The sequence below is a fragment of the Bradyrhizobium jicamae genome (assembly GCF_018130695.1).
Taxonomy (GTDB): Bacteria; Pseudomonadota; Alphaproteobacteria; order Rhizobiales; family Xanthobacteraceae; genus Bradyrhizobium; species Bradyrhizobium jicamae_B.
In genome coordinates this window covers 56503-167979 of record NZ_JAFCJX010000012.1, presented here as the reverse complement: position 1 = coordinate 167979, position 111477 = coordinate 56503, and the positions used below count along the sequence as shown (strand labels likewise).

114 protein-coding genes, 1 tRNA gene and 2 pseudogenes (2 of these 117 cut by a window edge) are annotated in these 111477 nt (G+C 61.9%); 52 read left to right on the top strand and 65 right to left on the bottom strand.

Annotation, left to right across the window (positions count from 1 at the left end):
* From JQ604_RS19420 to JQ604_RS19410, 3 genes are all read left to right on the top strand, one after another.
* Positions 1 to 594 carry the 3' portion of a DUF3108 domain-containing protein gene (locus JQ604_RS19420; protein WP_283818012.1) on the top strand. The gene continues 216 nt to the left of window position 1, outside the view, so 594 of the gene's 810 nt are visible here — the last part of the coding sequence; its start codon lies beyond the left edge, outside the window; the stop codon is at positions 592 to 594.
* An 80-nt stretch (positions 595 to 674) separates the two neighbouring features.
* Positions 675 to 1538: an aldo/keto reductase gene (locus JQ604_RS19415; RefSeq protein WP_212359718.1), complete on the top strand. Its 864-nt coding sequence runs from the start codon at positions 675 to 677 to the stop codon at positions 1536 to 1538.
* Positions 1539 to 1617: 79 nt separating this feature from the next.
* Positions 1618 to 2511, top strand: a complete 894-nt coding sequence (locus JQ604_RS19410) for a DUF3313 domain-containing protein (protein ID WP_433996261.1) — start codon at positions 1618 to 1620, stop codon at positions 2509 to 2511.
* 45 nt (positions 2512 to 2556) lie between these two features.
* On the opposite strand, the gene JQ604_RS41600 is transcribed toward JQ604_RS19410, so the two are convergent.
* On the bottom strand, positions 2557 to 2703 hold the full coding sequence (locus tag JQ604_RS41600; RefSeq protein WP_349631122.1) for a beta-propeller fold lactonase family protein: 147 nt from the start codon (positions 2701 to 2703) through the stop codon (positions 2557 to 2559).
* Here JQ604_RS41600 and JQ604_RS41595 point away from each other — a divergent pair.
* Positions 2645 to 2836 (top strand): hypothetical protein, encoded by a 192-nt coding sequence (locus JQ604_RS41595; protein WP_249158456.1) that lies wholly within the window; start codon positions 2645 to 2647, stop codon positions 2834 to 2836. The two genes, JQ604_RS41600 and JQ604_RS41595, sit on opposite strands and share 59 nt — an antisense overlap.
* 369 nt (positions 2837 to 3205) lie before the next feature.
* Here the strand turns inward: JQ604_RS41595 and JQ604_RS19400 are convergent, their stop codons facing one another.
* The 6 genes from JQ604_RS19400 to JQ604_RS19375 form a co-directional block, all read right to left on the bottom strand.
* Complete coding sequence (locus JQ604_RS19400) at positions 3206 to 4639, bottom strand: FAD-dependent oxidoreductase (protein WP_212359712.1); 1434 nt, start codon at positions 4637 to 4639, stop codon at positions 3206 to 3208.
* 143 nt (positions 4640 to 4782) lie between these two features.
* A complete protein-coding gene (locus JQ604_RS19395; protein WP_212359708.1) occupies positions 4783 to 5721 on the bottom strand; it encodes a fumarylacetoacetate hydrolase family protein in 939 nt (312 codons plus the stop codon).
* Positions 5722 to 5774: 53 nt separating this feature from the next.
* A complete protein-coding gene (locus tag JQ604_RS19390) occupies positions 5775 to 6326 on the bottom strand; it encodes a nuclear transport factor 2 family protein (RefSeq protein WP_212359705.1) in 552 nt (183 codons plus the stop codon).
* Between the two features lie 58 nt (positions 6327 to 6384).
* A complete protein-coding gene (locus tag JQ604_RS19385; protein WP_212359700.1) occupies positions 6385 to 7488 on the bottom strand; it encodes a hypothetical protein in 1104 nt (367 codons plus the stop codon).
* A gap of 185 nt (positions 7489 to 7673) precedes the next feature.
* Entirely contained in the window at positions 7674 to 8201 is a 528-nt protein-coding gene (locus JQ604_RS19380; protein WP_212359697.1) for a VOC family protein, read from the bottom strand.
* A gap of 26 nt (positions 8202 to 8227) precedes the next feature.
* Positions 8228 to 9274: a CDP-6-deoxy-delta-3,4-glucoseen reductase gene (locus JQ604_RS19375; RefSeq protein ID WP_212359694.1), complete on the bottom strand. Its 1047-nt coding sequence runs from the start codon at positions 9272 to 9274 to the stop codon at positions 8228 to 8230.
* 558 nt (positions 9275 to 9832) lie between these two features.
* Between JQ604_RS19375 and JQ604_RS19370 the strand changes: the two genes are divergently transcribed.
* Positions 9833 to 10762, top strand: a complete 930-nt coding sequence (locus JQ604_RS19370) for a LysR family transcriptional regulator (protein ID WP_212359691.1) — start codon at positions 9833 to 9835, stop codon at positions 10760 to 10762.
* A 51-nt stretch (positions 10763 to 10813) separates the two neighbouring features.
* Here the strand turns inward: JQ604_RS19370 and hpaH are convergent.
* From hpaH to JQ604_RS19345, 5 genes and pseudogenes are all read right to left on the bottom strand, one after another.
* Positions 10814 to 11595, bottom strand: a pseudogene (gene hpaH / locus JQ604_RS19365) (2-oxo-hept-4-ene-1,7-dioate hydratase).
* Positions 11596 to 11631: 36 nt separating this feature from the next.
* Positions 11632 to 12525 (bottom strand): dioxygenase, encoded by an 894-nt coding sequence (locus tag JQ604_RS19360; protein WP_212359688.1) that lies wholly within the window; start codon positions 12523 to 12525, stop codon positions 11632 to 11634.
* Positions 12526 to 12585: 60 nt separating this feature from the next.
* On the bottom strand, positions 12586 to 14004 hold the full coding sequence (locus JQ604_RS19355; RefSeq protein WP_212359684.1) for an MFS transporter: 1419 nt from the start codon (positions 14002 to 14004) through the stop codon (positions 12586 to 12588).
* A gap of 66 nt (positions 14005 to 14070) precedes the next feature.
* On the bottom strand, positions 14071 to 14394 hold the full coding sequence (locus tag JQ604_RS19350; RefSeq protein WP_212359681.1) for a 2Fe-2S iron-sulfur cluster-binding protein: 324 nt from the start codon (positions 14392 to 14394) through the stop codon (positions 14071 to 14073).
* A 13-nt stretch (positions 14395 to 14407) separates the two neighbouring features.
* Positions 14408 to 15640 (bottom strand): cytochrome P450, encoded by a 1233-nt coding sequence (locus JQ604_RS19345; RefSeq protein WP_212359677.1) that lies wholly within the window; start codon positions 15638 to 15640, stop codon positions 14408 to 14410.
* A gap of 235 nt (positions 15641 to 15875) precedes the next feature.
* Here JQ604_RS19345 and JQ604_RS19340 point away from each other — a divergent pair, with 235 nt between their 5' ends.
* A complete protein-coding gene (locus tag JQ604_RS19340; protein ID WP_212359673.1) occupies positions 15876 to 16802 on the top strand; it encodes a LysR family transcriptional regulator in 927 nt (308 codons plus the stop codon).
* A gap of 111 nt (positions 16803 to 16913) precedes the next feature.
* Here the strand turns inward: JQ604_RS19340 and JQ604_RS19335 are convergent, their stop codons facing one another.
* Positions 16914 to 17969, bottom strand: coding sequence for a LysR family transcriptional regulator (locus JQ604_RS19335; protein WP_212359669.1), 1056 nt, complete (start codon positions 17967 to 17969; stop codon positions 16914 to 16916).
* A gap of 103 nt (positions 17970 to 18072) precedes the next feature.
* Between JQ604_RS19335 and JQ604_RS19330 the strand changes: the two genes are divergently transcribed.
* From JQ604_RS19330 to JQ604_RS19315, 4 genes are all read left to right on the top strand, one after another.
* The gene (locus tag JQ604_RS19330; protein ID WP_212359665.1) at positions 18073 to 19107 is read left to right on the top strand and encodes an LLM class flavin-dependent oxidoreductase; all 1035 of its coding nucleotides are present in this window, start codon (positions 18073 to 18075) and stop codon (positions 19105 to 19107) included.
* Between the two features lie 93 nt (positions 19108 to 19200).
* Positions 19201 to 19770 (top strand): flavodoxin family protein, encoded by a 570-nt coding sequence (locus JQ604_RS19325; RefSeq protein ID WP_212359661.1) that lies wholly within the window; start codon positions 19201 to 19203, stop codon positions 19768 to 19770.
* 106 nt (positions 19771 to 19876) lie between these two features.
* Positions 19877 to 20800, top strand: a complete 924-nt coding sequence (locus JQ604_RS19320; protein ID WP_212359657.1) for an NADP-dependent oxidoreductase — start codon at positions 19877 to 19879, stop codon at positions 20798 to 20800.
* Positions 20801 to 20835: 35 nt separating this feature from the next.
* Positions 20836 to 21513, top strand: coding sequence for a TetR/AcrR family transcriptional regulator (locus tag JQ604_RS19315; RefSeq protein ID WP_212359654.1), 678 nt, complete (start codon positions 20836 to 20838; stop codon positions 21511 to 21513).
* Between the two features lie 40 nt (positions 21514 to 21553).
* Here JQ604_RS19315 and JQ604_RS19310 read toward each other — a convergent pair whose 3' ends face one another.
* Positions 21554 to 22336: an enoyl-CoA hydratase/isomerase family protein gene (locus JQ604_RS19310; protein ID WP_212359649.1), complete on the bottom strand. Its 783-nt coding sequence runs from the start codon at positions 22334 to 22336 to the stop codon at positions 21554 to 21556.
* 372 nt (positions 22337 to 22708) lie between these two features.
* On the opposite strand from JQ604_RS19310, the gene JQ604_RS19305 reads away from it, so the two are divergent.
* A complete protein-coding gene (locus tag JQ604_RS19305) occupies positions 22709 to 23764 on the top strand; it encodes an AraC family transcriptional regulator (protein ID WP_212359646.1) in 1056 nt (351 codons plus the stop codon).
* A gap of 228 nt (positions 23765 to 23992) precedes the next feature.
* On the opposite strand, the gene JQ604_RS19300 is transcribed toward JQ604_RS19305, so the two are convergent.
* Positions 23993 to 24508 (bottom strand): MarR family winged helix-turn-helix transcriptional regulator, encoded by a 516-nt coding sequence (locus JQ604_RS19300; RefSeq protein ID WP_212359643.1) that lies wholly within the window; start codon positions 24506 to 24508, stop codon positions 23993 to 23995.
* 58 nt (positions 24509 to 24566) lie between these two features.
* Between JQ604_RS19300 and JQ604_RS19295 the strand changes: the two are divergent.
* The 8 genes and pseudogenes from JQ604_RS19295 to JQ604_RS19260 all read left to right on the top strand — a co-directional run.
* Positions 24567 to 25133 (top strand): annotated as a pseudogene (locus JQ604_RS19295) (NAD(P)H-dependent oxidoreductase); the annotation flags it as partial.
* Positions 25134 to 25658: 525 nt separating this feature from the next.
* On the top strand, positions 25659 to 26822 hold the full coding sequence (locus tag JQ604_RS19290) for an ABC transporter substrate-binding protein (protein ID WP_212359635.1): 1164 nt from the start codon (positions 25659 to 25661) through the stop codon (positions 26820 to 26822).
* An 8-nt stretch (positions 26823 to 26830) separates the two neighbouring features.
* Positions 26831 to 27694 (top strand): branched-chain amino acid ABC transporter permease, encoded by an 864-nt coding sequence (locus JQ604_RS19285; RefSeq protein WP_212359632.1) that lies wholly within the window; start codon positions 26831 to 26833, stop codon positions 27692 to 27694.
* Positions 27691 to 28689, top strand: coding sequence for a branched-chain amino acid ABC transporter permease (locus tag JQ604_RS19280; protein ID WP_249158376.1), 999 nt, complete (start codon positions 27691 to 27693; stop codon positions 28687 to 28689). Before JQ604_RS19285 ends, JQ604_RS19280 begins: the two co-directional genes overlap by 4 nt.
* Positions 28686 to 29438 carry an ABC transporter ATP-binding protein gene (locus JQ604_RS19275; protein ID WP_212359628.1) on the top strand — a complete coding sequence of 251 codons (753 nt, stop codon included), beginning with the start codon at positions 28686 to 28688 and terminating at the stop codon, positions 29436 to 29438. The genes JQ604_RS19280 and JQ604_RS19275 overlap by 4 nt, the downstream gene beginning before the upstream one ends.
* The gene (locus JQ604_RS19270; RefSeq protein ID WP_212359624.1) at positions 29431 to 30153 is read left to right on the top strand and encodes an ABC transporter ATP-binding protein; all 723 of its coding nucleotides are present in this window, start codon (positions 29431 to 29433) and stop codon (positions 30151 to 30153) included. Before JQ604_RS19275 ends, JQ604_RS19270 begins: the two co-directional genes overlap by 8 nt.
* Positions 30154 to 30242: 89 nt before the next feature.
* Positions 30243 to 31403 carry a cytochrome P450 gene (locus JQ604_RS19265; protein WP_212359619.1) on the top strand — a complete coding sequence of 387 codons (1161 nt, stop codon included), beginning with the start codon at positions 30243 to 30245 and terminating at the stop codon, positions 31401 to 31403.
* A 6-nt stretch (positions 31404 to 31409) separates the two neighbouring features.
* Positions 31410 to 32567, top strand: a complete 1158-nt coding sequence (locus JQ604_RS19260) for a cytochrome P450 (RefSeq protein ID WP_212359615.1) — start codon at positions 31410 to 31412, stop codon at positions 32565 to 32567.
* 4 nt (positions 32568 to 32571) lie between these two features.
* On the opposite strand, the gene JQ604_RS19255 is transcribed toward JQ604_RS19260, so the two are convergent.
* The 3 genes from JQ604_RS19255 to JQ604_RS19245 form a co-directional block, all read right to left on the bottom strand.
* Complete coding sequence (locus JQ604_RS19255) at positions 32572 to 33252, bottom strand: TetR/AcrR family transcriptional regulator (RefSeq protein ID WP_212359612.1); 681 nt, start codon at positions 33250 to 33252, stop codon at positions 32572 to 32574.
* Between the two features lie 76 nt (positions 33253 to 33328).
* Positions 33329 to 33724 (bottom strand): RidA family protein, encoded by a 396-nt coding sequence (locus tag JQ604_RS19250; RefSeq protein ID WP_212359607.1) that lies wholly within the window; start codon positions 33722 to 33724, stop codon positions 33329 to 33331.
* An 18-nt stretch (positions 33725 to 33742) separates the two neighbouring features.
* On the bottom strand, positions 33743 to 34747 hold the full coding sequence (locus JQ604_RS19245) for an amidohydrolase family protein (RefSeq protein ID WP_249158426.1): 1005 nt from the start codon (positions 34745 to 34747) through the stop codon (positions 33743 to 33745).
* A 181-nt stretch (positions 34748 to 34928) separates the two neighbouring features.
* On the opposite strand from JQ604_RS19245, the gene JQ604_RS19240 reads away from it, so the two are divergent.
* Positions 34929 to 35921, top strand: a complete 993-nt coding sequence (locus JQ604_RS19240) for a hypothetical protein (protein WP_212359601.1) — start codon at positions 34929 to 34931, stop codon at positions 35919 to 35921.
* Between the two features lie 62 nt (positions 35922 to 35983).
* Here the strand turns inward: JQ604_RS19240 and JQ604_RS19235 are convergent, their stop codons facing one another.
* Both JQ604_RS19235 and JQ604_RS19230 read right to left on the bottom strand, forming a co-directional pair.
* Positions 35984 to 36232, bottom strand: a complete 249-nt coding sequence (locus JQ604_RS19235) for a septal ring lytic transglycosylase RlpA family protein (RefSeq protein WP_349631121.1) — start codon at positions 36230 to 36232, stop codon at positions 35984 to 35986.
* 174 nt (positions 36233 to 36406) lie between these two features.
* On the bottom strand, positions 36407 to 36694 hold the full coding sequence (locus JQ604_RS19230; protein ID WP_212359597.1) for a hypothetical protein: 288 nt from the start codon (positions 36692 to 36694) through the stop codon (positions 36407 to 36409).
* Positions 36695 to 36821: 127 nt separating this feature from the next.
* Between JQ604_RS19230 and JQ604_RS19225 the strand changes: the two genes are divergently transcribed.
* The 3 genes from JQ604_RS19225 to JQ604_RS19215 all read left to right on the top strand — a co-directional run bounded on the left by JQ604_RS19225 (position 36822) and on the right by JQ604_RS19215 (position 39142).
* On the top strand, positions 36822 to 37475 hold the full coding sequence (locus tag JQ604_RS19225; RefSeq protein WP_212359593.1) for a ParA family protein: 654 nt from the start codon (positions 36822 to 36824) through the stop codon (positions 37473 to 37475).
* Entirely contained in the window at positions 37465 to 37809 is a 345-nt protein-coding gene (locus tag JQ604_RS19220; RefSeq protein WP_212359590.1) for a hypothetical protein, read from the top strand. The genes JQ604_RS19225 and JQ604_RS19220 overlap by 11 nt, the downstream gene beginning before the upstream one ends.
* Before the next feature lie 334 nt (positions 37810 to 38143).
* Positions 38144 to 39142, top strand: coding sequence for a hypothetical protein (locus JQ604_RS19215; RefSeq protein WP_212359587.1), 999 nt, complete (start codon positions 38144 to 38146; stop codon positions 39140 to 39142).
* 66 nt (positions 39143 to 39208) lie between these two features.
* On the opposite strand, the gene JQ604_RS19210 is transcribed toward JQ604_RS19215, so the two are convergent.
* From JQ604_RS19210 to JQ604_RS19190, 5 genes are all read right to left on the bottom strand, one after another.
* Complete coding sequence (locus tag JQ604_RS19210; RefSeq protein WP_249158374.1) at positions 39209 to 41449, bottom strand: AAA family ATPase; 2241 nt, start codon at positions 41447 to 41449, stop codon at positions 39209 to 39211.
* A 20-nt stretch (positions 41450 to 41469) separates the two neighbouring features.
* The gene (locus tag JQ604_RS19205; RefSeq protein ID WP_212359582.1) at positions 41470 to 42249 is read right to left on the bottom strand and encodes a metallophosphoesterase; all 780 of its coding nucleotides are present in this window, start codon (positions 42247 to 42249) and stop codon (positions 41470 to 41472) included.
* A 13-nt stretch (positions 42250 to 42262) separates the two neighbouring features.
* Positions 42263 to 42688 carry a hypothetical protein gene (locus JQ604_RS19200; protein WP_212359578.1) on the bottom strand — a complete coding sequence of 142 codons (426 nt, stop codon included), beginning with the start codon at positions 42686 to 42688 and terminating at the stop codon, positions 42263 to 42265.
* 177 nt (positions 42689 to 42865) lie between these two features.
* On the bottom strand, positions 42866 to 43441 hold the full coding sequence (locus JQ604_RS19195) for a hypothetical protein (RefSeq protein WP_212359574.1): 576 nt from the start codon (positions 43439 to 43441) through the stop codon (positions 42866 to 42868).
* A gap of 2 nt (positions 43442 to 43443) precedes the next feature.
* Positions 43444 to 43755 carry an HNH endonuclease gene (locus JQ604_RS19190; protein ID WP_212359571.1) on the bottom strand — a complete coding sequence of 104 codons (312 nt, stop codon included), beginning with the start codon at positions 43753 to 43755 and terminating at the stop codon, positions 43444 to 43446.
* A 209-nt stretch (positions 43756 to 43964) separates the two neighbouring features.
* Here JQ604_RS19190 and JQ604_RS41900 point away from each other — a divergent pair, with 209 nt between their 5' ends.
* Complete coding sequence (locus tag JQ604_RS41900; RefSeq protein WP_212359568.1) at positions 43965 to 44234, top strand: helix-turn-helix transcriptional regulator; 270 nt, start codon at positions 43965 to 43967, stop codon at positions 44232 to 44234.
* Positions 44235 to 44251: 17 nt separating this feature from the next.
* Here JQ604_RS41900 and JQ604_RS42160 read toward each other — a convergent pair whose 3' ends face one another.
* Entirely contained in the window at positions 44252 to 44542 is a 291-nt protein-coding gene (locus JQ604_RS42160) for an MAPEG family protein (RefSeq protein WP_433996264.1), read from the bottom strand.
* A gap of 29 nt (positions 44543 to 44571) precedes the next feature.
* On the bottom strand, positions 44572 to 44700 hold the full coding sequence (locus JQ604_RS41895) for a hypothetical protein (protein ID WP_283818010.1): 129 nt from the start codon (positions 44698 to 44700) through the stop codon (positions 44572 to 44574).
* Between the two features lie 271 nt (positions 44701 to 44971).
* On the opposite strand from JQ604_RS41895, the gene JQ604_RS41580 reads away from it, so the two are divergent.
* Entirely contained in the window at positions 44972 to 45364 is a 393-nt protein-coding gene (locus JQ604_RS41580; RefSeq protein WP_249158372.1) for a hypothetical protein, read from the top strand.
* A gap of 49 nt (positions 45365 to 45413) precedes the next feature.
* On the opposite strand, the gene nhaD (JQ604_RS19170) is transcribed toward JQ604_RS41580, so the two are convergent.
* From nhaD (JQ604_RS19170) to JQ604_RS19150, 5 genes are all read right to left on the bottom strand, one after another.
* Positions 45414 to 46691 carry a sodium:proton antiporter NhaD gene (gene nhaD / locus JQ604_RS19170; RefSeq protein WP_212359560.1) on the bottom strand — a complete coding sequence of 426 codons (1278 nt, stop codon included), beginning with the start codon at positions 46689 to 46691 and terminating at the stop codon, positions 45414 to 45416.
* Between the two features lie 512 nt (positions 46692 to 47203).
* Positions 47204 to 48508 carry a CmpA/NrtA family ABC transporter substrate-binding protein gene (locus tag JQ604_RS19165; protein ID WP_212359555.1) on the bottom strand — a complete coding sequence of 435 codons (1305 nt, stop codon included), beginning with the start codon at positions 48506 to 48508 and terminating at the stop codon, positions 47204 to 47206.
* Positions 48509 to 48759: 251 nt separating this feature from the next.
* The gene (locus JQ604_RS19160; protein WP_349631117.1) at positions 48760 to 49173 is read right to left on the bottom strand and encodes a MarR family winged helix-turn-helix transcriptional regulator; all 414 of its coding nucleotides are present in this window, start codon (positions 49171 to 49173) and stop codon (positions 48760 to 48762) included.
* 119 nt (positions 49174 to 49292) lie between these two features.
* Positions 49293 to 49703 (bottom strand): PDZ domain-containing protein, encoded by a 411-nt coding sequence (locus tag JQ604_RS42155; RefSeq protein ID WP_433996263.1) that lies wholly within the window; start codon positions 49701 to 49703, stop codon positions 49293 to 49295.
* Between the two features lie 203 nt (positions 49704 to 49906).
* Entirely contained in the window at positions 49907 to 50746 is an 840-nt protein-coding gene (locus tag JQ604_RS19150; RefSeq protein WP_212359543.1) for a formate/nitrite transporter family protein, read from the bottom strand.
* A gap of 325 nt (positions 50747 to 51071) precedes the next feature.
* On the opposite strand from JQ604_RS19150, the gene JQ604_RS19145 reads away from it, so the two are divergent.
* A complete protein-coding gene (locus JQ604_RS19145; RefSeq protein WP_249158370.1) occupies positions 51072 to 52481 on the top strand; it encodes a hypothetical protein in 1410 nt (469 codons plus the stop codon).
* A gap of 612 nt (positions 52482 to 53093) precedes the next feature.
* Here JQ604_RS19145 and JQ604_RS19140 read toward each other — a convergent pair.
* The 3 genes from JQ604_RS19140 to JQ604_RS19130 are packed head-to-tail and all read right to left on the bottom strand — an operon-like array spanning position 53094 to position 54002.
* Positions 53094 to 53366 carry a DUF5985 family protein gene (locus JQ604_RS19140; RefSeq protein ID WP_212359540.1) on the bottom strand — a complete coding sequence of 91 codons (273 nt, stop codon included), beginning with the start codon at positions 53364 to 53366 and terminating at the stop codon, positions 53094 to 53096.
* Positions 53366 to 53623, bottom strand: coding sequence for a DUF5985 family protein (locus JQ604_RS19135; RefSeq protein WP_212359536.1), 258 nt, complete (start codon positions 53621 to 53623; stop codon positions 53366 to 53368). The genes JQ604_RS19140 and JQ604_RS19135 overlap by 1 nt, the downstream gene beginning before the upstream one ends.
* A gap of 7 nt (positions 53624 to 53630) precedes the next feature.
* The gene (locus JQ604_RS19130) at positions 53631 to 54002 is read right to left on the bottom strand and encodes a MarR family transcriptional regulator (RefSeq protein WP_212359532.1); all 372 of its coding nucleotides are present in this window, start codon (positions 54000 to 54002) and stop codon (positions 53631 to 53633) included.
* Between the two features lie 577 nt (positions 54003 to 54579).
* On the opposite strand from JQ604_RS19130, the gene JQ604_RS41890 reads away from it, so the two are divergent.
* The 3 genes from JQ604_RS41890 to JQ604_RS19115 all read left to right on the top strand — a co-directional run bounded on the left by JQ604_RS41890 (position 54580) and on the right by JQ604_RS19115 (position 58906).
* A complete protein-coding gene (locus JQ604_RS41890) occupies positions 54580 to 55356 on the top strand; it encodes a Crp/Fnr family transcriptional regulator (RefSeq protein WP_212359529.1) in 777 nt (258 codons plus the stop codon).
* A gap of 277 nt (positions 55357 to 55633) precedes the next feature.
* Positions 55634 to 56560 (top strand): cytochrome c oxidase assembly protein, encoded by a 927-nt coding sequence (locus JQ604_RS19120; protein WP_212359525.1) that lies wholly within the window; start codon positions 55634 to 55636, stop codon positions 56558 to 56560.
* A 45-nt stretch (positions 56561 to 56605) separates the two neighbouring features.
* Positions 56606 to 58906 carry an alpha,alpha-trehalose-phosphate synthase (UDP-forming) gene (locus JQ604_RS19115; protein ID WP_249158367.1) on the top strand — a complete coding sequence of 767 codons (2301 nt, stop codon included), beginning with the start codon at positions 56606 to 56608 and terminating at the stop codon, positions 58904 to 58906.
* Positions 58907 to 59111: 205 nt separating this feature from the next.
* Here the strand turns inward: JQ604_RS19115 and JQ604_RS19110 are convergent, their stop codons facing one another.
* The 7 genes from JQ604_RS19110 to JQ604_RS19080 form a co-directional block, all read right to left on the bottom strand.
* Complete coding sequence (locus JQ604_RS19110) at positions 59112 to 60929, bottom strand: chloride channel protein (protein ID WP_212359522.1); 1818 nt, start codon at positions 60927 to 60929, stop codon at positions 59112 to 59114.
* A gap of 148 nt (positions 60930 to 61077) precedes the next feature.
* A complete protein-coding gene (locus tag JQ604_RS19105) occupies positions 61078 to 62271 on the bottom strand; it encodes an FAD-binding domain (RefSeq protein ID WP_212359517.1) in 1194 nt (397 codons plus the stop codon).
* A 347-nt stretch (positions 62272 to 62618) separates the two neighbouring features.
* Positions 62619 to 63899, bottom strand: coding sequence for a sodium:proton antiporter NhaD (gene nhaD, locus JQ604_RS19100; RefSeq protein WP_212359513.1), 1281 nt, complete (start codon positions 63897 to 63899; stop codon positions 62619 to 62621).
* 581 nt (positions 63900 to 64480) lie between these two features.
* The gene (locus JQ604_RS19095) at positions 64481 to 64735 is read right to left on the bottom strand and encodes a hypothetical protein (protein ID WP_212359508.1); all 255 of its coding nucleotides are present in this window, start codon (positions 64733 to 64735) and stop codon (positions 64481 to 64483) included.
* 617 nt (positions 64736 to 65352) lie between these two features.
* Entirely contained in the window at positions 65353 to 65727 is a 375-nt protein-coding gene (locus JQ604_RS19090) for a hypothetical protein (RefSeq protein WP_212359505.1), read from the bottom strand.
* Between the two features lie 251 nt (positions 65728 to 65978).
* Positions 65979 to 67214: an ABC transporter substrate-binding protein gene (locus JQ604_RS19085; RefSeq protein ID WP_212359500.1), complete on the bottom strand. Its 1236-nt coding sequence runs from the start codon at positions 67212 to 67214 to the stop codon at positions 65979 to 65981.
* Positions 67215 to 67257: 43 nt separating this feature from the next.
* Positions 67258 to 68076 carry a Crp/Fnr family transcriptional regulator gene (locus JQ604_RS19080; RefSeq protein ID WP_249158365.1) on the bottom strand — a complete coding sequence of 273 codons (819 nt, stop codon included), beginning with the start codon at positions 68074 to 68076 and terminating at the stop codon, positions 67258 to 67260.
* 224 nt (positions 68077 to 68300) lie between these two features.
* On the opposite strand from JQ604_RS19080, the gene JQ604_RS19075 reads away from it, so the two are divergent.
* The 3 genes from JQ604_RS19075 (at position 68301) to JQ604_RS19065 (ending at position 71980) form a co-directional block, all read left to right on the top strand.
* A complete protein-coding gene (locus JQ604_RS19075; protein WP_249158363.1) occupies positions 68301 to 70268 on the top strand; it encodes a sensor histidine kinase in 1968 nt (655 codons plus the stop codon).
* On the top strand, positions 70265 to 70927 hold the full coding sequence (locus JQ604_RS19070; protein WP_212359496.1) for a response regulator: 663 nt from the start codon (positions 70265 to 70267) through the stop codon (positions 70925 to 70927). Before JQ604_RS19075 ends, JQ604_RS19070 begins: the two co-directional genes overlap by 4 nt.
* A 519-nt stretch (positions 70928 to 71446) precedes the next feature.
* Entirely contained in the window at positions 71447 to 71980 is a 534-nt protein-coding gene (locus tag JQ604_RS19065) for a BA14K family protein (protein WP_212359493.1), read from the top strand.
* A 54-nt stretch (positions 71981 to 72034) separates the two neighbouring features.
* On the opposite strand, the gene JQ604_RS19060 is transcribed toward JQ604_RS19065, so the two are convergent.
* The 6 genes from JQ604_RS19060 to mnmA all read right to left on the bottom strand — a co-directional run bounded on the left by JQ604_RS19060 (position 72035) and on the right by mnmA (position 75280).
* Positions 72035 to 72319: an enoyl-CoA hydratase-related protein gene (locus JQ604_RS19060; RefSeq protein ID WP_283818008.1), complete on the bottom strand. Its 285-nt coding sequence runs from the start codon at positions 72317 to 72319 to the stop codon at positions 72035 to 72037.
* Positions 72320 to 72456: 137 nt separating this feature from the next.
* The gene (locus JQ604_RS19055) at positions 72457 to 72627 is read right to left on the bottom strand and encodes a hypothetical protein (protein WP_212359486.1); all 171 of its coding nucleotides are present in this window, start codon (positions 72625 to 72627) and stop codon (positions 72457 to 72459) included.
* Positions 72628 to 72742: 115 nt separating this feature from the next.
* Positions 72743 to 72819: transfer RNA gene (locus tag JQ604_RS19050), tRNA-Met, on the bottom strand.
* Between the two features lie 135 nt (positions 72820 to 72954).
* Positions 72955 to 73317, bottom strand: coding sequence for a hypothetical protein (locus JQ604_RS19045; RefSeq protein WP_212359483.1), 363 nt, complete (start codon positions 73315 to 73317; stop codon positions 72955 to 72957).
* Positions 73318 to 73370: 53 nt separating this feature from the next.
* Positions 73371 to 74009 (bottom strand): class I SAM-dependent methyltransferase, encoded by a 639-nt coding sequence (locus JQ604_RS19040; protein WP_212359479.1) that lies wholly within the window; start codon positions 74007 to 74009, stop codon positions 73371 to 73373.
* Between the two features lie 74 nt (positions 74010 to 74083).
* The gene (gene mnmA / locus JQ604_RS19035) at positions 74084 to 75280 is read right to left on the bottom strand and encodes a tRNA 2-thiouridine(34) synthase MnmA (RefSeq protein WP_212359474.1); all 1197 of its coding nucleotides are present in this window, start codon (positions 75278 to 75280) and stop codon (positions 74084 to 74086) included.
* Positions 75281 to 75673: 393 nt separating this feature from the next.
* On the opposite strand from mnmA, the gene JQ604_RS19030 reads away from it, so the two are divergent.
* From JQ604_RS19030 to flbD, 8 genes are all read left to right on the top strand, one after another.
* Positions 75674 to 77284 carry a flagellar hook-length control protein FliK gene (locus tag JQ604_RS19030; protein WP_212359471.1) on the top strand — a complete coding sequence of 537 codons (1611 nt, stop codon included), beginning with the start codon at positions 75674 to 75676 and terminating at the stop codon, positions 77282 to 77284.
* 12 nt (positions 77285 to 77296) lie between these two features.
* The gene (locus JQ604_RS19025; RefSeq protein WP_212359468.1) at positions 77297 to 78004 is read left to right on the top strand and encodes a flagellar hook assembly protein FlgD; all 708 of its coding nucleotides are present in this window, start codon (positions 77297 to 77299) and stop codon (positions 78002 to 78004) included.
* A gap of 184 nt (positions 78005 to 78188) precedes the next feature.
* On the top strand, positions 78189 to 78464 hold the full coding sequence (locus tag JQ604_RS19020; RefSeq protein WP_002714638.1) for a DUF1153 domain-containing protein: 276 nt from the start codon (positions 78189 to 78191) through the stop codon (positions 78462 to 78464).
* A 173-nt stretch (positions 78465 to 78637) separates the two neighbouring features.
* Positions 78638 to 80269, top strand: a complete 1632-nt coding sequence (fliF, locus tag JQ604_RS19015) for a flagellar basal-body MS-ring/collar protein FliF (RefSeq protein WP_212359463.1) — start codon at positions 78638 to 78640, stop codon at positions 80267 to 80269.
* 1 nt (position 80270) lies between these two features.
* Positions 80271 to 81353 (top strand): flagellar motor switch protein FliG, encoded by a 1083-nt coding sequence (fliG, locus tag JQ604_RS19010; RefSeq protein WP_212359460.1) that lies wholly within the window; start codon positions 80271 to 80273, stop codon positions 81351 to 81353.
* On the top strand, positions 81353 to 81976 hold the full coding sequence (locus JQ604_RS19005) for a FliH/SctL family protein (protein ID WP_212359457.1): 624 nt from the start codon (positions 81353 to 81355) through the stop codon (positions 81974 to 81976). Before fliG ends, JQ604_RS19005 begins: the two co-directional genes overlap by 1 nt.
* Positions 81977 to 81997: 21 nt before the next feature.
* Positions 81998 to 82348, top strand: coding sequence for a flagellar motor switch protein FliN (gene fliN / locus JQ604_RS19000; RefSeq protein ID WP_212359454.1), 351 nt, complete (start codon positions 81998 to 82000; stop codon positions 82346 to 82348).
* A 52-nt stretch (positions 82349 to 82400) separates the two neighbouring features.
* Entirely contained in the window at positions 82401 to 83780 is a 1380-nt protein-coding gene (gene flbD, locus JQ604_RS18995; protein ID WP_212359451.1) for a sigma-54-dependent transcriptional regulator FlbD, read from the top strand.
* Between the two features lie 58 nt (positions 83781 to 83838).
* Here flbD and JQ604_RS18990 read toward each other — a convergent pair whose 3' ends face one another.
* The 9 genes from JQ604_RS18990 to JQ604_RS18950 form a co-directional block, all read right to left on the bottom strand.
* The gene (locus JQ604_RS18990) at positions 83839 to 83994 is read right to left on the bottom strand and encodes a hypothetical protein (protein ID WP_212359448.1); all 156 of its coding nucleotides are present in this window, start codon (positions 83992 to 83994) and stop codon (positions 83839 to 83841) included.
* A 117-nt stretch (positions 83995 to 84111) separates the two neighbouring features.
* Positions 84112 to 86562, bottom strand: a complete 2451-nt coding sequence (locus tag JQ604_RS18985) for a bifunctional diguanylate cyclase/phosphodiesterase (protein ID WP_249158361.1) — start codon at positions 86560 to 86562, stop codon at positions 84112 to 84114.
* A gap of 290 nt (positions 86563 to 86852) precedes the next feature.
* Positions 86853 to 87443, bottom strand: a complete 591-nt coding sequence (locus JQ604_RS18980) for a flavin reductase family protein (RefSeq protein ID WP_212359445.1) — start codon at positions 87441 to 87443, stop codon at positions 86853 to 86855.
* A gap of 7 nt (positions 87444 to 87450) precedes the next feature.
* Positions 87451 to 88296, bottom strand: coding sequence for an ATP-binding cassette domain-containing protein (locus tag JQ604_RS18975; RefSeq protein ID WP_212359989.1), 846 nt, complete (start codon positions 88294 to 88296; stop codon positions 87451 to 87453).
* Between the two features lie 9 nt (positions 88297 to 88305).
* On the bottom strand, positions 88306 to 89112 hold the full coding sequence (locus tag JQ604_RS18970) for an ABC transporter permease subunit (RefSeq protein ID WP_212359441.1): 807 nt from the start codon (positions 89110 to 89112) through the stop codon (positions 88306 to 88308).
* Positions 89109 to 90275: an FMNH2-dependent alkanesulfonate monooxygenase gene (ssuD, locus tag JQ604_RS18965; RefSeq protein WP_212359438.1), complete on the bottom strand. Its 1167-nt coding sequence runs from the start codon at positions 90273 to 90275 to the stop codon at positions 89109 to 89111. Before ssuD ends, JQ604_RS18970 begins: the two co-directional genes overlap by 4 nt.
* Positions 90272 to 91225, bottom strand: a complete 954-nt coding sequence (locus JQ604_RS18960; protein ID WP_212359435.1) for a sulfonate ABC transporter substrate-binding protein — start codon at positions 91223 to 91225, stop codon at positions 90272 to 90274. The genes ssuD and JQ604_RS18960 overlap by 4 nt, the downstream gene beginning before the upstream one ends.
* A 37-nt stretch (positions 91226 to 91262) precedes the next feature.
* Complete coding sequence (locus JQ604_RS18955; RefSeq protein ID WP_212359431.1) at positions 91263 to 92213, bottom strand: aliphatic sulfonate ABC transporter substrate-binding protein; 951 nt, start codon at positions 92211 to 92213, stop codon at positions 91263 to 91265.
* 218 nt (positions 92214 to 92431) lie between these two features.
* Positions 92432 to 93634 (bottom strand): LLM class flavin-dependent oxidoreductase, encoded by a 1203-nt coding sequence (locus JQ604_RS18950; RefSeq protein ID WP_212359427.1) that lies wholly within the window; start codon positions 93632 to 93634, stop codon positions 92432 to 92434.
* A 286-nt stretch (positions 93635 to 93920) separates the two neighbouring features.
* Between JQ604_RS18950 and napE the strand changes: the two genes are divergently transcribed.
* The 11 genes from napE (at position 93921) to JQ604_RS18895 (ending at position 102074) form a co-directional block, all read left to right on the top strand.
* Positions 93921 to 94103: a periplasmic nitrate reductase, NapE protein gene (gene napE, locus JQ604_RS18945; RefSeq protein ID WP_212359424.1), complete on the top strand. Its 183-nt coding sequence runs from the start codon at positions 93921 to 93923 to the stop codon at positions 94101 to 94103.
* Positions 94104 to 94152: 49 nt separating this feature from the next.
* Entirely contained in the window at positions 94153 to 94437 is a 285-nt protein-coding gene (locus JQ604_RS18940; RefSeq protein ID WP_212359422.1) for a chaperone NapD, read from the top strand.
* Between the two features lie 22 nt (positions 94438 to 94459).
* Positions 94460 to 96973 carry a periplasmic nitrate reductase subunit alpha gene (gene napA / locus JQ604_RS18935; RefSeq protein WP_212359420.1) on the top strand — a complete coding sequence of 838 codons (2514 nt, stop codon included), beginning with the start codon at positions 94460 to 94462 and terminating at the stop codon, positions 96971 to 96973.
* Positions 96970 to 97440, top strand: coding sequence for a nitrate reductase cytochrome c-type subunit (locus tag JQ604_RS18930; RefSeq protein ID WP_249158360.1), 471 nt, complete (start codon positions 96970 to 96972; stop codon positions 97438 to 97440). The genes napA and JQ604_RS18930 overlap by 4 nt, the downstream gene beginning before the upstream one ends.
* Entirely contained in the window at positions 97437 to 98075 is a 639-nt protein-coding gene (locus JQ604_RS18925; RefSeq protein WP_212359415.1) for a NapC/NirT family cytochrome c, read from the top strand. Before JQ604_RS18930 ends, JQ604_RS18925 begins: the two co-directional genes overlap by 4 nt.
* 90 nt (positions 98076 to 98165) lie before the next feature.
* Positions 98166 to 99275 carry an ATP-dependent DNA helicase gene (locus JQ604_RS18920; RefSeq protein WP_212359413.1) on the top strand — a complete coding sequence of 370 codons (1110 nt, stop codon included), beginning with the start codon at positions 98166 to 98168 and terminating at the stop codon, positions 99273 to 99275.
* 222 nt (positions 99276 to 99497) lie between these two features.
* Positions 99498 to 100217, top strand: coding sequence for a peptide-methionine (S)-S-oxide reductase MsrA (gene msrA, locus JQ604_RS18915; RefSeq protein WP_212359410.1), 720 nt, complete (start codon positions 99498 to 99500; stop codon positions 100215 to 100217).
* A gap of 21 nt (positions 100218 to 100238) precedes the next feature.
* A complete protein-coding gene (gene msrB / locus JQ604_RS18910) occupies positions 100239 to 100643 on the top strand; it encodes a peptide-methionine (R)-S-oxide reductase MsrB (protein WP_212359407.1) in 405 nt (134 codons plus the stop codon).
* Between the two features lie 117 nt (positions 100644 to 100760).
* Complete coding sequence (locus JQ604_RS18905; RefSeq protein ID WP_249158359.1) at positions 100761 to 101129, top strand: hypothetical protein; 369 nt, start codon at positions 100761 to 100763, stop codon at positions 101127 to 101129.
* Between the two features lie 269 nt (positions 101130 to 101398).
* Positions 101399 to 101563, top strand: coding sequence for a DUF3309 family protein (locus JQ604_RS18900; protein WP_212359405.1), 165 nt, complete (start codon positions 101399 to 101401; stop codon positions 101561 to 101563).
* Between the two features lie 217 nt (positions 101564 to 101780).
* Positions 101781 to 102074 (top strand): hypothetical protein, encoded by a 294-nt coding sequence (locus tag JQ604_RS18895; RefSeq protein ID WP_212359403.1) that lies wholly within the window; start codon positions 101781 to 101783, stop codon positions 102072 to 102074.
* A 228-nt stretch (positions 102075 to 102302) separates the two neighbouring features.
* Here JQ604_RS18895 and JQ604_RS18890 read toward each other — a convergent pair whose 3' ends face one another.
* From JQ604_RS18890 to JQ604_RS18875, 4 genes are all read right to left on the bottom strand, one after another.
* Positions 102303 to 102839: a DUF4112 domain-containing protein gene (locus JQ604_RS18890; RefSeq protein WP_212359400.1), complete on the bottom strand. Its 537-nt coding sequence runs from the start codon at positions 102837 to 102839 to the stop codon at positions 102303 to 102305.
* A 1010-nt stretch (positions 102840 to 103849) separates the two neighbouring features.
* Positions 103850 to 104278, bottom strand: coding sequence for a DUF5413 family protein (locus JQ604_RS18885; RefSeq protein ID WP_212359398.1), 429 nt, complete (start codon positions 104276 to 104278; stop codon positions 103850 to 103852).
* A 216-nt stretch (positions 104279 to 104494) separates the two neighbouring features.
* Positions 104495 to 106069 carry a hypothetical protein gene (locus JQ604_RS18880; protein ID WP_212359396.1) on the bottom strand — a complete coding sequence of 525 codons (1575 nt, stop codon included), beginning with the start codon at positions 106067 to 106069 and terminating at the stop codon, positions 104495 to 104497.
* Positions 106070 to 106104: 35 nt separating this feature from the next.
* On the bottom strand, positions 106105 to 107397 hold the full coding sequence (locus JQ604_RS18875) for an adenylosuccinate synthase (RefSeq protein ID WP_212359394.1): 1293 nt from the start codon (positions 107395 to 107397) through the stop codon (positions 106105 to 106107).
* Positions 107398 to 107749: 352 nt separating this feature from the next.
* Between JQ604_RS18875 and ybaK the strand changes: the two genes are divergently transcribed.
* Positions 107750 to 108223 (top strand): Cys-tRNA(Pro) deacylase, encoded by a 474-nt coding sequence (gene ybaK, locus JQ604_RS18870; protein WP_212359392.1) that lies wholly within the window; start codon positions 107750 to 107752, stop codon positions 108221 to 108223.
* A 230-nt stretch (positions 108224 to 108453) separates the two neighbouring features.
* On the opposite strand, the gene JQ604_RS18865 is transcribed toward ybaK, so the two are convergent.
* The 4 genes in view from JQ604_RS18865 to JQ604_RS41570 are tightly spaced (at most 29 nt apart) and all read right to left on the bottom strand, a layout consistent with a single transcriptional unit that may run on beyond the window.
* Positions 108454 to 109656: an MFS transporter gene (locus JQ604_RS18865; RefSeq protein WP_212359389.1), complete on the bottom strand. Its 1203-nt coding sequence runs from the start codon at positions 109654 to 109656 to the stop codon at positions 108454 to 108456.
* Between the two features lie 29 nt (positions 109657 to 109685).
* Positions 109686 to 109904 carry a hypothetical protein gene (locus tag JQ604_RS18860; RefSeq protein WP_212359387.1) on the bottom strand — a complete coding sequence of 73 codons (219 nt, stop codon included), beginning with the start codon at positions 109902 to 109904 and terminating at the stop codon, positions 109686 to 109688.
* Positions 109897 to 110490, bottom strand: a complete 594-nt coding sequence (locus tag JQ604_RS18855) for an isochorismatase family protein (RefSeq protein ID WP_212359384.1) — start codon at positions 110488 to 110490, stop codon at positions 109897 to 109899. The genes JQ604_RS18860 and JQ604_RS18855 overlap by 8 nt, the downstream gene beginning before the upstream one ends.
* Positions 110487 to 111477 carry the 3' portion of a GNAT family N-acetyltransferase gene (locus JQ604_RS41570; RefSeq protein WP_249158358.1) on the bottom strand. Its footprint extends 239 nt past the window's final position, so only the last 991 of its 1230 coding nucleotides appear in the window; the start codon falls outside the window, past its right edge; the stop codon is at positions 110487 to 110489. The genes JQ604_RS18855 and JQ604_RS41570 overlap by 4 nt, the downstream gene beginning before the upstream one ends.

The window sequence follows — 111477 nt, the reverse complement described above, 5'->3', positions numbered from 1 at the left end:
GTCGCTAGGCCCCATCGCGTGAGCGTGAGGGCCGAAGGAACATTGAAGGATGGACAGGTCCTGCCGTCGTCCTTCTCGCTCAACCAGGCTGGAGCGGAAACACGTACGATCCGCGTGGCATCTGTTGCAGGCAACGCCAAGGTTACGCAAATCGACCCTCCGTTTGAGATCGATGGCCCGAGAATTCCGCTGACGGAACAGCACAAGATGAACGTAGTCGATCCCTTGAGCGCGCTCATCATGCCGGTGAATCAGACCAGCGGAGATATTGACCCGTCGATGTGCCGACGAACCGTGCATCTCTTCACGGGAGCGGCACGCTCGGACCTCGAATTTGCTTATGCCTGGTCCGAACAAATCAAGTCTCGCGCGTACAGTGGTCGCGTCGCGGTATGCTCGGTACGCTACAAACCGCTCGCTGGTCACAATCCGGACGCGACCGTGACGAGGTTCATTGCGTCCAACGCGGGGATCAACGTCCGGCTCGCCGCATTGCAAGACATTCCCTACGCCCTGCTGGTATCGGCAACGGTGCCGCTGCCTTTGGGAACGGGCAAGCTGCAACTTGATGAGTACAGCATCGATGGTCGCTGAGACCTGTCAACGTCAAATTCCGTCATACCCAACGTTCGCGATGACGCCTGCGTCACCGAACAGTCATCGAGAGAGTACAAATGCCATCAACTAAGACGACGACTTTCCTGATCGGCGGTGACATGGCCGTCAACCGGATTGGATTTGGCGCCATGCGCCTTTCTGCCAACGGATTCCGAGGGGCAGCTCGGGACCCTGCCACCGGCCGTGCCGTATTGCGTCGCGCCGTTGAGCTCGGGGTGAACCTCATCGATACGGCCGCCTTCTATCACAGCAGCGACAAGACGGTTCGCGCGAACACCCTGATCCGCGAAGCGCTTCATCCTTATCGGTCGGATCTGGCGATCGCGACCAAGGTAGGCCCCGTCTTTGGTACGGATGGCAGCTTCAGGCCAGGCACCGGCGCCGAGATGCGGCGCCTGGTCGAGGAGAACCTCGAAACCCTGGGATTGGATCGGCTCGATCTCGTCTATCTGCGCATCGGCACCATGGCCCCGCCCCACGGAGAGTCGGTGGCCGAACGGTTCGAGGCGCTTGCTGCCCTGCGCGACGAAGGGCTGATCCGCCACCTCGGTCTCAGCAATATCGATGGGGACCATCTGAGGGAAGCCCGCAAGATTGCGCCTGTCGTCGCCGTACAGAACAACTTCCACATCGCCCAACGCAGCGACCTGGCGCTCCTGGAGGCGTGCCAAACCGCAAATATCGCCTTCAGCCCCTTCTTTCCGCTTGGCGGCGGAACGACAAAAATCGAGGACGAACGGCTCGCTCGGATCGCGGCCCGGTACAAGGCGACCACCAACCAGATTGCCCTGGCCTGGCTGCTCGCGGCCTCGCCGGTGATGATCGCGATCCCGGGCACCGGGTCCATCGCGCATCTGGAGGAAAACGTCGCTGCCGGCAACATCTTCCTCACGGAGGAAGACCTAGCCGAACTCGTTTGATCCGATGGGCTCGCGCCGCACAGGCTTCCTCACTGGACGCTTCCAGGACGATCCCGATGCATTGTATCGGACGCACTGGATGCGCCGGGCTCTGATATTCGGCGAGACTGCAAAGATGTCATCTGATCGACTGGTTGCGCAGATCGTGGCATTGTGCTTGGCAACGGCGGGTTGCGCGACGGCACCGCGCAATCGGGCAGGATCTCTCGCGACTTACGACAATCTGACGACCTCAGATGGAGTTCTCACGAAATCCGTCCTCCGCGTCGACAAGCACGACATCCTTGCTGCGAAGACCGTTCGGCTCGTGCCGACGCGTTTCTCGGCAAGCGCCGCGGCGGGCGTGCCATTTTCCGAAGACCAGCGTAGACTCATCAGCAATGCTGTAGACCGAGCTCTGTGTACTGGGTTGAGCGAACGGTTTCAGATGATCGGCGGAAACGATCAATCCGATCTGATCGCGCACGCTGTTATTACGCACGCCGCACCGACGGACCCCGCGGCGGCGGGTGCGTCCAAAGTGGCGTCCGTCGTACCGTCCATTCTCCTCCCCGGTGTACCCGTACCCGTTCCACGTATCCCTATCGGATTGGGAAGCCTATCGGTGGAGGCTGAGGCCAGGGACCTGCGCGGTAACCAGAAAGCCGCGATGGTTTGGGGGCGAGGAGCGAATTCCTTCACGAGCGCCGGACGGATTTCGCAGGACGGCGACGCGTATGATCTCGCGACCGCGTTTGGCGCCGACTTCAGCAAACTGCTCGTCTCCGGCAAAACTCCGTTCGGCGCTCCGCCCTCACTCCCGTCGGCGGAGGGTCTCAACACAACGCTGGGCGGCGCGCCAAAGCAAGCCGCCTGCGAGGCATTTGGAAGAGCGCCAGGCGTGGCCGGGCTGATCGGCGAGCGAATTGGACTTCCCCCCGACTGGACCGACAAGGGCACCGCCGCGCAATCGCCTCCAGCATCGGCCCGTTGAGAATCTCTGCAGCGACGGCGCGATGTCGGCGCGCAGATTTGCGCATCAGACGTTTCTAAACAGAATGCAGACCGGGCTTCCCACCTTTACGGTCTGGTCCGTCGGAGCGAGAACGCCGCTCGCAGCGTCGCGCTTGAACAATTTGACGGTGTCGCTGTCCTCGTTCGCAGCGTATCGCGCCTCGCGCTTCACCGTCAGGATCGTGAAGGACGGCACCTCGCGTGACAGCTTCGTCGCAGCAGCCGCGATCGAGACGAACCTGGAGTGCGACATCCTTCGCGCTGGCGGACTCCTGCCGCTGATTCTGCGTAAGTCTCGGGAATGACAGGAATCGCGTTATAGAGCTTGCCGTGCGAATCGACCGCCACAACAGCTAAAGCCAGCAGCCGGTCATGCTGGCGCGGCGATCACGCAACGTGGAGATCGCGAAAAATCGTACCTTGGCGCACAGATCGACTGATTGGGGTGAGCGCTACCGCCTTCGGCGCATCAACCAGATCGACGATATTCTGCACTGATGGCGACTCTTACCCCAATTGGGAATGTGCTGTCGCCTCGCGGCGGCTTTCCAAATTCCTGGTTCTCAATCCAGGTGTCACCATTAAGGGACGAAGAGCGCTCTCATTGCTCGGCTGGCTGACGGTCAAGATCGACGTCGGCAGCTCTTTGGCGCGGCAACCAGCGGTCAGGGACCCTATGATTGCGTTGCCCGTCGCTCAATCGCAAAATTCTTATTGAATCGGAGTATGTTGTGGGGATCCCACTTCGCTTTGGCTGACAGAAGGCGCTGAAATTTTTCCTCCGAACCGTAAATTTCTCGAATCCATTCGGGCCCGCGGTCGGTGGACAGATTGACGTAGCAATTCTTCCGGGCATACGGGGAAATAGCGTCAGCGACTGCATCGGCCCACGCCGCGAGGCGCCCGTCATCTTCCGGTTTATCCCATTGACTTACTGCTTCCCAGAAGAAGCGCGCGCCTTCTCGCGAGAAGGCCTTTGAATCTTCGGCAAAGTCGTCCGTGATGGCGCCCCCCATCAACCATACGGATTGCGCCGTTGCAGGTACTGGCGGGACATAATCGAGTTGCGCCGCGTTCACCGCATGATGAAGCATCAAAGCGATAGTTTCGTCTCGCAGCTCGGAAAGGTACGCGCCGCGTTGATGGGTGCGACGCCCTGTCGGAGCGAAAACGTTAAACATCGAGTTGGCTTGCACCCAAGGCATCGGCGTGACCATGTTCACGATCGGCCTGCCGAACGAAATCACCTTGTGAATATCATCGTTCGCTAAGCTAAGCTCTCCGCTGTGCAAGATCGTCATAAGAAGAATGTGTCTATGATGATGTTGGACCGGCACCGGCGGCATAGGCGGGCACTCGACGATTGAACAGACGAGCCCCACCTCCCGCGGGATCGCGGACATCGAATCACCTACTTTTCGCAAAATTGAAGCGGCCTGGTCGAGTGGGAATACAACGAAGCCGGCCGTTACCGTAGGGCCAACAGGATAGCCGCGATATTCGAATGCGGTTACGACACCAAAATTGCCACCGCCACCACGCAGGGCCCAGAACAAATCAGCATTCTCGCTCTCACTGGCCACGATCTTTCGGCCATCGGTGCTGACGACGTCGCAATTGATCAGATTGTCGACGGTGGCTCCAAAGCGACGCATCAGCATTCCAACGCCCCCACCGAGCGTCAACCCTGCGACACCTGTGTCAGACACTGTCCCAGACGGGACTACCAAGCCATGGTCCTGACCGATCCTGTCTATATCGCCCAACAGCAAACCTGCGCCAACCTTTACTCGTCCGTTCGCCTTATCCATATGGACGTCGCGGAGGCGCGTAAGATCGAGCACCGGAACGCGATCCGGCATAGCCGCACCGTCAGCGCCATGCCCTCCACTGCGAATCCCGATAGGCTGCCGGTGACGGCTCGCCCAACTCATCACCATCGCGACGTCATCAGCGTCTGCAGCCCGGACGATGACGCTCGGACGGGTTTCACTACGGCGCATATTGAAGATGGCGCGGGATTCCGCGTAATCCTGCCCTCCATAGCGCAGAAGCTGTCCTTTTAATTGCAAGGAAGCCAGACTATCTGCATGTTTCTCAGCAATCATCCATATCCTCCCCATCAATCCCGCGCTCCATGAGACTGCGCTGCAGACGGGCGTCCGGCTCGTGAAAGTCGGTCGGCCGGCGGCCTATTCATGCGAGCAGGCATTCGACGGCGCTCAATGCCGGCGGGCGTCGACGGCGCAGATCAAACGACTGGATTTGTCAGCGCTCCCACGCCGGTTGCGTGCACCGACACGACATCGCCGGCCTTTAGAAACTTCTGCGGCGTTCGACCATAGCCAACCCCCGCGGGGGAACCCGTCGTAATCACGTCGCCTGGGCAAAGCCGATAGAACTGGGAATAGTAGGCGATCATATCGGCGACATTGAATATGAGGTCGCTGGTATTTGCCGATTGCATGACCTCTCCGTTAACTGTCGTTGTGATGTCAACGTTATCCGGGTCTCGGATTTCATCCCTCGTCACCAACACAGGACCCATTGGGCAGAACGTCGGAAACTGCTTTCCCAGAATGTTTCGCTCCCACGCGTAAATTGGGCCCATGATGCCTGGCGCATCGAACACCGGCGCAACCCAGTCACGGGCGGAAACATCATTGATGAGGGTATAGCCGGCAACATAGTCCAGCGCATCGGCTGCGTTGACACGATGACATGGCCGGCCGATCACCGCGCTGAATTCGCCCTCCCAGTCCACCATGCCCGGATTGGATGGAGGCAGGACAATTGGTGCACCGTCGCCGATTACGCTGGTTGCATTCTTAACGAACGAGAGAGGCTGGTGCGGGACCTCGACCTTCATCTCTTGCAGATGCTGGCGATAATTGGCGCCGCCGCACAAGATGAAACTTGTGTCAGGAATAGGTGCAGACAACCTCGCCGATGCCCGCGCAACAAGTGCGCCCTCTTCCCTCATGCGGTGGGCCGCCGAACCCAGCGCTTTGTCGATGAGCCGGCGAACGAGATCGAGCGCTGTCTCACCTTGCTCGAGGATCAGCTTCAGGGACGTCGGCAACCCCACTACGTCCAGAAGACCTGCCGCCTTCTCGACGTGAAGAATCTCGTCCTCGACGATTGCTCCGGGTACTGCGAGTTCTCCGCTTTGGAATGTCACCAAGTGCATAGTACGACTTTCAAGTTTCACAAACGATGCGGTGCGCAGGCATAGTTGAAGCGCTATAGGGAAGTTAATTCATCCTTCAGGCGATACAGCGGGTCGTCGAGACCGTGCTTCTGCTCGGTAAAACCCTCCGGAAACACTGGCAGCGCCTTCAGCGGCTCGCCGACGATATCGCCAAATACCAGTGTACGATGCACAACTCGCCACTCGCCTTTTCTCTTTTCGAAGCGGTCGAGATACCGCGCAGATGCAAGATTGCGTAGGCCAGCCGCACCGGACGGCACATTGGGCGCACCTGCCCGATAGCGTTGCAACACGAGCACGTATGTCTCGACGAACGCGCGGTCGCGCGACTGAAACTCGATCAGAACATTCGTATTGAAATGCATCGAGTGGTCTTGCTGAGAGTGCAGCTTCTCGATGTGGGCCAGGAACTCGTCTGGTGGCCCCTTGAAGAAGCCGTGGTCGTCGAAGGCTCCGTCGTGATACGCCTCGCGTGCGGCGGTCCAGTCCTGGCGGTCCACCGCACGTGCAAAACGCTTGAGACAATCTTCAATAGCCGTTCTGGCTTCGAGCTCTGCGACAAAATCAGGAAAGACACTCGTCATCGGGCACAGCTTCACTTTCGAGTTGAAACAAACCACCGGATTGCTGCCTTCGGCCCCCTCAGAATTTCAGCGTAAGACCGCTGTATACGGTCGACTCGGTACAACTATTGTTGCTTACACCCGGCGCGATGTTACAAACGGTGCTTTTCGCGTGGTCGAGTCCGAATTTGTTCTGCCAGTACCGGTAAGCGACCCAGAGATCGACGTAGTGCGACCACTTGGGACCCCAGATCGCCTTGCTCGCATCGAAGGTGAGACGTATGGGCTCGGAGTTGAATTCCACCCCGGTACTGACGTTGAACGGTGGTGCGATCGGAAGAGGATTGTTCTCTGCTCCCTTCTTTCCGTACCAAGCCGCTCGACCGCTGATTGCAAAGAACTGCATGCTCTCCGGCAGGAAGCCCAGGTCCATGTAGTAGTTGGTCTCGACAGCCCATGTCGGGTTGTAACTCTGATTGCCGTCGACCAGACAACTGACGCCCGGAACCGGACCAGCGAAGCCGGAACCGCATTGGGCAAAGGCGTTGTGGTTGGAGAATTCCCAATACGCCAACGGCGCTACGTTGAAAAAGCCCTTGTAGGGGAGAGTGAATTGAAACTGCAGCCCAGACACCAGGGCGCGCTTGGCTGAAGCCAGAGACGTGTTCGCTGTCTGACCGTCCATGCCGACTTCAAAGGAGATGTTGCGCAATGGTCCAATCGTAAATGCCTTGGTACCAAAGATCTCGTTCCAGCCGAAAGTCGAGCGAAACAAGCCATAAAAGTCCGTCGCCCCGGCGCAACTCGCCGGTGTCAGGGTAAACGTACTTGGATTGAATATCTCGCCAGCGTTGGTGCAGGGGTTGGCCGGATCGTTATGATCCGACTTGTACATCGATATCTGGAAGAAGTTGGTACCATAACTCCAGATGTCGAAGTGAGTGAAGGAATAGACCTGCCTTGCAGTCGTCCCATTCACGGATCCGTCGGGGCGTATAGAATAGTAGCCTGGGTCAGCCCCCTTCGGCATCCAGGAGAAGGTCAATCGATCGTCGATGAGCAAGAAAAACGGCTTCTCTTGCGGCTTTTCTTTCACTGGCAAGTCTGCCGCCCTTGCTTGAGTCGCTTCCGCTGAAGCGGCCATGGCAAGTGCAGCGACCAGTCCTCTCACAGAGTAACGCATATACCCCCCGACTAGCAGTGAATTGACCACCCACGCTGCTGGACCAACGACCCAAGCTGCCGCACAGCCGCAGGTCGGCCCGTCGCGTATCCAACAGCAAATGACGTATTGCCTTCCTCTACCCCGTCGACGCTGCAGATCAGCATGCGACGAGCGGTCGGTATCTCAAGCCAGGTCGAGCCCGCTTACGCCGGGCTCGGCTCGTTTTCTTGGCCAACCGGTTTTCCATCCGGCGTGAAGCGATCGCCGAAATCGAACATGTCGTCGTCCTGGAATCCCGGATAGTGCTGGATCTCCCACCAGTTGCGGTCGCGATCGACGAAATAGAAGGAGTACACCCCGTGATGGTCCTCCGGCGTCATGATCTGAGCCAGGCCATACTCGTCTTGCTTCTTGACGGCCGCTTCATAGGCAGCATCCACCTCGGCTCTGGTCTGAACGTCGAGACCCCAGTGGTTGTGGACGTGGCAGGAGGGGTACTCCTCGCCAATCGCCACGCACACCACATGGAACTTCAATCCGCAGCGGAAGACCATCGACGTGACGCCGTGCTGAACGCACTCCAAGCCAAGAAACTCCTCGTAGAATTTCCGGGTCTTGGCGAGGTCGCGGCACCCCAGTGTGCCGTGCGATAGCACGAACGGCTTCACGACGGCCTTTTCGTTCTTCGGATCAACGATACCGTCGTCCGTAACCTCTCGGATGTAACTCATCGTCTGCTCCCTCTTGTCAGCGATACCTAAGCGGCATCTCGCTGGGTTGTTGACGCCGGCAAGAACGCGTCAGCGAAAAGCTCCTTCTCGTCCAATCCTCTCTGAGAGACGAGGTCTCGACGCACCGCTTCCACCATTCCGGGTGCGCCGCTCACATAGACTTGGTAATTTGAGAGGTTGGGCCGGTCCTCGAGCACGGCCTCGTGAACCAGTCCGGTACGTCCATTCCAGTCGCAAGCCGTGGTTGGATCGGATAGTACAGGCGTGAAGGTGAAGTTCTCATACTGGCCGCCCCATCGGTTGACTTGATCGAGCATGTAGAGCCCTTCTCGGGTTCTGGCTCCCCAATAGAAGTGGATGGCCCGACGCTTGTGAAACGCGCGGTCAAATGCATGCTGCAACATCGACTTGATCGGCGCGAATCCAGTTCCGCCGGCGATGAAGATCATCGGCTTTTCGCTGTCTTCACGAATGAAGAACGTTCCGAGCGGCGCTTCGATCTTCACCAGCTCTCGAACCTTCATTGAGGAAAAGACCCGATCCGTGAAGAAGCCGTTCGCCATATGACGGAGATGAAACTCCAGCTCCGTCACGCCTTCAGGTTTCGGGACATTCGCAATCGAATAAGTTCGGCGCTGCCCACCATCGAGCAGGAAATCGACGTTCTGGCCGGCCAGAAACAAGAGGTTCTCGTTCATCGGGACGCGCACGTGCATCACCATCACATCCGATGCGACCCTATCCAGTTTTGACACGCGCCCCGGCACCACTCGCGGCCTCACCAACGCGAGACCCTTGAGTTCCTCCGCCTCGAGCACCACGTTCGAGCGCGGTCTTGCCTGGCAGATGAGTGCGTAGCCCTTTTTTCTTTCCTCTTCGGGCAGGAAAGCATCCATCACGTGACCGTAGTCGATCTGCCCCGCGACCACCCTGCTCTTACAGGTTTGGCACGCGCCGGCTCTGCACCCGTATTTGAGCGCGTGGCCCGCCTCCAACGCGCCCGTCAGAATGCTCTTGCCGTCCGCGACATCAAATGTCGTGCCGCTCGGCTGCAATGTAACTGTGAACCCCATCGACATCTCCTCATCCGCCTCCGACACCACTCGATCCTGAATGGCGCAGACGCTTAGTTACTTGGCGCGCTCGTCCCGGATGGGCCGCTGGACTGGCCCGCGAGCTTCAGGACGACACCTTGCCGACACGTCGCTCCACTCGACTGGGACTGAGCAATGGCGATTTGCAGCACGACGTCCACATCGGTCGGCATGACGCACTGCGGGATACGGCACCGGGCAACACCGAGTTGCCTCCCCACGCCAAGCCCGATTTACTGCTGTTAGCTACGGCTGCATGATGGCGCGCGGTAGCGCGGCCCCTTAGAGTCGCGTCCAAGATATCCTCCCTTCGAGGCGCTGGCATTTTCATGCGCCTCATTGGTGTCCCCAGCGGGACTGGCTTATTGATTTCTTGAGAGGCTACGGATGCAGGCAGCTTAGGTCGAATTGAAAATCTAAATTGCCTTTATTTCCGGGATGAATACATCTCGGCCAGGCGAACTCCGATGAAGAGGATCCCACTTGGTCGGCGAACCGCCTGGTGAGCGTTTGCCCAAGTTTCCGAGGAACGTCAGCATGAACTCAAATCGCATCGATCTGAACCTGCTCAGGGTTTTCGACGTCATCCTCAAAACACGCAGTATTACGGTTGCAGCAGCCACTCTCGGGCTTACTCAATCGTCGGTCAGCAACGCACTTGGTCGGCTCCGAGACGCCCTGGGCGATCCTCTCTTCGTGCGAACTTCCGAAGGCATGATCCCGACTCCGTTGGCAGAAGAGATCGCCCGCCCGATCCAGGAAAGCATCTCCCGAATTCATCGCACTCTGGAATGCAAACCAGGTTTCGATCCCCAGCGCGCAGACCGAACCTTCACCTTGTTCATGACCGAAGTCGGCCAGATGTTCACGATGCCACGGTTATTTCGCCTATTGGCGCAGGAAGCTCCGCACGTTCGGCTTCACACCGAGCAAGTGCCGCCGTTCCGCATGAGGGAGTCGGCCATGGAGAGTGGCGACGTGGATCTCGCAGTGGGATACTTCCAGGAATTCCAAGGGCCGTTTCATCGGCAAAAGCTCTTTACGGAGAGCTTCGCATGCGCATGCCGCATTGGGCATCCGATTGCGGATGCGCCAACCCCGGACCGCTTCCTACAGGCTGAATTTATCGCTTATGTTCCGACGGGCAGTGGACACGCAGCGATGGAAGCCGCCATCAATACTGCATACGAGCAACAAGGCGCTCAACGCGCCATTAGAGTTAAGGTTAGCCACTTCATGGGGCTTTGGACCCTGGTCGCGGAGAGTGATCTTCTGGTGGTTCTCCCGCGAAGCATGGCGAAGGTCCTCGCGGGAATGGCTCCCTTGCAGGTGATCGAGTCTCCGATCCCTCTCCCCACTTTCGAGATCACCCAGCATTGGCATGAACGCTTCCACCACCATCCTGCGAACAAGTGGCTGCGAAGCCGGATTGCATTCCTGCTTGGCGGGGGGATCGAGACGGCTTAGTTGCAGTAAGCCTACGCTGGCAGATGACACGATTGGACGTGTCACGAAGCCTCAGACAAACGAAACACCGATAGAGCCCAACGGCCCATAGTCTGCCTGGATGACATCGCCGGCCCGAATGTCCACGGGACGGGTGAAGGACCCGGCCAGCACGATCTGCCCCTTCTCGAGTCTTGCGCCAACGGCATGGAGCTTGTTCGCGAGCCACGCGACGCCAGCTGCCGGATGCCCCATAATGGCTGCGGATACCCCGGACTCCTCGATCACACCGTTCTGCGACAACGTCGCCCCCACCCAGCGGATGTCAACGTCGAAGGCACGTATCGGACGGCCACCCACGACGATCGCACCAAATGCGGCGTTGTCGGCTATCGTATCTGCGATCGCTCGGGGGACCTCGGTGCGATAGTCGATAATCTCCAGAGCCGGCACGATGAACTCGGTCGCACGGAGAACGTCGTATATCCGCACGCCGGTCCCGATAGATCTTCGGCCATGATGAAGGCAAGCTCAACCTCGAGCCTCGGCCTGATGAACAGGTCGGCTGAAATCCTAGCGCCATCGCCGAACATCGCATCGTCCAGAATCCTCCCGTAGTCAGGCTCCGTCATTTTCGATGCCTGCTGCATGGCGCGCGAAGTAAGGCCGATCTTATGGCCTACAACGCGGGCTCCGGCCGCAACGCGTGACTCCGCCCAAAGATCCTGTATCCGATAGGCATCTTCGATCTCGATGTTCGGATAGGTCTTACTCAATTGAGGGATTGGCTTGCGTTCGCGCTCCGATCGCACCAAGTCCCTGGCGGCGTTGTGACGTTGCTCTTCTGTCAGCATCGGAATTCCTCCCCTGAGACGATCACGTGTGCATCATCAGCTGATCGGCGCCCTCGGAAGAACGGCTTCTCCGGGCTCCATTACATAGACATGGTTCAGCGAGAACCACGGAGTACTCGCACGCGAGTCGGTCGGGTGCGGCTCTTCATGGCGAACGAAATTGCCTATGAGTGCGCGCGTAACACCAAACTGCGCATCATCGTGGATATTCGGGTCATTCGGATCGTAAACTTGCGAGGTCAGGACCTTGAAACCTCGTTTGAAAATCAAGGCATGAAGATGAGCCGGCCGGTAGGGATGCCGGTTCTGCACCTTCAGCAGGCGTCCGACCACACCATCAGTCGGAATTGGATAACCGGTCATTTTGACCGAGCGGAACCAGAATCGGCCGTCATGGTCGGTCGTGAATTTGCCGCGCAGGTTCATGTCCTCCTGCTCGGGATCCTGGTTCTCATAAAGACCGACCGGGGAAGCGTGCCAGACGTCCACCTCAGCCCCCGCGACCGGTTGCGCTTTGCGATCGACGACCTGCGCAGTCACAAATAGCGGATGCCCGGAAGTATCCGATCGAACAATCGATCCCCCGTTTTCGACACGCGGAGAATTTAGCCGCCAGAATGGGCCGAGGAGCGACTGCGCTGTTTCCGTGTTGCCGCCATTCCCGTTGTTCAGCAAGCAGATGAGCGAGGAAACGCCGAGCGAGCCGGCCATCAGCACCATTTCGTTGTGGGTATCGGATGTCAATTTTCCCATTTCGTTGAGGACGGCGGTTGCCTCGTGGAATTCTGCTTCGGTCAAACGGACGTCGCGCACGAAATCGTGCAGATGCCTGACGAGCGCGACCATGATTTCCCGCAGGCGGGGATTTGTCGTGCGCTCCATCACGGCAAGCACTGCTGGCGTAAGGTCCTCATGTCGTTCGATGAACATGACGCACTCCTCATTTGTCTTTGCAAAGACGGCCCTTGCCTGAATCTCTAGGCGCTCTATTCATGCTTGAGCTTCGTGTGCATTCCCTGTGCGCTGCCAAGCGGCTGCGCTGCCATCTCCAATTCCCTGACCGGAAGAGACCAACTGGGGCTGCTTGGCAATTGCCAGGAAGAAAACACCAGCGAGTAGCATCGGAAGAGCCATTACGCAAAAGCAAGATTCGTAGGACCAACCGCCAGCCAACAGCAGCCCCGCCGCGAAAGGGCCGACCGCCGCGCCAATTCGACCGCATCCCATTGCAAGGCCCGCTCCGGTCCCGCGAACACCCGCCGGATAAATTGTCGGAAGAACAGCGAACAAGCCGACGATAGTTCCATTTGCAAAAAAGCCGATCGCAAAGGCCTCCAGGAACATCATCCATCCCGAAACAGGAATCAATCCAAACACACAGCAGCTGGCGAACGTTAGGACCATGTAGGTTGTAGCCAGCGCGCGCAGGCCGCACCAATAGGCTATGGCGAGCGTGCGCAGGCCGCACCAAGCGGTCGCCCAACCAAGGAAAAGACCTCCCGCAATACCCGCCATGTTCATGATGACGGCCCCGCTAACACCGCCTTGAATGCTAAGGCCGAGGTCCACCAACGCCTTGGGAAACCAGCTCAAGAGAAAGTAGAATGTCATCATTGCGAAAAAGAAGCACGAGCAGGTGAGCGCTGTTGTCTTTCTGAAGTCCGGACCCACAACAGCAGCGATTGGGTTACGAGATCGACTACGCTCTGAGGCAACGGGAAGGCTCGTCAAAGGCGACTTTCCCAAGCGCGCGAGGATCTTGTTCATACGGATAATTGCCTCAGGCGGCCGACGCGCAAGAATGAACTGCAGCGATTCAGGCATCATTGCGGTCACAGCTGCCAGCGCGACGAGCGACAGTAGCCCGCCCAGCAAGAATACGGAACGCCAGCCAAAATGCGATATCAGGGGTATCGCCAATAAGCCGCCAATCGTCGCGCCGGCCGAATACCCGATAGTCGTCGCCCCGATGCAAAAGTCCCGTCTTTGTGCCGATGCGTACTCAGCAACGATTGTGTTGATCGTCGGCACCATGCCGCCGATGCCAAATCCCGTCAGCAGGCGAAAGACGAGCATTTGAGTCGTCTCCCCCGCGACGGACGACAGCAACATGCCCGCACTCATGAGGACCAAGCAAAGCTGCGCATTCACACGTCGCCCGATGCGATCGGCTATGGGACCAAGCACGATCGAGCCGATAGCCATGCCTGCAAGGGACGCACTGAACAACCCTCCAAGAGACGCAGGCGCAAGCCCCCACTCGCGAGCAATTGTCGGCGCCGTGAAGGCGAGAGAAAGCACGTCGAACCCGTCAAGCGAGCTGATGAACACACAGATCGCGACAATTCCGATTTGAAACGACGTCATGTTACGGGAGTCGATGTCCAGGGCGACTGCGTGCGTTTCCACGATTCCCTCCTTTATTTTTTAAGCACGAAGACCTTCGTGAGTGGGCAGAGTTCGTCCCCATCCACGTCAAATCTGACGATCCGGCAACCGCACGATGAGGCCGTCGAGCGCGGGCTGCATATTGATTTGACAGGCAAGCCTGCTATTGGCTCGTCGCTCGGCGGCCACTCCGTCGAGCAATGCGTCTTCTGCTTCTGACCTGGCAGGGAGCAGGTCAATCTGGTGGGGATCCACGTAGACGTGGCAGGTTGCGCACATGCAATTGCCTCCGCATTCTCCAACGATGCCTTCGATCGCGTGAACCGCAGCTGCCTGCATGAGATTGATGCCCGCTTCAACATCGCACTCGTCGCGAGCACCATCGGGTTGAACGTAAACGATCCTCGGCATTTCCGCTCCTCGGTTAGGCCGCGTGTAACGTGACGGGAAGGGTCGCCAGGCCACGCAATGTGTTGTTGTGACGTCGCTTCGGCTGGCCATTTATGGAGATCGCGCTCACGCGCCGCGCCAGCGCGCTTAGGACGACTTCGCCTTCGAGCCGGGCGAGTAATTGGCCCACACACATGTGTATTCCGCCTCCGAAGCCGAAATGGCCGCTTGCTCGCCGTTCGATATCGAACTCGTCCGGACGCTCCCAATGACGTGGATCACGGTTGGCGGCCCCAAGGAACATGAGAACCTTCTCACCTTCGTTGAGGTGCGCTCCCGTGATTTCCGTCGATTGAGTTGTCGTGCGGAAGAATGTTTGGACCGGGCTCTCATAGCGCACAGCCTCCTCGAAGGCATTGCGGGCCAGCGATGGGTCTGCATGCAATTTTTTCCACTGCGTCGGAAAGCTCGCCAAGCAGTAGATGGCGGCTCCAATGGCATTGACCGTCGTATCGACGCCGGCGAAGAACAGCGTTCGGACCAGCAACGCCGCCTCATCGGTCGTGATCTCGCCGGCCTCAGCCGCGGCATAAATTTGCGACCCGAAGCCGTCGGGCGCCAAATTTGTCGATTTGCACGATTCCATGACCCAGGACATGTGCGGCGCGGCCGTTGCGAATGCGGCACGACGCAGCTCGTTGTTCGGACCGAACGCATTGAAATTCAGCGAAGCTGTAGGGAGGATATGCTCACGCCCCTCCTTTGGCATGCCAACCAGATCGGGAAAGACGGAGAGCGGATACGCTTCTGCAAGATCAGCGATCGCGTCAATGTTGCGCCGTTGCAGAAGTTCGTCGATCCGGCGTTCCGCCACCAGGCTCAGCTCTTGCCTCACGCGCTTGATGACCGCGGGTGACAGAACTCGGTTGAGGACAGCGCGAGCGCCATCATGTTGCGGCGGATCGGTTTCCAGCACAGGGCTCCTTGGACGCCACGGCTCCTCCTTGGCGAAATCCTGAATGCCTACACCGCGGCTTGAGCAAAAGGTCCGCCAATCATGCAGAACCGATCGAACTTCCGTGTAACGTGCAACCGCCCAGCACTGATAGCGACCAAGCCAAACGACCGGACCGGCCTCGCGCAGTTCGTGATGGACTCTTAGGGGGTTCTCGAAATAGTCGGCCGAGAAAGGATCAACGTCGAGGCTCGGCACTTGTCGCCTTACGGGCTCGTTCTCGCAGTCGGTCTTGTCGGCAGGTAGCGGCATGGTTTCGCTCCTATGCGCTGGCAAAAATTTCGAAGTGGCGCACTTTGCAAAGTCGGCGCGACACAGAGCGACCATCGACGCGCTTTTGCCGCTGCTACCAGCGGCGCGTGATGATGGTTTCGTATGGTCTTTCGCCTGCTCTCGTCGAACGCTTCCTCTCACGTCTTCGGAAGCTAAAGCGAGAGGCAGAGCCGTGACTAGTTGCAGAATTCATTGAAAAACATTACACAACGGCATGACCTTGGAAGTGCAACAGCTTGCCGCATTCCTCGCCATATCGAAGCATGGATCGATTGGTAGAGCCGCTGTTGCGATGGATCTGACCCAACCTGCCGTCACCCGCGCTCTCAAGCGGCTTGAACATCGCCTGGGGACTGTTCTTTTCGAACGGCATCCATCAGGAGTTATTCCAACTCCAGCGGCCGACTCCCTGCTGCCGTATGCGGAAGAGATAGTAAGCAATGCGAAGGCTGCGCTTGAACAAGTTGCCTCGCTAAGAGGACATAGCTCGTCGATTGTGCGCATCGGCGCTGTCGCGAGCATGTCTAACTCAATCGTGCCTGAGGTCATCAACCGCTTGTTGGTCAAGTGGCCTTCGCTTCGAGTGCAGTTGCTTGATGCTGTCGAAGATCAGCTCAGCGAGGCGCTTGCGCGGCGAGAAATCGACGTCGCGATCGCTGGATTTTTGCAAGAAAGCGAGGTCCCTTTTTTGCGTCGCGACGGGCTGACCGACAGCCTTGTCGCGTTCGCACATCCCGAACACGCGTTGGCGAAAAAGGGGCGATTGACCCTTCACGATATCGCCACAGCGCGTTGGGTGCTGCCGCCACGCTCCATTCTGCCTATGCAGGAGTTTGTTCGACGCTTTCGCGATGCCGGCCTCGTTCCGCCAGAGGCCACGGTGGAAACGCGCTCCAATGGTGCAATTCGGGCATTGGTCGGCACGGGACAGTTCATCTCGTGGCAACCCAGAGTGACACTCCAGGCTGAAAGTCGAAGTAGAATCGTCGAGCTGGATGTCCCCGATTTGCTTTGGCACAGAGAATTCTATGTTTATCGGCGCAAACGGGGAATTCTCGCGCCGGCGGCCGTAAGATTTCTTCACGAACTCCAAGAGCTTTGCCGCGGTTCGGTATCGAAAAAGCGTCGCGGCCAAGCATAACGCCCAAACCAAGAAGAGGATCGGTTTGACGCCAGGACCTTCGTCGCCTCGACCGCAAGAGGAACGTTCAATCGGGTCCGGCCCCTCGGGCGCAGCGGCCGATCGTCACCGCTATTTGGTCGCTCGATCAGTTGACCGGCGCCGCACTCGTGCTCTCTTGGCGGCGCTAAGGGCTCGCAAACTCGTGTCAGGCAACTCCGAACGCGGCGGCGCTATTGTCGCGGAAAGCCTACGTAAACCGTTCTCCCAGAACGGGGGATTGCTTAATCGCGATGCAAGCCATGAGGTCAAGGCGACGGCCAACGGACGCGGTTCTCGTCGGCGTGAGTGAAGCGTCCAGAGCTCGACAGGAGCAATCTCGAAGCCCAGATCCAGCATGGCGACTCTCCCGGCTCTAATGTCGTCGGCCACAAAGAAGCTCGGCAGATTCGATATTCCCAGTCCCGCGAGCAAGGCGTCGCGTATCGCCTCGCCGTTGTTGGCCAAGAAGACCAGCCGAGGCGGTTTCGAGCGAACTGCTTTGCCATCTTCGGTCCGGAACTGCCATTGCGCCGAACTCTGCAACAGGGTGTATCCTACGCCCCGGTGATTCCTCAGATCCTCCACGCTTCGGGGGACACCAAATTTCTCGATGTAGAGCGGGCTTGCACAAAGCAGGCGGCGAATTGAGCAGAGACGCCGTCCGACGAGATCGCTGTTCTGCAGATAGCCGATCCGCAGGGCGAGGTCGTAGTTCTCACCCGCAATGTCCACGAAGCGGTCGTCGTAGGTGATCTCGGCCTCGACATTGGGATGCTCGGCCAGAAAGGCCGTGATGATCGAACCGAGATAACGGACGCCCAGGCCCGCCGACGTGGTGATCCTGATCCGCCCGCCAAATTCTGCGCGATCCCTCGTCGCGTCGTGAACCACAACATCCAGGTTTTCGATGACGTCCTTCATGCCTTCGGCGAGACGCCCCCCGCGTTCTGTCAACGCCAAGTTCTGCCCCCGATTGAACAGCGTGACACCAAGGCTCTTCTCCAGCCCGGTTATGCGCTCGCTGATGACCGACTTGGCGAGGCCCAACCTGCGGGCGGCCGCCGAAATTCCCCCTGCCTCGACGACGGCGAGAAACGAGCGGATGGCGACAAGATCGAGTCCGGACAAACGGGGCATGGTCGGCATGATCGATCAATACCGTTCGGCCTGGCCGAACGCAAGGTTCGCCGTCTGGCGACTTGGCGTTCATACCCGCCGCCGTCATCTTCAGCCGTAAACGAGGACAGGAATGGAAATCGGTCTATACACATTCGGCGATCTCGTGCCGCACCCGACAACGGGGCATCGGCCGTCGGCAATGCAACGGATCAACGAGATCATGGCGGCGGCGCGTTTGGCCGAGGAGGTCGGGCTGGATGCGTTCGGCCTCGGCGAACATCACCGGCTCGACTTCGCAATCTCTACGCCGGCCGTCGTCCTGTCCGCGATTGCCGCTCAGACCAAACGCATCCGACTGACCAGTGCAGCTACGGTTCTCGCCGCCTCGGACCCCGTGCGCGTCTTCGAGGACTTCGCCACGCTTGACCTCGTGTCGCAAGGGCGCGCCGAGATCATGGCCGGGCGAGGCGCATTCATCGAGCCGTTTCCGCTGTTTGGCTACGACCTCGACAGCTATGATGAGTTGTTCGTTGAGAATTATTCGCTGCTGCGTAAGCTCGGCCTCGCAGAGCGCATCACCTGGCGGGGAGAGTTCCGCCCCGAACTCCACAACATCGACATAGCACCAAGGCCTTGTCAGAACGAATTGCCCGTCTGGATCGCGGTCGGCGGCAGCATGCAAAGCGCGGTGCGGGCCGGTTCGCTCGGCGCCCCGATGACGCTCGCGGCGCTGGGCGGCCCGATTGCCGCGCGCAAGGGAATCGTGGATCTCTACCGGAGGTCGGCCCCCCGGGACGCCAAGGGTCTTCGCGTCGCGCTTGCCGGCCACACACATGTGGGCGCCACGTCGCAATCGGCGCGTGACCTCTTCTATCCTCACTATTCGAATTACTGGCATCACGCTTCAGGTGGCCGCGTTCCGGCAATGTCGCGCAATCAGTTCGACGATGCCGCATCCGCGGGGATGGCGCTCATGGTCGGATCGCCCGACGAGATCACCGAGCGCCTTCTGTTTGCGCACGAGGTGCTCGGCATCGACCGATTCTTGGCGCAAATCGACGTAGGCTCGCTGCCGTTTCCCGAAGTTGCAGCGGTGATCGAGCGCCTTGGCACCCGGATCGCCCCAGTCGTTCGAAAGAACACCCAAGCGATGAAGATCGCATGACCGTCCGAACATTGACCGTCCAGGACCGATCTGGGTGAAGAGTTCGACTAGCCTTTCGCACACGCATCGACATCATAAAAAGCGGAGTATCCAATGACCAAAATCGCCCTCGTTTTTCATTCCGGCTATGGCCACACCAGGCGAGCCGCGGAGCACGTTCAGAAGGGCGCCCTGAGCGCCGGCGCCGCAGTCGAGCTCATCGCGATTGACGCGGAGGGAAACGTGCCGGACGCAGCGTGGCCAGCTCTCAAGGAAGCGGACGGCATAATATTCGGGTCGCCAACTTACATGGGAGGGCCGTCATGGCAGTTCAAGAAATTCGCAGATGCCTCCAGCAAACCTTGGTATAACAAGGAGTGGAAAAACAAGATTGCTGCCGGGTTCACCAACTCGGCAACGCTGAGCGGCGACAAGGAGTCAACGCTCATGTATCTTTCCACCCTTGCTGCACAACACAAGATGCTGTGGACCGGCACTGGCATGCACCCCTCCAACAGCAAGGCGTCGACCCGCGACGACCTCAACAACCTCGGCGGATACAGGGGGCTTCTCGTCGTGTCTCCCTCCGATGCGTCGGTGGACGAAATGATCCCCGGCGATCTCAAGACTGCCGAGGTTTTCGGCGCGAATGTCGTCGAAGTGGTGAAGGCGGTCAAAGGCTGATCGCCAACCATGCTTGAAATGCGGGCACGACAACGCGACACGCGGAGTCTGCTCGCCTCGCTCCGCGTCGACAACCAGGCGATCACATCGATCACAAGGTCAATCCGTGAAATCAGTTCGTATCCATGGCTTTAACCAGCCCCCCGTCATCGACGATGTGCCCGTTCCCGAAATCGGGCCGGGTGAAGTCCTCGTGCGAGTTCAGGCGTCGGCACTGAATCCACTCGATATTCACATGATGTCGGGATATGCGGCCCAGTTCTTCCCCATCACGTTCCCGTATGCGCTTGGCACCGACTTTGCGGGTGTCATCGCGAAGGCAGGAAATGCCGTCGCCGATTTCAAACCCGGTGATGCCGTGATCGTCTGGGCCGATCCGCTAACGAGTGGCGGTCTCTCGGAATATGCAGTCGTCCCGGCCAAGCACTGCGTCCCGCTGCCCGCTGCGCTTTCGGAGTCGGAGGGCGCCACAATCCCGACCGCGGGAAGCACGGCGTGGCACGCCCTCTTCACCGTTGGACGACTCAAGGCCGGTGAGTCCGTGCTGATTCATGCGGCCGCCGGCGGGGTCGGCACGTTCGCGGTGCAGTTCGCCAAGAGCGCCGGCGCGCGCGTGCTGGCCACTTCGTCGGGCGAGGGTGTCGATCTGGTGCGTTCCCTCGGAGCCGATGAGGTCGTCGACTACAAGAGGGAGGACTTCTCGGCCGTCTTCTCAGGTGTCGATCTCGTGTTCGATCCCGTTGGGGGAGCGACGCAGGCTCGATCTTACCCCCTTCTCAAGCAAGGCGGACGATTGGTAACGCTCACGCTGCCGCCAGACGAGAAGATGGCGAAGGCGCACGGGGTGTCGGCCAGTGTCATGTATGTAGGCCCGTACGCGCATCGCCTGCGAGAGGTCGTGGATGCAGTCGTTCGTGATGGCGTTAAAATCGTCTTCGATCAGACGACGCCCTTTGAGGCATTCAGCAAGGCACTGGAGCGCCAGAAGTCCGGCAGAGCGCGCGGCAAGATTGTCCTCTCGCAATCTTGAATGAGCGGCCGCTGGCGGCATGCCCAAGACCAACGATGGTCAAACATGACAGACATTTGGAAAGCGGCGCCGTTGGCCACAAACCGGAAGAAAGACGCGACGATGTCAAACTTCGCCGCCGCGGGAACCGACCGATGCGCGCTGACGCACGGCGCAACGTCGCGAGGTTGCTTCAAACTGCCGCAGCAGTGTTCCTGGCAGAGGGACTGGACGTACCATTGCAGCGGATAGCCGAAACGGCGGGCATTGGCATCGGCACCGTCTACCGTCACTTTCCGCACCGCTCAGCCCTGATCGAGGCCGTTTTCGGTCCTGAAGTCGACGCTTGCGCTGACGCTGCATCAGTTCTGACGGCCAAGCACGAGCCAAGCGAGGCGCTGGCACTATGGGTGGAGCGTTATGTGGATTTCCTGACAAGCAAACGAGGCCTTGCAACGGTTCTTCGTTCGAAAGAAGCAGCGTTCGCGACCATGCCTGCGGACTTTGGAAAGCGGCTTCGGCCGGCGCTTCAGACATTGCTTGAAGGAGCGATCGCAGCCGGCGACGTGTGCCCCGGTATCGAGCCAAACGATCTCTTGCGCGCGATAACTCTCCTTTGCACGCCAGCACGCGACGATCCTTCCTACGCACGACGAATGACTGCTCTCCTTCTGGACGGGCTTCAGCTGAGAGCAGGATCGCGCAAGGGAAAGAGGAATTGCGACGGTGATTAGAGTGGCGGCAGCCTTCTTCATGCCGCTCCCATCCGAAGAGTCAGTGCGTGAACACGGGCGTCCGCTTTGAAACGAAAGCGTCTACGCCTTCGGTGAAGTCGGCGCGTTGTGCGCAGGCAAGGAAGGATGCCTTCTCCGCGTCGAGATGAGCGGCGAAGGCTGCAATCGTCTCGCGCTTCAGAAGTGCCTTGGTTGCCGCCGCGACGCTTGCGGAGTTCTTCGACAGCTCCGAAGTGAACCGTTCGACGAGCGCGTCGAAATCCGACGATGGCGCCACTTCATTGATGAGACCCATATTCTTCGCCTGACAGGCATCGTAGGTGCCACCGGCCAGGAAGAGTTCAGCAGCCTTCTTGGGACCGACCAACGGGGTCAGCAGGAAGCTCCCGCCACCGTCGGGCGTTGTCCCCAGGCGACGATAAGCGGGCGTGAAGCGGGCCGTCTCGTCGGCGACGACGATGTCGCCACCGATCGCCATGGAGAAGCCGCCGCCAGCCGCGGCGCCACGCACTGCGCAGACAACCGGTTGGGGCGCCTTCTGCAAGGTCAGGATCAAGGCATGGAAATGGTCGATGATCTCGGCGATCACCGGTAGCTTCTGTTCGGGCTTCCCCACGAAGGCTGCAATATCGCCGCCCGCCATGAAATGGCGTCCGGCGCCTTTCAGAACAATCACCTTCATACCCTCGATGTTCGGTAGCTCGCCGGCCAGCCGTCCCATCGCCCGCGCCATTTGCAGATCGACGGCGTTGAGTTCGGCAGGTCGATTGAACGTGATCGTACCGATCTCATCTTGCCGTTCAAAAATCACGGTTTCGTTCATCGTCATTCTCCTGCTGTCATCAGGGTTTGGCCGAGCGCTTTGAACATGGCTGAATGTGCCAAGTTGAAGTTCATTGTCCGCTTCCAAGTCGCTAACCTTTCGAGGCGGTCCGACCACTCGGAGCAACCGTCGTCAGATAAAGCTGTTCTCGACGACTTATGAGGCCGCATCGCACCGCCAGTCCGCGCTCGCAATTAAGGCGAACTACCTTCATGCAATCGAGGCGGGCAAGAAGGCGGATCGGCAGATCTAACCAGCTCGCTCCATTGCGGGCTATTTCCTCTGATTTCATCTGGCTACTTGAGAAAGCAGTACCGCGCGGCAGAGCATTTTTGCTGCCAACGACGTCACAAATCGTGCCAAGATGGTCAAATGGAGCATACCGCCGCAACGCCAATAGCCTTCGTCCGAGCCATCCTTTTGGGCTACAAAAGGTACAAGAAGGACCCCAAAGCCGCTCTTCAACAGGCACAAATCGCGCCATCTCTTCTTCGTCGACCCGACGGCCGCATCACGGCGTCGCAGATGGAGACGTTGTCCGGTTTCGCCATGCAAGAACTCGACGACGAGGCGGTTGGATGGTTCAGCCGGCGCCTGCCCTGGGGGAGTTATGGCATGCTTTGTCGCGCCTCACTAACGTCCCCGACACTCGGCATCGCGTTGAACCGGTGGTGTCGTCATCACCGACTTCTGACCGAGGACCTGATTCTCAAATTGAATGTGGCGGACGGGATTGCTTCATTGAGCATTGAAGAGAGGCGCGATTTCGGTCAGATGCGGGAACTTTGTCTCATCACGACAATGCGGTTTGTGCTCGGATATGCGTGCTGGTTGATCGATTCACGCATAGCACTCGACGAGACAGCTCTTCCTTTCGATGCACCGCCTCACTCAGGTGTGTATCCCCTTCTCTTCTCACCTGGGCCAGTTCGTTTCACCTCCAACTGGACCGGCTTCTGCTTTGATGCCCGCTATCTAGACCTTTCGCCAAGACGCGACGAGCAATCGATGAGTAAGATGCTAAAGCGAGCGCTCCCTTTGACCGTGCTGAAGTACCGCCGCGATGCCCTCCTCGCAGAGCGAGCGCGCGAGGAGCTAAAGCGCAGTCGCCATTCGGCCTTTTCGCTTGCAAGAGAGCTCAATCTTTCGGTGCGCACTCTGTATCGCCAGTTCAAGGAGGAAGGAACGTCGCTTCAGGCGCTCAAAGATGAGGCGGGTCGCGACAGAGCGAGCGACCTTCTGCGGCGGACCCAAAAGCCGATCAAGCAGATCGCACGAGCAGTGGGTTTCACGAACGAGAAGAGCTTTGTGCGGGCCTTCCGGTCGTGGACTGGACAGACGCCGACGGCTTACAGATCTGGTCATACCTCCAAGGGTCGAAAGGGTATGGTTAAGCGCTATCTGCAGACGAGACGAACCTTTGCGTGAATTCGTCGAACGCGGTGTCGTTCTTGTGGCGCGGGTTTCGCTCCGGACAATGCGACCAGGCGCGTGCGAAGGGAGGCATCTTCGCGATCTTTTCGATGGCGTCATGGGGTGCGGCGGCATCTCGAAGAAGGAGTGCTATGGCTTAGGGCCTGCCATTCGAATGACCGGGGAAAGCGCTTCTCAGTTTCGCCACCGCGGGCGGCTGCCACTGACGCGACCCTCGCCTGTCTACTTCGGTAACCCCATCGCGCGAAGCATCCTGTAGAACCGCTCGGTGTCCCGCCCGAGAAGCTCGGCGACCTCATCATTTAGATTGGCCATTACGCCGTTCAGGGGAGCCTGTAGCGCCCGCCCGCGCTTCGTTAGATAGAGTCGATAAATCCGGCGATCGCTATCGTCGGGCTTGCGTTCAACAAGACTTGAGCGCTCCAAACGATCAATCACTCCCGTCATGGTCGCGCTATCGATCACCAGCCTCCCGCCCAGCTCCGCACCGGTGCGTCCATCTTGTTCCCAAAGAACGCAGAGAGCCGCGTATTGCGCCGGCGTAACATCGTGTTCCGAAAGCGATTCCTTCGCACGGCGCATGACGCGTTGTTGGGCCTTGCCGAGTAGAAAGCTGATGCAATCCTCGATTCGGTCCAAACTGCCCTCCTCTGCATCACAAGAAGCGTTTGGGAAGTCGAAGAGTTTCAGGAATTTGCAGCGTTCGGTCGCCGTAACCGATTCCGGGCTGCCGGTCATCTTGCGAGAAGCGTGAGCCAACCATGCGCGTCCACTAAGTCCATGACACCCCGAGCCCAAGTCGTTCGTAAGCGCTATGCGCAACGCGATCGTCGACGAACTAGCGGCGACAGGCGCCACAGTGACCGTGAGCGATCTCTACCAGATGGAATTCAGACCTGTCCTTTCCCCCAACGATTTCGGATCCAGGAAGCGGCCGGAGTATCTCATCTATGCGCTCGAGCAGCGCTATGGTTACGAAACCAACATGCTGGCGCCAGAAATTTCGGACGAAGTCGCGAACGTTCTTGCCGCAGACGTCCTTGCTTTCACCTTTCCGATCTTCTGGTTCAGCGTTCCGGCAATTCTAAAGAGTAGGATCGAGCGGGTTTTCTTGTCGGGACCGATGTACGGGGGCAAGCGGCTTTATGATCTCGGTGGCCTTAAGGGGAAACGAAGCTTCGCAGCCATGGCGCTGGGGGGACGGCGTCATATGTTCGGATCAGATGCGATCCATGGCGAGCTTGAAACCGGGATGATGCGCCACTTTTTCCAAGGCACGTTGGGCTATGTCGGCCTCTCCGTGCATCAACCGTTCGTCGCTTATCACGTCCCCTATGTGACCGATCGCACCGGGAGGCGATGATAGAAGACCTTCGTAGCTATATCCGCAATCTCGATCATCAGCCGACAATGACGTTTCCGAGCGTTCGCGAATTCGATGAAATCCTCGCACCGCGGAAGTGAGTGCAAACCAGGTAAATCCTAGTTGCCTTCGGAACGGGAGCGGGTCTTCCGCAGCCGGCGATCGCGACGATGATTGGCCAGTATCTCGTGATATTTGGGGAGCGCTCGCCGGAATTGCACAACGATGCGCCCCACCTCGTCGCCATGCGATGACTCCGCACGTCCCCGCTGCCACCGGGACCGCTAGGGCTGAATTTGGTCGCGCCGGCTTGATTGATGATCTGCAAGCTGTGGTCACCGCCACCGGCAACATGACGCTCTCACTAGGAGAAGTGGTCATCACGGCAACGCGAGGGCTACCTCGCGCCGCCGGAATCCCGTCTCGGAGTTCGCGTCGTCGCCTTGCATATACTTTCCATTTGGTCTATTTTGCAGAAAGCGGTCCGTCAGAGACCCAACACACCTTCCAGGGAGGATGACCGGCATGATCGCCAAGATCGTGATCGCGGCCGCGGCGATGCTCGCCGCCACTGCTTGTGCAAATGCCGAAGACCGGCCGCTGAAGATCGGCTGGCTGATGAGCTATACCGGCCCGGGTGCTGCGGCCGGTGCCGCGTCCGATACGGCAATCGAGGTGTTCTTCAAGAAGTTCGGCAGGACGATTGCCGGCCGCAAGACCGAGATCATCAAGCGCGACACCACGGGTCCGGCACCCGACGTCGCGCGGCGTCTCGCCCAGGAGCTGATCGTCGGCGAGAAGGTGGATTTCCTCGCCGGCATGGATTTCACGCCGAACACGATGGCGGTCGCACCGCTGTCGACCTCCGCCAAGGTGCCGCTGCTGATCGTCAATTCGGCAACCTCAGGTATCCTCGCCAAACATCCCTACGCCGTCAGGTTCGGCTTCACGACCACGGAGATGGCGCAGCAGCTTGCGGGTTATGCCAGCAAGCAAGGCTTCAAATCGGTCTATACGTTCGTGCAGGAGTTCGAACCCGGTCTCGATGCCGAAGCGATGTTCCTGCGCGAGTACAAGGCGGCCGGAGGCACGATCGCAGGCTCCGTACGCGCGCCGCTCAAGGCAACCGACTTTTCCGCCTACATCCAGCGGATCAAGGACGCCAATCCCGACGCCGTCTTCGTCTTCATGACCGCCAGCGAGCTGCCGCCGATCTTCCTGCGCCAGTTCAAGGAGGCCGGCCTCGATCCCGCGAAGATCATCGGCATCGGCGATATCACCGACGAGGCGTCGCTTCCGTCGGCCGGCGACGCGGCGTTGGGCGTGGTGACCGCCTTCCACTACACACAGACCCACGATTCGGCTGCCAACAAGGAATTCATCGACGCCTTCAAATCGTTGGCGCCTGAACGTCCCGTGAGTTTCGTGCCTGTTGTCAGCTACGATGTGCTGCGGGCGATCTATCAGGTGGTCGAGGCCCAGAAGGGCGAGCTCACGCCGGATCGGACCATGGAACTGCTCAAGCAGATCAAGTTCGAGAGCCCGCGCGGCCCGATCGCGATCGATCCGGCGACCCGCGATATCGTCCAGACGATCTGGTTCCGCAAGGTCGAGAAGCGCGACGGCCAGATCGTCAACGTCGAATTTGCCTCGACGCCTGACGTCAAGGATCCAGGCTCGGCCCGTTAGGTGATTCGATGCTGGGTCTCGTCAACATCCTGATCGGGGGAATTGCCTACGGCTTCGTGCTGTTCCTGATGGCCGGCGGGCTGTCGATCACCCTCGGCCTGATGGGTTTCGCCAATATGGCGCATGCCGCTTTGGCGATGGTCGGCGGCTATACCGCAGCGCTGCTGATCGGCAAGGCCGGTTGGCCGTTCCTGGCGGCGCTCGCCATGGCCGGCGTCACCGCGGCGCTGGTGGGCGCGGTTCTGGAGCGCACGCTGTTCCGCAGACTCTATCAGGCCTCCGAACTGGAACAGGTCCTGCTGACGATCGGCGTGGTCTATGTCGCGATCGCCGCAGCAACGTATCTGGTTGGGCCGGAGCAAATGGCGATCACGGTCCCCGCCTGGCTGGACGGCAATCTCCGTCTCGGACCGATCGACCTCAACCGCTACCGCCTGTTCCTGATCGGGTCCGGGGTCGCGCTGCTGCTGTCGCTGGTGCATCTCATCGAGCACACCACGTTCGGCGCCAAGATCCGCGCAGCCGTCTTCAACCGCCGCATGACGGCGTCATGCGGGATCGACGTCGACAAGCTCTATGCGCTCGCCTTCGCACTCGGATCGGCGCTCGCTGGTCTCGGCGGCGCCCTGAGCATCAAGCTGCTCGGGCTCGACCCCAACTTCCCGATCAAGTTCCTGACCGAGCTCTTGATCGTCGTCAGCGTCGGCGGACTTGGGTCGCTGCGCGGGACGTTCCTCGCCGCGATGCTGTTCGGCATCATCGACGTCGTCGGCAAATATCTGCTGCCGGAGATCGGCGCCTTCATCATCTACGCGACTGCGCTTGCCTTGCTGACCGTGCGGCCGCAGGGCCTCGTTGGGCGGCTACGATGAGCGACGTCACCCTCGATCTCGCCCGCATGATGGTCGCCCGCCGCGCGCGCTGGACCACGATCGAAATCATTTTCTGGGTCGCGGCCGCGGCCAGCTACTTCCTGTTCCCCACAAAACTCGTCCTGCTGACGCAAATCCTGATCGGCGGCCTGTTTGCGATGTCGCTGGATCTGCTGCTCGGCTATGGCGGTATTCCGTCGTTCGGACACGCCGCATTTTTTGGGCTCGGTGCCTACGCCGCAGGCCTGCTGGCCGCCCATGGCTGGGGCGAGCCAGTGTCCGGCGTTTTCGCCGGCGGCGCTGCGGCAGGCAGCCTCGGATTTGCGTTCAGCGCGGTCATCGCCAGGGTGCGCGGCGCGGCCGTGCTAATGGTGACGCTGTGCATCGGGCTGCTGCTGTTCGAAGCGGCCAGTCGGATGCCTTGGCTGACCGGTGGCGACACCGGCCTGCAAGGCATCGAGATGTGGCCGCTGCTCGGTTTGTTCGAGTTCGATCTCTTCGGCCGAACCGGGTTCTGGTACGCGTACGCTACAGCCTTCCTGCTCTATCTCGCCGCCCGGCGCTATGTGCATTCGCCCGAAGGGCTCGCGCTGAAGGGGATGCGCGAAAATCACGACCGTGTGCCGATGCTCGGCGTGTCGACCGTCAGGCGCAAGATGATCGCCTTCACGATCTCGGCGACCATCGCCGGCATGGCTGGCGCGCTGCTCGCGCAGACGACGCAGATCGTCGCACTGGAGACGCTGAGCTTCGAGCGCTCGGTGGCCGCTCTCGTCATGCTGATCGTCGGCGGCATCGGCACGTTGATCGGCGGCTTCCTCGGCGCTGCAACCTTCATCTGGCTGCGCGACGTGCTGTCGGCCCTGCATCCGGTCTACTGGATGTTCTGGCTCGGCCTCGCGCTGATCGCGCTCGTCCTGATGGCGCGGGGTGGCCTGGTCGGCGCGTTGAGCCGGCTCACGGCCCGCCTGGCCCGCGTGAGGACCATGCGATGACCGCCGCTGCGCTCGAGACCAGAATGCTCTGCAAGCAGTTCGGTGCCCTGCAGGTGACCAACGGGGTCAGCCTGCGGCTGAAGGCAGGCGGCCGCCAGGCGCTGATCGGGCCGAACGGCGCGGGCAAGAGCACGTTGATCAACCTGCTCACCGGCGTGCTGGCGCCAAGCAGTGGCAGCATTCTGCTCGAAGGCGCGCCGATTGACCGCCTGACCACCGACCAGCGTGTCACGCGCGGGCTCGGCCGGACGTTCCAAGTCAATGCGCTGTTTCCGTACCTAACACCGCTCGAGTCGATCATGCTCGCGGTCGCGCGACGCAACGGCCGGCTCGGCAAGCCGCTGCTGGCGCTACATCGCCAGTCGGACACCACGGATGAAGCGTTTGCGCTGGCGCGCTCGGTCGGACTAGAACGGGATTGTCTACGCCCGACCGCCGAGCTTCCCTATGGCCGCCAGCGGCTGCTGGAGATCGCGCTTGCGCTTGCCGGTCAGCCACGGGTGCTGCTGCTGGACGAGCCGGCTGCGGGCGTTCCCGCCGGCGAAAGCTTCGAGTTGATGCAGGCCATCGAGGCGCTGCCGCGCGACGTGGCCATCCTCTTCATCGAGCATGACATGGACCTGGTGTTTCGGTTCGCCGAGACGATCACCGTGCTCGTCGCAGGGACCGTGCTGTGCGAGGGAACGCCTGGCGAGATCGCCCGCGATCCCGAAGTCCGCCGCGTCTATCTGGGGAACGACGGTGACTGAGCCGCTGCTGCAGATCGACAAGTTTGACGTCGGCTATGGCGACGGGATCGTGATCCACGACCTCCAGCTGGGCATCGCGTCCGGCGGATCGCTCGCCGTCCTCGGGCGCAATGGCGCCGGCAAATCGACGCTGATGCTCGCGATCGCCGGCCATCTCGTTCCGCGCGCAGGTCGGATGCGCTTCGACGGCAAGGATATCACAACTGCGCCGCCGCACCGGCGCTGCCGGGCCGGCATCGGCTGGGTGCCGCAGGGCCGCGAGGTGTTTGCGCCGCTCTCGGTCGAGGAGCATCTCCGGATCGCCGCGGCGCCGGGCGTCTGGACGATCGACCGCGTCTACGACCTGTTTCCGCGATTGAAGGAGCGGCGCGGCAATTTCGGCAATCAGCTGTCGGGCGGTGAACAGCAGATGCTCGCGATCGGGCGCGCGCTGGTGACGAATCCCCGCCTGTTGCTGCTCGACGAGCCGCTCGAAGGGCTCGCGCCCGTCGTGGCCCAGGACGTCGCCCGCTGCATCGGTGAAATCACGCAAGCCGACAACATGGCCGTGGTCCTGATCGAACAGCACGCCGGCTTCGCGCTGCGGCTCGCGCAGCAGGCGATCATCCTCGAGCGCGGCGTCGCCGTCCGGCGCGGGACCAGCCAGGCCATCGCCGCAGACCGTGACGCACTGGAACAATTCGTCGGGATCCGGAAGCCGGTCCGCGCCGCCTGAAAGGCGGACGCAGCCGAAACAGCGGCTTGCTTATTATATTTTCCACACGGTATATTTAATTAAGAAACTAGAACAACAGGGAGGACCGCATGGGCTTTCGCTTCGACCCCGAGGACCGCGGCTTCGTCGATGACCCCTACCCCACCTACAAGCTCCTGCGCGACGCGCATCCCGTTTACCTGCATGAGCCGAGCGGGTTCACCATCGTGACGCGCAACGAGGATGTCACGCGCATCCTCAACGACTTCGAGACCTTCTCGTCGTCCCGCGGCAACACTCTGGTCGACTCGCCGCTGCGCGTCGGCAAGACCCTCGGCACGACCGATCCGCCGCGCCATGACGAACTGCGCCGCGTCGTGATGAAGGGTTTTACCCCGGCCCGGATTCAATCGATGCAGCCCGCGATCGAGCGCGATGTGGAACGGCTGTTGCACGATGTCGGCGGCCGGCGCGAATGCGACTTCATGGCCGACATCAGCCGCCCCATTCTCTACGGCGCACTTGGCCGCATGCTCGGCCTCGACGGCGACGCCGCGCGGCGTGCCGCCGAGCTCTCGCGGGATCTCTTCCACGCGGGGACAGGCGCGATGGGTCCGGTGTCGAAGCCAGGCGTGATGGAGGAGGTCTTCGCCGTGCTCGGCCGGCAGCTCGAGCGCCGGCGCAAGGATCGGAGCGACGACCTGTTCTCCTTCCTGCTCGAGGCGCAGGAGGCCGGCGCGCCACTCTCCGACGCCGAGATCCTCGGCAACATGTCGACGGTGCTGCTGGCCGGAAATGCGTCGATCGGACACTACTTCTCCAATCTGATCCACGCGCTCTGGAAGAATCCGGACGAACGCCGAAAACTGTTGGCCGACCCGACCAAGCTCGACGCGGCGGTCAACGAGGCCGTCCGCTGGGACACCTCGACGCAGGCGTTCGCGCGACACACCACAAAGGAGATTGCGCTGCACGGCGTCACGATCCCGGGCAATAGTCGGCTCGCGGTCTGCTACGGATCGGCCAATCGGGACGAACGGGTGATTGCCGATCCTGACAGATTCGACATCGACCGCGGCAAGACCCGCCATTTCGGCTTCGGTTCCGGCCCGCATATCTGCCTGGGCGCGCCGACCGCGCGGGCGATGATGCGGACCATCATGACGCCGCTGTTGCCGGCGCTCGGCGAATACGAGCTCGACATCGCCGGCGCGGAGCGGGTCGCCCATCTGATGGTGCGCGGCTTCTACAAGCTGACAATCCGCTGGTAGGTCGCAATGACCAGCTTCGATCTCGCCAGCGACACATATTTCGACGATCCCTACCCGACATATCGGCAGATGCGCGCCGAGCGGCCGGTTTACTATTGTGCTACGACGAATCTCTGGTTCCTCAGCAGGCACGCAGACGTCGTACATGCCCTGGCCAACCATGACCTCTTCTCGTCCTCCGCCGGCAACGCGCTGAGCGATTCCCCGCTCCGCGTCGGCAAGACGCTGGGCTCGACCGATCCGCCACGCCATGACGAGCTCCGGCGCATCATCATGCGCGGTGTGACACCCGCCCGCATCGAGCTCGTTCTCCCCTGGATCCGCGACGAACTCGCCGCGCGCCTGACGGCACTGCGGACGCGCCGCCATTGCGATTTCGTCACCGAGATCAGCCGTCCCCTACTGTTCGGTGCGCTCGGCCGTATGCTCGGCCTCGGTCCTCAGTCCGCGAGACGGGCGAGCGAACTCTCCGAGCGGCTGTTCCGTGGCGAGGCCGGACCGGCTGGTCCGGCGCTCGACGAGGACGACCGCGCCCAGGTAATCGCGCTGCTGTCGGATGAACTGGCACGGCGCCGCGTCGAGCGCGAGGATGACCTGTTCTCGGTGCTGATTGCGGCGCAGGAAGCCGGCGCTCCGCTCGGCGATGCCGAGATCGTGGCCAACATGATGACGGTGCTGCTGGCAGGAAATGCCTCGATCGGCCACTTCCTGCCGAACCTCATGCATGCGCTCTGGCGCCATCCCGACCAGCGCGCGCGCGTCATGGCGGATCATTCGCTGATCGACGGCGCGATCGAGGAGGCCGTGCGCTGGGACACCTCGACGCAGTGCTTTGCCCGCACCACCTCGGCACCGACCGATCTCGCAGGCATGGCCATTCCAGCGGGCGCGCGGCTCGCGCTGCTCTATGCGTCGGCCAGCCGCGACGAAACCGCCATTGCCGATGCCGATCGCTTCGAAATCACCCGCGGCAAGGTCCGGCATTTCGGCTTTGGCTTTGGCCCGCACGTCTGTCTCGGCGCCAGCACGACCCGCGCGATGCTGCGCGCTATCCTGCCTCGCCTGCTGACGGCCTTCGGCGACTACGAGATCGATCTCGCGGACGCGATCCGCGTCCGGCACCTGATGGTGCGCGGCTTCAGGAGCCTGCCGATCGGCTGGTAAGGAGTCAGCGCCGGCGAGGCTTCTCGGGCGGCTCGCGGAAGAACAGGGCGCAGCAGGTCTTCACGTGCTCGTCGACAAACTTCTTCGAGAAAGGCGAGCGCCCCATCACCTGCTGGACTTCCGCATTCAGCATGAAGATACGGGTGACGGCGCCGATGAACAGATACTGCAGATGGTAGGGATCGCCCTCGACATAGCGTCCCCGCTTCTGCGCTTCCCGGATCAGCTTGGCGACAACGTCGAAATAGGTTTTCACCCGCTCCTCGACCAGCCAGGTCAGCCGGTCGCTCTCGCGCTTGCCTTCATGCGACATCAGCCAGTGGAAGTTCGGATTGGCCGCCGCGAAGCGGATGAACTGCTCCTGCAGCAGACGAAGCCGCGCGACCTCATCCTTTTCCGAGATGTCGGCGAGCTGAACCTGGAAATGCTGGCCGAAGTTGAAGCTCGTGGTCGAGACGACCGCCCGCCAGAGGCCTTCCTTGTTCTTGAAGTGATAGGTTACCAGCGGATGCTGCACGCCGGCTTTGGCGGCCACGGTCCGTGTCGAGGCGCCCTCGAATCCGCGCTCGGCGAATTCCTCGAACGCCGCCTGGAGAATTCGTTCCCGCGTATCGAGCGAGCGCTGCTGGCGACGGCGCTGGTTGACGACCTCGTCGAGCGTCTCCTTGGTGAGATCTGTTGCCAAACTGCCCCCGCGGCCAAGCGATATCCGATCAACAGGCTATCCGCCGGGGGACCGGATTTGTCAACCGCGCGGGCTTTCAGGCGCCGTCGAGGACGGCGATCACATCGCATTGCACGAGCATATTGGCCGGCAGATGATCGTTCTGGAAGGTGTGACGCGCCGGCCGGGATGCCGGATCCGGGAAGGCGACCAGCCAATGCTTGTTCACGGCGTCGCGCGCCTCCGGCACCTTCACATAAACAGTCATCTTGACGATCCGTTCGAGGCCCGCGCCGGCGGCCTCGACGATCCGCTGCAGATTCTCGAACATCAGCTCGGCCTGCTGGCCGACGTCATCGGGGATCAATCCGGTCTCCGGATCGAGGCCGTAGATGCCGCCGGTCATGACGATGTTGCCGACCCGCGAGGCCGCGGGAATTGGCTGCTTGCCGTGGCTGAAGCCTGGCACTTCGATGCTGCGTCGTGCGGTCATGCTGATCTCCCCTCCCGCTCACGCGTCGAGACGGCTGAAGAACTTGCGCGCGTTGTCCTCGAAGATCCCCTTCCGGTCGGCCGAGGTGAGCTCGGCAATCGACTCGATCACGGGCTTGAGGTCGTCGAAGGGCTTGCCCGTCTTGGGATCGATGCCGCCGCCGCTGCCCGGCCGTTCGGTTCCGAACATGCAGCGGTCGGTCCCGACCACGTCGAACAGCAGCTCCAGCGATTTCTTGTTGTGCACAACGGTGTCGAACCAGAAGCGCTTCAGGCTGGCGTCGAAACTCTCGGTGTCCATTGGCAGGCGCCCGGCCGCGATCGCCATCTGCCGGTTGGAGCGCCAGCGCCCGACCTGGAACGGCACGGAGCCGCCGCCATGGCTGACCATCAGCTTCAGCGTCGGATAGCGCTGAAATACATCGGAGCGTGTGATGGTGGTGATGGCGAGGCTTTCCTCCGTGATGAAGTGCTCGTCATAGGTCTCGCGGCCGCAGCAGGCGCAGCTGTGGATGTGCGCGGGAATGTCGTGCTTGCAGAGGAATTCGTAGAGCGGATACCAGTACGGATCGGCCAGGGTCGGGCTCTTGCCCGTCCCCTCCGACGGATCCGGATTGAGCAGCACACCGATGAAGCCGAGCTTTTCGACGCATCGCTTGATCTCGTCGAACATGGTTTCGACCGGAGCCCCGACCGCCTGCGGCAGTCCTCCGACCCCGCGGAAGCGCTTCGGGTACATCTTCACCGTGCGGGCGATGATGTCGTTGTTGTCCTCGGCCCAGGTGACGACGTCCTCCCAACGGTTCTCGCCGTGCACCATCATGAAGGGACGCGGCGACAGCACCTGCAGGTCGGTCCCCACGCCATCCATGATCGCAACGTTCTGGGCAGCAGATTTCTCCAGCTCGGCGTCGGAGATCGCGGCCGGAAACCTTCCGTATTGACCGCGCGCCACGACCAGGTTGCTGCGATGGGCATAGAGCGCGGCGGGCGCGACGAGATGGGCATGCGCGTCGATGATCATGGACACGGTCTCTCCCTGAGGCCCGTGGGGGGCCGATTATTAATTAGTCCACTTGGTATATATAATATTGGCGAACTTGCAAGGGGATTTTCGCCGCCGCCGCTGCCAGTTTCCGTTGCAGCGCTGCTGGTGGCATGCAATATTGTCCACTAGGTAAATATAATAAAGGGAGGATTTCTCGATGGCCAAGATCGTGTTCAGCCTTGCCGTCTCGCATACGCCGATGCTGGCGCTCGAAGGCAAACGATGGAGCGAGCGCGCCGAAGACGACAAGAAGAACAAGTCGCTGAACCTGTCCGACGGACGGTTCGTCAGCTACGACGACCTCGCAAAAGAGAACGGCGCGCCCTACGGCGGCATCGCGACCGAAGCGAAATTCCTCGAGATCGAGGCCGCCTCGCAGAAGGCGCTCGGCCATGTCGCCGGCCGTCTCGCCGCTACCGCGCCCGATGTGGTCGTGATCATCGGCGACGACCAGGCTGAACTGTTCAGTCATGCCAACATGCCCGCGATCTCGATCTTCCATGGCGAGGAGATCCTGACGCATGAGAAGCACATCACCCCGCAGACGCCAGGCTGGATCGGCACGGTGATGAAGGGTTATGCGATGGATGCGGTCCACAGCTTTCCCGGCCATCCCCAGTTCGCGCTCGAGCTGATCCGCGGCCTGATCGACGAGGATGTCGATATCGCCGCTGCGGCGAAGGTCGAGGACCCGCTCAAGGCGGGATTCGGCCATGCCTATGGCTTCATCATCGAGCGTCTGTTCGGCGGGCGCGCCATTCCGGTGGTGCCGATCCTGCTCAACACCTATTTCCCGCCGAATGCGCCGACCGCGCGCCGCTGCTACGACATCGGCGTCAAGCTCGCGAACATCATCGGCAAGTCGCAGCGCGATCTTCGCGTCGCGGTGGCGGCCAGTGGCGGGCTCAGTCACTTCGTCGTTGATGAGAAGCTCGACCAAAAGATCCTGAAGGCGATCCGCGAGAAGGATGCAGGGACGCTGCGAAGCCTGTCGCGCGGCGAGTTGAACTCCGGCTCGTCGGAGATTCTCAACTGGGTGATGGCGGCGGGTATGTCCGAGCATCTGACGAACGACTGGTCGGAATATTTTCCGACCTATCGCACATCCGCTGGAACCGGGACCGGTATCGCCTTTGCGACGTGGTCCTGACCACCTCGAATGGTTCGAGGTGTTGACGAAGAGCTCCATTTCCTTCACCGCTGCCGCTCGCCTCAAGGCAATTCAGCAGGAGCCTTGACTACCCCACGATCCGTAATGCCCAAGTTGCGCGCAGTGCCAAGGGAAAGGTCAAGAACGCGGTCTCGAACCCATGGCCCGCGGTCAGTGATACGAACCACCACCGACTTGCCACTCTTAAGCTCAGTGACGCGAACTCTTGCGCCGAAGGGCAGGCTGCGATGCGCTGCTGTTAGTGCATCCCGGAGGAACGGCGTGCCGCTGGCCGTTTTCCTTTCCCATATGAATAGAAAGAGGCTTTACCGGAAAAAGCCGATTGAAAGCTCGGGCCCCCGAGCGAACGTCACGTGCTGGCGGTTGTCCCATCAGAGGTTGCGGCAGTGGCTCGTCGTTTTTCTGGTCAGGTCTCTCAGGGTTGGCGCCGTACCCCTTGTCATGCCTGATCGTGCGTCAGGATATCAACGATCGTTTCGTCGAAGCTCTTGTCCGAGCCGATGACGAATCTGGTTGTCGACGAAGCTCTCGACGGTAAACCAGATCAGCCGCGCATCATCGCGTCGAACCTGGCTTGGCGATGTCGGGCGAGTGACGTGGTGATGTTGTGATGCGGTGATGCGGTGATGCGGTGATGCGGTGATGCGGTGATGCGGTGATGCGGTGATGCGGTGATGCGGTGATGCGGTGATGCCCCTGTCCAGTCTTATGTCGGGCGCCGGAGCAGTTTTGATGGATTTAGCTGTGGACAACCTTGGTCCGACTTTTTGTCGATTCTTGCTCTAAACGCGGAATCTCGCCCGAACCCGCCAGGGACTGTCCACATTTTTTGCGCTCAATTGCGCAATTTGATCCGCGTCTGCCCAGCTGGAATGCTCGATGACCGGAAGCGAGCGCCAGAAAATGAAGGTTATAGCGACAGTTCAACAAAAGGGGGGAACGGGGAAATCAACCACATCCCTGAATGTTGCCGTGGCGACAGCGCTCCGCGGCTATCGCGTCGCCGTGCTGGACATCGATCCGCAAGGGTCGCTGCAGTTGTGGAGGAGCTTGAGAAGAAAGCGTTGGCCGTACGTGGAACAGCTGCGTTCTGAAGAACTTGCAGGCTGGATCGCACGCAATCATCACCTGTTTGATCTTGTTGTCGTCGACACGCCTGCGCACGACGGCAGGACGATCGCTCACGCGGTCAAGGCAGCCGATCTTGCTCTCATCGTCACTCAGCCCACCATGTTGGCGACGTCTGTCGCAATGCGCCTCAGAAACCTGTTCCTTGATCACGGGATCCCCTTTGCAATTCTTCTGTCCCAAACGCCGCCGACCCTGAGCGCCCGTCTCGTTCAATGGATCGATAACCACCGCCTGTTGGGCACCGTAGTGCAGGGACAGCTCGCCTACCGCTTCGCTTATCAGGACGCCATCGCCGTCGGCATGGGGGTCAGCGAATATGAGCCAGAAGGCCGCGCGGCCGCCGAGGTTCAAATCGTCACCGAGTGGATTTTGCGTCGACTGGAGATCGTCAATGAGCCGTAACCCAAAGGACGCGCTTGACGCGGGCTCGCGGCATCTGCGCGATGCCCTCACCTACTCGGATTCCAACCGTTCTCAAGGGCTAACCGGGGAGAACTTGCGCACGACCGTCTCTATGCAGCCGGACCTTCATCTCGCGCTGCGCATGTTGGCGGCTACGCAAGGATGTCGGATGAACGATCTCATGCTCGTCGCGCTGGAGGACCTATTGGTGCGGCAGGGCGTCCTTCCGGGCGATGTCAGCCGCCCTGCCCTTCGTCGGCGGCTTGAAGCAACCGGACGGTGCAGGCCTATCGAACGTCCTGATGTGACCCGGTCCGACCAGAACCCCGAATAGGGACAGGGAGCCGGGAAATCATGGGTTATCCACCAGACGCCCGAACGACCTCATGCTTGTTGCGATGGAAGACTTGTTGGTGCGGCTGGGCGCCCTTCCGGGCGGTGTCAGCCGCCCTGCTCTACGTTGGCGGCGAGAGGCTCGCCAACGAGCAAGACCGACTGAACGTTCTGACCCGCCCCTCCCGTCCGATCGCACATTCAGGCGGTAGTTATCGGACCGCAGGCCACGGACGACATCTATTGAACCGACTAGATGTTGCCGAACACTGGATTGACAGTGCTTCCCTCTTGCGGCCATCCGGGAGATGGTGGGCCAGAGGGAGTTGCTCACCATGGGTTTTCAGTTCTTTCGTCTTAACGTATACGCCCGCCGCGGCGCCCACAAGCGGCGCTCGAAAAAGCGAAATCCGTCGCTGACAGATATCCGCGACGAGATGGTGCGGGCGCCGCATGCCTGCAGTCACGTGGCGGAGCCGAGGGTGCCGCAAATCGTGTTCGGCTGTGATCCGCAGGAGGCATTCGCGTTGGCCTCGACGCGAGCCGATAAGGCCGTTAATAAGCGTGGCCATAAAGTGCGGTGCGACACCCCGGTCGTCGCGGTCGGCGTCGCGAGCTGGCCCGACACCGTCGCCGACATCGAGGCCGATCCCCAGAAGGCGGCGGAGTACGAACATTGGCGCACCCTGACCATCGGCTTCCTTGCCGATACGTGGGGCGACGCGCTCCAGTGCGTCGTCGAACATCTGGATGAACCGCACCCGCATATTCACTGGGTGATCGTCCCAGACCTCCCGAAGGACGGCCAGCTTCAGATCCAGAGCGTGCACCCGGGCTACGAGGCGACGGCGGCGTCGAAGGCACGCGGCGAGACCAAGCGCGAGCAGAAGCAGGTCTACAAGGCCGCCATGAAGGCGCTGCAGGACGACTATTACGAGAACGTCGCCTCCCACTGCGGCCTCACCAGGCTCGGGCCGCGCCGGCAGCGCCTGAACCGCGAGGAGTGGACGGAACAGCAGCGCCAGGCCAAATCGCTGGCGAAAGCCCGCGCTAGCCTCATGGCCGATCTCGATAAGGCGAAGGCACAGGCGAAGCAGGTTATCGACGACCGGATCGCAAAGACCCGTGCGGAGGCGCAGGCCCGCGTGGACAACGTCACGATGCAGATGCATCAGCGCATCGAGGCGCTGAAGCTAAAGGCCCGCCAGCGGATCTCCGAGCAGCAGAACGTGACGATTAAGCTAGAAAACGAACTTGCTCTCAAGGAGGAAGCGCTGCGGTCCGCCCTGGCTCTTCTGGAAGAGCACGGGATCGGGCAGCCGTCACCGTCATAAACGGCCCGGCTCCTCCATGAGATCCTGGCGCTCTCCAAGCATGCAGTGGCCTGGGCCGCGTCGCCGTTACGGCCCTTCCGTCCGGCTGGGGTCATCGACGAGGCGCAGGACGACGCCGCGCTCCGGCGTCGCCGGCTTCGGCGTCTCTTTCGAACGGGCGGCCTCAAGCAGCACGGCGATCTCGGTGCCGACGACGCTGCCCAGCTCGAACAGCCGACGCGCCACCGCGATGAGTGCCGTCTGGTTGACCTCGAGCAGTTCGTGGCAGGTGCGGTCCGCCTCGGCGAGCTCGATACCGACCGCGGCGCGGATATCGACGTAGCGGAGAAACTCCTCCGCGTGCCGCGGGTCGCCGAGGTGCGTCAAGGGCGACGGTCCCGCCAAACCCAGCCCGCCCAACATTGCGCAACTCAACCTGGTAGCCTCCGCGAGATCGGCCTGGGCGCCGTGAGATGCCTCGCCGAGCAGGACCTCCTCGGCGGCGCGGCCGGCGAGTAGAACCTCGATGCGTGCGCGATAGTCGCTCGCCGTGCCTTCGAAGGCCTGGCGGGTCGTACGCATCGACATCCCGAGCCGTCGGTCAGTGCGCGTCGTGTTGGCGACAATGCCGTCGGCGCCGAAGCGGAGCACGTCGACCACGGCGTGGCCCGCTTCGTGGATCGACGCCCGCCAGCGCAGCTCGTCGGAGAGGTCGTCGTCGCCGACGACGGCACGATGGAGGTCGCCGAGCCGGAGCTCGCGGTCCTCGCGGCGCGCCTGACGACGCGCGTCCTTGACCGCGCGCTCCGCGTCGGCACCGGTCATGCCGGCCGCCGACGCCACGACGGTGGAGATGTCGGCGTTGACGAGATCGCCCTTCAAGCGCACCCGGAAGATCTGCTCGAGCTCGTCCGGATCGGGAAGGCCAACGCGCACTACGTTCTCGAACCGACCCGCGCGGAGGAGCGCGGGATCGCAGGCCTCGACCTGGTTGGTGCAGCCGATCAGAAACACACCCTCCCGCCGGCGCACGCCGTCAACCTCCTCGAGCAGGGCGTTGACGCAGTTCCTGACATAGTCGGAGTGCGAATGCTGCACGCCGCGGCGGTCGACGAAGCTGTCGCATTCCTCGAGCAGAATCACGCAGGGCGCCTTTGCCCGGGCGGAGGCGAAGTCGCGGCGCATGGCCGCCAGGAAATCGCCCAGATGGCCATCGGCCTGCCAGGAATAGTACGAGCAGACGATCAGCGGGATGCCGGACTTCGAATCCTCGCCCAACGCGCTACGCGCGAAGGCCTCGGCGAACAGGGTCTTGCCGACGCCGGGCGGCCCGGCGAGCATCACAGCGCTCAAGACGGCGTCCCAGGAGATATCGCCGCGTCGCCAGGCGGCGAGATCGGCGATCGCACCATCGGCCCAGGAGCGCGCCTCGGCCATGCCATTGATCTCGGAAAGAACGAGCCCGCGCGACGGCCGCTCGGCGTTCTTCGAAGCGGCGAGACGGCGCAGTTCGTCGACGCAAGCCTGCGGCGTCCGGTCGAAGCGGACCGCGGCCGCGAGGTCGCCGACGCCGAGATCGCGTAGCGTCTCCGCCGGCACGTCGACCGCCGTCCTGATGCCGGTGACGGCGCGGATGGTCCTCGAGACCGTCGCCGGGTCCAGCATCGGCACTTCGATCCGGTGTCGGGCAGCGTCGTGCACCACTTTCGGCAGGCAGGCGCGACCGTCGACCGAAAACGCCACGAACGGGAGCGCATAGCCGCACATGTCGGCGGCGACGCGTTCGAGGCGCTCCTTCGCGGTGCCCTTGAGCGGCTCCTTCAGCATCACGTAAGCGCCGTCAAGCGCACTGCGGCGGCCGGGAGCGGTCTTCACCAGATCGATCGTCCGCTGCGGGTTGTCGAAGAACATCCTGCGCCAGACGCCCTTCAGCGCGTCGAGCACCGCGCCGTCGGCGACGTCGACGACGACGGGAGCGTCACCGGAGAGCAGGTCCCGCGCCGCGGCCGGCGCGGCGTCGAAGGCGCGCGCGAGCAGCAGCGTTGCTGCGATCCGCGTCGCGCTCGGGGGACATCCCTCGCGGCTCGCGCTCTCGTCGAAGCCCATGTCGTCGTCCATCTCCGACGACATACGCAGCAATCCGGCGAACCCAGGCGATCGGGCTCGCGACCCGCGATCGGGGACGCTGCCGCTCTCGTCCCGCCGGAAGCACAGCGCTTCGCGCCAGGCCTCACCGTAGACCCGCAGCTCAAACGGTCCGATGCCGACGCCGCCGAAGGACGTCGTACGATCCAAGCCATTGCCCGGGGTGCCCATCGCGTGCGGCATGCTCATCGTTTCGTTCATGTCTAGACCTCGATGGTGAGAAGGGGATCGAACCCGAGACGCTCGTCCGGGTAACCGTGCGGGTTCGACAGCATCAGTGTCGGGCCGCGGGTCATGCGATAAGCGAAGTGCGTGTGGCCCGAGATCCACGCGGTCGGCGCGAAGCGGTCGACCAGCGGCGTCAGGTCGGTGCAGGCGGACGCGGCCAGCAAGCCGTCACGGTGCCGCAGCGACACGGCCTGGATCGCCGGCGCGAAGTGCGTCACCACGACCGTCGGTCCGGTGTGCGATTCGGCCAGTGCGGCCTCGAGGAACGACCGGGACGTCAGGTGCAGCGCGCGCGCCTCCTGCGGGCGGAAGCGCGCCCAGGGATTCGACTGCCACTTGATACGCTTGTGATCGCGCATGCCTTCGAGGGCCGCGCGCATCGCCGCCGCGCGCGACGCCTCCCCGAACAGCGCGTAGTCGGACCACAGCGTGCAGCCGACGAAGCGGACGCCCGTGGTGCCGCCGATCACCGCAACGTTATTCTCAAGGTAATGCAGCCCGAGGTCGGCGGCGACGCGACGGCCTTCGTCAATCGCCGCGGGCAATGCCGGGCGCGCCCAGAACTCGTGGTTGCCGGCCACGACGACGACCTCAAGAGGCGGCGGATAGGCCACGCGCAACTCACGTAGCGCGGCGGCGAGGCCCTGCCGCGTGTCGCCGGCGACGACGATCACCGACACGCCCGGCACCGGCGGCGGGTATCCCGGGAAGCCACGGAAGTCGGAATGCAGATCGCTCATCGGCTGCAGGATCACGACGCGCCTCCCTTCAGCGGGGCGGCGTCTTGGGCTCGCCCGTACCGGCACGGCGGCTGCCGAGCCAGATCTTGTGCATCGACCAGGACGCCGAGAGGCGCGCCCGCTCGCGCGGCTCGATCGGCATGCGCGCCAACGTGTGCGACATCACCAGCGCCGCGGCCGGATCGAAGAAGGCGCAGGCCAGCAGCACCGTCATGCTGAGGTCGACGCGCACGTCGATATGCTCGGAGATGCGCCGGCCGACGACGAGACCAACGGCCGCGGCAGCGTCGCCGCGGATCGCCGCCCGCCATTCCGGCATCGTTGCGGATATCCGGCCGACGAAGGCGGTGACCTCGGCGCGCGCACGTTCGTCGAATGATTCAGCAGTCTTCGTCCGCCAGTAGAACAGCACCGGCGGCAACGCCTCGCTTCGCGGGTGTTCGCGTTCGTTCATCGGGCAACGCTCCGTCGTTCGCGCGGAAGCCCGCGCGTGATGTCGAAAGTGGGATTTGAAAGGGTTAGGCGAGGGAGGATCCAAGGCGGACCCTGCCCTGCCTCGCCGGGACACGCCCCGTCACGTCACACCGTGCCGGACCACGCCGAGCCTCGCGGTGTCGAGCCAAGCCAAGAACTATTCGAGCTGCGACTCCTCGATCAGGAAGCGACCGAAGTCGGGACGGTGGTCCCCGATGCCGAAGGGACCGGCCATGCGAAAGTAGCCGACCACGTCCTCGCGGTTGAGGATGGTGGTGATGAAGGTCCCGCGGACAGTCGCACTCCAGCCGTCGAAATACGGGCGGGTGCGCGCCACCCGCGAGTCGCCGACGCGCACGATCTCGCGGTGACGGAAGCGCGGGTCCTTCCAGAGTTCCTCGACCGTCTTCGGGCCGTCGTACTCGAGCATCGCGGGGCCTTCTGCGACGAAGGCGGCCCGGGTCGCCTTGCCCTTGCGCACCGTCTTGGCGCCGGTGACCAGCGCGCCCTTGATCGCAGTCGGCGGCAGGCATGGCCGGCCCTCGTGGAGCCACAGCGAGCCGAACCATTCGAGTTCCGCGATGCGGTGATGGTCAGCGTCCGTTTTGTGCCCCTTGTGCGTGATCTTGCTCAAGGCTTTGGCTTGCGCGTCGAGCGGATCGGCCAAGCGGCTCGAATGCATCAGCATCGGCCCGACGCCGACCAGGCGCAACGTGATCATCTCCACCGCCATGATCAGACCTCGCCGTCGGTGGGATCGAACAGCGGCGTCGCCTCGGCGATGCTGCGGACGATGTCGGCGTACGACGCCGGCCGGTTCGCGTAACGGCGCGCGCGCAGCATGCTCGTCACCACCTCGTGGCACTCGCGGCAGAGCACCGTCAGGTCGCCCTCGCGCTCGTTGCCGAGGTTCTCGTAGGTGCGATGGTGCGCCTCGAGTTCCTCGGTCGACGCGCAGAGCAGGCAGCGATGGCCAGCGGCCGAGAGCGCACGCTGGCGAATCTCCCGCCACGCCGCGCTTTGAAGATGCTTTTCGTAATCCGTCATCGGCCTGTACTCCCCGGTAGTTGCCGACGACGACCGTAGCACAGCCTCGGCCATTTCATAGACAAAATGTCTATGAACTTTTCGTTAACCTTAAGACGGGGTTAGCGAATATATAGAATTTTAACTACTCATCACGTTCCGTTATAGCCGGCAGGATCCGATCTAAACCGGACTATCAGAATTTACTTCTTACAGAATATGTGGAACAGATGGATGATCACTCGCTGACCCCCTCTCTGCTCCGCGCAGCACGCGGACTGATCGGATGGAGTCAAACAGAACTAGCACAGCATGCCGGCGTCTCTCGGATGGTGATCGCGAAGATCGAGACGACCATGTCGTCCGAGCGGCACGATCCCCGACGCAAGGCCGTGCTCAAGAAGCTGCGGAAATGTCTTGAAGAGGAGTGCGACATCGAATTTATCTTCGCGAGCGACCGCACGGGCGAAGGGGTGCGGCTTCGCACGAAGCCGCGATGAACCGAAAGAGCGCACCATTATAGAAGCGCCCAAAGAATCATGATGATATCCGCCGTCGCCAGGTTCCAAATCAACGAACGCACCAATGGAACGCCAAGCGCATGAAGCGCCACGTATCCGATCCGCGCCAAAAAATAGAGTTGAGCGCCCCGTTCCGTCAGCCAGTCATGCCTGTTGACAATGCGGGCGGTGATCACCGCCGCCGCGAAGAATGGAAAGGTCTCTAGGAAGTTTCGCAACGCAGGGCGAGCCGACCTGCTACGCCGGTTAACGACGGCGGCGTCTCGTCCCGTGAGTTGGCCGTCCAGCGATAGCCAAGCTGAAGGCTACCCGCATGCTATGCCAGAACGATTTGAATCGGCACGAGCACGGCGCTTGGCGTAAGCATCTTGAGTTCAATTGTCATTGCGTCATCCAGGTCACCGGTACCCGCGCCGTCAAAGAAGGTCTTTAAGTTATAGGACATTCGCAGCCTCCCGAAGATCGACTAAACTCGCCGGACGAAACCCCCGCCAAATCGGGCTTCTCCCGCTACCCGCTAGACCAGTCGAGGCCTGTCACATTGAGAGCATTTTGGAACGTCAAATGGATTGCGTTGCTCCTCCTTCTTTCTGGACTTCTTTGGCTCGTTGGCTGGGCGGCGACACATTATTTAGGTCAAAATTCCTCTGACCTGTTGATTTGCGAGGGTGAACAAGAAGCCACCTGCCCCGCCCACACAAACTTCGTGAGTTGCGATGGCGACATCGACGCCGTTGCAAAAGCCCTATGCCGCACGTACACCGTTGTGCCAGCGCCCGAAATCACGACGGCTGGCGGCAGATGCGGGTACAAAGTTACACGTATCATCTGCAAGCGATAACGGTCCCTCGAAGGTGCGATCGGAGCTTATCAAGATGCCCTTCCTACATCCCCGTGTCACCGCCGTATCTTACTCGTTGGAGATCAGTACCGCGGGCAGCCACGATGTCATCATTATCGAAACGAGCTTGCACCTCAACCGGAAGCATCCCGCGTACGATCCTCATTCCGTGAACCGGCTTATTCTTGCAGCGCAAGCTCACCTCACCGCGAGTGGCAACGAGGGTACGCACATCCGCCTGATCTCGACCCACAGCGGCGAAATCTAACTATAGCTCCGTTCCTCGCGCCGGCCGTTGATCAGCACTTGTGGCCTGATCATAGGTGAAGCAGCCAATATTGCGCGACATAGACAGCGGCGCCCGCCAGATAGCCAATCAGCGCCAGCCCGCCAATATTGCGCAGGTACCAGACGAAATTGATCCTCTCAATGCCCATCGCAGCCACCCCTGCCGCCGAACCGATGATCAGAATCGACCCGCCAGTGCCGGCGCAGTAGGCGATGAATTCCCAGAGGAAGCTGTCGACGGGAAACTGCGATAGTCCGTACATACCCATGGCCGCGGCAACGAGTGGAACGTTGTCGACAATAGCGCTGAGCAGCCCGAGCAAGACGACGATGACGTCCTGCCGGCCGACAGTATGCTCGAGCCAGGCCGCCAACGCAGCGAGCAGCTTTGCATGCTCCAGCGTGGCGACTGCAAAGAGAATACCGATGAAGAACACGATCGAGCTCATGTCGATCTTGGTCAGCGCATGCGCGACCGTCAGCCTGTCCTTGTTAGCAGGCGCTTTGCCCCGATGCAGGATTTCCCCGGCGAGCCAAAGGATGCCAAGCCCCAACAAGATACCGAGGAACGGTGGCAGATGCGTAAGCTGCTTGAACGCAGGCACGAGCACGAGGATACCCAAGCCGAGCGCGAACATGAGGTTCCGCTCGACCGGCGGCGTCGGAGACTTCTTCTCCGCCGGAAGCGAGGTGAAGGTTCGTCCGATGAGTCCAACGGTCACAATGCAGAGTGGGACCAGCAAGTTGACGACAGATGCCGGGAAGAGCGCTTGAACGATCCCCGTGGCGGTCACCTGACCACCGATCCAAAGCATGGTGGTCGTGACGTCGCCCATTGGCGACCAAGCGCCGCCGGCATTTGCAGCAACTACGACTATCCCGGCGAAGAACAGCCGGTCCTTTTCGCTGTCGAGCAGCTTCTGGAGAAGCGACACCATCACAATCGTGGTTGTGAGATTGTCCAGGATCGCGCTCAGAAAAAATGTAATCCAAGCAATCAGCCACAACAACGCGCCGAGCTTCCGCGTCCGGATTTTCGACGTAACGATTTCAAAGCCGTCATGGGCGTCGATCACCTCAACGATCGTCATAGCCCCCATCAGGAAGAAGACGATCCGGGCCGTCGTCGCAACAGTCTCAGTCAACTCCTCGCCGAGACGGTCGTGATCGCCGGTCGACAGCGCGTAGATCGTCCACAACAGCCCGGCTCCAAGCAGGGCCGAGGCCGACTTGTTGACCTTGAGCGAATGTTCCAGTGCGATAGCCGCATAGCAGACTACGAAAACGCTAACGAGCGCAAAGGCCAAGGACTTTCCCCGGTATGTTAAGATAGTGAGTTCGCTCTATGCTTGCCGGCGGCGGATTGCCATGCGGCGAGACGTAGCGGGCAGTCGATCGGAATTCTGTGTAGCCCTGGCTGTTGGCACGTTGCCCGAGGCGCGCGTATCCGCCGATAGTTGATCTTTTCTGAATACAGCCCGCTCGCTACGCTCGGCCAACTGTCGAGAGCCTCTGCTTGGAGACGCAAGCGATGCGGCCCACCAAATCAGCCGCAATATCCTATTTCGTGGCCGCTGCAGCAATTGCTCTCGCGATCTGGGCGACTATGGGTGCACCGCTTTCGACGCACCCAAGTCCTGGTGCTTCGTTGGGCCGACGTTAGCTCCAGCAGCGCTCAACCGACACAAGCGACGTAGAAACGATTAGCCGATCGTCGCAGCGTGGCCTTGTCGATCTGCTGTGGGACCGAAGGACTAGTGGCTTCGGCCCCGCCATTGGTACATTGAGCGACATAGCAAGGTTTCGTCATCGAGATCTGTCAGGCATCGATACGTTTGATCGACAGGGATCTCAAATACAGGCTCGGATTCTCCGGATCGAAAACCTTCCCGTCGAAGAACGTTTCCTTGCCGCGCGAGGTGGACGCGGGAATGTCTGAAGCGGACACGTTTAATGCCTTCGCAGCCTCTCTCCACAAATCCTCGCGGTTGACCTTCGCGATCAGGGCCTTGGTGTCCGTACTCTGAGGCACTTTACCCCAGCGGATGTTTTCCATGAGGAACCAGAGATCGTGGCTCTGGAATGGGTACGAAGCATGGTCTCGCCAAAACTTCATCAACAACGGACTGCTTTTTTCGACTCGACCGTTTCCGTAGTCGAAGTTGCCCTTGATACGCTCACCGATGTCCGCGACGGGGACGTTCATCCATTGCCGTTTGGCGCTGATGACCGCCAGTTCGTCTTTATTTTCGTTCTTGTCACACCATTGCAGCGCTTCCAGGACCGCCATCAGCAACGCCTTGGCGGCTCGTGGATTCTTCTCGACCCATTCAGCCCGCATGCCAAGAACCTTTTCCGGATGGTCCTTCCATATCTCACCCGTCGTCAACGCGGAGTAGCCGGCTTGTTGATGGATCAATTGCTCGTTCCACGGCTCGCCCACGCATAGGCAATCCATGGTGCCCACCTTCATGTTGGCGACCATCTGCGGCGGCGGCACCACGATCGTCTCGATGTCCTTGTCAGGATCGATTCCGGCCGCCGCCATCCAGTATCGGATCCAGAGGTCATGCGTTCCGCCGGGAAATGTCATGGCCGCCTTGACTGACTTGCCGGCGGCCTTCTTCTTGGCCAAGGCAGCCTGTAGCGGCGTAGCGTCGAGCCCGATCTTCAGGTCGGCATATTCATTCGCCACCGAAATGCCTTGGCAATTCAGATCAAGCCTGGCGAGAATCTGCACGGGTGTTGGCACGTTGTTTTGGGTCACGAGCCCGGCGGTCATCAAATACGGCATCGGCGTGAGGATATGAGCGCCATCGATACCGTTTCCTTGTGATCCCAAAACAAGATTGTCCCGCGTCGTGCCCCACGAGGCCTGCTTCTCGACTTCAACGTCGGGCATTCCATACTTCGCAAACAAACCCTTTTCCTTGGCAACGAAGAGCGGCGCCGCATCGGTCAGGGCAATGAATCCCAATTTGGCCGCTTTTGTTTCGGGTCCAGCGCCTTCTGCGAAAGCTCCTGCGGGAAAGCTCGATTTGACGGCAGCAATCAGGGCGGCCGCTCCACCTTGCAGAGTTTGGCGTCGCGTAAACGTCCTGGCTGTTCCCCTCGATCTCGTCATTAGTAAGGTGCTCCTTTGTGAATGATGACTGTCGCTTTCCGCAGCTCTGGTGATCCGACTTTCGAACGAACTCGGGCATCGCGCACAGCGATGCACACGATGGTGTCTCGACCCAGATTCTTAAGGTGACGGCGGCGATGGCGTCGCAAAGAGCCATTCAAGATTCGAGCCAACATGAGACTCGAAGAGCGTCAATTGCGGTGCTCGTCCGCGACGCTCCTCGTTCAACAGAAAGGCAGCCGGCAGCACGCTCAGGAGAAGGACTTGAATATCTTTGCGAGCGCAAGCCGGCGAGAGCGAAGCTCCGCCCAGTTAAGCTCAGCAACGCTGGACAACTGCTGCTCACCCTTGTGCGTGAGCATGACAAGAATCCGTCTGCCGTCTCCACTATCCCGAAAGCGCTTCAACAAACCGATCTTCGCCATCCGATCTACCAGACCGACCGCGGTGTGGTTCTTGACCAGCAAGAAATCCGCCAGTTGGCCAACGGACATATGATAATCCGACCTGGACAAGCCCTTTATCGTAAGCAGCGCCTGATATTGTTGAGACGTTAACTTGTTCTTGCGGGTGTTTGCCTCGCTGAACGCCAGGAAACGCCGGAGTTGTAGTCGAAATTCCGCGAGCGCCTTGTAGTCAACGGTATTTCCACTCGACCGCGCCACTCTCTTCTTCCGTGGGCCGATAGCGGTGCGAGACTTTTTATCTTGCTTCGATCGAAGCATGTATGGCGCGCCAAATCCTAGACCAAGCTCCGTCCAACTTGACCTCCGGGTTATCAAAGTCAAGTAGCGTCACGCCGTCGATCACTTGAGACGAGCTTCACGTCCGGCCAAGCATCGACTACCCCGCATCCCGCAGCCAAACCTCGGGACGGCGCAGACTCTTGGGACCAAGCACCGAGGCTAACCGTGATCGCCAGAGGCGTAAGGCTTCGAAGTATCTGGAAACTAACGGAGTCGCCAGGCTGCTTGCGGGCAACCCGGCATATGAAATCGTCGACCCCATGGATTGGACCGCCATCGAATTCAAAAATTACATCCCTTGCATGAATTCCTGCCCTCGCCGCCGAGGTGCCGCTCCTGACATCGACGACGAACAATCCACGATCCGGCAGGCCGAGAAGATGGCCTTCAGCTTCAGTCAGTTCGGACACGACGATTCCCACTCGGGCAGCGGTCTGGGCTCGCAGCATCGTCGGCCAGGACATTGCAACGATTGCGATAGACAGCAGCACGATAACTCGACCCGCTCGCTTCATGCGACCTGATCCGTCGCGGCCGGCATTGCCGCTTCACATTCAATAGTCTGTCCCGCGTGCTCCAAACCTACGGCCACTCGACCGATCCTAACATTTGCCGCTTGAACTACCGCGCCACGGTACGTTTACGTTCGCGATCAAGCTGCGGCGCGCCGCCCAACCGGTTCGGCTTCGCTACGCTTCGGCGCGGTCCTTACATGCGTGGCGTACAGGGTAAGCCCCGTGAATGCGAGGCCGCCCACCAAATTGCCAAGGACCGTCGGAATCTCGTTCCAGACAAAATAGTCCATGATTGAAAACTTTGCGTGGAGCATGAGTCCGGACGGAAACAGGAACATGTTCACGACGGAATGCTCGAATACCATGTAAAAGAACAGGAAAATCGGCATCCACATCGCGATGACCTTGCCCGGCACCGATGTCGAGATCATGGCGCCGACGACGCCGGTCGAGACCATCCAATTGCACAGCATTCCACGGATAAACAGCGTTGCCATCCCGGCCGCGCCGTGTGCAGCGTAACCGAGCGTTCGAGTCTCTCCGACGTTTCCGATCGTCATACCGACCTTGTCGGGATCCTGCGTAAAGCCGAACGTTGTCACGAATGCCATCATGAAGGCCACCGTGAGCGCCCCGGCAAAGTTTCCGACGAAGACCAAGCCCCAGTTTCTCAAAACGCCACCAGGCGTCACTCCCGGTCGCTTGTCGACCAGCGCGAGGGGGGCAAGAACGAACACGCCCGTCAGCAGGTCGAATCCGAGCAGATACAACATGGAAAATCCGACGGGAAACAGAAGCGCCCCAACCAACGGCTGCCCCGTGTTCACGTTGATCGTGACGGCAAGCCAGGCGGCCAATGCGAGGATCGCACCAGCCATATAGGCGCGGATCACGGTGTCGCGGGCGGACATGAAGATTTTGGATTCACCGGCGTCCACCATCTTGGTCACGAATTCCGAAGGCGCAAGATAGGACATCGATACCCTCTCCGTTCTGAAAGCCGCGACGGCGCGATTGCCCACCATCTCTTGATGAGTTCGATGCAACCAATATGCCAACGCACGAACGGGGCACCGTTGCTCCCGGCAAAGGCCAATTTCCCGCCTTGCCTCCACGCGCGCCACCGTGAGCGCCCGCGAAACGAGCAGAATTGCCCAGATATATCGCACTATGATTGATTTTTTGCATCGCACCACGATGTATTTCGATGTCAGCCCGCCCCCCGAGTGACGATAGTTGAAAGCGGGCCACCGCCGCCTCCTTGCTTCCAGTGACGGTTCCGGGCATGTTCCCGACAACAGGATGGGGGCGATCATCAACACGCAGGTCCTACGCGGACACGTTGCCAGTTCACGCTGGGTGTGGATCGCCGCCGTCTCAATTCCATTGATGCTACTTGGCCCTGCTCTTTGGAACGGCTACCCGCTGCTCCAATGGGATACGGGCGGTTACCTGGCCCGTTGGTATGAGGGTTATCTCGTGCCGAGCCGCTCAACCGTGTTCGGCCTCTACCTTCATTTTGGTGAAGACTCGAGTTTCTGGATCAACCTTGGAATCCAGGCCATTTCATCACTGTGGATCCTGCACTTGACGCTGCGCGTGCTCGGCATGGGCCAACCTGTACGGCTGATAGCCATCGGCCTCGCACTGAGCGTGACGACCGCGTTGCCTTGGATCGCAAGCATGTTGTTGACTGACATCTTCGCAGGGCTGTCGGTGCTGGCGCTGTTCGTCTTGGTCCTGTGCAACGACAAGGTTTCCGCCGTCGAAAGATGTTGCCTGTTTGCCTTCGTTGCCTTTGCTGCCGCGACACACAGTGCAACGCTTGGGGTACTTGTGGGACTTTGTATCGTTGGATGGAGCGCGCGCCCGTTGCTGCGTGGTCGAATCCAACTGATGGGCTTGATTCACGGCAGCCTGACGATCGTCGCGGGCGCGGCAATGCTGCTCGCGGCGAATCTGGCCTTGTCGGGAGAACTGGCCTGGACCCCCGGCGGCTTCGGCGTCGCGTTCGGTCGCATGATGCAAGACGGCATCGTCGCGCGCTATCTCACGGACCATTGCCCACACCTGCGGCTGAAACTCTGCCCTTATCGCAATCAGTTGCCCGCGACGGCCGACGAATTCTTATGGGGCAAAAGCATGTTCGACACCCTTGGCCGCTTCAAAGGCCTGAACGACGAGATGGGCTTCATCGTGCTGCATTCGCTTACCGAGTATCCAGCCCGGCAGGCCGAGACCGCACTGGTCGCGACCGCACGTCAGCTTGCGCTCGTCGGGACTGGCGAAGGCTCTAATGTCTGGATTCCGCATACTTACGGCATCATCGAGCGTTACATCCCGGCGCAGGTAAAGCCCATGCGCGCCGCGCGCCAGCAGCATTCACAGCTCGACTTCACCGCGATCAACCGGGTTCACGTGCCGGTGGCACTTGCATCGATTTTGCTGACCATGGCGCTGTTCGGTCGCGGGCTTTGTCGGCGGACGTTTGATGGTCTCACTCTGCTTGCAGGGACCGCAACATTCGCATTGCTCGGCAATGCGTTCATTTGCGGCGTGATCTCGGGTCCGCATGATCGTTATGGCGCCCGCATGGCGTGGATTACGACTTTCGTCGTGCTGATCTCCGCAACAAGATGGATCGAATCTCTGAGCGGCTATCCGGCTAAAGGTCCAGCTCGGCCTCGAACGATCGACACCCATTCGGTCTGATAGTCGTGTGTTGGGTCGACGCAGGCGCAGGACAAGCACGAGCCGCACCTCAGTCCACCACCAGTGCCAAGTTTCGAAGTCGCTTTGACATGGTAACTGGTGAGGCAAGCCCTCACCTGACCGACTCCGAGCGCACTTGCGACTCGGGCCATTCCTTGGGGCGCTCTGCTTTGCAAGTGAAGCACACCGAACGCGCTATCTGTCTCCCGTCGACCGCCAACCGCTCGTGCACATGCGGAGTCGTTGTAGTGCAGAAGACGCAATAGGCCTGCGGCAACCGCATTGCTGATCCTGCTGATTCACCCATAACCGCTCCCCCTCCTATATGTCCCCTTAGGGGGCTGCTCCGAGCAACCATGAAAGACGAAGCTGGACACACCTTCGTACGTTACCGTACCGGCTTTCTGCGTTGGTCCGATTTCGGAGCCGTCTTCGCTCACGCTCCCGGAAGCTGATCGGATGATTTCCTGTTAATCGGTACGTTCAATTCCAGTACCGATTTAATCGGTTGTTGCCGCCTTTGACCGCAACCTCTCGCGTTCGTTGCAACGCAGTTGAATGAAGATACGGCCACGCCAACAATTCGGCGCGCCGACCACGTCGCCACCACGTCTAACGATCCTTGCGGGGCGCGTTCTTCTTGATGATCGCGATCGCAATAAACCCGAACATTAGGAGACGCGGCAAGAAATATATAGGTTCGGCTGTGTCGGACACTTCCGTTATTCCAAGCGCGATTCGCGACGTCGCGTCGATCGCGAAAGCCATTGCAAATAACAGGAAGAACGCGTCTCGGGTTCGTCGCCAAAACTTCAGAAAGAACAAGGCGATGGCCAGCGAGGCCATGGCAGCAGCGCCCGTAAGAACGTGGCCAAGGTACGTCATCATCCCTCTTCCCAGATCAGCCCGTACAGCAGAACCAGCTCGGCAAGCAAGCCAATCAGGATTCTGAGAACTGAGAGGTCCGTTGCGGGAAACACCAGTTTATCGACCCATAGCGCGACGTTGTTCAACGCGAGACCGGCAAAACAGATTGAACTCCACAACAGGAGCCGCGACCGAGTCAGCGAGAATGCACGCACCAGCAACCACGCGCACAAAGCACTTGTGATTGCGCACAGGCTGTATATCACCGCGGCCACGGCTCTCTCATTCCTTCCGGAGCTTGAACGCATCCGAAAAGGCCCGAATGTGGCGGGGCTTCGAATGAATCAAGTTTGTGATCGGGACGAGGTGACGGTCATAGGCGTCTGCCAAAGCGGCAACGGCGGCGGCGTGTCCCGAATTCCGTACCCAGCAGTATCGCTCGTCAATCCGGGTCACAAACCCATCTCCAACGAGCCCGGCCAGCGCAGCGGTCATGTCTCCAGGAGGAGCGTAGAGCCGCTTTGCGATAGCCGCCATTTCCCACTGTTCGGCTGGACGGGCATGCAGGAATAGAAGCGCTTCGAGCTGAGCCACTGAGTCAATGTGCTTCATTATCAAATCCCGGACTTCCTCCGGCATCGACTCTTCCGTCATGAACGGCCCCAGGGCGAATGGCGCAGCAACTTCAGTTCGAAAATCAGAATAAGGTAGATTTGATCTTCGGCTACCCAGCGCCAGTTTCCCTAATCACTTTACGAGACTCAAGCGTGACCGGCTTTTCGCCCGCCTGACCGCGAGTGCAACGGATGGGTCACACAATATGAATCGAAGCATCGCAACAAAATCGTCTTGGTTCTTCCTGGAACTTGCCTCTTCATAGATGGTCAAGATTCGTTAGGCCTCCTCAACGGCGGCGACCAGAGCTTCATAGTTTGACATAGCGCACCCACGCCTTCGAAGCCCTGAGTATGACATAAGCGACGCCTCTACTCACTAACCAGATCGTCGCCAGATCAAGTACGGTAGCGTACACAGACGTTTCTCTGAAGCCGTCGCACAGGCGGCTTCGGCCGTGCTCATACTTAAGTGGGGGTATCGCCCCTCGTACGGGAACAGACATCCAAGTGCGGCAAGATGCTACTGAATTGAGCGCGGCCCCAACCTTGTATGAGCACACAACGCGCCATACGCTTCGACCACCGAGCAAAGTATTCGTAGCGCGCTGGAAGAAATGTTGGTGACACAAGTTAAAAACAAACTTCTACGTCTTATCCCGGCCGATGAACTCTGCCGTGTCGTAGACATGTGCGAGCGAGTCAGGCTCGGGCCGCGCCAAATCCTTCATCACTACATGCTCCCGATGGAGTACGTATACTTTGTCGAACGTGGACTGGTGTCGGTGGCAGCCAGAGTGGAGCGCGAGAAGTTCGTCGAAGTTTGGCTTATCGGATCCGAAGGATTGGTTGGCGCTCCAATCGCTCTTGCGGCCGACGCGGCCCCTCTACATAGGAGAACCGTTCAGGTGACCGGCGAAGCCTTGCGGATCAAGACGCCGGAGTTTTGTGGACTTCTGGACTCTCTTCCGCACTTGCGTTCCGTAGTCGACAGGTATCTGGCCGTCGTCTTGGGACAGACCTCTCAATCCGGAGCCTGCAATTCCTTTCACGACATCAGGCAACGCCTCGCCCGCTGGCTACTCATTGCGCGCAGCGCAATGGACGACAACGAGATACCGCTTACACACGGCGTGTTGGCGGAATTGCTGGGCGTACGACGCGCCAGCGTTACAGACTCACTTGAGGCACTCCAAACAGATGGGACGGTTACGACCCGACGCGGCTCCGTGAAGATCGAGAATCCCGTAGAGCTATCCAGGTTGTGCTGCGGTTGCTTCAAGCTAATCGAACGCGAGTATCGCCGTCTGCTTCCAGCATCCGACACCGGCTCAGACGCTCGACTTCCGGTTCGTTCGCAGCCCCAGTCACCCTGGATGAGCCCAGATTCATAGATCGAGAGCCGCCGTGCTTTTCAGGGTAGCACTTGTCCGTTGAATGTTACGCGGGGTCCCGCCCGTATGCATCCACTAGCCTCTCGATGCGTCGACAGTTCTGTCTTATAAAGAGGCTTTTGTTGCACGGTAGACTATCCGCAGTCGCCAAACGTCAAACATCACCGAGAGGCGTTCGGCGTTTCGGCTTCACGCAATTTTTTACCCAGGCAGATGGTAACGGTCGCACGGTCTCTCTACAACGACGGGCTCGACGCGATGCCACTTGGGAGGCACCATGGATCAACGACGCCGCAATAATCTTAATGTCCTGGTACCCTGCCTTATCGTCCTTGCGGTCATGTCCGGTTTAGTGGCTTATTCACCCGAGCTTTACCGCGCATTTTGCGGCGCCACCGGCTACGGCGGAACGACGCAACGAGCCTATTCCGATCCAACCACAACTTCGGAACGCAGCGTGACGGTGTCGTTTGACGCCAATGTCGCACCCGGTTTGCCTTCGCGATTCGAACCTGAGCAACGCTCCGTCACTGTTCACCTCGGCGAGCAGAAACTCGTTTTCTTTTCCGCGGAGAATCTGAGCGACGAGACAACAGTCGGCCACGCGACATTCAACGTCACGCCGGACACCACCGGCATCTACTTCAACAAGATCCAATGCTTTTGCTTCAACGAAGAACGCCTCGACCCGCATCAGAAGGTGGACATGCCCGTCGTGTTCTTTGTCGATCCTGCGTTCGCCAAGGATTCGGACATGGATCACGTCGCTGCGATTACGCTCAGCTATACTTTCGGCAGCTCGGCCGAGCCTGCACAGGCGAAGAATCTATCGCGTTACCTGACCAATGCCGCGCCGGACGCCGTCCACGGTCAGGAACTCTTTGACCAGCGGTGCGCGGCGTGCCACAGCCTGGAACGCAACAGTATCGGGCCCATGTTGGCAGGAGTGGTCGGCCGTACGGCGGGGTCCGTTGCCAACTATAGTTATTCGCCGGCCCTAGAGAGTGCTCGCCTGAGCTGGTCTGTGAGCAACCTCGATCGATGGCTGGCCGATCCGCAAGCCTTCGTACCCAAAGCACGCATGCAGATCCGCGTACTTGATGCTCCCTCGCGTCACGACATCATTGCTTACTTGCAGAAGGTCGGCCAAGCGCGTGAAGACCGAGCGAATCGAGATACCCACGTATCCAAGCCGGAATTCTAACGGATTGCCTTCGGGCGGTCTCGTCCCCGGCGCAAGGAGTGCTTGATGGTGGGCGGTCGAATGGAGCACCCGCGAGCGGAAATCAGCTTGGGTCGCCGCGGCCAAGGGAAAGGCCTCGGCAGCAGGCGGCTGTTTCGCAATCCGGTTGCGAAATATGTAGCGCTCGCGCTCGCTGCGACCGGACTGGTGATCGCGGCATTGACGCTTCTCGCCTCGATCATGGTCGAGGACTGGTCCCAGCGTGATATCGACCTTCGTTCGCAGCTGGTATTCCGCTCGATACGGGATCAGGTCGCGATGACGGCAAAACCCGAAGTCGATCTTGTTCCGGTCTTTCAGAGAATTGCCGAAGACGAACGGATCCTCGCTCTTGGGTTTTGTACCGCGCAGGGGCAGTTGCGTTACGCGACCAGCGCGTTTCCGAAATCCGTCACTTGCGACAGCGTGAGGCGAGGCAGTTCCCGGACTTTCGGAACAGCTGCGGACGCCGACCGACGGATACGTATCAGCTCTTTTCCGATTACCACAGGATCTACGACGGGCCATCTCCTGATCCTGCATGACCTTTCCTTTATCGACGAGAGGATCAGCGAAGCGCGCCTCTACACCGTGCTTGCCCTTGCGGGAGTAGCATTGGGTCTCGCCCTGCTCGCTACCGCAATCGTGCTCGCACTGAGGCGCGCATGGACCCTTTCGATTCGAGGTGCTCTCGCCGATGAGCAAACTGATCCTCTCACCGCAGACCTGACGCGCAACGATTTTCCGGTTAGCCGCGAGGTGCGCGCGGCACTCACCGAATTGCGGATGGAACGTCGCTTCGCCAACGGGATTCATGTGGAGTGGTCCCCGAAGACCTTACATCGCCTGCTTGTCGAGGAACTACCCGCATCCCAGGTCATTGTCGTCTCCAATCGGGAACCCTATATTCACAACCATTCCGACCACGGAACTACATTGCAGAAACCAGCGAGCGGCCTTGTTGCCGCGCTTGAGCCGGTGATGCGAGCTTGTGGAGGAACGTGGATTGCACATGGCTCGGGATCTGCCGATCGCGACACCGTGGACGCCAACGATGGCCTTCGGGTGCCTCCCGACGATCCCACATATCTGCTGCGGCGAGTTTGGCTCACGGACAAGGAGCAGGGCGGATACTACTACGGCCTCGCCAACGAAGGTCTGTGGCCTCTTTGCCATATTGCATTCGTCCGCCCAACTTTTCGAGAGGAGGATTGGGTCCAATACCGAAAGGTGAACGAGCGTTTCGCCGACGTTGTCGTTCAGGAGGCGACCCGCGACGATCCGATCGTGCTGGTACAGGATTATCATTTCGGCCTCTTACCGAAGATGATCCGTGATCGGCTGCCGAAGGCTACAATCATCACCTTTTGGCACATACCGTGGCCTAATGCGGAGACCTTCGGCATCTGTCCCTGGAGGAAGGAGATCATCGACGGTCTTCTGGGAAGCACCATCCTGGGATTTCACACCCAATTTCACTGCAATAACTTTCTGGAGGCGACGGATCGATTCATGGAGAGCCGTATCGATCGGGAGCACGCGTCTGTCACCTTTCGCGGCCACGAAACGCTGGTCAGGCCATACCCGATCTCGATTGAATGGCCACCAGCGGCGCTGGCCGAGCAGGCAGCTGTGCGAGAATGCCGCGACGCGGTCCGGACGCGCTTTTCGCTTCCGGCAGACGTTCGTATCGCCGTGGGCATCGAGCGTTTCGACTACACGAAGGGCATCCTGGATCGCATCCGGGCCATTGACGACCTCCTCACCTGCCATCCCGAATGGATCGGCCGGTTCGTCTTCATTCAAGCCGCCGCTCCAACCCGCACCAAGCTCGGCACCTACAGCGCGCTTCAAACGGAAGCGGTTCATCTCGTCGCGGAGGTCAACGCGCGGCACGGCAAGGACGGTTTCGATCCGGTTCGGCTCGTCGTCCGGCACCACGAGCCAGATGAAGTGTTCGAGCTGTTCAGGGCATCCGACATCTGCATCGTCTCCAGCCTGCATGACGGCATGAATCTCGTCGCCAAGGAATTCGTAGCTGCCCGCGACGACGAGCGCGGCGTACTAGTCCTGTCGAGTTTTGCGGGAGCCTCGCGCGAGCTTGCAGAAGCGCTGATCGTCAATCCCTATGATCCGCATGGAATGGCGGAAGTCCTGCTGCAGGCGCTAGAGATGCCGCCTGACGCACAGCGCGATCGGATGAGGCTGATGCGGGACTTCGTACGCGAGCGAAATGTCTATCGATGGGCGGCCCAAATGCTTCTCGACGCAGCGCGACTTCGCCGGCATCAGCGGATCGCCGCGCACGGAGCGGCTGGCGAAAACTGAGGTACTTTTCCACGCTGCGTGATGCGGGTTTTCCGAGATACCGTTGGAGCCATAAAGCTGCATCGAGGCGCCTTCTTGTGGAGTACCGGGGCGGCCGACTGCACGCCTGACGCAAAGGTCAAAAGCAAAGGATGCTCAGGCAGGTATTTCAACTGGTCCATTTTGTCATTTTGCGGACAGACCAACGCCCCCGAGCTTCCGGCCCTCAATCGTCGTAACTGTCGATCACCGCGTCGGCGACAGCGCGCTTGGTGATGATGCCGACCACGTCGTCGATACGGGGACGCGCCGTCCCGCGAAACACGACCGCGGCTCCCGCCCGATGGCGCTTCAGACGAGCAAACGCCAGGCTCAGAAGATCCTCATCGCGGCAGATCACGAGCCGACTCTCAACAAACTTCTCGACTTGGACGTCCGGATTGGTGCGAGCCTCGAGCCACAGGCCGGAGCGCGGCGGGATGAGCCCGACGATTCGTCCTTGCCGCTCGACCACGATAGGGCGCACGTCGTCGATGTCATCGGGGAGCATCGCGTCCCTTAGCGTCGTGCCGGCTCTGGCAACAATGAAGCCACGCTCCATGATGTCCTGCGCCTGCTTGACAAGATAGAGGTTGATATGCCGCTCCTTGGGGATGCGGTGACCACGATGGCGCAGTTTGATCGTGTAGATTGTCTCGCTGATCAGGGCACGCCGGACCCCGGCAGCCAACGCAACCGCCACAATCACAGGCACGATGATCGCGTAGTCGCGCGTCATCTCGAATACCATGACAATTGCTGTCATCACGCCGCCGGTGCCCGCCCCCACCATCGCGGCCATGCCAATGATCGCAGCGGACGGCAGTGTCAGGCCGGAATGTGGGAGGATGAGGCTCATGGTTGCTGCGAATGCCGCGCCGAGAGTCGCACCGAGATAAAGTGACGGCGAAAAAATACCGCCCGAAGCCCCACAGCCAAGACTGACCGTGGTCGCCACCATCTTGAGGACGAACAGCAGGGCGAGCAGGCCAACCCCGGTCATCTTTTGGTCGAAGATCGACTGGATCACCGAATAGCCGACGCCGTCCACAAAGGAATGTCCGAACAAGTCGGAGAGAACCACCATCATGAGCCCGATGATGGCCATCCCAACGATATTCTGGGTGTATTCGTTTCCGGGTAGTTTCGGAAAGCCGTCTTCCATCATCACCAGCAGGCGGATGAAGGCCCAGGCCGCCGCACCGCAGAGCAGTCCAAGAAGCACGAAGCTCAGGATCTCTCCGGGAGCAAGCGAGCCCGCGAGTGAAAACTGCACGTCCGGAACAGCAAAGGCTGGATCCGGCCCGATCAAGATCCGACCGATAGTCGTGGCAGCTCCCGTTGCTACGACTACGGGAAGGAACGTCCTGTTTGAAACCTCGGGCAACAAGATCTCGAGGGCAAACAGCACGCCGCCGAGCGGCGTGTTGAAGGTCGCAGCAATTCCGGCACCGGCCCCTGCCGACAGCAGCGTGATCTTCTGCCAAGTCGACAACCCGATGTATTGAGACAAGGCGGAGCCGAGTGCCGAGCCGATCTGGATGATCGGACCTTCACGGCCGACAGCCGCGCCGCTACCGATCGAAAGCGCCGACGCCAATGCTTTGACCAGTGCGACTTTGCCGCGAATGTTGCCGTGCTTGTAGAAGACGGCATCCATCACTTCCGGAACCCCATGACCCTTGGCCTCCGGTGCAAATGTCTTCACGATGTAAACGACGATGAGGCCACCGATGATGGGGGAGAAGAAGAGCAGGTCGCCGAAACGGCTCGGACGCTCGCTCATATTCGCATCGAAAATGAGGCTCAGTCTGCCATTGTAGAAGAAGTTGTGCACCAGGGCGATCAACGCGCGGAACGCCACAGAGCATAGACCCGTCATTATGCCGATTGTCAAAGCAAGCGTGCAAAGGGCCAGTAGGCTAACCCTTCTCTCTTCTCCGGCTCGCTTAGCATTTTGGTCAACGAAGACTGGTTCGCCTTCGGACACGATTGCAGCAGGCATGAGGATTCACCGCTTCATGCAGAATGATACTACCTACGAATATACCAAACCGTCGCGGATGGAAGCCTTTCATGTCCAATGACAGCAGGCGTCGCTGAACCCGGCGGAATGTTTCTGACGATCTGATCAATCGTTGGGCGGTCCCCGCCTAACGAAGAGCCGACCACGAATAATTGGGAAGGTCCACCTTGTCGGCGATGTCCCGACCGATGAAGAGCTTGGCCAGGCCAGGGAACGCAAAAGCACGAATGACCTGATTGCGGAAAAACAGGCCGGCGCGCGTCTTTGGAGCGAACGCTCCGGCGAAACGCTCTGCGGCTACCTGCTTGGTGCCAATGTAGTCTCGGAGCAGCGTTTCATACCGTGCGAAGGCTTCTTGATATCGTCCACTCGCCAGCGCGAGCTCACCCGCCATCACATAGGCCGAGATCATGGCGAGCGCCGAGCCCTGTCCGGCCAGCAACGACACACAGAAGGCCGCGTCGCCGATCAGCGCGACGCGGCCCTGCGTCCAATTCTGCATCCTGATTTGGCTGACGCTATCCAGGTAGATTGTGTCGGCTCGCGCCAGCTCCGCAAGAATCTTCGGGCATTCCCAACCGTCGTGTCCGTAGACTTTCTGCAGCAGCGCTTTCTGCTGAGCCAGCGTCGCGGGCATTCCGGCATCGGGGGCGACAAACACGAATAGAAAAAGTGTGCGGTCGTCGTGCAGGGTGAAGCGCCCAACCATCCTGCCTGGCTGGCCAAACATCAGGTACACATCCTCTTCGCGCGGTCGATATCCGCTCACTTCGAAAGCAGCGACCATGTAACCGAGGTGCTTCTCGAATTGCGCTGACGGGCCAAAGGCAAGCTGGCGAACGCTCGAATGCAAGCCGTCGGCACCAATCACAAGATCGAACCGGCGTTCGCCGGCATGCTTCAGCCGAACCAAGACTCCATCTGCATCTTCACGCAGTCCGATAATTTCATCGTCAAAGATCCACTCGGCGCATGCCTTGCTTTTCTCGAACAATAATCGAGACAGTTCGCTTCGCGGCAACGTCACGTAACGTCCCCCTGTCAGTTCAGCAAAGACGTTCGTACCAAAGCCGACGCGGCGGCGGCCAACGCCATCTACAACCTGCATTTCCTTGACGTGATAGCCGATGCGGTTGATCTCTTCGATCAGTCCCATTCTTTCGGCTATGTCGTACCCGAGGCCCCAGAAATCGATGACATAGCCGCCGATGCGTAAGCAGGCCGTTCGTTCGACCAACGTCGGTTCGAAGCCGGCCTGCTTTAGCCAGAAAGCGATCGTAGGGCCGGCTACTCCAACGCCTGATATCAGGATTGACTTCATAGCAGGAACCAGAGGTTACAGCGTGTCAACGATGCATGGATCGCCCACGAAAGCTGCGCTTTCCCCCTCATCTAACTAGGGATTTATGGCAATTCCGCAGCTTTCGGTAACTGGAGAACATCCGGTGCTCAGACTTACCTCCATGACATTTGTGTGGAGTCATGTCGGGTGAGATAATGCTGTCGGCTTACCCGAGCGCGAGGATTGCTTCGCGAGGCGATTATTGAGCTCGCTCATAAAAGCACCTCGGCTGGAGTTCCGCGCAAAGCCATTTGGCTCTCTCATGGAGCGACTTATCCAGCGCAAGCAAGTTGCGAGTACCGCTCCTGCGAAAATAGCTTCGAGCATTAGTGCAGTAGTCCATATTGCACGATGTATACGGTAGCCCCGCCGAAATATCCAAGTAAAGCCAGACCGCTCATTCGCCTCATGTACCAGAAGAAGTGGATTTTTTCGAGACCCATGGCTGCGACACCAGCTGCCGATCCAATGATGAGGATCGACCCTCCAGTTCCTGCACAATAGGCGACAAATTCCCAGAGGAAGCTATCGGGGGGATATTGCCCCAAGGTATACATGCTCATGGAAGCCGCCACGAGCGGCACATTATCCACGACTGCGCTCAACAGACCCAGTAATATTATGATGATATCGATCCGGCCAATACGGTTATCGAGCCATTCTGCTAAAGCCCTCAGCACGTGGGCATGCTCCAGGACGGCTACCGCCAACAAGATGCCGATGAAGAACACGATTGAAGCCAGATCGATCTGCTTCAAAGCGTGGACAAGCGTGAGGGGCGCTTTCTCTTCTGCACCTTTGGCCCGATGTACCAATTCGCCGGTCAGCCAAAGAAGGCCGAGCGCCAGCAGAATGCCCATAAAGGGCGGCAGGTGGGTGAGGGTCTTGAAGACCGGCACGGCGATAAGCAGTCCGAGCCCCAGATAAAACATCAAGTTGCGCTCGAAATGATTGACATGTGCGGCTGACATTTCTTGATGACTTGATCGCTCGATAACTTTTCCCCTTAGCAGCTGAGAAACGACCAGGAGTGGGAGCAAGAGATTTACAAGCGACGGCACAAAGACCCTCGTCATGATTGGAAGCGGTGATATCTGGCCGCCGATCCATAGCATGGTAGTGGTGACATCACCGATCACCGACCAAGCTCCCCCTGCGTTAGCGGCGATAACGATCATCGCTGCAAAGAAAAGCCGGTCTTCCTGCTTGCCACAGAGTTTGCGCATGAGCGAAATCATTACGATCGTCGTCGTCAGATTGTCGAGCATGGCGCTGAGAAAAAAAGCGACGAAGCTTACGAGCCACATCAACGGGACTTGTTTCCTCGTGCGGATCTGTGACGTAATGACTTCGAAGCCATTATGGGCGTCAATCACCTCGACAATTGTCATAGCCCCAATCAGAAAGAAGACAATCTGAGCAGTCGATGCGACTGATGCATCGAGCTGAGAGGTGACCTGCGCGTGGCTGGTCGTGGACAGCGCGTATACGGTCCACAGCACTCCAGCGCCAAGAAGCGCCGAGGCAGCCTTATTGACCTTGATAGGATGGTCTAGTGCGATGGCGGCATAAGCGACGATGAAAATGACAACGACGGCGCTGGTCAAAAGAAATCCCTCGATTCCGGAATACAATCCTTGATGCCATCGTCGGCAAACTGACCTCCATCATCCTTAGTCAAGGTTTGCGCTAGATCAAAGAACATCGCGGATGTGCTAGGCGATCATGGCCCCATATCGTCGAGCGTCCAACCCCGGAGAGGGCCTGCACGCGCGGCTAGAGCCGGACACATGCTCGTCGCGATCAGTGAATTCCGCAGCGACGGACTGCCTAAGGCTAGAATATACCTCATCGCTACGCTTTCTTTCTCGAATGCGAAAATACAATAAGCGCACTCGACAGTACTGTTTCCGCCACCCGATACAGTCACAAATCTAATTCACCGAAAACAACATAACATCAAGGCTTTCTCGGGTACATCCAAGCGCCAAAAGGACCGCTGTTCATGGTGCCTCCAAGTCGCGGATGTTGCTTTGGAGTTCCATGGCCGTCAGGCTCGCTCTGAACGCTGTTTACGCCGTCGCTCGGCAACCCGTGCCTCCTCAGATCGTCTTTTCCGCCATTCGTATAATCGTGGGCCGCGGGGGCTTGTGCTTGAGATCAATAAACAGGCCGAACTCTCGCGAACTCAGGTCGGAAAACCTGCAAGGCGCCCGGCTTCCTCGAGCACTTCCACAAAAACCTCTGCGTCGGACCGCACATTGCTCTCCCCCGGGAACAGCCACGCGAGCACGCCGTAGCCGCGAAACGTGCCCGGCATTGTATCCATTTGTCGTGGGGTATCGTGGTCGCGTCCGATTGTCGTCGGGAATTTCCCGACAGGAGACACGTATTGGCCCGACTCGCGTCGATAGGCGCTTAGCTCCACGTTAAACTGCGCCATTGCGATCCGAACCAGCGAGGACGCCGATGCTTGAGATATCATTTGCAAATCCGTCGACCAGCCGCACGGGAGACGCCGCAATTCCCACGGGTGCCATTGGGTCGAAGCGCAAATCCACACCACGCGCGATACGCGTCTTGCCGATGAGAACTCGTGCAATCCTGACGAATGGCATTCAACGAATGCTCGATCACGTCTGGGAGATGACTTTGACAAAGTACACGTCGGACACCAAGTCAAGGCACAGAGATGAGTGAAATCATAGTTGCTGCCATGTTGCTGCTGAGCATTGGGATTGCGCTGGCGCACGCCATTGACGCCATACGTTCCTAGGGTCAATGCGCTCGATTGTCTCTATCCCGCATCGAATGGTAGCGGGCCCTCAGCGCGATAACTGGACGCCGTCTGGGCGCCCCGCTGATCTACTCAGCCCGTCAGTAGAAGCGGCCGTCGTGCAACGGATTCTGAGCGAAGCTTCTTTCACCACGACGCCAAACGCCGAAACAGCATACGTTGCCGCAAGGATCGCGGACTTGGCCAGGGTTCTGCGAAGCGACAAGGCCAGCGCGACCGATCTTCCTCCCCGCACGCCCCCCCGCGTCATGAACAGAACATTCTCAAGCGAAGCGTAGCTGGCCCGGAAGAGGGGCGTCGGCGGAAGACCTGCCGCAAAACGCCGTCCAATCTATTGCGTTTGCAGCAACGGCCCCCAGGAGTAGACCGCAATCGAAGCGCGAGACGAGAACGTCCATTCCGACCGGCGGAGGGAGTACAAAGTTCAGGGTTTCGTCAGCGAGCCTCCAAAGTCTGGCCGCCGAAAGTGGCGGTTCAAGCAGGTGGTGGCCTGGCACGGCGAGGTCAATCAACACGAGCAGGGCCGAGACCACGACGGTCAGAAGCAGCAGGCCGATAGTGCGCGGCAGGAGGCTATATTTGCGCTTGAGCCATCCGAACAGCGCGGACAGCATGAACGGTTTGTCGCTCAGCTCCAACAGAAAACAAATGACAAGCTAAAAGACATCAGTCCTCGCAACGCCGTTCAAAAAAAGCTTATGGACGGGACGAAACTGGCACCGGCCGAGTGAGATCTGCGCTCCGGTTCGCTTCGATAGGAGCCGAAGATTGCAACACAATTGCGGCTGATTGCTCACGAGGTCGTCAATTCAACAGCAAGAGCGCCGAACGCTGCTGGCACAAGAAGCCTTCCGCTTGACCAGCGGAAGGCCCTCCGTTGAGAAGCAGATTACGAGTTTGCGTTGGCGTTCATGACCGGGCCGAACAATTCCCATGATTTGCCGTCGAACTTCATAAGCTGGAGCTGCTGAATTGGTGCAAAATCGGTCGCGCTGGTGCTGATCTTGATCCCGGGCAAAAGCAGGCCTGGATCAAAATCCCTGAGATTTGCTGCCTGCTTCATGACGTTCTCCCGGGTGAGATCGTCTCCGCACGCCTTGAGCACATGAACGAGCGTTCGTGCAACCGAATATCCAACCGCCGCTCCGGCGTCGGACTTGTCTGCGTCGGGCATGTACTTGTCGAGGAACGCGGCCCATTCCTTGGAGTCCGGCTGACTCAACCATTTCGGATCTGTCTCGTCCTTCATGTAGGCCGCGGAAATGAGCCCCTTGGCGTTGTCCAGACCAGCCGGCTTTAGAACGGAACCTACCGACGCGCTGACATTGTTCAGAATGAACAAGGGATCCCACTTGAGCTGACGCACCTCTTTGATGGACTGCGCGGCGAATTTCGGCGTGGCAACCACGAAAAGGGTGTCCGCGCCGCTGGCCTGCAAATTGACAATGTGCGACGAGATCGTTGGCTCCGACACATCGTAGCTGTCCTGCGCCACAATCATGCCGGCCTTTTTGCCCAAACCGTCGGTCAGACCTTTCAGATAGTCCTTGCCGTAGTCGTCGTTCTGATAAAGCACGGCAATCTTAGCGTCGGGCTTCTGCTGAAGAATGTAGCGTGCGTAAATCCGAGCCTCGGTCTGATAGCTGGGCTGCCAGCCCATGGTCCAGGAAAAATGCTCTGGATCGGCCCATTTGGTTGCGCCGGTGGCAACGAAGAGCTGCGGTACCTTCTTCTGGTTCATGTAATGCTGGATTGCGCTGTTCGTTGGTGTGCCCAGCGAATTGAAGATGAGCAGGACACCGTCGCTTTCGACCAGTTTGCGTGCCTGCTCGACCGTCTTTGGCGGACTGTAGGAATCGTCGTAGGAGATGAAGTTGATCTTCCTGCCGTTGATTCCGCCGTCGTCGTTGACCTTACGGAAATACGCTGCTTCGACGCGTCCGATAATTCCATAGGCGGAGGCCGGCCCGCTATAGGGCATTATATTGCCGATCTTGATCTCCGTGTCGGTTACGCCCGTGTCATATTTCTTATCCGCGGCGCCGGCAGACCCGATCGAAAGAGCCAGCAAGAGGATTGCGATCGACGCAGTGAAGCCGGTGGAGCCCTTGGTGGTAATCGTCATCTCGTACACTCCTTTGGATGAACCCCCACACAAGTCCGATCGATCAGGGATGCGCGACGCGTAACGCGATCGGCCCAGCCAGGGAGCTCTCGTGGGCTGATCGAATTACCCGAAAGCAGGTACAGGAAGCCTCCTCTAGGCGGCTCTCATCAACGATCACGATTCGTCCGCGGCTCCGCCGGATCAGACCGCTCGCTTCCATATCGCCCACGGTCGTCGTAATGCCAGCACGGCGCACGCCGAGTGCCTGGGCCATGCACTTGTGGGTGAGTGCGATCTCGTTGCCACCAATCCGATCGCGAGCAACCAGAAGCCATCGGGCCAATCGCTGGGGTAGATTGTGTCTCGAATTGCATGCAACGAGTTGGGAACTGTGTATCAGCGTCGCCTGCACATAGCGCAGCAACAGTTTTTCAATCTCCCGGTCCGCCTTGATCAAGCCGATCAGCGCTTCGGTTTCGATGCGCAATGCGTTTCCGGGAACGTGAACGGTGCAGCGATGCGGAGAAACTCGCATTCCGAGCACAAGGGGAACACCGACGAAATCCTTCCTTCCCAAAGTGTGGATTTCAACTGGCGGGCAATCCCCGGCCCTGGTCGTAAGCGAAGCCGCACCGGACTCGATGAAGTATGCGTGTTGCATCGGAAGCCTCCGCTCCTGAAGCACCTGTCTTGCGGTCAGGCGAACGGGCTCGCAACGCTCCAAGAGCGAATGGCGCGACGGCGGAGACAAACGCGCAACGAGGTCGTTGCCTACATCCAGCGGTGATGCGTATCGTGCCCTCAGAACCGGCTTTAAGCCGACCGATGATGCAGAACTCAAGTTCTGCATTTCTCGCTTTTCAAAATCGAGTTCGAGCATTTGCCACCTCATGATTGCCGTTAGACTGATCATGGGGAGCGGGCCCGGCTTGGCCCAGTCGGGCAAAGGGCCGTTCCAGTCAGGAAAACCCCTGACATGCCTGAATTTGCCGATTGCGGCCCCTTTCGGCCCGAGGCTATCCTTGCAACGAGGCACCGAGTTTGAAAGCTCTTGCACAGAAAGGCTCGGCGAGGGCCGCCCGACGTCCGCTGATCCTTCTAGTCATGGCAGCGGCCATTCCACTCGTGCTTTTTGCGGGATGGGTAGTCTTCCTCAACGCCCGGCAGGAGCGAACCGACTCCCGCCTTGCAGCGCTTGAGACCCTAGATCGTGTCGTAACCCGCATCTCATCGGATCTCGCGCTCCAAGTCCAGATCGCGGAAACGCTCGCCGCCGCGGCGAGTCTCGATGCACCGGATCTCTCCTCGTTCTATGTCGAGGCTCTTCGGGTTAAAGAGACCAGACCCCTCTGGGAAACGATCGAACTAGTCGATCCCAAGGGCAATCAAGTGCTCAATCTGCTGCGTCCCATCGGAGCAGATCTCGGGGCCACCGCGGACCGGGAAAATTTCGAAAGGATCCTGACAACTCGTAAGGCGGCCATTGGCGGCATTGGACCGCTGGGCCCAATTTCGGGTAAGCGTCTTGTCGCACTGAGAGCTCCCGTCGAGCGCAATGGCGAGCTGAAGTTTGTTTTGACCGTCGCGCTCGTGCCCGACGCGGTGAGTCAGATCCTGAAAAGCGCGGGGGCTCCGCCCGGGTGGGTCGGCGTTGTGGTCGATGGCCGAGGCAACATTGTCGCGCGGACGATCGCCGAACAATTTGAGCTCGGGCGTCCTGCCAGCGCGTCAGTCCGGGAAGCCATCGCCGAGGGTTCCCAAGGCACTTACGTTGGAACGACGCTCGAAGGGGCCAAGGTCGATTCGATCTACAAGGAATTACCCGGCACCGGCGGCTGGTCGGTGCATCTTGGCATTCCCACCGATCAGCTCGACGCCCCCGTCCGCCGTTCCGCGATCTTTCTTGCCAGCGGGGGTGCGGTCAGCCTGGCCTTGGCGCTGGCGCTCGTCTGGTTCACAGCGCGAGACATTTCACAACGACGCGTCGAGCAAGAAGCCCAGGCCGCGCTGGCTTTAAAAGAGAGTGAGGAAAGGCGCCGGCTGATGGTCGATGCGGCCGACCTCGGAGTCTTCAGCTGGAATGTGCCGACCGGTGAGGTCATTGCCTCACAACGGTCTTTGGAAATGCTCAAGATCGCTGGGGGTACCGGGGACGTGGGCATCCCCATCGAGGCACTTCTGGCCGGTATCGATCCGGCGGATCGAGCATCATTCGAAAGGAAACTGCTGCAATATCGCGATAGTGATGGCGTAGCAGCCGAGTTCCGCACCGCTCCACCAGACGGGCGTTGGTTGCGCGCCAGTGCGCGTAGCTCCCGCCTCAATGGGCACAATTCCGAGGTCATTATCGGCGTGCTGCTGGACATCGACGAGATGAAGCGCGCGGAGTTTGATCGCCAACGTTTGTTGAGACGGCTCGGCGATGCAGAAGAGAACGAGCGCCGGCGAATCTCTCGCGAGTTGCACGACCAAATCGGACAGACGGTCACGGGACTATTGCTGGGTCTGAAAAGCCTCGAACAATCGATCGCGACGGCAACCTCCGATCCTGCCCAGATCGATAAGTTGCACTGGCTACAGGGACTCGCCAGTGGGATCGGACGCGATATTCATCAGATTGCCGCAGACCTTCGCCCCACTGCCTTGGACGACCTCGGTCTGCATAAGGCCATAGAGGCTGTTTGTGCGGAATGGACCCGCCGCTTTGGAATAAATACGGACGTGCAGATCCTCGGACCTGCCGACCGGCTTCCGCTTGAGGTCGAAATCGCCCTCTACCGGGCAATCCAAGAAGCTCTTAATAATGTGGTCAAACACGGCAACGCCCGAAACGTGAGCCTCGTTTTCGACCGGCGGAAGGACGAACTGCGCGTCATCATGGAAGACGACGGTGTTGGCTTCGATCTGTCGAAATTGCCGCGCTCAGATCCGAATACTTCGAGGCTGGGCCTTTCCGTCATGGAAGAAAGACTGGCGCTGCTCGGCGGAACGCTTACCATTGAATCCGAACCGGATGTCGGAACGACGCTCTTCATGACAGTACCGCTGTCTGCAAAGGATGCTGGCTCGTGAAACCCATCCGGATCACACTGGCCGACGATCACCCACTCGTACTTGCCGGTATGAAGGCCCTACTTGAGCCCGTGGAAGATATTGCCATCGTTGGTGAAGCGACCGACGGCAAGACCGCGCTAGACATCATCGGACAGGAGCGGCCTGACATCGCTGTCTTGGATATCTCACTTCCAATCGTAGGTGGTATCGAGCTCGCGCAACGTATTTCAGCTCAGTTTCCACATGTTCTGTTACTGGCCCTAACGGTGCATGAGGATCGCGCCTACGTTCAGCCGATGTTACAGGCCGGCGCGCGGGGATATCTACTCAAACGGTCCGCAGCCGATGAACTGGTGCGAGCCATCCGGGCGATCGCCGAGGGCGGTGTATATCTCGACCCCGCGATCGCCGAGAAAGCTCTGCCATCAGCATCGGGCGATAATGCACTATCGGAGAATACCGCACGCCTCGAACTCACCCCGCGCGAGGCAGAAGTGCTACGCTTTATCGCTCAGGGTTTCAGCAACAAAGAGATTGCCGCTCGTATCGAGGTTAGCATCAAGACAGTGGAAACTCACAAATCCAGAGCAGTCGAGAAACTGGGCCTCTATACGCGCGCCGATATCGTGCGCTATGGCGTTTCGCAAGGTTGGCTCGAACATCTATCGAAGAAATGACGTCCCGATGCGACCCGGCCACAAGGCTCAAGCTCCGTTGAAGGGCTGCGGAAAACTGCCCTCTTGCTCACTGACTATAGCCAGCAGCGAGAGACCCCAACTCGGGGGCTGAGCTGGGGTCCCTGTGGCAGCAATCGCGGCTAACGCCGGACCTGGGGGATCCGACATCATGATCATAGTGGTCCCACCGCCGCAGTTCATCAATACGCAATGGTACGCTTTCGCGCCGGCTTATTTGGCCCGACGGTGGGGCTCCTGCACGACAGGCCACGCTGGAACGCTTGCGGCAACCCGGCGATGCCCAATGAATAAAAGCGGCCCCGGCGCGAGCGCCGGGGCCGCAAACCCTCCTGGAATGATTTTGACGGCCTAATTTTATGATGCCGCGAGATTAAAACTTACAACGACCATCTAACGAAGTCATTTCGCAGCAACTCCGAAGGTACGCTACAGTACAAACGTTTGCTTCAACCGTCTTCGGCCGCAAACTCTGATGCATTCTCCCAGACCGTACAGAAGATGCCGCTTCGCCGACATTGCTCGAGCGCAACGGCCCGAATAGGCCACCGCTCCTCTTTGTTCGCGTCGGTACGCGTCTGTACCCTCTGCGATTTGAACCTTGGGACAACCCAATGCATTGGCCCAGCACGAAGCAAAACAAAACGGAGATCGAACGTGGGAACTCTACGCACACTGACTGTTGCAACTGCCGCCCTGCTCGCGGTCGCCCTCGGCGCAAACGGCGCCACCGCTGCACCATTCGGAGTACAACGTACCTCCAACATGTCGTCCGACATTGTTGCCGTTCAATGGCGGGGCAACTGGCATCATCGTCATCACCACGATGGATGGCGCTATGGTCGTTCACGTCACTATGGCTGGGGACCTGCCCTCGGAGGTTTCGCCGCCGGCGCCGCGATTGGGGGAGCGATCGCAAACAGCCGCGCGCAGGCCCTGGAGAACGGCTCATATTGTTCGCAGCGCTTCAAGTCCTACGACCCGCGCTCGGGCACCTATCTCGGATACGACGGGCAACGGCATCCCTGTCCGTGATGTACAACAGAGCTCAGCCCGCGCTTTACCGCAGCGATGCCTTCCCTAGCGTCGTCACCGAGGAAGCACAGCATCTCCATCGCGAGCGAAGCATCGAAGGCCGGCTGAAACATCCGCATCCAGTTGTTCAGCGACCGCTACTGTATAACAGATAGCGAGCTGGCTTCCGTTGGCGAGTTTGTCCGCCGTCGCCATGGCCTTGTCGAGTAGTTGCGCGCGCGGCACGCAGAGGCTGACGAGTCCGATCCGTTCCGCCTCCTTGCCGTCGACGAAGTCCGCGGTCATCAAATAGTATTTGGCCTTCCATGCTGCAAAGCAGCGGCCACAGGACGACGGCATGGTCGCCGGCGGAGACGCCGATCCTCACGTGGCCGTCGGTGATTTTCGCCTCTTCGGCCATGATGCTGATGTCGGCCATCAGCGCCACGGCGAGGCCCGCCCCGACCGTTCCCAGTGCATGCGCCCGTTGGTGGCGTTCATCGCCTCAGCGCGGTTGAGGTGAGGAGCAGAACTCCGTTGGGATTGTGGTCGAACCTGAGAAATTGGAAGTCGGCGTAGTCGGTTACCTGACCAGAAATCGTGCCTCCCGTTAGCTTTGCAAACTTCAGGAAATCAATATGCGAACCACTCGCCACCAGCGCCACCATTGCGTGGTCCATCTGTGAGAATTGATCCGAGACCACCCCGGATGTATCAATGAGATATCCCTCTTGGCGCGTATCAATCGGCCAAGCATGGAAAATCAACGGGTTATGGGGAGTGTGGTAGCGAGAGAGGGACTTGAACCCCCGACCCCAGGATTATGATTCCCGTGCTCTAACCAGCTGAGCTACCTCGCCACGCCGTCGCGGTCTGCGGCTTGAGGCCACCAATTTGCGAACGCGCGGCATATAAGGAGTGGGCCTGAGCCCTGTCAAGCAAACTCGCATTTGCCGCCAAGTCCTTGCAAAACATCAAGCCTTTGCAAAAAGGCGCTATTTCGGCCGGACCGTGGGATCGCCGCCGGGGCTGCCGGGCGGCGGAATCACCGGCGTGTTGCCGCCGCCGGGGGTTGGCGCATGCATCTCGGGGTCGACACCGGCGGGTGGGCACAGCACGCCATCCGATTTGGCGAGCTTGTCGCCGAGCGGCGCGGTGCTTTGGCCGGTGGTGGTTCCCTCCGGCACGGCAGCACCGGGATGCGCGGGCTGCTGCATCGGCGCGCAATTGGCGGCGCGTTGCGGCGACGGCGGCGCGGTCTGGGCCGGCGGCGTCGCGGGTGAAGGAGGTGCCTGGGCCGACGCCACAGCGGGCGCCATCAGCGCACATGACAGGAGAAGTGACTGAGTGATCCGCATGGAGAGAAAACGGCGCGCGAGCGCCGATGTTCCCGGTCAAAATCGCCGCAGCATCACGTCTTGCGGAAGCGGATCAGCGAAAAATGCCCCATCGGCGGCATCGGGCGCCGTTCGGCCAGGCTGACGCCGCCATGCTTCGCAGCCCAATTGGTCAACCGCTCCCAGGGAAACTCCGGCCGCCAGCCGAGCCGGCGCGCCAGCGGCGCAAAGGCCAGCTCGAACAGGCGGCGCGGGCCGCTTTCGGCGCCGATGTGGTTGACCAGGATCAGTTCGCCGCCCGGCTTCAGCACGCGGACGAAGTCGTCGAGCGTGGCTTCGGGATCCGGCACCGCGGTGATGACATATTGCGCGACGACGGCGTCGAAGAACGCGTCGGGGAAGGCGAGGTTCTTCGCGTCCATCACCGCCAGCGTCTCGACATTGACGAGACCGAGCGCGCGCACGCGCTTCAGCGCACGCCGCAGCATCGGCTCGGAAATGTCGACGCCGTAGAGTTTGGTCGAGCGCGCATAATCCGACAGCGACAGGCCGGTGCCGACACCGACATCGAGCACCCGGCCGCCGATCCGGTCGGCCTCCGCGATGGTCGACTGCCGGCCCTGATCGAACACCTTGCCGAACACCAGATCGTAGATCGGCGCCCAACGGCCATAGGCCTTTTCGACCCCCTCGCGGTCGATGTCTGCAGCCATGCCCCCTGCCCTAGCCTTGTTGTTTGCGCATGATCCTGCTCGGAAAACCGCTACACACTTTTCCGGATCATGCTTTAACGCACCGCTTCGACCAGCGGCACCAGGCTATCGCCGACGCCGGGCTTCGCCGCCACGCGGCTTGCGGTCGCGCTGCGAATGAAGCCGCCACCGAGCACGCGGGCCTGACCTGCGGCTGCGTCGTAGAACACGCAGGCCTGGCCGGGCGAGACGCCCTCCTCGCCTGCGACCAGCTCGACCTCGTAGCCGCCATCGACCGCGCGCAGCCAGGCCGGCTGCGGCGCGCGCGTCGAGCGCACGCGGACATAAAGCTCGATCCCGTCGCCGATCACGCGCTCCAGCGCGCCGTCGCCGATCCAGTTGATGTCGCGCAGCGCGATGCGATCCATGCGCAGCGCCTCGCGCGGGCCGACCACCACGCGGCGCGTGGCGGCATCGAGCTTGACGACATAGAGCGGGCTGCCGGTGGCAATGCCGAGACCCTTGCGCTGGCCGATCGTGAAATGAACGATGCCCTGGTGCTGGCCGATCACGTGGCCGTCGAGATCGACGATGTCGCCGGGCGCGACCGCATTCGGCTTCAAGCGGCTGATGATGTCGGTGTAGCGGCCGGACGGCACGAAGCAGATATCCTGGCTGTCCTGCTTGTCGGCGACCTCAAGATCGAAGCGCCGCGCCAGCTCGCGGGTCTCGGGCTTGGTCATGTCGCCGAGCGGGAAGCGCAGGAAGTCGAGCTGCTCGCGCGTGGTCGCGAACAGGAAGTAGCTCTGGTCGCGATCGGCATCCGCCGCGCAGACCAGCGAGCGCGATCCGTCGGCGAGACGGCGCGAGGCGACATAGTGGCCGGTGGCGAGCGCCTGCGCGCCGAGCTCACGCGCGGTCGCGAGCAGGTCGCGGAACTTGACCGAGCGGTTGCACTCGATGCACGGCACCGGCGTCTCGCCGAGCGCGTAGCTGTCGGCGAAATTGTCGATCACCGATTCCTTGAAGCGGCTTTCGTAGTCGAGCACGTAATGCGGAATGCCGATCCGCTCGGCGACATTGCGGGCATCATGGATGTCGCGGCCGGCGCAGCAGGCGCCCTTGCGGTGGGTCGCGGCGCCATGGTCGTAGAGCTGCAGGGTGATGCCGACCACGTCGTAACCCTCGGCCTTCAACAGCGCAGCCGTCACCGAGGAGTCGACGCCGCCGGACATGGCGACGACAACGCGGGTATCCTCAGGTCGGCCTTCGAGATCCAGACTGTTGAGCATGGCAGGGGTCATCGATCGTTATCGCGCTGGGGCTTCATAGGCCCCGCGAATGGAATTAAAAAGCCTTTTATTCAGAAGGCCTTAGAACACGTCCAAGGCCGTCGCTGGCGGTTCGGGACGCGTGGGAAGGCCACCCTTTAATATAGGCCGCATCCGGCCGAGGCAATCAGCGGGGGCCGCATGGGCTTATGGAAAAGACGGCAAATCTTGCCGCCGGGCAAAAACGAGACCGCCGCGGAACCCGCCGAAGGAGGTCAGTCACCCGCCTAAGATATTGAAATAAAAAGATATTATTTCGCGACGGACGCTGGCCCGGTCCTTGCTGAAAGAAGGGCGGAAGTCTCATTGCGAGGGTTGGCTGTGCTCAGCGTGACGTCGGATACATTGGCAAGCGTGTCATTCCAGACCCAACGGTCGGCCCGCCCGGACCCCGACGCGTCCTCAGGCAACGACAGTTTTGCCGCGCTGGTCGACAGCAACACCCAGGCCAGCAACGACAGCCGCGCCTCGGATATGTCGAGTTCCGCGTCGACGCCGTCCCGCCGGACCGACGACACCTCGTCCGCCGGCGACACCCGCTCCCGCGACACCAGCTCAGCCTCGGACAAGCCGACGCGCAGCGATAACGACACAGCCAGCGCCGCAAGCGACGACACCAGGTCGGACGCCAGCACCGACGGTGTGCGCAAGACGAAGTCGAAGTCAGCGTCGTCGAAGTCCGACGACGACAAGTCGACCGCCAAGACCGACAAGACCACCGACGACGCCACGGCGACCATCGCCGGTCAAACCGACACGACGCAGGACACCACCGCGACGGCGACAGCGAATGTGGTCGCGACCGTCATTCCCGTGACGACGCCGGTGACTGACACTCCGCCCGCAGCAACGCCCTCCTCCGACAAGGCCACCGCGCCGCTCGCAATCGCCGCCGCCGCGATCGCCGCCAGCGCTGCGGTCACAGGCAATGCGACGGGGACGCCGACCGGCACCGAAGCCGCAGCGACTGCGACGGCAGCAACCACGGCAAACGCGCCCGCCGCGGCCAAGGCCGCCGGCGTCAAGATCGAGGCCAGCGCCGTCGCAGCCGATGCGGCCACCGCGCAGGGCGCGGCCACCGAGGCCGCTACCGCAACGACAGGCATCGCACTCGTCGCCAACGCCACAACCAATACACCGGTCGTGAAGACCGCCGCGCAACAGGTGAAGACGCCTACCGTCGCCAAGGACCCGACCGCGACGACAACCATCGACCCGAACAGCGCGACTGCATCGACCAACGCTGCGCCGGCCGCAACGCCCGCGGCCATCGTGCAGGGCGTGAACCAGCCGCAGGCCGTCAACGGCAAGGCCAAGGCCGATGATGCGGCCGTGGATGCCGTGAAGAGCGATGCCAGCGGCAATGCCGTCACGCCGACGGTCGGCAGCCACACTTCAAATGCCGCCCAGACGCTCGCCGCAACGATCGACCCGAGCACGCAGGCCGCCAACGCGATCCAGCCGCAGCTGCAGACCACGCAGGCGACGCCGGCGGCGAATGCGCAGCTCACCGTCGCGGCCGCCGTGCAAAACGCCGCCGTGCCGCTGAGCGGGCTTGCGGTCGAGATCGCGGGCTCCGCCAAGAACGGCAAGAGCAACTTCGAGATCCGCCTCGATCCCGCCGAACTCGGACGCATCGATGTCCGCATCCATGTCGACAGCAATGGCCAGGTCACCTCGCATCTGACCGTCGAGCGGCCGGAGACGCTGCAGATGCTGCGCCAGGACGCCAACCAGTTGCAGAAGGCACTCGACAATGCCGGCCTGTCGACCGGCAACAGCGGCCTGCAATTCAGCCTGCGCGACCAGTCGCAACAGGGCCAGCAGCAGAACAACAACGGCCAATCCAACCCCAATGCTCATCGCCTGATCGTCAGCGAAGACGACACGATCACGGCGTCCGTCGCCGGCCGTTCCTACGGCCGCGCGCTCGGCGCCAGCGGTGGCGTCGATATCCGCGTGTAAGAGGAGTTCGCCATGTCCGTCGATGCAACCATGCCGACACCGGTCGTCTCGGCCCCCGCGACCAGCACCGGCTCGAGCACGAGCAGCAGCAGCACCGCCTCGACGGCGACGAGCGGCATCGCGGATAATTTCCAGACCTTCCTGACGCTGCTGACCACCCAGCTGCAGAACCAGAATCCCCTTGATCCCCTGGATACGAACCAGTTCACCCAGCAGCTCGTGCAGTTCGCCGGCGTCGAACAGCAGTTGAAGTCGAACGACCAGTTGAAATCGCTGATCGACATCGAGAAGAGCGCGCAGTCGACGCAGGCGCTGGTCTATGTCGGCAACACGGTGGCGGTCGACGGCAGCAAGGCCCAGTTCGACAAATCGGCGACCTGGAATCTGGTTGCGCCGCAGGACACCAACGCGACTATCACGATCACCAGCGCCACCGGCCAGACCGCTTACTCCGGCAATTTCACCCTGAACCAGGGCAATGCCAGCTTCGTCTGGGACGGCAAGGGCAATGACGGCAGCCAGTGGCCGGCGGGCACCTACACGCTGACGGCGACGGGCAAGGACTCCAGCGGCAACAGCGTCTCGATCTCGACCGAGGTGCAGGGTGTCGTCGATTCGGTCGACCTGACGCAGTCGCCGCCGCTGCTCTCGATCGGCGGGCAGAGCTACACCACCGACAAGATCAAGCGCGTGGTGCGGCCCTCGACCAGTTCCAGCTAGGCCGTCCGGCCGCCTGACAGCCCCGATTTTCGCCCGAGGCCCGGCATTTCCGATGCCGGGCCTCGTCGCGTTCCCGGCCATATAAACGAGAGTCGTATTGAAGCCTTGGGTTTAGGCAAATTTTAAGCCGGACGGCGTAGCTTCCATCCTGTGAGTTCAGTGGTTGAGAGTTTGTGAGTACGCCATGACAGAACCCCATCGCCCGAGGGTGAAGTACGTCATCGGGCCTGACGGCAGCCCGTTGACCATCGCAGATTTGCCGGCACCCGGAACCAAACGGTGGGTGATCCGCCGCAAGGCCGAAGTCGTTGCTGCCGTCCGCGGCGGCCTGCTTTCCCTCGAGGAAGCCTGCAGCCGCTACACGCTGACCGTCGACGAATTCCTGTCCTGGCAGTTCTCGATCGACCAGCACGGTCTGGCCGGATTGCGCACCACCCGCATCCAGCAGTATCGGCAGTAAGCCGCCCCCGAAAACCTACGGCATTTGATGAAAACCGGCCTCGCCCCGCGAAGCCGGTTTTCTTCATGTTGGCATTTTGCTACCGCCGTTAACTCTCGTTAACCATATGGAAACCATCACCTAGGCAATAATTGCCCAGTCGGCCTTGGGGGCCGAATCCCTGGGGGCCGTTGGTGCAAGGTCTGGTTGCTTTCCTGAGAGGTCTTGGCGCTGCCCGCCTTGCGGCCATGGTGGCCGTCACTGCCGCCCTGATCGGCTTTTTTGCGTTCGTCATCATGCGCGTCACCACGCCGCAGATGACCACCCTGTTCACCGATCTCTCCACCGAAGATTCGTCCGGCATCATCAAGGAACTGGAGCGCCAGGCGATTCCGTTCGAGCTGCGCAATGAAGGCGCGGTCATCATGGTGCCGAAGGACAAGGTGACGCGGCTGCGCATGAAGCTCGCCGAGGGCGGCATGCCCAAGGGCGGCGGGGTCGGCTACGAGATCTTCGACAAGTCGGACGCGCTTGGCACCACGAGCTTCGTGCAGAACATCAATCACCTGCGCGCCCTGGAAGGCGAGCTCGCCCGCACCATCCGCGCCATCGACCGCGTCCAGGCCGCGCGCGTCCATCTGGTGCTGCCGGAGCGGCCGCTGTTCGCCCGCGAGACGCCGGAGCCGTCGGCCTCGATCGTGGTGCGGGTGCGCGGCGCGCTGGAGCCGCAACAGATCCGCGCAATCCGCCACGTCGTCGCCTCCGCCGTCAACGGGCTGAAGCCGCAGCGCGTCTCGATCGTCGACGAGGCCGGCCAGCTGCTCGCCGATGGCGCCGCCACCGACGCCGAGAGCGCGGTCGGCGACGAGCGCCGCACCGCCTTCGAGAAGCGGACCCAGAAGCAGGTCGAGGAGATCGTCTCCTCGGTCGTCGGCGCCGGCCGCGCGCGGGTCAAGGTCGCGGCCGATTTCGACTACAACAAGATCACCCAGACCTCCGACAAGTTCGATCCCGAAGGCCGCGTGCTGCGCTCGACCCAGACCCGCGAGGAATCGAGCCTCACCGCCGACAATTCCGGCCAGGTCACCGTCAACAACGAGCTGCCCGGCAACCAGGGCGACTCCGCCGTCCGCGCCAAAGACCAGAGCAAGAAGAGCGAAGAGACCAACAATTACGAGATCTCCCGCACCACCAAGACCGAGGTGACCGAAGCCGGCCGCGTCAACCGGATCTCGGTCGCGGTGCTGGTCGACGGCGCCTATTCGAAGAATGAAAAGGGCGAGATGGTCTACCAGGACCGCAACAAGGAGCAGCTCGATCGGATCGCTGCCCTGGTGCGCTCGGCGATCGGCTTCGACCAGAAGCGCGGCGACCAGGTCGAGGTGGTCAACCTCCGCTTCGCCGAGCCGCCGGCCGTCGCCCCGCTCAACGAGCCGACCGGCTTCCTCGGCATGCTGCAGTTCACCAAGGATGACGTGATGTACGTCATCGAGCTCGGCGTGATGATGCTGCTCGGCCTGGTCGTGCTGTTCATGGTGATCCGCCCGCTGGTCAAGCGCATCCTGGCTTCCGAAGTGATCCCCGCGCTGACCGGCCAGGCCGTGCCGGCACTCGCCGATGGCAGCGCGCAGGCCGACGGCGCCGGCGGATCTGGCCAGGTCATGCTGCCGGGCGGCAGCGCCGCCGCAACGGCGATCGACGTCGCCCAGATCCAGGGCCAGGTCCACGCCCAGGCCGTGCACCGGGTCGGCGAACTGGCCGAACGCAATCCGAACGAGACCGCCGCCATTGTCCGTCAATGGTTGAGCGAACCCGCCGAGACCTGAAATGGCCGTACCGCAGAACGTCAACGCCAATGACATCTCGACCGTGCTCTCCACGCTGGCGGGCCGGCAGGGCAATCGTCCCAAGGGCAAGCCGTTGCCCGGTCCGAAACGCGCGGCGATCCTGATGCTGGCGCTCGGCGAGCAGTATGGCGGCAAAGTCTGGGCCCAGCTCGACGACGACGAGGTGCGCGACCTCTCGATTCACATGTCGACGCTCGGCACGGTCGAGGCCGAGGTGGTCGAGGACCTGCTGCTGGAATTCGTCTCCCGCATGTCGGCCTCCGGCGCGCTGATGGGCAATTTCGACGCCACCGAGCGGCTGCTGCAGCAATACCTGCCGGCCGAGCGCGTCACCGGCATCATGGACGAGATCCGCGGTCCCGCCGGCCGCAACATGTGGGAGAAGCTCTCCAACGTGCAGGAAGAGGTGCTCGCCAACTACCTCAAGAACGAGTACCCGCAGACCATCGCCGTGGTGCTGTCGAAGCTGAAGCCGGAGCATGCCGCGCGCGTGCTGGCGATCCTGCCCGAGGACATCGCGCTCGACGTGGTCGGGCGCATGCTGCGGATGGAGGCGGTGCAGAAGGAAGTGATCGAGCGCGTCGAGCAGACGCTGCGCACCGAATTCATGTCCAACCTGTCGCAGACCCGCCGCCGCGACGCCCATGAGGTGATGGCGGAAATCTTCAACAATTTCGACCGCCAGACCGAAACCCGTTTCATCACCTCGCTGGAGGAGGAAAACCGGGAATCGGCCGAGCGCATCAAGGCGCTGATGTTCACCTTCGACGATCTGATCAAGCTCGACGCCGGCTCGGCGCAGACGCTGATGCGCAACGTCGACAAGGACAAGCTCGCGGTGGCGCTGAAGAGCGCCAACGAGGAGGTCCGCAGCTTCTTCCTCGGCAACATGTCCTCGCGCGCCGGCAAGATGCTGCTGGACGACATGGCGGCGATGGGCCCGGTGCGGCTGCGCGACGTCGACGAGGCGCAGGCGCTGCTCGTCAACCTCGCCAAGGACATGGCCGCGCGTGGCGAGATCACCCTGACCAAGAACCGCGCCGACGACGAGCTGGTGTACTGATGGCCGCGCCCGCGAAATTCCTGTTCGACACCGACTTCGCAGCTCCCGACAAGTCGCGCGCGCCCGCGGCGACGCCGGCCGAGATCGCGCAGAAGATCGCCGACGCCGAGGCCCGCGCCTATCGCGCCGGCTACGATGCCGCGCAGCGCGAGGCCAAGGTCGAGAGCGACCGCCGCCAGGCGCTCGCGCTGGAGGAGATCAAGGTTTCGATCCAGGGCATCGCGGCGCGCTTTGCCGGGATCGAGACGCGGATGGAGACCGAGGCGGTCGACGTCGCGGTCGCGGTCGCACGAAAGCTCTGCACCGAGCTGATCGCCCGCGAGCCGCTCGGCGAGATCACCGCGCTGGTCAGCGACTGCTTCTCGCATCTGGTCGAGACGCCGCATCTGGTGGTCCGCATCAACGATGCGCTCTACGAAGGCGCGCGCGAAGCCATCGAGCGGATGGCCGCGCATAGCGGCTTCCAGGGCCGCCTCGTCATCCTGGCCGAGCCGACCATTGCCACCGGCGACTGCCGGATCGAATGGGCCGACGGCGGCGTGGTGCTGGAGCGCGCGGCGATCGAGACCAAGATCAACGAACTCGTGGGGCGCTATCTGGCGTCCCGCAATCAGGCCAGCTGAGGGGGCCGAGAGGACTGAACCATGACCGGCACTGACCCGCACGTCCCGCTTCCCGACCTCAACTCGGCCGACGCTCCGTCGATCGACGACATCGGCTACAACGAGGACGAAAACGCCTCGCGCATTGCCGCCGACCTCGAGGCCGTGTTCGACGTGCCGGTGCAGGTCTCGGCCGTGCTCGGCCGCTCCAAGATGGACGTCGGCGACCTGCTGAAGCTCGGGCCCGGCACCGTGCTGGAGCTCGACCGCCGCGTCGGTGAAGCCATCGACATCTATGTCAACAACCGCCTGGTGGCGCGCGGCGAAGTGGTGCTGGTGGAAGACAAGCTTGGCGTGACCATGACCGAAATCATCAAGGCAGAACGCTCTTAACATCTAACGCGGGCGCGCCTGACTGGCGCGACAGGACGAACAGGAGATCATCATGCGGCTTCTCATCGTTGGCACATTGAAGGGCCAGCTCACGACCGCCACCAAGATCGCGATGGACAACGGCGCCTCCGTGACCCACGCCGAAGCCGCCGAACAGGCGATGGCCGTGCTGCGCGGCGGCAAGGGCGCCGATCTGCTGCTGGTCGACGTCAACCTCGACATCCGCGACCTCGTGATGCGGCTCGAAGCCGAGCATATCCATGTGCCGATCGTGGCTTGCGGCATCTCCAACGACGCCCGCGCCGCGGTCGCGGCGATCCACGCCGGCGCCAAGGAATACATCCCGCTGCCGCCCGATCCCGAGCTGATCGCCGCGGTGCTGGCGGCGGTCGCCAACGACGCCCGCGATCTCGTCTGGCGCGACGAGGCGATGGGCAAGGTGATCAAGCTCGCGCAGCAGATCGCGGGCTCGGATGCCTCGGTGATGGTCACCGGCGAGTCCGGCACCGGCAAGGAAGTGCTGGCGCGCTACGTCCACTCGCGCTCGGCCCGCGCCAAGCGCCCGTTCATCTCGATCAACTGCGCTGCGATCCCCGAGCATCTGCTGGAGTCCGAACTGTTCGGCCATGAGAAGGGCGCCTTCACCGGCGCCATCGCCCGCCGCATCGGCAAGTTCGAGGAAGCGACCGGCGGCACTCTGCTGCTCGACGAAATCTCGGAGATGGATGTCCGCCTGCAATCGAAACTGCTGCGCGCGATCCAGGAGCGCGTGATCGATCGCGTCGGCGGCACCAAGCCGGTGCCCGTCGATATCCGCATCATCGCGACCTCGAACCGCAATCTCTCGGAAGCGGTCCGCGAAGGCACCTTCCGCGAGGACCTGCTGTTCCGCCTCAACGTGGTCAACCTCAAGATCCCCGCGCTGCGCGATCGTCCGGCCGACATCCTCGAACTGTCGCAGCATTTCGCCAAGAAATATGCCGACGCCAACGGCGTGCCGGTGCGTCCGATCTCCGACGAAGCGCGCAAGGTGCTGACCTCGAACCGCTGGCAGGGCAACGTCCGCGAGCTCGAGAACACCATCCATCGCGCGGTGCTGATGGCGCAGGGCGACGAGATCGGCGCGGACGCGATCATCACCCCGGATGGCGATCGTCTCGACCTCGCCAAGACTGCTCCCGCCGTGGCGCATGCAACCCTCGCCGCGGAGCAGGTGACCCGCGCCATGGTCGGCCGCACGGTGGCCGATGTCGAGCGCGATCTGATCCTGGAGACGCTGAAGCATTGCCTCGGCAACCGGACCCATGCCGCCAACATCCTCGGCATCTCGATCCGCACGCTACGCAACAAGCTGAACGAATATGCCGACGGCGGCATCCCAATCACGCCCGCCGGCAACGGCGCGCCGGACTACCAGCGGATGGCCGGATAACGCGCGCCGCCACACCGACAATCACAGCGGGCCGGACCTCGTCCGGCCCGATTCATTTTCAGGAATAGCTCGGCGCGTCGGGCTTGCGGAAGATGTGGATGGGATCGCCTGGCGTCATATCGCGGCCGGTGAACATCGCATAGGCGTAGAGCGCCAGATAGGCGACCGCGACCGCGCCAACGGCATAGAACAGCCAGGTTCCCACGCGCTTCATCAAGCCGTTAGTCTCCGAGAAGAAATCTCATCTCAGAGCGATGCGTAGCCCGTCGCTCGGAAAAACACCACACCCGACGTTGCCGCGCTGCTTCGCCGCATGAATCTTCATCACGCGTTAGAGGCCAGCCCGTTTCCGCTGTATTTCGTACGCCTCGCGCTCGATGCGGACGGCCACCAGCGGCGCCTTGTCGGGCGCGACCGGCTGGGAAAAGACGAAGCCCTGCACCACGTCACAATCGAGCCCGCCGAGCACGTCGAGTTCGGCCGGCAGTTCGGCGCCCTCCGCCACCACAGTCATGCCGAGCCCATGCGCAAGGGCGATGATGCCGCCGAGCAGCTTGCGCTTGTCGGGTGCGGTGGAAATGCCATCCACGAAGGCCCGATCTACCTTGAGCCGGTCGAAAGGCAGGCGCGTTAGATAGCCGAGCGAGGAATAGCCCGAGCCAAAATCGTCCAGCGCCAGCCGGGCGCCGAGCGCGGAGAGCGCCGTCAGCGTGCGGCTGATGCGCTGCTCGGTATGATCCACGAACAGGCTCTCGGTCAGCTCCAGGCACAATAGCTCCGGCGGAAAGCCGGTCTCCGCCAGCACGGCCGCGACGGACGCCTCGAAATCCACGCTCCAGATCTGCGCCGGCGAGACGTTGACCGACACGGAGCGCCGCGGCAATCCGGCGTCCAGCCAGGCACGGCCCTGACGACACGCTTCGCGCAGCACCCACAGACCGAGATCGACGATGAGCCCGGAGCTTTCGGCGATCGGGATGAACTCCTCCGGTGAGATCGGCCCGCGCTCGGGATGGGTCCAGCGCAGCAGCGCTTCGAAGCCAATGACGAGACCGGTCCGCAAATCCACCTGCGGTTGGTAATGTGCATGCAGCGCGCCGGTCTCCACGGCGTGGCGCAGATGACGCGCGAGATCTAACCTCTGATCGACTGCCTGGGCATAGACCGGCTCGAACAATTGCGCCCGGCCGCGTCCGGCCTCCTTGGCCATGTAGAGCGACAGATCCGCGTTGCGCACGGCCGTCTCCGCCGTCGCGCCATGCTCCGGCAGACGCGCGATGCCGATGGTGGCGCCGACGAAGGCCTCGCCCTCGGTGAGATCGACGGGGCCGGACATCCTGCCGATGAGCCGATCGGCAAGCCCGGTCAGCGCGGCGTCCGACGTGTCGCATCCCTCCGCCACCACAGCGAACTCGTCGCCGCCGAGCCGCGCGATGAAGGCACGCGGCCCCAACTCCTGCCGCAGCACAGCGGCCACGCGGATCAGCAATTCGTCGCCGGCGGCATGGCCGAGGGAATCGTTGACCTCCTTGAAGCGATCGAGGTCGATGAGCAGCAGCGCACCGACCCGGCCGTCGAGGGCACAGCCCTCGATCAGGGTCGCGAGCTGGCGCTTGAACAGCGCGCGATTGGCAAGGCCGGTCAAAGGATCGGTGTAGGCGAGCTGCTCGAGCTGGCGCTCGGCCTCCTTCCGCTCGGTCACGTCCTGCACGGTGCCGATAATGCCGATGACCTTGTCGTGGGCGACCTCAGCCTTGCAGATGACAGCCAGATCGCGGGGCGTGCCGTCCGCGTGCAGGACGCGCAAATCCGTGGCCTCGGTCCTTCGGGTGCGAACCACCCGTTTCTGGACGTTGCGGAGACGGTCGGCATCGTCGCCCAGGAATTGGCGATTCACGCTCTCATCGGTCGGCTCGAACGTGTCGGGGTCGAAACCGAGAAGCTGGTAGAGCTCGGGCGCCCAAACCGTGCGGCCGGTATCCAGCCGGTAGCTCCAGGTGCCGATCTTGCCGAGCTGGTGGGCTTCCTCCAGCGCGCGCGTGCGCTGGTCGAGCAGTGCCTTCGCCGCCCTGAGCTGGGTGATGTCGCTGGCCGTACCGCGATAGCCGAGAAAGCTGCCGTCATCGGCGTAAATCGGCTTGCCGCTCGTGCTGATGCTGACGCGAGACCCGTCCTGGCCGATCACCGTATAGGTGAAGTCGCGGAAAGGACGATGGGCTTCCATGTCGGCGCGGTGCCGCGCCATGCCTTCTGCATCCTCGGGTGCATAAGCCAGTTCCCAGCGCGCCTTCGCGCCAGCCGCCACCGTCTGGAAGGCCGCATTGCCGTCAAGCAACTTGGGATAGGGCAGCAGCCGATGATTGACGTCGCTCTCCCAGCACCAGTCCGAAGCGGTGCTGACAAAATCGGCGAGCTTTTGCTCGCTCTCCGCCAGCCGCCGCAGCGCGGAGGTTTCCTCGGTGACGTCACGGACAATACCGGACACCCGACAGACCTGACCGAGCGCGTCGAACTCCGGCTCGCCATGCACGACGCAGTCGAGCAGGCGACCATCGGGCCTGCGGAGCCTGGCCTGCACCGCATAGGGTTTCCCCTCCACCCAGCAGGCCGCGTAATGCGCCTCCAGAATCGTCCGGCTTTCCGGCAGATAGCGCGCGTGAACCGTCGCGATGGAGATCGAGCCGTCGACCGTTTCGAACTCGTAAAAGGCGGCGAACTCGGGCGATATCCAGAAATCGGTTGCGGCGGCGCTGTGCGCCTCCCAGTAGCCCATGCGGGCCATCCGGATCGCGCTCCGCAGCGACCGCTCCTCATGCCAGCGCCGACGCGCTACCCCGGTAGGGGCTTGCCCTTGCGGCAATCTGCGAACGGCCATTGGTCCCCAACCAAAATGCTGACGTACACACCCAGCTGATCCATTAGCACAGGGGGTTACAACCTGGAGTGAAGGCCGTCACAATCCGGGGAAAGGTTCGCTTGTTTGGTGTAGTTTCAGTGAATTCTGCAGCTCACGACTGCAAGCTTAATCGGCGTTTAACAACTGGACGTTTCTGCCCGGACACAACCAGAGCGCTAGCGCAATCCCCGCGCATGGACATGGCGCGACGGCAGGCTGACCTCGGCCAGCCGTGCGGCATCCTCTTCCCGGTCGATCGCGACATATTCGCCGTGCCAGTAGGCCAGCGCGGCGGATCGCTGCGAGGTCACTACATCGAGCACGCGACCGATGACGATCGCGTGCGAGTGGCGCTCGATGACCTCCTCGACCTCGCAGTCGAGGGCTGCGAGCGCACCGACCAGCAGCGGTACGCCCGAGGCCCTTGTCGTCCATTCGGCGCCGGCGAAACGCTGGACGCCCTTGAGCCCGCCCTTGCCGGCAAAGCGTTCGGCGATGTCGCTCTGATCCGCGGTCAGCATGTTGACGCCGAACGCGCCATGGCGCTGGATCAGCGGCCATGACGACGCGGACCGGTTGATGCTGACGATCAGGGACGGTGGATCCACCGCGAGCGACGACACCGACGTCACCGTCATTCCCGACACGTCCCGGCCACGGCCCGCCGTGATGACACTGACGCCGCCGGTCAGATGACGCATGGCGCCGCGGAAATCGTCGGCGGAGACGGTGCGGTCGACGGAGATGGTGCGGACGACGCTGTTCATGACGGCCTCAAAGGTCTGACGTCTCTTCGCTGCCTTCCAGCAGGTGCTTCAGGATCGTGCCCTCCAGCGCCGCGAGCTCCGCCGAGCCGCGACGGCGTGGCCGCGGCAGGTCGACCGCGAAATCCTCGGCGATGCGACCGTCTTCGATGACAAGCACGCGTTCGGCGAGCGCGACGGCTTCGGCGACGTCGTGCGTCACCAGCATTGCGGTGAAGCCCTGGTCGCGCCAGACCCGTTCGAGCATTTGCTGCATCGAGATCCGCGTCAGCGCATCGAGCGCACCGAGCGGCTCGTCGAAGGCGAGCACGCGCGGCCGGCTGACCAGCGCGCGGGCCAGCGCGACGCGCTGCTTCTGGCCGCCTGACAGCACCGAGGGCCATTGCCCGCGCTTGTCGCCGAGGCCAACCTCGAGCAGCGCCCGCTCGGCGCGTGCCTGCGCATCGGCGGAGGCGCGATCACGCCCAAGACCGACCTCGACATTGGACAGCACCCGCGCCCAGGGCAGCAGCCGCGGCTCCTGGAACATGACGCGGACGTCCTGCGCGCGAACTTCCTCGCTGAAGGCGATGCTGCCCGCGGTCGCCTTCTCGAGGCCTGCAATCAGCCGCAGCAGCGTGCTCTTGCCGCAGCCGCTGCGGCCGACGATGGCGACGAACTGGCCGGCGGGGATGTGCAGATCGATCCCGCGCAGCACTTCGTTGTCGCCGAAGGATTTGCGCAAGTCCCGGATCGTCAACGACAGCCCGCGGGCCGCGCCTTCCGAACCGCGCCGCAATTGCCGCGCCTGTTCGATGAACTCGCTACGATCGACCGGGTCGGCGTCCACAGGTTGGAAACGAAGCGCCTGTTGCATTTTCTTCACTCACTGTTTCTGAAAGGCCGGGTGCCAGGACAAGGTCAGCCGCTCCAGCGCCCGCGAGGCGCTGTCGGCGAGCTTGCCGAGCAATGCGTAGATCAGGATCGAGAGCACGACGACGTCGATCAGCATGAATTCGCGCGCCTGCATCGCCATGTAGCCGAGGCCCGACGAGGCCGCGATGGTCTCCGCCACGATCAAGGTCAGCCACATGATGCCGAGCGCGAAGCGCAGGCCGACGAAGATCGACGGCAGCGCGCCGGGGAAGATCACGCGGCGGAACAACTCGCCGTCGGTCATGCCGTAAATACGGCCCATCTCGATCAGCTGCGGATCGACGGTGCGGATGCCGTGCAGCGTGTTGAGATAGATCGGGAAGAACACGCCGAGCGCGACCAGGAACAGTTTTGCCGACTCATCGATCCCGAACCAGAGGATGACCAGCGGGATCAGGGCCAGATGCGGGATGTTGCGCACCATCTGCAGCGTGGTGTCGGTGAGCTGGCTGGAGAGCTTTGACAGGCCGTTGGCGAGGCCAAACGCGAAGCCGATGCTGCCGCCGATCAGGAAGCCAATGCTGGCGCGCCAGAAGCTGACCCAGATGTTCTTGATCAGCTCGCCCGACAGCAGCAGCTTCCAGCCCGCCAGCGCGACATCGGTCGGCGCCGGCAGCACCCGCGACGGCACGAAGCCGGTGACGCAGGCGAGCTGCCAGATCAGGATGATGGCGAGCGGCACGATCCAGGGGATCAAGCCATCGACGCGCGGAAGTTTTGGGGCAGTGACGCGCGAAACACTATCGATGAGACTCATGATTGCGAGGCCTGTTTCTGCGGGCGGTAGTCATTGCCGATGGTTTCGCCGAACGGCCCGGTGTTGACGCGGATCGGCGTCACATTGCCGGGCTGCGACAGCGACAGCAGCGGGAAGACGAGCTCGGCGAAGCGATAGGCTTCCTCCAGATGCGGGTAGCCCGACAGGATGAAGGTATCGATGCCGAGGTCCTGATACTCCCTGATGCGTGCAGCAACCGTCGGGGGATCGCCGACCAGCGCCGTGCCGGCGCCGCCGCGGACCAGGCCGACGCCGGCCCACAGGTTCGGGCTGATCTCGAGCTTGTCGCGTCGGCCGCCGTGCAGCTCCGCCATCCGCTGCTGGCCGACCGAGTCCATCCGCGCAAAGATTTTCTGCGCGGCCGCGACCGTATCGTCGGTGACGTACTGGATCAGTTCGTCGGCGGCCTTCCAGGCCTCCGCATTGGTCTCGCGCACGATCACATGCAGGCGGATGCCGAAGGACAGCTTGCGCCCGCGCGCCTCAGCGATCGCCTTCACCCGCGCGACCTTGTCGGCAACCTGCGCCGGCGGCTCGCCCCAGGTGAGATATTTGTCGACGGTGTCGACGGCGACATCGATGCCGGCATCCGACGAGCCGCCGAAATAGAGCGGCGGCCGCGGCGACTGCACGGGATTGAAAAGCAGCCGGCCATCTTCGATGCGAATGTGCTTGCCCTCGACATTGACGGTCTTGCCGGCGAGCAGGTCGCTGTAGACGTTGAGGAACTCACGCGTCACCGCGTAGCGCTCGTCATGGGGCAGGAAGATGCCATCGCCCTTGTTCTCAACGGGATCGCCGCCGGTGACGACGTTGATCAGCAGTCGTCCGTTCGACAGCCGGTCGAGCGTCGCCGTCATGCGCGCCGCAACGGCGGGCGATTGCAGGCCGGGCCTCACTGCCACCAGGTAGCGCAACCGCTCCGTCCATGGCGCGACGGCTGACGCCACGACCCAGGAGTCCTCGCAGCTGCGCCCGGTCGGCAGCAGCACGCCGTAATAGCCGAGTTGGTCAGCGGCCTGCGCGATCTGGCGCAGGTAGTTGAAGTTCACCTCGCGGCCGCCGATCGACGTGCCGAGGTAGCGGCTGTCGCCATGGGTCGGCAGGAACCAGAGGATGTTGGCGTTGGTTGCGGTGCTCATGTGCCCGGCCTCCCTGCGACGTCGGAAATCTTGATCTGCTTTGGAATAAGGCCGAGCGCGAAGAAGCTGTCGGCGACCCGCTGCTGGTCGGCGATCACGGCATCGGTGATCGGCTTGATGCCGTAGGACTGGCGTTTCAGCGCCACCTCGACCACCGGCACCGACAGACCGATGGTCGGCGCCAGTTGCTCGGCCACCGCATGGATGTCGCCCTTGGCCCAGTCGTCGACCGCACTGAGCTGCGCCAGCACGCTGTCGACGACCTTGGCTTCGCTCTGCAGGAACTTTTTCGATGAGAAATAGAACTGATAGTTGGCGACGAGCCCGGTGCCGTCGGCGAGCGTCCGTGCACCGGTCGCAGCTTCAGCCGCCGACTGGAACGGATCCCAGATCACCCACGCGTCGACCGCGCCGCGCTCGAACGCCGCACGGGCATCGGCGGGCGCAAGATAGGCGACCTCGACGTCGCTATATTTGACGCCGGCCTTCTCGAGCGCCTTCACCAGCAGATAATGGACGTTGGAGCCCTTGTTCAGCGCGACCTTCTTGCCCTTGAGCTCAGCGACCGATTTGATCGGGCTGTCCTTCGGCACCAGGATCGCCTCGCCCTTCGGCGCCGGCGGCTCATAGGCGACGTACTGGATCGGCGCGCCCGCGGCCTGTGCGAAGACCGGCGGCGCCTCGCCGGTGTTGCCGAAATCGATTGCGCCGACATTGAGCGCCTCGAGCAGCGGCGGGCCGGAGGGAAACTCGGTCCACACAGCCCTGTAGCCGATCTCCTTCAGCTTCTCGTCCAGCGTGCCCTTGCTCTTCAGCAGCACCAGCTTGCCGTATTTCTGGTAGCCGATGCGGACCACTTTGTCCTGGCCATAGGAGGCGCTGACCGCCGCGGTGACGATGCTGATCGACAGCACCGCACGCGTGATCCAGCGTTGCAACAAACGCGTCATGGGACATCCTCTGCGTTGAGATGGAATGGATGAACGATCAGGTCTGGGCCCGGCGCCACACGGCGTCGCGGATCGCGATCTGCTTCGGGATCAGGCCGAGCTTGAAGAAGCGATCGGCAACGCCCTGCTGGGTCGCGATGATGTCGTCGGTGATGGGTCCGACCCTGAACTCGGAACGGCTCGCGGCGATGGTCTGGATATCCAGCGCGATGCCGGTCACCGCGCTCAATGTCTTCGCCACTTCGTCCCGATGTGCCTCCGCCCAGGCCGCGGTCGATGTCGTGACGTCGATGATCTGCTGCAGCAGATGGCCGTTGGTCTTCGCGAACTCGCGGTTGGCGATGTAGAACGAGTTGGTCTTGGTGATCTCGAACGCGTTCACCAGGATGCGGCCGTTCTGCTTGGTCTCGCCGATCGCGAAATAGGGATCCCAGATCGCCCAGGCGTCGATCGAGCCATTGGCGAAGGCCGGCCCTGCATCGGGCGGCGTCAGATAAACCGGCGTGATGTCGGCATAGGTCAGGCCGACCTTCTCCAGCGTCTGCACCACGATGTTGTGCGCGCTGGAGCCCTTGGTGAAGCCGATCCGCTTGCCTTTGAGGTCGGCGATCCGCTGGATCGGCGAGTTCTGCGGCACCAGGATGCCCTGCCCGTTGGTGACGGGCTGGCCGGCGGCATAGACGATCGCCGCGCCCGCGGCCTGCGCGAACACCGGCGGCGAATCGCCGACCGCGCCGTAATCGATGCTGCCGACATTCATCGCTTCCATCATCGGAGGGCCCGAGGAGAACTCGACCCATTTGATGTCGATGCCCTGGGGCTTGAAATGATTTTCCAGCGTGGCGCGCTGTCGCGCGATGACCAGTACGCCGTTCTTCTGGTAACCGACACGAATTTCCTTCACGCTGCCTTGTGCAAGCGCGGGCGACGACAATCCGGCGATCGCGGCTGAGCCGAGAGAGAATTTTAGAAAGTCGCGACGCTTCATTGCCAACATCTCCGCTTCAAACATGTTCGCTGAGTTAAGCGATCATGCAGTGCGATGATGATGGTTGCGCGCGATGGCGCTGTCGAGCACCCCGCAAAAATAGCGATGCCCGCACTGTCGCGCGGGCATTTCGCATTCGCTTTCTTTCAACGTTGGAATTTGCAGCAGCGAAATTCTTTCACGCGTGAATCGTGAAGTTCCGACTGCTCATGCAATCATCAGCCGGCGGCGACTTTCGCGCCGACATTCACAGCGAGTTTACCGTAGCGATCATTGAAGGCATCGGTATCGATTTCTTCCAACTGGATCGCGCCGCTCAGCACAGCTTTCTTCCATTCGTCGTGTTCGGGGTCATTCTGAAACTCCGGCATCACTTCGCGGCCAAACAGCTCCAGCGACTCGCAGATATGCTCATGGGTGTTCTTGCCGGCCTGGTTGAGCAGGATCACCTGGTCGATATGCGACGATCGAAAACGCCGCAGCTTCTTGCGGATCGTCTCCGGCGAGCCGATCAGGCCGCCGCGCAGTGCGGCCTCCTGCGCCTCCGGATTCTCGCGCTTCCACTTGTTGTACTCGTCCCACATGTTGACGGTGCCCGGCGCCGGGCGCTGCCGGTTCTGCGACTGGCCGTAATAGCGCAGCGCGAACTGGAAGAAGGTGGCGCCGTCGGCGCGGCGGCGCGCCTCCTCGTCGGTCTCGGCGCACATGAAGAACGAGACCAGCGCCATGTTCGGGTTGATCTCGTAGTCGGCGAGCTTCTTCAGCCGCTTGGTGATCGCGTTGTAATAGGCGTGCACCCAGGCATGCGCCGCCTCCGCGCTGACGAACTGGAAGCCGAGCGCGCCAAAGCCGTTCTGCCCGGCACGCTCGATGGTCGGCAATTGCGAGCACGCCATCCAGAGCGGCGGATGCGGCTTCTGCACCGGCTTCGGCACCACGTTGCGCAGGGGAATGTCGAAATACCTGCCGTGATGCTCGGTGCCGACCCTGGTGAACATCGGGAAGATCGCCTGAACAGCCTCCTCGAACACCTCGCGCTTGGTCTCCATGTCGCGGCCGAACGGCGTCAGCTCGGTGATCGAGGCGCTCTCGCCCATGCCGAACTCGCAGCGGCCGTTCGAGAGCAGATCAAGCACCGCGACTCGCTCGGCGACGCGCGCCGGATGATTGGTGGTGAGCTGGAAGATGCCGTGACCAAGCCGGATCTGCCTGGTGCGCTGGCTCGCGGCGGCGAGGAAGGATTCCGGTGCCGGCGAGTGCGAGTACTCCTCGAGGAAGTGATGCTCGACGACCCAGGCGTAGTCGTAGCCGAGCCGGTCGGCGGTCTCGAGCTGCGTCAGCGCGTTCTGGTAGAGGCGGAGTTCGTCGCCGTCGTTCCACGGACGCGGCAGTTGCAGCTCGTAGAAGATTCCGAACTTCATGAGGTCACTCCCAAGGTCGCTCGCCGGACCACTTGTTGTTTTCAGGCAGTCTAGACCCGGCGGGACTCAAGTCTAGCCTCGGGGGCAAAACTCCAATTCCGCGGAGCGGAAGGGCCGATTCCGGTTCCGAGGCGCTTCGCCGGCTTGCGGATTCACGGCCGGGATCAACAGCCTTGCGGCGGCCGGGTTGATCCAGATCAACGATCGTTCCCACAAGCTTTCTAATATCCATGAAGGCAACGGCCCGGACGCCGTCTCATTCGCATCCTTCCGAGGAGAGACCCGCATGTCCGCCGTGAGTGACGACAAATCCGAGCGCTCCCGCCGCCGACGGATGGAAATCTTCGCATTCCTGTTCCTGACCGCCGTGGTGATGCCCGCGCTCGCGGTGGCGACCGTCGGCAGCTACGGGCTCGCGGTGTGGATCTACCAGATGGTCGCCGGCCCGCCCGGTCCGCCAACGCACTGAGGACATCCCATGACGAGAAGCCAACAGGACGATCGACCGCAGGGCATTGATGACGGGACGGTTGCTGTCGGCCGATGCCGTCGTCGCGCCGCCCGGCGGCGAGATCGCGAGCATTCTGGTGCAGACGCGCCCCGAGCGGCTCACTGCAGTCGCAACCGAAATCGAAGCCCTGCCGGACTGCGAGATTTTCGACCGCGATCCGCGCGGCAAGCTCGTGGTCGTCGTCGATGCCGCCGACGCCGGATCGCTCGGCTCGACGCTCAACACCATCGCGGCGCTGCCAGGCATCTATTCGGCCTCGCTCGTCTTCCACGCCATCGACGCCGACGCGTAACGCACCATTCGAGGACATCGTCATGACCGCGCCCAAGCTCGATCGCCGACAGGTTTTGAAGCTGGAAGCCGCCGCGATGGCAGCGCTCGCCGGTGGACTGCCCGGCGCCGCAAACGCCGCCAATCTCGTCACCGAGCGCAGCGCCAGCGAGCTGAAATGGGATAAGGCGCCGTGCCGGTTCTGCGGCACCGGCTGCAGCGTGATGGTCGCGACCAAGGACAACCGCGTCGTCGCCACCCACGGCGATATCAAGTCGGAGGTCAATCGCGGCCTCAACTGCGTGAAGGGCTATTTCCTTTCCAAGATCATGTACGGCCACGACCGCTTGACCAAACCGATGCTGCGCAAGACCGCCGGCAAATACGACAAAAACGGCGAGTTCACGCCTGTGTCGTGGGACGAGGCCTTCGACATCATGGCCGAGAAGTTCAAGGACGCGTTGAAGAGGCGTGGGCCGAGCGGCGTCGGCATGTTCGGCTCCGGCCAGTGGACGATTTGGGAAGGCTACGCGGCATCAAAGCTGTTCAAGGCCGGCTTCCGCTCCAACAATATCGATCCGAACGCGCGGCATTGCATGGCGTCCGCCGCGGTCGGCTTCATGCGCAGCTTCGGCATCGACGAGCCGATGGGCTGCTACGATGATATCGAGGCCGCCGATGCGTTCGTGCTGTGGGGTTCGAACATGGCGGAGATGCATCCGATCCTGTGGACCCGCGTCGCCGACCGCAGGCTCTCCGCGCCGCACGTTCGCGTCGCCGTGCTCTCGACCTTCGAGCATCGCTCGTTCGACCTCGCCGACATCGGCTTGGTGTTCACGCCGCAAACCGATCTCTATCTTCTGAACGCGATCGCCAACCACATCGTCAAGACCGGGCGCGTCAACAAGGAGTTCGTCAGCAAGCACACGCTGTTCAAGCGCGGCCAGACCGACATCGGCTATGGCCTGCGGCCGGAGCATCCGCTGGAGAAGAAGGCCACCGGGCGCGCCAAGGCCGGCGACGCCCAGGACATGAGCTACGACGACTACGTCAAGTTCCTGTCCGCGTACACGCTGGAGAAGGCCGCCGAGATGGCCGGCGTGCCGCTGAACCGGCTGGAGGCGCTGGCCGAGCTCTATGCCGACCCCAAGGTCAAGGTGATGAGCTTCTGGACCATGGGCTTCAACCAGCACACCCGCGGCGTCTGGTGCAACAACCTCGTCTACAACATCCATTTGCTGACCGGGAAAATCTCCGAGCCCGGCAACAGCCCGTTCTCGCTGACCGGCCAGCCCTCGGCCTGCGGCACCGCGCGCGAGGTCGGCACCTTCTCGCATCGCCTGCCGGCCGACATGGTGGTGACCAACAAGGAACACCGCGCGAAGGCCGAGCAGATCTGGAAGCTCCCCGAGGGCACCATTCCCGACAAGCCCGGCTATCACGCCGTGCTGCAGAACCGGATGCTGAAGGACGGGCTGCTCAACGCCTACTGGGTCCAGGTCAACAACAACCTGCAGGCCGCCGCCAACACCAACGAGGAAGCCTGGATCGGCTATCGCAATCCCGAGAACTTCATCGTCGTCTCGGATGCCTATCCGTCCGTGACTGCGCTTGCCGCCGACCTGATCCTGCCTGCGGCGATGTGGGTCGAGAAAGAAGGAGCCTATGGCAATGCCGAGCGCCGCACCCATGTCTGGCATCAGCTCGTCTCCGCGCCGGGCGAGGCGAAATCCGATCTCTGGCAGCTGATGGAATTTTCAAAACGCTTCAGGATCGAGGAGGTCTGGCCAGAGGAGCTGATCGCGAAGAAGCCGGAGTATCGTGGCAAGACGCTGTTCGACGTGCTCTTTGGGAATGGCGAGGTCGACAAGTTTCCGCTCAGCGACATCGAAGCGGGCTACGACAATGACGAGTCGAAGGCCTACGGCTTCTACGTCCACAAGGGACTGTTCGAGGAATACGCCTCGTTCGGGCGCGGGCATGGCCACGATCTCGCGCCGTACGACACCTATCATCAGGTCCGCGGCCTGCGCTGGCCTGTCGTGAACGGCCAGGAGACGCGCTGGCGCTTCCGCGAGGGACTTGATCCCTACGTCAAGCAGGGCGCAGGCGTGCAGTTCTACGGCTTCCCCGACGGCAAGGCACGGATCTTCGCGCTGCCCTACGAGCCGCCGGCGGAATCGCCCGACAAGGATTACCCATTGTGGCTCTCCACCGGCCGCGTGCTGGAGCATTGGCATTCCGGCACCATGACGCGGCGCGTCCCCGAGCTGTACAAGGCCGTCCCCGAGGCCGTCTGCTACATGCATCCCGACGACGCAACCGAGCTCAAGCTGCGCCGCGGCGATGAAGTGAAGGTCGAATCCCGCCGTGGCTTCATCCGCGTCCGATTGGAAACGCGCGGTCGCGATCGGCCGCCGCGCGGTCTGGTGTTCGTGCCCTGGTTCGACGAGTCCAAGCTGATCAACAAGGTGACGCTCGACGCCACCGATCCGATCTCGCTGCAGACCGACTTCAAGAAATGCGCCGTGCGCATCGAGAAGGTGACGACCACATGATCGGACATGTCCGCGCCATCGCCATCGTCGTCGCGCTGGTCGCAGCCTCCACCTCGCTGCTGGCGCAAGGCCTCAACTCCAGCCTGCGCGGCCCGACGCCGCTCAACGACGAGGGGCCGGCGCCGCCGATGCTGGGAAATCGCAACACCTCGGAACGGGAATCGCGCAACTATCCCGAACAGCCGCCGGTGATCCCGCACACCATCGACGGCTACCAGGTCGACATCAACGGCAACAAATGCCTGTCCTGTCATGCGCGCGCCCGCACCAGTGAATCGCAGGCGCCGATGGTCTCGATCACGCACTTCATGGACCGCGACGGCCAGTTCCTCGCCTCGGTGTCGCCGCGCCGCTTCTTCTGCACGCAGTGCCACGTGCCGCAGAACCTGGCGGTGCCGCCGGTCACCAACGACTTCGTCGACATCGACACGATGCTCAACCGCGCAGCACCGGGTGGCAAGCGATGAGTGCCGCCGATCCGCCTGTCGAGCGTAAGGGCTGGTTTGCGCGCGCCTGGCGCTTTGCGCTGGAATTGTGGGGCGTTCTGGTCCGGCCGAGCTCGGTGTTCGGGCTCGGCGTTCTCGTGCTCGCCGGCTTCGTCGCCGGCGTGATCTTCTGGGGCGGCTTCAACACCGCGCTGGAGCTGACCAACACCGAGAAATTCTGCACCAGCTGTCACGAGATGAAGGACAACGTCTTTGCCGAGCTGAAATCGACGATCCATTTCTCGAACCGCTCCGGCGTCCGCGCCTCCTGTCCGGACTGCCACGTCCCGCACAACTGGACCGACAAGATCGCGCGCAAGATGCAGGCATCGAAGGAGGTCTGGGGCCACATCTTCGGCAGCATCGACACCAGGGACAAGTTCGTCGACCACCGGCTCGAGCTCGCGATCCACGAATGGGCGCGCTTCAAGGCCAACGATTCGCTGGAATGCCGCAACTGTCACAGCGCCCAGTCGATGGATATCACCAAACAGTCGCCGCGCGCCTCGACCGCCCATCAGCGCTTCCTGTTCACGGGCGAGAAGACCTGCATCGACTGCCACAAGGGCATCGCCCACCAATTGCCCGACATGCGCGGCGTCCCGGGCTGGCAGTAGCCGCCATCTTGCGCTGCTAGCCTGAATGGTTAGGTTGGGGATATGAGTCGCGGCGGCCCCCGCCCCGCGCGCCCTCCTCCACCAAGCCCCATGACGACTTTTACGCCGCATCAGGACACCGCGCTGAACGCCGTCGCCGAATGGCTGAAGGCCAAGCCCGGCAAGAACGGCACGCCGCCGGTGTTTCGCCTGTTCGGCTATGCCGGAACCGGCAAGACCACGCTGGCCCGCCACATTGCGGAAGCCGTCGACGGCGAGGTCAAGTTCGCGGCCTTCACCGGCAAGGCAGCGCTGGTGATGCGCAACAAGGGTTGCGACAATGCCTCCACCATTCACTCGCTGATCTACCGCGCCCGCGAGTCCGGCGTCGAGCAGCCGAGCTTCGAATTGTGGGACGACGCGCCGGCCTCGAAGGCCAAGCTGATCGTGATCGACGAGTGCTCGATGGTCGACGCCGAACTCGGCCGCGATCTGATGTCGTTCGAGTGCCCGCTGCTGGTGCTGGGCGATCCCGCGCAACTGCCGCCGATCCAGGGCGGCGGCTTCTTCACCGACGCCGAGCCCGACGCGATGCTGACCGAGGTGCATCGCCAGGCGCAGGACGATCCGATCGTGCGGATGTCGATGGACATCCGCGAAGGCCGCGAGCTCGAGATCGGCCGCCACGGCGAGAGCGAGGTGGTGTCGCGCAAGGAGCTCGATCCGGATCGCGTGATGGGCGCCGATCAGGTGCTGGTCGGCCGCAACAACACCCGCCGCGCCTACAACATGCGGGTGCGGCAGCGCCAGCACATCGAGGATCCGTTGCCGGTCGCCGGCGACAAGCTGGTCTGTCTGCGCAACAACCGCAAGAAGGGCCTGTTCAACGGCGGGCTGTGGCGCGTCAAGGCGCGGGCGCAATCGAAGTCCAGGATCATCACCATGCGCGTGATGCCGGACGAGGACTTCGGCCACAAGGTCACCAAGGTCTCCGTCCGCGGCGAGTGCTTCGATGGCGGCATCGAGGGCATTCCGTGGGAGCAGCGCAAACCCTATGACGAGTTCGACTACGGCTATGTGCTGACCGTGCACAAGTCGCAGGGCTCGCAATGGGACGACGTCGTGCTGTTCGACGAGAGCTTTGCGTTCCAGGATTCGCGCGCGCGGTGGCTGTACACGGGCATCACGCGCGCGGCGAAGCGGCTGAGCGTGGTGGTGTGACGCCGTCATTCCCCGGCGATGCGACGCATTGATCCGCGACGTCCGGCCGGTTCCAGCCACAAGTCCTTGGACACGCGACGATTTGCTCACGAAACCGTGTGGCGCCGGCCGTAACAAACTGCGCCTCGCGCCGTATCTGGAGGTAGCCGCGCCGGCCACGCCGATTGCGCTCGCCGGCTCCCGCTCTAAACTGCACCCGCTCTTCGATTTCGAGAGGATCCCATGCCCCGCAGCTCCCTCAGCCGTCTCTCGCTCACCGCCGCCGCGCTCGGCGCGCTGGCCGTTGCCGCCTTTGCGGTGGCGCCCTCGCGCGCAGCCGAGGAGGCGGTGATCATTCCGCCGCCCACGACCGAGGCGCAGGAGGCCGGCGGTATCCAGACCGCGGTGCTCGCCGGCGGCTGCTTCTGGGGCGTGCAGGGCGTGTTCCAGCACACCAATGGCGTCGTCAACGCGGTCTCCGGCTACTCCGGCGGGAGCAAGGCGACCGCCGACTACAACATGGTCTCGATGGGCACGACCGGCCACGCGGAATCGGTCGAGATCAAATACGACCCGAAGAAGATCTCCTACGGCAAGATCCTGCAGATCTTCTTCTCCGTCGTGCACGACCCGACCCAGCTGAACCGCCAGGGCCCCGACACCGGCACGCAATATCGCTCGGCGATCTTCACCACCTCCGGCGAGCAGAAGAAGGCGGCGGATGCCTATATCGCCCAGCTCAACGCCGCCAAGGTCTACAAGAAGCCGATCGTGACCAAGGTCGGCGCGCTCGAAGCGTTCTATCCGGCGGAGGCCTACCACCAGGACTATCTCACGCTGCACCCGAACCAGCCCTATATTGCCTACAATGACATCCCGAAGGTCGAGAACCTGAAGAAGATCTTCCCGGATAACTACATCGAGAAGCCGACGCTGGTGAGCAACGCCAAGGTCACCAACTGAGCTTCCCTGCAAGGAGGTTAGATGTCCGACACCAAGACCAAGGTCCACAAGAGCGACGCCGAGTGGCGCAAGGAGCTCACGCCGATGCAATATGCGGTGTTGAGGGAAAAGGCGACCGAGCGCCCCTTCACCGGCGAGTATGAGCACGACCCCCGCAAGGGCACCTATGTCTGCGCCGGCTGCGGGCAGACGCTGTTCGACTCGGACGCCAAGTTCGACTCCGGCTGCGGCTGGCCGAGCTTCTCGCAGCCCGCGGTCGAGAGCCATGTCGACGAGGAGCGCGACATCAGCCACGGCATGATCCGCACCGAGGTGCTGTGCTCGAAATGCGACGGCCATCTCGGCCATGTCTTCGACGACGGCCCCGGCCCGACCGGCCTGCGCTACTGCATCAACTCGGCGGCGCTGAAGCTGAACCCGAAATAACTTTGTAAAACTGCCGAACGAAGTTCCCGCCCCGCGCGACCAAGAACCGGTCGCGCGGGGTTCTGTTTTGGCGTTGGCCAGCCTGGCGCGCAAATAAGGGGTTTTCTGATGCCAAAAATGTCCAAAAAGCTGCTGTTCGGTCTCGGCCTTGCCGGCCTCATCATGGAGAGCGTTGTGAGCATGCCTGCCTATGCCGCCGACAAGGTGTCGCTGTTCAAGGTCATCACCGCCAAGGACGAGATCGTGATCGGGCTGACCGACGCCGACCTCGCCCAGGTCGACGGCCAGAATGCTGGCGGGGTGGCGAAACTGCTGGCGGCCAAGGGCTCGCTGAGCGTCTGGCAATATGCCGTGCACAAATCCGCCTCCGGTGATCTCGAGCAGGCGCCGCTGCACAAGGTCGGCCTGCTCGCCAATGAATCCCTGCGCGTCGAGCCCTATGCGACGCCGCTGAAGGTGCTCCCGATCGACGAGAGCAAGAAGTAACCGTCGGGCTGAAACCGACGGCCAGCGCGCTCGTATCTCAAGACTCTTGTTTTGACGCGTTTTCTTCACGCGAACCGGTGTCCACTTCGCTTGAAAACGCTCTCTTATCGGCGGATCGACCAAGGACTCGCGACCCGGAATATGCTTTGCTCCGGGTCGCGGGGCCGCGGGCGTCGCTCGATATGGCCCCCGCTTCTTGCTTTGACGCGTTTTCTTCACGCGAACCGGTATCCACTTCGCTTGAAAACGCTTTTATCGAGGAGGGCGCCATGTCGCTCGGACTGATCCTCATCATCCTCCTGCTCGTCATCCTGCTGGGCGGCTATAGCGGCCGGATCGGCGGCTACGGCTATGGCATGGGCCATTCCGGCATGGGCCTGTTCGGGGTGATTTTGGTCGTATTGCTGGTCCTGGTCCTGCTGGGCAAGCTATAATCGAATTAAGTCATTGAAATGTAACAACTAATAATCTTTGTTCCGCTGCTATGCACGGATTCAGCATGTGCCCTGCCCCGGCACATCCGGGGTTCGCATTTCTGTCAAAGACGCCTATATTAGGGGGCGAAAGACAGGGCGCCGCCCGTTGTGGCCCCCCACGCCAAAAACCCCATTCGCCGCTCCTGCCGCCGAGAAGATAAAGAGGTCTTCGACCATGCGTCCTTTGCGTCCATTCAACTACAACACGTCTGCCGAACTCTTCCCCGCCGCCATTCGCAAGAAGAAGCGCGCCGGATTCGCTTACCGCCGTTTCGGCACTGCCGCCGAAGCCGTGCAGTTCGCGATGGAGCAGCTGCCGGCGGATTCGCTGAATGGCGCCTATCTGCAGGTCGAGGAAGCCCGGTTCGACCAGAACGGTATCCGCACGCTCTATGAAAGCGAGTCTTTCCCGCTGCCGCGCCGCCCGCGTCCCGCTCCGGCCCAGACCGACGCCGCGGACGCCGCGTAAGCGAAAGCTTCTCCCGTCTAAAGCTTCTCCCGTCTAACGAAAAGCCCTCGGACCTGTCCGGGGGCTTTTGTTTTTCTTCACCTCTCCCTTGGGAGAGGTCGGCGCGCAGCGCCGGGTGAGGGGCTTCGGTCTCTCGTGAGGGCAGCGCCCCTCACCCGCTTTTGCTGGCGCAAAATCGACCTCTCCCCGCCGGGGAGAGGTGGACCACCCGCGCCGCCTCGAGTTGGCTCAAAGCCGGGGCTGTCGATCGAGCCATTTGCGCAGCATCCGCACGTTCCGGACATTGGCGCGGAACATGACGTCGAACGCGTCGCCCGCGACCGGCACGAGACCGACCACGCCGTCGACCGCGACATTGGCCAGCATCCGCGCCGTGATGTGCCAGGGCGCACCGAGCGCGCGGGCCTCGCGCACCAGCCACAGCGAGATCGCGGTCGTGATGAGATCGCCGACCACAGGGATCAGGCCGATCAGCCCGTCGATGCCGTAGCGGATCCTGGTGCCGGGCACGATGAAGGCAACGTCGAGCAGCTTTGCGATCGCCTCCAGCCGCGCAATCCGCTGCTCGCGCGTCAGGCTGCCGAAGGGGTTTACGCCCGCGGTGCCGAAATCGAACCTGAAGCTCTCGAACTGCGGATGCGCGGCGCTCTCGCCGATCTCGCGTCCATCCTGGTCGATCACCTTGCCCCGCGCCTGCGCATCACCAAAGGGCGGGCGGGCGTGGGTCCGGTGCGGCGTGAAGATATCGTCGTCGGGCATGGCCATCAGATGGGTAACGCGTTCGGGAGGTGCAAGTTGCGTCACATTACCACTGTGTCATGTGCGGGTGGAGATTTGGTGCTGATTCACATGTCAAACAGCGTATTCGCGTTTCATCATCTTCGGTGTCATCACCCGCGCATGCGGGTGATCCAGTATTCCAGAGACGGTCGTGATTGAACCGATGGGCCGCGGCGTACTGGATCCCCGCGTTCGCGGGGATGACATTGAAATATGCGTCCGCATTCTCGCGACATGATCTGCCCGAGCTTTCCATCTCGTTCCGCCCTCCCGAGTAGCCGAGGGCGCAGGGAAGACCGGGTGCGCGCCGCACCCGCGGTCCCGTGCGCCATGTGCACAAAAGAAAGTGCGCGCACGAGCATACAGGTTCGGCGGAGGCATCCGGCCTTCCCTGCGCAGTGGTTTTACGGCTTATACGTGGTCGCCCTGGTGAGACTCTGCTTTTGTGCCACCATCGCCAGCGACAGGCGTTAGCCTGTTCGCGGACTTGCCACCAACATCGGGGCGGCAGGCCCACACGACTTCGCCGTCCGCCTTGCGCACACACGCCTGTCGCACGCCCGGCGGCCACCGCATCGTCACCCACGTTCGTGGCGTTCGCGAGCGCCCCTCGACGGGTGAGACGCGCCATTGTTAGCATATTCCGAAGTTCGTGTAAAGAGGAATATTTTCGCCTGGCGGCCTTGCGCCGTCGGGCAAATCAGCGGTCTAATGTCAGCGGGAGCGCTGCAGGAAGAATCCATCGACTCGGCGCGTGAGGGACGCACCGGCGGATGGGTTCCCTCTCCCCTTGCGGGAGAGGGTTAGGGAGAGGGGTCCACACGGGCGGTCTCTCCATTGACCTTGCGACGACGCGCGATCGAAAGATTGCAAGAGCGATGAATGCATCAATCATCTCGCCCGGGGCCACCCCTCTCCCCAACCCTCTCCCGCAAGGGGAGAGGGAGCCCGATCAACGTGCTCACCTTACTTCGCTTAACGAGAGACCCTGCACCTCAATGCGAGGTCTGCGGCACCGGGGCCGGCATCTCGGCGTAGCGATGCGACAGCCAGGACGACAGCACGCTCGGCACGAAGCCGACCAGCCCGTACATCACGAACTGCAGCGCGCCGCTCTCGGCGCCGCGCGAACCGTACATGAAGGCGGCGGCGAGGAAACCGACCGCACCGACCAGCAGCATCCGCAACGTCGGGCCGATCCGCCGGATGTGCATCAGGATGTCGTCCACCGCGCCGATCATCAGCGACGGCACGATGCCGAACAGATAGCTGTAGGTCAGCGACTTGCCGAACACCACGAACAGCTTTGCCACCTCGCCGCCATTGGTCTCGGTCCAGTAGCCGGACTGATAGGTGGTCGCGAGCAGCAGCAGAAAGCCCCCGATGAACGGGCCGATGGCGGCAAAGATCACGTAGCGTTTCATGTGCGCCCTCACCTGATTAACACCGATGAGTGTAGCGAAGTCTCGATGCGGTTCTACGGGAAATTCGTAGCGGCGCGTCGCGTTCCCCGCCATCGTGTTCCGGACGCGGTGCAGCGTGCTCCCGGCAATGCGAAGCATCGTCCGGTGCGCTGCGCAGCATCCGGGGAACGCCGGAGCAGACGACGCAGAACGATCAAACGCGAGCGAAGCCGAGCCTCACTCCCCCCAGGCCGCGAACGCCTCGTTGAAGGCGCGCTCGCCGGGGGCGCCCTTTTCGACGGCGATGATGGCGCGGCGCTGGTTGGCGTAGACCAGCGGCACGTCGAACCAGGAGCGCTCCTTCAGGAGCTGCAGATTGCGCTGGCGGTCGGCGTCGACGTTGGAGAGGCCGACCAGGAACAGCGCCTTCGTGCCGTCGGTGACCTTGACCGAATAGCCGGCGAGCGGCGTGCCGCGCGCCTGCTCGTTGGACTTCATCAGCACGCCCGGCACGTTGCCGACGCCGCCATTGGCGTCCTGCGGCATCAGGAAGCCGAGCTCCATGGTGTGGCTCGCCGGCAGCGAGGCATCGGTGTTGCGCACGAACGAGATCGTCATCTTGAACTTGCGGTCGGGGATGTCGATGTCGGCGCGCACGGCGATATCGGCCTTCTGGTTGCCGGTCGCCTTGATCGGCTCGGTGCGCCAGACCACGGTGCCGACGAACTGCTTGCCCTTCGGATCCGACGGATCCTCGTCATAGAGCACGACGCGCTGCGCGACCGGCGCGATCGGATCCGACGACGGCTGGCCGACGCGGTCGGCGATCTTCGGCTTGGTCGCGGGCTGCGCCGGATTGGCGGGCGCCTCGACGGTGGAGGGCTGCGACTTGAGCAGGCCGTTCACCAGGCCGACGACCTGCTTGCCCCAGACGAAGCCGGCGCCGACCAGGATCAGCACGATGCCGAGTGCGATGATGCTCTTGAACGGGAAGGCCGAGCCGGTGCGGACGCGCTTCGTGGGCTCGCTCGGCGCCGTGCTGATGCGCGAACGCTGCGGCGGGGCGGACGGCGGCGCGGCCTGCGGATTGTAGCGCTCGGCCTCCTCCAGCGACTCGTCATAGGAATACGGCACATCGGGATCGGCGCCGCGGTTCTCCAGGCTCGGCTCGAGCCGGTCGAACTCCGGCGAGGGCGACGGCACGTTGGCGTAGGTCTTGCGCGCGTTACGGCTGGCTTGTGCTGCGGCACGGCCGAGCTCGTCGGCGTCGGCTGCGATGTCGCGGAAACCGGTGAGGCCGGGGGCCGGCGGTGGCGCAGGACCGCGACGCGGCGCGCCTGATCGTTCGCGGGTCGGCGGCAGTTGCGGATCGGCAGCGGGGGCCTGCGGCGCAGGCGCCCGCGGGGGCGGAGCCGGCGGCGGCGCATCGCCGCGCAGATTGCGCGGCGGGCGCGGCTCGGGGGCTGCCGGCCGCGGGCGGGCGGTGTTGGACGAGCCGGGCGGGCCGGACGCCTCGGGCGGACGGGTGTTGGCGCGGCGGAAGGCGTCGCCGCCGCGCGCGGCGGCGCCGCCGCCGGGACGGGAGGCCTCGCGGGCGCGCTGGGCGGCTTCCGATTCGACCTTGCGGACGGCCTCCTCGAGCGAGAGGCGCTCGCGGGTGATCTCGGACTCGGAGAGTGGCGGCTGGACGCTGCGCAGCTGCTGAATCAACGCCGCCCGCGCCCGCTCATAGAGCGCACGCCGGCTTTCGCCGGGGGCGTTGGGATCCAGTCCGGCAATGGCACGGGCAATCAGCGGATAGTAGTCAGCCATTTCCACACAATTGGTGGGATATAGGTAATATCCCGTTAAGCCTCGAACGGATTTTGAACCAGAATTGTATCTTCACGCTCCGGGCTCGTCGAAAGAAGAGCGACCGGACAGCCCACCAGTTCCTCGATCCGGCGCACATATTTGATGGCCTGGGCCGGCAGTTGTGCCCAGGAGCGTGCATTGGCGGTCGGCTCCTTCCAGCCCTCGATGGTCTCGTAGATCGGCTCGACCCGGGCCTGGGCGCCCTCGCCGGCCGGGAAATAGTCGATTTCCTTGCCGTCGAGCTTGTAGCCGGTGCAGACCTCGATGGTGTCGAAGCCGTCCAGGATGTCGAGCTTCGTGAGCGCCAGCCCGTTGATGCCGCACGTCCTCACTGCCTGGCGGACCAGCACGGCGTCGAACCAGCCGCAGCGGCGCGGACGGCCGGTGTTGGTGCCGAACTCGCGGCCGCGCTCGCCGATCCTGCGGCCGGTGTCGTTGTCCTGCTCGGTCGGGAACGGGCCCTGGCCGACGCGGGTGGTGTAGGCCTTGCAGAGGCCGAGCACATAGCCGACCGCGCCCGGGCCGAGGCCCGCACCGGTCGCAGCCTGCGCCGCCACCGTGTTGGACGAGGTGACGTAAGGATAGGTGCCGTGATCGACGTCGAGCAGCGCGCCCTGCGCGCCCTCGAACAGCATGCGCTTGCCTTCGCGGCGCTTGATGTCGAGCAGCCGCCACACCGTCTCGGCGTAGGGCAACAGCTTCGGCGCCATCTCCATCAGCTCTTTCAGGATGGTGGCGTTGTCGAATTCCGGCAGATTGAGGCCGCGGCGCAATGCATTGTGATGGGCAAGGAGCCGATCGATCTTGTGCGGCAGGGTCTGGTGGTCGGCGAGGTCCATCAGGCGGATGGCGCGGCGGCCGACCTTGTCCTCATAGGCCGGGCCGATGCCGCGGCGGGTGGTGCCGATCGCGGTCGCGGCACTGGCGGTCTCGCGCAGAGCGTCGAGCTCGCGGTGCAGCGGCAGGATCAGCGTGACGTTCTCGGCGACGCGCAGATTGTCCGGTGAGACGTCGACGCCCTGCGCCTTCAGCTTGGTGACCTCGTCGAGGAAGGCGGTCGGGTCGAACACCACGCCGTTGCCGATCACGGACAGCTTGTTCTCGCGCAGCACGCCGGAGGGAAGCAGCGCCAGCTTGTAGGTCTTGCCGTTGATCACAAGGGTATGGCCGGCATTGTGGCCGCCCTGGAAGCGCACGACGATGTCGGCCTGTTCCGACAACCAGTCGACGATCTTGCCCTTCCCCTCGTCGCCCCATTGGGCGCCGACGACGACAACATTAGCCATTGCGACGAACTTCCCTGCTTCCTGCTGTTTCAGACCATGATCAAGGCGGAAACGCGCCCGCCATTGCAATCATGCTTGGTGTGCCCAGCCGAATTCACGGCTTTGAAGCCGGTCGCACGCAGGGCGCCTAACCGGATAAAGGAATGGGACCTGCTGCGCAAGCAAGAACGGGGTGTTTTAAGCCTTTTGGATAGGCTCCAAGCCCTTGATATCCCCGGAAAATCCAGAACCGCCCCGTCGCGGTCCAGTCCTGCCGCGATTTAATGTTGCGGGCGATCGAAATCATTGCGGCCGCAGTTGATCGCGCAGGGTGTTGCGGCGATCATCCGCGCTTTTAAGGGGATTGCCCGCCATGCCCAAATCGACGCCGGCAACGATGGTGCTGAGAAAGCTCGGCATCGCCTTCAAGCTGCACACCTATGTCTATGATTCCACCGCCGAGGCGATCGGGCTGCAAGCGGCCGAGGCGCTCGGGGTCGAGCCGAACCGGATGCTGAAGACGCTGATGGCCGAGGTCGACGGTAAGCCGGTCTGCGTCGTGGTGCCGTCGGACTGCGAGGTCTCGATGAAGAAGCTCGCCGCCGCGATGGACGGCAAATCCGCTCAAATGATGAAGCCGGCCGATGCCGAGCGGATGACCGGCTACCATGTCGGCGGCATCAGCCCGTTCGGGCAGAAGAAGAAGGTACCGACCGCGATCGACGATTCCGCGCTCACCCACGTGACCGTGTTCGTCAATGGCGGCCAGCGCGGATTGCAGATCGAGATCGATCCGAACGACGCCGCGCTCGCCGCCGGCGCCAAGCTCACGCCCGTTGTGGCGTGACTCTATTCTTCACCTCTCCCGCCCTTCTGCGGGGAGAGGTCGAAATTCGCACAGCGAATTTCGGGTGAGGGGCGAGGCAATACACTCCCGCAACGACAGTCGCTCCGACTCGTTCGAACCGCGCATACACATTGAGGCGACTGTTGCGCGGAGAGAGCCCCTCACCCCAACCCTCTCCCCGTAAGAACGGGGCGAGGGGGCGCAGTGTCGTCGCGGCGCGAGGATCGCCTCTATGAAGCGGTGCGCAGCTCCGCCTGCGGCTGCGTTGCCGTGGCCTCGCTGCGCTTCGACAGCGTCACGAACAGCGCCACCAGCGGCAGCATCGAGACCAGCAGCACGGCACCGAAGATGAGCGCGGCCGACGGCGTGTTCCACAAGTCCTGCAAACGTCCCGCGGCGAAGGGCCCGACCGCCATCAGGATGTAGAAGCAGGTGTAGAACACGCCGAAGCCGAGCGAACGATCGCGGGGTGCGAGCACGCGCGCGGGCAGCGACAGGATCGCGCCCGAGAGCGGGCCGATCGAGACGCCGAACAGGAGCGCGAGCAAGGTCGGAGAGACGCCGGCCGTGAACAGCGCGAGCGTCGCGCCGCCAACGAGGCCGCAGATCACGATCGCCGCGACCGGCTGGCGCGCGCGATTGACGACATAGCCGCCGAGCGGAATCGCCACGATGGTGAACCAGATCGACAGGCTGATCAGCGAGGCCGCGAGCGTCGGGGTCCAGCCGCGTCCGCTCAGCAGCAGCGGCGCATAGCTGAAGAACAGCATGCAAGCGAGATTCATCGCGCCCCAGATCACGCCGGTGACCATCACCGGCAACAGCGTCGCCATCGGCAGCCGCGTGCCTGTCCCGGCCGCCTGTGCTTCGACCTGCGGCGCATGGCGCGGCAGCAGCGCGAAGGCGGCCAGCACGGCGACCGTAAAGAGCGTGGTGGAGAACATCACCGCCGCCAATCCGACCTCATGCAGCAGCCAGGTCTGCAGCGGCAGCGCCAGCATGGCGCCGAACGGCCAGCTCATCTGCAGCAGCGACATCGCCAGCACGATCTCGCGCTTGTCGAACCAGTCGGCCACCATCTTGGTGGCGATCAGGCCGACGACGGCACCGCCGGCGCCGCCGATCAACCGCGCGAGCAAGGCCGTGGCGAGGTGATCGGCGCAGCTGAGCAGCACGCCGGAGGCGGCCATCAGCACGAGGCCGGTCAGCATCAGCATCCGTTCACCGACGCGCTGGCCGATCAGGCCGGCGGGAAACGTCACCACGACGCCCGGCAACAGATAGGCGCCGAGCAGCAGGCCGAGCGCGGCGTAATCCAGCGCGAGATCGGCCATCAACGCCGAATTGGCGGAGCCGACCGACTGGAACTGGAATCCAATGGCGGCGCGCGCCGCGAACAGGACTGCAAGGACGATCCATTTCAGGCGCGGCATCACATGCCTCCTTAAGGATCCGCGAAAGATCAATCCGACGATTTTCCGCTCACCAGGTCGAGGCTGACCCGATTGGAGAATTCGCACAATTCATCTTCGGAAATCTCGTTCAGGCTCAGGCGCAATTGCAGGATGGTGAGATCAATGAGATGGCCGGCAAACGACAGGCCGGAGCCGAGCAGAATATTGCGCTGCTCGGTCAGCACGGGAATCACGTTACGCAAGCGACGGGTACTCAATTCATCCATAACGATGCCCTCTCACGGGCCGCGGCGCCGTGGCGATGAGCCAATGGCTCGTGCTGGCGATGTCCGCGAACAATTCAACGGCTGACGTGGCGATGCCATGCACCAAATGCGCCTCGGCGTGCGGCCGCCGGCCGCTGGCGGAGGCATCTTCGAGGAACGTCATACGGTGGTAGCGGTCGGCGGCGTCGATCGCGGTCGCAAGGCAAATCCGCTCGGCGGCGAGACCACCGATGGCGAAGCTGCCGATCCGCGAGACCACGTCGTTGAACAGCGAGTTGCCGTAGCAGGACGGCTGCTGGCGCTCGAACACCATGTCGGCGCGTTTCGGCTCGAGCCCCGGCAGCCACGGCGACTGCGCCCGCCGCTCGCCCGCGCCGAAGCTCTCGCTCGGCCGCGTGAAAGCGATCGGGATGCCGTTGTCGCGTGCGTGCTGGATGGCGGTGCGACAGTTATCCAGCACGCGGTCGAGCCCGAAGGGCTGGTCGCGCACGAGGCGCTCCCAGTTATCCTCCTGCAGGTCGACCATAACGAGGAGTCGGCTCGACGAGGCGCCGATATAGGTTTTGAGATCGATCACCTTGCTCATGTGACAAACCTCGCACTTGCGTGTGACGCGGCGCCGCGGGCCGCCGACATTTCGAGGATGCCGGGCGTGTCCCACTGGCCTTCGGGACGGATGAGCACGTAGGGATCCTCGCTGAGCGTGATCCGCGCCGGGTGGCGCTCGGCATCGAGACGGACCTCGACATAGTCGAAGTCGGAGAACACGAATTGGCGCGCGCCCTGCATTTGCAGGAAGCCGCGCTGCTCCCAGAACTTCAGCAGGCGCTTCTGCGAGTGCGCATAGAAGGTGCGATAGCCCTTCTTGCGGCACAGCTCGATTGCGGCATCGACGATGCGTCCGGCGATGCCGGCATTGCGGCTCTCGTTGCGCACCGCCAGCCGCTCGAACTTGGCGAAGTCGGCGAAGTAGCGGATGCGCAGGCATCCCACCGGCTCGCGGCCCTGATGGCAGATCAGGTGGGTCGCGGAGAAATCGTTGCCGTCGAACTCTTCCTCGAACGGGCAATGCTGCTCGCCCATGTAGACCGCGCTGCGGATCGCCATCACACGCGCCATCTCGTCCATGGACCGCACGACCTGCACCGTCACCGGGTCGACCGGCTCCGCTTCGACCGTCGCCGGCAATTCGTGCGAGCGATCGAGCATCTGCAGGTTCGGCGCGTAGACACCGTCGTAGCGCGCGCCCGGCGTGAAGCCGAGCGGCTCGAGCACGCGCAGGCCTTCCTTGGTGATCGGGCGCGAATAGATGTTGATGCCCTGATAGAGCGGTGCGGAGAATTTCTGCAACACCAGCGGGATGCCGGCGACCAGCGTGCCCTTGGCGTGGATGCACCAGACATAGATGCCGGCGGGCCGCTCCGACTGGCGTGCAATGCAGGTGAGGTCGGGATTCTTGGTATCGAGCGTGCCGTCGAGCAGTCGCCGCGTTCCTTCGTGCGTGAGCGGCAATGCCGCGAGAAAGCCCTCGCCCCTGGGCTGCGCGATGTCGAAGTGGTCCCTGCGCGCGATG

What these genes read in the sequence shown, in the direction of transcription:
- JQ604_RS19415 (WP_212359718.1), top strand. Translation starts at nt 675, where the DNA reads ATGCCATCAACTAAGACGACGACTTTCCTGATCGGCGGTGACATGGCC.
- JQ604_RS19410 (WP_433996261.1), top strand. Translation starts at nt 1,618, where the DNA reads ATGCGCCGGGCTCTGATATTCGGCGAGACTGCAAAGATGTCATCTGAT.
- JQ604_RS19400 (WP_212359712.1), bottom strand. Translation starts at nt 4,639, where the DNA reads ATGATTGCTGAGAAACATGCAGATAGTCTGGCTTCCTTGCAATTAAAA.
- JQ604_RS19395 (WP_212359708.1), bottom strand. Translation starts at nt 5,721, where the DNA reads ATGCACTTGGTGACATTCCAAAGCGGAGAACTCGCAGTACCCGGAGCA.
- JQ604_RS19390 (WP_212359705.1), bottom strand. Translation starts at nt 6,326, where the DNA reads ATGACGAGTGTCTTTCCTGATTTTGTCGCAGAGCTCGAAGCCAGAACG.
- JQ604_RS19385 (WP_212359700.1), bottom strand. Translation starts at nt 7,488, where the DNA reads ATGCGTTACTCTGTGAGAGGACTGGTCGCTGCACTTGCCATGGCCGCT.
- JQ604_RS19380 (WP_212359697.1), bottom strand. Translation starts at nt 8,201, where the DNA reads ATGAGTTACATCCGAGAGGTTACGGACGACGGTATCGTTGATCCGAAG.
- JQ604_RS19375 (WP_212359694.1), bottom strand. Translation starts at nt 9,274, where the DNA reads ATGGGGTTCACAGTTACATTGCAGCCGAGCGGCACGACATTTGATGTC.
- JQ604_RS19370 (WP_212359691.1), top strand. Translation starts at nt 9,833, where the DNA reads ATGAACTCAAATCGCATCGATCTGAACCTGCTCAGGGTTTTCGACGTC.
- JQ604_RS19360 (WP_212359688.1), bottom strand. Translation starts at nt 12,525, where the DNA reads ATGTTCATCGAACGACATGAGGACCTTACGCCAGCAGTGCTTGCCGTG.
- JQ604_RS19350 (WP_212359681.1), bottom strand. Translation starts at nt 14,394, where the DNA reads ATGCCGAGGATCGTTTACGTTCAACCCGATGGTGCTCGCGACGAGTGC.
- JQ604_RS19345 (WP_212359677.1), bottom strand. Translation starts at nt 15,640, where the DNA reads ATGCCGCTACCTGCCGACAAGACCGACTGCGAGAACGAGCCCGTAAGG.
- JQ604_RS19340 (WP_212359673.1), top strand. Translation starts at nt 15,876, where the DNA reads ATGACCTTGGAAGTGCAACAGCTTGCCGCATTCCTCGCCATATCGAAG.
- JQ604_RS19335 (WP_212359669.1), bottom strand. Translation starts at nt 17,969, where the DNA reads ATGCCGACCATGCCCCGTTTGTCCGGACTCGATCTTGTCGCCATCCGC.
- JQ604_RS19330 (WP_212359665.1), top strand. Translation starts at nt 18,073, where the DNA reads ATGGAAATCGGTCTATACACATTCGGCGATCTCGTGCCGCACCCGACA.
- JQ604_RS19325 (WP_212359661.1), top strand. Translation starts at nt 19,201, where the DNA reads ATGACCAAAATCGCCCTCGTTTTTCATTCCGGCTATGGCCACACCAGG.
- JQ604_RS19315 (WP_212359654.1), top strand. Translation starts at nt 20,836, where the DNA reads ATGGTCAAACATGACAGACATTTGGAAAGCGGCGCCGTTGGCCACAAA.
- JQ604_RS19310 (WP_212359649.1), bottom strand. Translation starts at nt 22,336, where the DNA reads ATGAACGAAACCGTGATTTTTGAACGGCAAGATGAGATCGGTACGATC.
- JQ604_RS19305 (WP_212359646.1), top strand. Translation starts at nt 22,709, where the DNA reads ATGGAGCATACCGCCGCAACGCCAATAGCCTTCGTCCGAGCCATCCTT.
- JQ604_RS19300 (WP_212359643.1), bottom strand. Translation starts at nt 24,508, where the DNA reads ATGACCGGCAGCCCGGAATCGGTTACGGCGACCGAACGCTGCAAATTC.
- JQ604_RS19290 (WP_212359635.1), top strand. Translation starts at nt 25,659, where the DNA reads ATGATCGCCAAGATCGTGATCGCGGCCGCGGCGATGCTCGCCGCCACT.
- JQ604_RS19285 (WP_212359632.1), top strand. Translation starts at nt 26,831, where the DNA reads ATGCTGGGTCTCGTCAACATCCTGATCGGGGGAATTGCCTACGGCTTC.
- JQ604_RS19280 (WP_249158376.1), top strand. Translation starts at nt 27,691, where the DNA reads ATGAGCGACGTCACCCTCGATCTCGCCCGCATGATGGTCGCCCGCCGC.
- JQ604_RS19275 (WP_212359628.1), top strand. Translation starts at nt 28,686, where the DNA reads ATGACCGCCGCTGCGCTCGAGACCAGAATGCTCTGCAAGCAGTTCGGT.
- JQ604_RS19265 (WP_212359619.1), top strand. Translation starts at nt 30,243, where the DNA reads ATGGGCTTTCGCTTCGACCCCGAGGACCGCGGCTTCGTCGATGACCCC.
- JQ604_RS19260 (WP_212359615.1), top strand. Translation starts at nt 31,410, where the DNA reads ATGACCAGCTTCGATCTCGCCAGCGACACATATTTCGACGATCCCTAC.
- JQ604_RS19250 (WP_212359607.1), bottom strand. Translation starts at nt 33,724, where the DNA reads ATGACCGCACGACGCAGCATCGAAGTGCCAGGCTTCAGCCACGGCAAG.
- JQ604_RS19245 (WP_249158426.1), bottom strand. Translation starts at nt 34,747, where the DNA reads ATGATCATCGACGCGCATGCCCATCTCGTCGCGCCCGCCGCGCTCTAT.
- JQ604_RS19240 (WP_212359601.1), top strand. Translation starts at nt 34,929, where the DNA reads ATGGCCAAGATCGTGTTCAGCCTTGCCGTCTCGCATACGCCGATGCTG.
- JQ604_RS19225 (WP_212359593.1), top strand. Translation starts at nt 36,822, where the DNA reads ATGACCGGAAGCGAGCGCCAGAAAATGAAGGTTATAGCGACAGTTCAA.
- JQ604_RS19220 (WP_212359590.1), top strand. Translation starts at nt 37,465, where the DNA reads ATGAGCCGTAACCCAAAGGACGCGCTTGACGCGGGCTCGCGGCATCTG.
- JQ604_RS19215 (WP_212359587.1), top strand. Translation starts at nt 38,144, where the DNA reads ATGGGTTTTCAGTTCTTTCGTCTTAACGTATACGCCCGCCGCGGCGCC.
- JQ604_RS19210 (WP_249158374.1), bottom strand. Translation starts at nt 41,449, where the DNA reads ATGCCGCACGCGATGGGCACCCCGGGCAATGGCTTGGATCGTACGACG.
- JQ604_RS19200 (WP_212359578.1), bottom strand. Translation starts at nt 42,688, where the DNA reads ATGAACGAACGCGAACACCCGCGAAGCGAGGCGTTGCCGCCGGTGCTG.
- JQ604_RS19195 (WP_212359574.1), bottom strand. Translation starts at nt 43,441, where the DNA reads ATGGCGGTGGAGATGATCACGTTGCGCCTGGTCGGCGTCGGGCCGATG.
- JQ604_RS19190 (WP_212359571.1), bottom strand. Translation starts at nt 43,755, where the DNA reads ATGACGGATTACGAAAAGCATCTTCAAAGCGCGGCGTGGCGGGAGATT.
- JQ604_RS41900 (WP_212359568.1), top strand. Translation starts at nt 43,965, where the DNA reads ATGGATGATCACTCGCTGACCCCCTCTCTGCTCCGCGCAGCACGCGGA.
- JQ604_RS41895 (WP_283818010.1), bottom strand. Translation starts at nt 44,700, where the DNA reads ATGTCCTATAACTTAAAGACCTTCTTTGACGGCGCGGGTACCGGTGAC.
- JQ604_RS41580 (WP_249158372.1), top strand. Translation starts at nt 44,972, where the DNA reads ATGGCGACATCGACGCCGTTGCAAAAGCCCTATGCCGCACGTACACCG.
- JQ604_RS19165 (WP_212359555.1), bottom strand. Translation starts at nt 48,508, where the DNA reads ATGACGAGATCGAGGGGAACAGCCAGGACGTTTACGCGACGCCAAACT.
- JQ604_RS42155 (WP_433996263.1), bottom strand. Translation starts at nt 49,703, where the DNA reads ATGCTGCGAGCCCAGACCGCTGCCCGAGTGGGAATCGTCGTGTCCGAA.
- JQ604_RS19150 (WP_212359543.1), bottom strand. Translation starts at nt 50,746, where the DNA reads ATGTCCTATCTTGCGCCTTCGGAATTCGTGACCAAGATGGTGGACGCC.
- JQ604_RS19145 (WP_249158370.1), top strand. Translation starts at nt 51,072, where the DNA reads ATGGGGGCGATCATCAACACGCAGGTCCTACGCGGACACGTTGCCAGT.
- JQ604_RS19140 (WP_212359540.1), bottom strand. Translation starts at nt 53,366, where the DNA reads ATGACGTACCTTGGCCACGTTCTTACGGGCGCTGCTGCCATGGCCTCG.
- JQ604_RS19130 (WP_212359532.1), bottom strand. Translation starts at nt 54,002, where the DNA reads ATGACGGAAGAGTCGATGCCGGAGGAAGTCCGGGATTTGATAATGAAG.
- JQ604_RS41890 (WP_212359529.1), top strand. Translation starts at nt 54,580, where the DNA reads ATGTTGGTGACACAAGTTAAAAACAAACTTCTACGTCTTATCCCGGCC.
- JQ604_RS19120 (WP_212359525.1), top strand. Translation starts at nt 55,634, where the DNA reads ATGGATCAACGACGCCGCAATAATCTTAATGTCCTGGTACCCTGCCTT.
- JQ604_RS19115 (WP_249158367.1), top strand. Translation starts at nt 56,606, where the DNA reads ATGGTGGGCGGTCGAATGGAGCACCCGCGAGCGGAAATCAGCTTGGGT.
- JQ604_RS19110 (WP_212359522.1), bottom strand. Translation starts at nt 60,929, where the DNA reads ATGCCTGCTGCAATCGTGTCCGAAGGCGAACCAGTCTTCGTTGACCAA.
- JQ604_RS19105 (WP_212359517.1), bottom strand. Translation starts at nt 62,271, where the DNA reads ATGAAGTCAATCCTGATATCAGGCGTTGGAGTAGCCGGCCCTACGATC.
- JQ604_RS19095 (WP_212359508.1), bottom strand. Translation starts at nt 64,735, where the DNA reads ATGGCGCAGTTTAACGTGGAGCTAAGCGCCTATCGACGCGAGTCGGGC.
- JQ604_RS19085 (WP_212359500.1), bottom strand. Translation starts at nt 67,214, where the DNA reads ATGACGATTACCACCAAGGGCTCCACCGGCTTCACTGCGTCGATCGCA.
- JQ604_RS19080 (WP_249158365.1), bottom strand. Translation starts at nt 68,076, where the DNA reads ATGCTCGAACTCGATTTTGAAAAGCGAGAAATGCAGAACTTGAGTTCT.
- JQ604_RS19075 (WP_249158363.1), top strand. Translation starts at nt 68,301, where the DNA reads ATGGCAGCGGCCATTCCACTCGTGCTTTTTGCGGGATGGGTAGTCTTC.
- JQ604_RS19065 (WP_212359493.1), top strand. Translation starts at nt 71,447, where the DNA reads ATGCCGCTTCGCCGACATTGCTCGAGCGCAACGGCCCGAATAGGCCAC.
- JQ604_RS19060 (WP_283818008.1), bottom strand. Translation starts at nt 72,319, where the DNA reads ATGCCGTCGTCCTGTGGCCGCTGCTTTGCAGCATGGAAGGCCAAATAC.
- JQ604_RS19055 (WP_212359486.1), bottom strand. Translation starts at nt 72,627, where the DNA reads ATGGTGGCGCTGGTGGCGAGTGGTTCGCATATTGATTTCCTGAAGTTT.
- JQ604_RS19045 (WP_212359483.1), bottom strand. Translation starts at nt 73,317, where the DNA reads ATGCGGATCACTCAGTCACTTCTCCTGTCATGTGCGCTGATGGCGCCC.
- JQ604_RS19040 (WP_212359479.1), bottom strand. Translation starts at nt 74,009, where the DNA reads ATGGCTGCAGACATCGACCGCGAGGGGGTCGAAAAGGCCTATGGCCGT.
- mnmA (WP_212359474.1), bottom strand. Translation starts at nt 75,280, where the DNA reads ATGCTCAACAGTCTGGATCTCGAAGGCCGACCTGAGGATACCCGCGTT.
- JQ604_RS19025 (WP_212359468.1), top strand. Translation starts at nt 77,297, where the DNA reads ATGTCCGTCGATGCAACCATGCCGACACCGGTCGTCTCGGCCCCCGCG.
- JQ604_RS19020 (WP_002714638.1), top strand. Translation starts at nt 78,189, where the DNA reads ATGACAGAACCCCATCGCCCGAGGGTGAAGTACGTCATCGGGCCTGAC.
- fliG (WP_212359460.1), top strand. Translation starts at nt 80,271, where the DNA reads ATGGCCGTACCGCAGAACGTCAACGCCAATGACATCTCGACCGTGCTC.
- JQ604_RS19005 (WP_212359457.1), top strand. Translation starts at nt 81,353, where the DNA reads ATGGCCGCGCCCGCGAAATTCCTGTTCGACACCGACTTCGCAGCTCCC.
- fliN (WP_212359454.1), top strand. Translation starts at nt 81,998, where the DNA reads ATGACCGGCACTGACCCGCACGTCCCGCTTCCCGACCTCAACTCGGCC.
- flbD (WP_212359451.1), top strand. Translation starts at nt 82,401, where the DNA reads ATGCGGCTTCTCATCGTTGGCACATTGAAGGGCCAGCTCACGACCGCC.
- JQ604_RS18990 (WP_212359448.1), bottom strand. Translation starts at nt 83,994, where the DNA reads ATGAAGCGCGTGGGAACCTGGCTGTTCTATGCCGTTGGCGCGGTCGCG.
- JQ604_RS18985 (WP_249158361.1), bottom strand. Translation starts at nt 86,562, where the DNA reads ATGGCCCGCATGGGCTACTGGGAGGCGCACAGCGCCGCCGCAACCGAT.
- JQ604_RS18980 (WP_212359445.1), bottom strand. Translation starts at nt 87,443, where the DNA reads ATGAACAGCGTCGTCCGCACCATCTCCGTCGACCGCACCGTCTCCGCC.
- JQ604_RS18975 (WP_212359989.1), bottom strand. Translation starts at nt 88,296, where the DNA reads ATGCAACAGGCGCTTCGTTTCCAACCTGTGGACGCCGACCCGGTCGAT.
- JQ604_RS18970 (WP_212359441.1), bottom strand. Translation starts at nt 89,112, where the DNA reads ATGAGTCTCATCGATAGTGTTTCGCGCGTCACTGCCCCAAAACTTCCG.
- ssuD (WP_212359438.1), bottom strand. Translation starts at nt 90,275, where the DNA reads ATGAGCACCGCAACCAACGCCAACATCCTCTGGTTCCTGCCGACCCAT.
- JQ604_RS18960 (WP_212359435.1), bottom strand. Translation starts at nt 91,225, where the DNA reads ATGACGCGTTTGTTGCAACGCTGGATCACGCGTGCGGTGCTGTCGATC.
- JQ604_RS18955 (WP_212359431.1), bottom strand. Translation starts at nt 92,213, where the DNA reads ATGAAGCGTCGCGACTTTCTAAAATTCTCTCTCGGCTCAGCCGCGATC.
- JQ604_RS18950 (WP_212359427.1), bottom strand. Translation starts at nt 93,634, where the DNA reads ATGAAGTTCGGAATCTTCTACGAGCTGCAACTGCCGCGTCCGTGGAAC.
- napE (WP_212359424.1), top strand. Translation starts at nt 93,921, where the DNA reads ATGTCCGCCGTGAGTGACGACAAATCCGAGCGCTCCCGCCGCCGACGG.
- JQ604_RS18940 (WP_212359422.1), top strand. Translation starts at nt 94,153, where the DNA reads ATGACGGGACGGTTGCTGTCGGCCGATGCCGTCGTCGCGCCGCCCGGC.
- napA (WP_212359420.1), top strand. Translation starts at nt 94,460, where the DNA reads ATGACCGCGCCCAAGCTCGATCGCCGACAGGTTTTGAAGCTGGAAGCC.
- JQ604_RS18930 (WP_249158360.1), top strand. Translation starts at nt 96,970, where the DNA reads ATGATCGGACATGTCCGCGCCATCGCCATCGTCGTCGCGCTGGTCGCA.
- JQ604_RS18925 (WP_212359415.1), top strand. Translation starts at nt 97,437, where the DNA reads ATGAGTGCCGCCGATCCGCCTGTCGAGCGTAAGGGCTGGTTTGCGCGC.
- JQ604_RS18920 (WP_212359413.1), top strand. Translation starts at nt 98,166, where the DNA reads ATGACGACTTTTACGCCGCATCAGGACACCGCGCTGAACGCCGTCGCC.
- msrA (WP_212359410.1), top strand. Translation starts at nt 99,498, where the DNA reads ATGCCCCGCAGCTCCCTCAGCCGTCTCTCGCTCACCGCCGCCGCGCTC.
- msrB (WP_212359407.1), top strand. Translation starts at nt 100,239, where the DNA reads ATGTCCGACACCAAGACCAAGGTCCACAAGAGCGACGCCGAGTGGCGC.
- JQ604_RS18905 (WP_249158359.1), top strand. Translation starts at nt 100,761, where the DNA reads ATGTCCAAAAAGCTGCTGTTCGGTCTCGGCCTTGCCGGCCTCATCATG.
- JQ604_RS18900 (WP_212359405.1), top strand. Translation starts at nt 101,399, where the DNA reads ATGTCGCTCGGACTGATCCTCATCATCCTCCTGCTCGTCATCCTGCTG.
- JQ604_RS18895 (WP_212359403.1), top strand. Translation starts at nt 101,781, where the DNA reads ATGCGTCCTTTGCGTCCATTCAACTACAACACGTCTGCCGAACTCTTC.
- JQ604_RS18890 (WP_212359400.1), bottom strand. Translation starts at nt 102,839, where the DNA reads ATGGCCATGCCCGACGACGATATCTTCACGCCGCACCGGACCCACGCC.
- JQ604_RS18885 (WP_212359398.1), bottom strand. Translation starts at nt 104,278, where the DNA reads ATGAAACGCTACGTGATCTTTGCCGCCATCGGCCCGTTCATCGGGGGC.
- JQ604_RS18880 (WP_212359396.1), bottom strand. Translation starts at nt 106,069, where the DNA reads ATGGCTGACTACTATCCGCTGATTGCCCGTGCCATTGCCGGACTGGAT.
- JQ604_RS18875 (WP_212359394.1), bottom strand. Translation starts at nt 107,397, where the DNA reads ATGGCTAATGTTGTCGTCGTCGGCGCCCAATGGGGCGACGAGGGGAAG.
- ybaK (WP_212359392.1), top strand. Translation starts at nt 107,750, where the DNA reads ATGCCCAAATCGACGCCGGCAACGATGGTGCTGAGAAAGCTCGGCATC.
- JQ604_RS18865 (WP_212359389.1), bottom strand. Translation starts at nt 109,656, where the DNA reads ATGCCGCGCCTGAAATGGATCGTCCTTGCAGTCCTGTTCGCGGCGCGC.
- JQ604_RS18860 (WP_212359387.1), bottom strand. Translation starts at nt 109,904, where the DNA reads ATGGATGAATTGAGTACCCGTCGCTTGCGTAACGTGATTCCCGTGCTG.
- JQ604_RS18855 (WP_212359384.1), bottom strand. Translation starts at nt 110,490, where the DNA reads ATGAGCAAGGTGATCGATCTCAAAACCTATATCGGCGCCTCGTCGAGC.